This is a genomic window from Craterilacuibacter sp. RT1T (genome assembly GCF_023502145.1).
Lineage (GTDB): Bacteria > Pseudomonadota > Gammaproteobacteria > Burkholderiales > Chromobacteriaceae > Craterilacuibacter.
The window spans coordinates 1-113,138 of sequence record NZ_JAMFLI010000009.1 but is presented as its reverse complement, the minus strand read 5'-3'; the positions used below and the strand labels follow the sequence as shown (position 1 = coordinate 113,138).

105 protein-coding genes, 2 tRNA genes and 1 pseudogene (1 of these 108 running past the window's edge) are annotated in these 113,138 nt (G+C 60.5%); 61 read left to right on the top strand and 47 right to left on the bottom strand.

Annotation, left to right across the window (positions count from 1 at the left end; translation table 11 throughout):
* Positions 1-158: the 5' portion of a hypothetical protein gene (locus M3P88_RS13170; RefSeq protein ID WP_249616463.1), read on the bottom strand. It extends 100 nt beyond the left edge of the window; only the first 158 of its 258 coding nucleotides appear in the window; it begins with the start codon at positions 156-158; its stop codon lies off the left edge, out of view.
* 160 nt (positions 159-318) lie between these two features.
* Here M3P88_RS13170 and M3P88_RS13165 point away from each other — a divergent pair, with 160 nt between their 5' ends.
* The 7 genes from M3P88_RS13165 (at position 319) to M3P88_RS13135 (ending at position 6,259) form a co-directional block, all read left to right on the top strand.
* Positions 319-1,956, top strand: a complete 1,638-nt coding sequence (locus M3P88_RS13165; protein ID WP_249616462.1) for a phosphoethanolamine transferase — start codon at positions 319-321, stop codon at positions 1,954-1,956.
* 3 nt (positions 1,957-1,959) lie between these two features.
* A complete protein-coding gene (locus M3P88_RS13160) occupies positions 1,960-2,682 on the top strand; it encodes a phosphatase PAP2 family protein (RefSeq protein WP_249616461.1) in 723 nt (240 codons plus the stop codon).
* A 74-nt stretch (positions 2,683-2,756) separates the two neighbouring features.
* Positions 2,757-3,026 (top strand): PepSY domain-containing protein, encoded by a 270-nt coding sequence (locus M3P88_RS13155; protein ID WP_249616460.1) that lies wholly within the window; start codon positions 2,757-2,759, stop codon positions 3,024-3,026.
* 199 nt (positions 3,027-3,225) lie between these two features.
* A complete protein-coding gene (locus M3P88_RS13150; protein ID WP_249616459.1) occupies positions 3,226-3,774 on the top strand; it encodes a cytochrome b/b6 domain-containing protein in 549 nt (182 codons plus the stop codon).
* A 27-nt stretch (positions 3,775-3,801) separates the two neighbouring features.
* Positions 3,802-4,464 (top strand): winged helix-turn-helix domain-containing protein, encoded by a 663-nt coding sequence (locus M3P88_RS13145; RefSeq protein ID WP_249616458.1) that lies wholly within the window; start codon positions 3,802-3,804, stop codon positions 4,462-4,464.
* Complete coding sequence (locus M3P88_RS13140; protein ID WP_249616457.1) at positions 4,461-5,813, top strand: ATP-binding protein; 1,353 nt, start codon at positions 4,461-4,463, stop codon at positions 5,811-5,813. Before M3P88_RS13145 ends, M3P88_RS13140 begins: the two co-directional genes overlap by 4 nt.
* Positions 5,814-6,016: 203 nt before the next feature.
* Positions 6,017-6,259: a hypothetical protein gene (locus tag M3P88_RS13135; protein ID WP_249616456.1), complete on the top strand. Its 243-nt coding sequence runs from the start codon at positions 6,017-6,019 to the stop codon at positions 6,257-6,259.
* Between the two features lie 45 nt (positions 6,260-6,304).
* On the opposite strand, the gene M3P88_RS13130 is transcribed toward M3P88_RS13135, so the two are convergent.
* On the bottom strand, positions 6,305-8,257 hold the full coding sequence (locus M3P88_RS13130; protein WP_249616455.1) for a TonB-dependent copper receptor: 1,953 nt from the start codon (positions 8,255-8,257) through the stop codon (positions 6,305-6,307).
* Between the two features lie 207 nt (positions 8,258-8,464).
* Between M3P88_RS13130 and M3P88_RS13125 the strand changes: the two genes are divergently transcribed.
* Complete coding sequence (locus M3P88_RS13125) at positions 8,465-10,102, top strand: methyl-accepting chemotaxis protein (protein WP_249616454.1); 1,638 nt, start codon at positions 8,465-8,467, stop codon at positions 10,100-10,102.
* Here the strand turns inward: M3P88_RS13125 and M3P88_RS13120 are convergent.
* Positions 10,099-10,689, bottom strand: coding sequence for an SCO family protein (locus tag M3P88_RS13120; RefSeq protein WP_249616453.1), 591 nt, complete (start codon positions 10,687-10,689; stop codon positions 10,099-10,101). The two genes, M3P88_RS13125 and M3P88_RS13120, sit on opposite strands and share 4 nt — an antisense overlap.
* Positions 10,690-10,781: 92 nt before the next feature.
* Between M3P88_RS13120 and M3P88_RS13115 the strand changes: the two genes are divergently transcribed.
* The 5 genes from M3P88_RS13115 (at position 10,782) to M3P88_RS13095 (ending at position 18,524) form a co-directional block, all read left to right on the top strand.
* Positions 10,782-12,026, top strand: a complete 1,245-nt coding sequence (locus tag M3P88_RS13115) for an ATP-binding protein (RefSeq protein ID WP_249616452.1) — start codon at positions 10,782-10,784, stop codon at positions 12,024-12,026.
* Entirely contained in the window at positions 12,023-12,550 is a 528-nt protein-coding gene (locus tag M3P88_RS13110; protein WP_349629062.1) for a response regulator transcription factor, read from the top strand. The genes M3P88_RS13115 and M3P88_RS13110 overlap by 4 nt, the downstream gene beginning before the upstream one ends.
* A 145-nt stretch (positions 12,551-12,695) precedes the next feature.
* Positions 12,696-14,321 (top strand): 3-(methylthio)propionyl-CoA ligase, encoded by a 1,626-nt coding sequence (locus M3P88_RS13105; protein ID WP_249616451.1) that lies wholly within the window; start codon positions 12,696-12,698, stop codon positions 14,319-14,321.
* A 292-nt stretch (positions 14,322-14,613) separates the two neighbouring features.
* Entirely contained in the window at positions 14,614-16,479 is a 1,866-nt protein-coding gene (locus tag M3P88_RS13100; protein WP_249616450.1) for a methyl-accepting chemotaxis protein, read from the top strand.
* A gap of 179 nt (positions 16,480-16,658) precedes the next feature.
* Complete coding sequence (locus tag M3P88_RS13095; RefSeq protein WP_249616449.1) at positions 16,659-18,524, top strand: methyl-accepting chemotaxis protein; 1,866 nt, start codon at positions 16,659-16,661, stop codon at positions 18,522-18,524.
* A 186-nt stretch (positions 18,525-18,710) separates the two neighbouring features.
* Here M3P88_RS13095 and M3P88_RS13090 read toward each other — a convergent pair whose 3' ends face one another.
* A complete protein-coding gene (locus M3P88_RS13090; RefSeq protein ID WP_249616448.1) occupies positions 18,711-20,288 on the bottom strand; it encodes a DUF389 domain-containing protein in 1,578 nt (525 codons plus the stop codon).
* A gap of 163 nt (positions 20,289-20,451) precedes the next feature.
* On the opposite strand from M3P88_RS13090, the gene M3P88_RS13085 reads away from it, so the two are divergent.
* The gene (locus M3P88_RS13085; RefSeq protein WP_249616447.1) at positions 20,452-22,341 is read left to right on the top strand and encodes a methyl-accepting chemotaxis protein; all 1,890 of its coding nucleotides are present in this window, start codon (positions 20,452-20,454) and stop codon (positions 22,339-22,341) included.
* Positions 22,342-22,364: 23 nt separating this feature from the next.
* Here M3P88_RS13085 and M3P88_RS13080 read toward each other — a convergent pair whose 3' ends face one another.
* The 6 genes from M3P88_RS13080 to M3P88_RS13055 form a co-directional block, all read right to left on the bottom strand.
* A complete protein-coding gene (locus M3P88_RS13080; protein WP_249616446.1) occupies positions 22,365-23,762 on the bottom strand; it encodes an FAD-binding oxidoreductase in 1,398 nt (465 codons plus the stop codon).
* Positions 23,759-25,243, bottom strand: coding sequence for a sodium:solute symporter family transporter (locus M3P88_RS13075; protein WP_249616445.1), 1,485 nt, complete (start codon positions 25,241-25,243; stop codon positions 23,759-23,761). The genes M3P88_RS13080 and M3P88_RS13075 overlap by 4 nt, the downstream gene beginning before the upstream one ends.
* Entirely contained in the window at positions 25,240-25,431 is a 192-nt protein-coding gene (locus M3P88_RS13070; protein ID WP_249616444.1) for a hypothetical protein, read from the bottom strand. The genes M3P88_RS13075 and M3P88_RS13070 overlap by 4 nt, the downstream gene beginning before the upstream one ends.
* 68 nt (positions 25,432-25,499) lie before the next feature.
* Positions 25,500-27,419 (bottom strand): UvrD-helicase domain-containing protein, encoded by a 1,920-nt coding sequence (locus M3P88_RS13065; RefSeq protein ID WP_249616443.1) that lies wholly within the window; start codon positions 27,417-27,419, stop codon positions 25,500-25,502.
* On the bottom strand, positions 27,416-28,771 hold the full coding sequence (locus M3P88_RS13060; protein ID WP_249616442.1) for an aldehyde dehydrogenase family protein: 1,356 nt from the start codon (positions 28,769-28,771) through the stop codon (positions 27,416-27,418). Before M3P88_RS13060 ends, M3P88_RS13065 begins: the two co-directional genes overlap by 4 nt.
* A 94-nt stretch (positions 28,772-28,865) precedes the next feature.
* Positions 28,866-30,029 (bottom strand): NAD(P)H-dependent flavin oxidoreductase, encoded by a 1,164-nt coding sequence (locus M3P88_RS13055; protein WP_249616441.1) that lies wholly within the window; start codon positions 30,027-30,029, stop codon positions 28,866-28,868.
* Positions 30,030-30,320: 291 nt separating this feature from the next.
* On the opposite strand from M3P88_RS13055, the gene M3P88_RS13050 reads away from it, so the two are divergent.
* Positions 30,321-31,241: a LysR family transcriptional regulator gene (locus M3P88_RS13050; RefSeq protein WP_249616440.1), complete on the top strand. Its 921-nt coding sequence runs from the start codon at positions 30,321-30,323 to the stop codon at positions 31,239-31,241.
* 67 nt (positions 31,242-31,308) lie between these two features.
* Here the strand turns inward: M3P88_RS13050 and ubiT are convergent, their stop codons facing one another.
* The 3 genes from ubiT to ubiU are packed head-to-tail and all read right to left on the bottom strand — an operon-like array spanning position 31,309 to position 33,665.
* Entirely contained in the window at positions 31,309-31,743 is a 435-nt protein-coding gene (gene ubiT / locus M3P88_RS13045; protein WP_249616439.1) for a ubiquinone anaerobic biosynthesis accessory factor UbiT, read from the bottom strand.
* A complete protein-coding gene (locus M3P88_RS13040) occupies positions 31,730-32,653 on the bottom strand; it encodes a U32 family peptidase (RefSeq protein ID WP_249616438.1) in 924 nt (307 codons plus the stop codon). The genes ubiT and M3P88_RS13040 overlap by 14 nt, the downstream gene beginning before the upstream one ends.
* A gap of 4 nt (positions 32,654-32,657) precedes the next feature.
* Positions 32,658-33,665 carry a ubiquinone anaerobic biosynthesis protein UbiU gene (ubiU, locus tag M3P88_RS13035; RefSeq protein ID WP_249616437.1) on the bottom strand — a complete coding sequence of 336 codons (1,008 nt, stop codon included), beginning with the start codon at positions 33,663-33,665 and terminating at the stop codon, positions 32,658-32,660.
* Between the two features lie 289 nt (positions 33,666-33,954).
* Between ubiU and M3P88_RS13030 the strand changes: the two genes are divergently transcribed.
* From M3P88_RS13030 to M3P88_RS15965, 6 genes are read left to right on the top strand one after another with little or no spacing between them, the layout of a single operon-like run.
* On the top strand, positions 33,955-37,167 hold the full coding sequence (locus tag M3P88_RS13030; RefSeq protein ID WP_249616436.1) for a pilus assembly protein: 3,213 nt from the start codon (positions 33,955-33,957) through the stop codon (positions 37,165-37,167).
* Positions 37,167-37,697, top strand: a complete 531-nt coding sequence (locus M3P88_RS13025; RefSeq protein WP_249616435.1) for a GspH/FimT family pseudopilin — start codon at positions 37,167-37,169, stop codon at positions 37,695-37,697. The genes M3P88_RS13030 and M3P88_RS13025 overlap by 1 nt, the downstream gene beginning before the upstream one ends.
* 16 nt (positions 37,698-37,713) lie before the next feature.
* Complete coding sequence (pilV, locus tag M3P88_RS13020) at positions 37,714-38,226, top strand: type IV pilus modification protein PilV (RefSeq protein ID WP_249616434.1); 513 nt, start codon at positions 37,714-37,716, stop codon at positions 38,224-38,226.
* Positions 38,223-38,987 carry a PilW family protein gene (locus tag M3P88_RS13015; RefSeq protein WP_249616433.1) on the top strand — a complete coding sequence of 255 codons (765 nt, stop codon included), beginning with the start codon at positions 38,223-38,225 and terminating at the stop codon, positions 38,985-38,987. Before pilV (M3P88_RS13020) ends, M3P88_RS13015 begins: the two co-directional genes overlap by 4 nt.
* Positions 38,988-38,990: 3 nt before the next feature.
* The gene (locus tag M3P88_RS13010) at positions 38,991-39,476 is read left to right on the top strand and encodes a pilus assembly PilX family protein (protein ID WP_249616432.1); all 486 of its coding nucleotides are present in this window, start codon (positions 38,991-38,993) and stop codon (positions 39,474-39,476) included.
* 16 nt (positions 39,477-39,492) lie between these two features.
* Positions 39,493-39,903, top strand: a complete 411-nt coding sequence (locus M3P88_RS15965) for a type IV pilin protein (protein ID WP_283773211.1) — start codon at positions 39,493-39,495, stop codon at positions 39,901-39,903.
* Positions 39,904-39,969: 66 nt separating this feature from the next.
* Here M3P88_RS15965 and M3P88_RS12995 read toward each other — a convergent pair whose 3' ends face one another.
* The 12 genes from M3P88_RS12995 to M3P88_RS12930 all read right to left on the bottom strand — a co-directional run bounded on the left by M3P88_RS12995 (position 39,970) and on the right by M3P88_RS12930 (position 50,360).
* Complete coding sequence (locus M3P88_RS12995; protein ID WP_283773213.1) at positions 39,970-40,407, bottom strand: type IV pilin protein; 438 nt, start codon at positions 40,405-40,407, stop codon at positions 39,970-39,972.
* Positions 40,408-40,418: 11 nt separating this feature from the next.
* The gene (locus tag M3P88_RS12985) at positions 40,419-43,766 is read right to left on the bottom strand and encodes a pilus assembly protein (RefSeq protein ID WP_249616431.1); all 3,348 of its coding nucleotides are present in this window, start codon (positions 43,764-43,766) and stop codon (positions 40,419-40,421) included.
* Positions 43,760-44,278 carry a pilus assembly PilX family protein gene (locus M3P88_RS12980; RefSeq protein ID WP_249616430.1) on the bottom strand — a complete coding sequence of 173 codons (519 nt, stop codon included), beginning with the start codon at positions 44,276-44,278 and terminating at the stop codon, positions 43,760-43,762. The genes M3P88_RS12985 and M3P88_RS12980 overlap by 7 nt, the downstream gene beginning before the upstream one ends.
* Positions 44,275-45,372: a PilW family protein gene (locus M3P88_RS12975; protein WP_249616429.1), complete on the bottom strand. Its 1,098-nt coding sequence runs from the start codon at positions 45,370-45,372 to the stop codon at positions 44,275-44,277. Before M3P88_RS12975 ends, M3P88_RS12980 begins: the two co-directional genes overlap by 4 nt.
* A gap of 2 nt (positions 45,373-45,374) precedes the next feature.
* Entirely contained in the window at positions 45,375-45,812 is a 438-nt protein-coding gene (gene pilV / locus M3P88_RS12970) for a type IV pilus modification protein PilV (protein WP_249616428.1), read from the bottom strand.
* Entirely contained in the window at positions 45,799-46,359 is a 561-nt protein-coding gene (locus M3P88_RS12965) for a GspH/FimT family pseudopilin (RefSeq protein ID WP_249616427.1), read from the bottom strand. The genes pilV (M3P88_RS12970) and M3P88_RS12965 overlap by 14 nt, the downstream gene beginning before the upstream one ends.
* Before the next feature lie 372 nt (positions 46,360-46,731).
* Positions 46,732-47,358, bottom strand: a complete 627-nt coding sequence (locus tag M3P88_RS12960) for a hypothetical protein (protein ID WP_249616426.1) — start codon at positions 47,356-47,358, stop codon at positions 46,732-46,734.
* Complete coding sequence (locus M3P88_RS12955; RefSeq protein ID WP_249616425.1) at positions 47,355-48,311, bottom strand: hypothetical protein; 957 nt, start codon at positions 48,309-48,311, stop codon at positions 47,355-47,357. Before M3P88_RS12955 ends, M3P88_RS12960 begins: the two co-directional genes overlap by 4 nt.
* Complete coding sequence (locus M3P88_RS12950) at positions 48,308-48,895, bottom strand: prepilin-type N-terminal cleavage/methylation domain-containing protein (RefSeq protein WP_249616424.1); 588 nt, start codon at positions 48,893-48,895, stop codon at positions 48,308-48,310. The genes M3P88_RS12955 and M3P88_RS12950 overlap by 4 nt, the downstream gene beginning before the upstream one ends.
* Entirely contained in the window at positions 48,892-49,383 is a 492-nt protein-coding gene (locus M3P88_RS12945) for a GspH/FimT family pseudopilin (RefSeq protein ID WP_249616423.1), read from the bottom strand. The genes M3P88_RS12950 and M3P88_RS12945 overlap by 4 nt, the downstream gene beginning before the upstream one ends.
* Positions 49,383-49,805 (bottom strand): type IV pilin protein, encoded by a 423-nt coding sequence (locus M3P88_RS12940; protein WP_283773210.1) that lies wholly within the window; start codon positions 49,803-49,805, stop codon positions 49,383-49,385. Before M3P88_RS12940 ends, M3P88_RS12945 begins: the two co-directional genes overlap by 1 nt.
* 171 nt (positions 49,806-49,976) lie before the next feature.
* The gene (locus M3P88_RS12930) at positions 49,977-50,360 is read right to left on the bottom strand and encodes a SirB2 family protein (protein WP_249616422.1); all 384 of its coding nucleotides are present in this window, start codon (positions 50,358-50,360) and stop codon (positions 49,977-49,979) included.
* 66 nt (positions 50,361-50,426) lie between these two features.
* Here M3P88_RS12930 and recC point away from each other — a divergent pair, with 66 nt between their 5' ends.
* The 10 genes and pseudogenes from recC to pepT all read left to right on the top strand — a co-directional run bounded on the left by recC (position 50,427) and on the right by pepT (position 66,615).
* Entirely contained in the window at positions 50,427-53,663 is a 3,237-nt protein-coding gene (gene recC, locus M3P88_RS12925) for an exodeoxyribonuclease V subunit gamma (protein ID WP_249616421.1), read from the top strand.
* Positions 53,660-57,211, top strand: a complete 3,552-nt coding sequence (recB, locus tag M3P88_RS12920; protein ID WP_249616420.1) for an exodeoxyribonuclease V subunit beta — start codon at positions 53,660-53,662, stop codon at positions 57,209-57,211. The genes recC and recB overlap by 4 nt, the downstream gene beginning before the upstream one ends.
* A 139-nt stretch (positions 57,212-57,350) precedes the next feature.
* The gene (pap, locus tag M3P88_RS12915) at positions 57,351-58,847 is read left to right on the top strand and encodes a polyphosphate:AMP phosphotransferase (protein WP_249616419.1); all 1,497 of its coding nucleotides are present in this window, start codon (positions 57,351-57,353) and stop codon (positions 58,845-58,847) included.
* The gene (gene recD / locus M3P88_RS12910) at positions 58,828-60,552 is read left to right on the top strand and encodes an exodeoxyribonuclease V subunit alpha (RefSeq protein WP_249616418.1); all 1,725 of its coding nucleotides are present in this window, start codon (positions 58,828-58,830) and stop codon (positions 60,550-60,552) included. The genes pap and recD overlap by 20 nt, the downstream gene beginning before the upstream one ends.
* A 499-nt stretch (positions 60,553-61,051) precedes the next feature.
* Positions 61,052-61,306 (top strand): annotated as a pseudogene (locus tag M3P88_RS12905) (methyl-accepting chemotaxis protein); the annotation flags it as partial.
* A gap of 39 nt (positions 61,307-61,345) precedes the next feature.
* A complete protein-coding gene (locus tag M3P88_RS12900; protein ID WP_249616470.1) occupies positions 61,346-61,777 on the top strand; it encodes a CZB domain-containing protein in 432 nt (143 codons plus the stop codon).
* A 42-nt stretch (positions 61,778-61,819) separates the two neighbouring features.
* A complete protein-coding gene (locus tag M3P88_RS12895) occupies positions 61,820-62,710 on the top strand; it encodes an NUDIX hydrolase (protein ID WP_249616417.1) in 891 nt (296 codons plus the stop codon).
* A 43-nt stretch (positions 62,711-62,753) separates the two neighbouring features.
* The gene (locus M3P88_RS12890; protein WP_249616416.1) at positions 62,754-63,557 is read left to right on the top strand and encodes a class I SAM-dependent methyltransferase; all 804 of its coding nucleotides are present in this window, start codon (positions 62,754-62,756) and stop codon (positions 63,555-63,557) included.
* 172 nt (positions 63,558-63,729) lie between these two features.
* Complete coding sequence (locus M3P88_RS12885; RefSeq protein ID WP_249616415.1) at positions 63,730-65,316, top strand: AbgT family transporter; 1,587 nt, start codon at positions 63,730-63,732, stop codon at positions 65,314-65,316.
* A 78-nt stretch (positions 65,317-65,394) separates the two neighbouring features.
* A complete protein-coding gene (gene pepT / locus M3P88_RS12880; RefSeq protein ID WP_249616414.1) occupies positions 65,395-66,615 on the top strand; it encodes a peptidase T in 1,221 nt (406 codons plus the stop codon).
* A gap of 69 nt (positions 66,616-66,684) precedes the next feature.
* Here the strand turns inward: pepT and M3P88_RS12875 are convergent, their stop codons facing one another.
* The 5 genes from M3P88_RS12875 to M3P88_RS12855 all read right to left on the bottom strand — a co-directional run bounded on the left by M3P88_RS12875 (position 66,685) and on the right by M3P88_RS12855 (position 74,033).
* Complete coding sequence (locus M3P88_RS12875; protein ID WP_249616413.1) at positions 66,685-68,091, bottom strand: YlbE family protein; 1,407 nt, start codon at positions 68,089-68,091, stop codon at positions 66,685-66,687.
* Between the two features lie 50 nt (positions 68,092-68,141).
* Positions 68,142-69,686, bottom strand: coding sequence for an acyl-CoA synthetase FdrA (fdrA, locus tag M3P88_RS12870; RefSeq protein WP_249616412.1), 1,545 nt, complete (start codon positions 69,684-69,686; stop codon positions 68,142-68,144).
* 68 nt (positions 69,687-69,754) lie between these two features.
* Positions 69,755-71,314, bottom strand: a complete 1,560-nt coding sequence (locus tag M3P88_RS12865) for a xanthine permease (RefSeq protein ID WP_249616411.1) — start codon at positions 71,312-71,314, stop codon at positions 69,755-69,757.
* Between the two features lie 84 nt (positions 71,315-71,398).
* Entirely contained in the window at positions 71,399-72,970 is a 1,572-nt protein-coding gene (locus tag M3P88_RS12860) for a SulP family inorganic anion transporter (RefSeq protein WP_249616410.1), read from the bottom strand.
* A gap of 145 nt (positions 72,971-73,115) precedes the next feature.
* Complete coding sequence (locus tag M3P88_RS12855) at positions 73,116-74,033, bottom strand: LysR substrate-binding domain-containing protein (RefSeq protein WP_249616409.1); 918 nt, start codon at positions 74,031-74,033, stop codon at positions 73,116-73,118.
* 230 nt (positions 74,034-74,263) lie between these two features.
* Here M3P88_RS12855 and M3P88_RS12850 point away from each other — a divergent pair, with 230 nt between their 5' ends.
* The 3 genes from M3P88_RS12850 (at position 74,264) to M3P88_RS12840 (ending at position 76,090) form a co-directional block, all read left to right on the top strand.
* On the top strand, positions 74,264-74,935 hold the full coding sequence (locus tag M3P88_RS12850; protein ID WP_249616408.1) for a cysteine hydrolase family protein: 672 nt from the start codon (positions 74,264-74,266) through the stop codon (positions 74,933-74,935).
* Positions 74,936-75,026: 91 nt separating this feature from the next.
* Positions 75,027-75,779, top strand: a complete 753-nt coding sequence (locus tag M3P88_RS12845; RefSeq protein ID WP_249616407.1) for an oxamate carbamoyltransferase subunit AllH family protein — start codon at positions 75,027-75,029, stop codon at positions 75,777-75,779.
* 38 nt (positions 75,780-75,817) lie between these two features.
* Positions 75,818-76,090 carry a zinc-binding metallopeptidase family protein gene (locus M3P88_RS12840; RefSeq protein WP_249616406.1) on the top strand — a complete coding sequence of 91 codons (273 nt, stop codon included), beginning with the start codon at positions 75,818-75,820 and terminating at the stop codon, positions 76,088-76,090.
* 58 nt (positions 76,091-76,148) lie between these two features.
* Here M3P88_RS12840 and M3P88_RS12835 read toward each other — a convergent pair.
* Positions 76,149-76,225: transfer RNA gene (locus tag M3P88_RS12835), tRNA-Arg, on the bottom strand.
* A 125-nt stretch (positions 76,226-76,350) separates the two neighbouring features.
* Here M3P88_RS12835 and M3P88_RS12830 point away from each other — a divergent pair.
* Positions 76,351-77,103 carry a c-type cytochrome gene (locus M3P88_RS12830; protein WP_249616405.1) on the top strand — a complete coding sequence of 251 codons (753 nt, stop codon included), beginning with the start codon at positions 76,351-76,353 and terminating at the stop codon, positions 77,101-77,103.
* Positions 77,104-77,591: 488 nt separating this feature from the next.
* Here the strand turns inward: M3P88_RS12830 and M3P88_RS12825 are convergent, their stop codons facing one another.
* Together M3P88_RS12825 and M3P88_RS12820 are read right to left on the bottom strand one after the other, a co-directional pair.
* On the bottom strand, positions 77,592-78,398 hold the full coding sequence (locus tag M3P88_RS12825; protein WP_249616404.1) for a DUF8692 domain-containing protein: 807 nt from the start codon (positions 78,396-78,398) through the stop codon (positions 77,592-77,594).
* A 186-nt stretch (positions 78,399-78,584) separates the two neighbouring features.
* On the bottom strand, positions 78,585-80,591 hold the full coding sequence (locus tag M3P88_RS12820; RefSeq protein ID WP_249616403.1) for a UvrD-helicase domain-containing protein: 2,007 nt from the start codon (positions 80,589-80,591) through the stop codon (positions 78,585-78,587).
* A 115-nt stretch (positions 80,592-80,706) separates the two neighbouring features.
* Between M3P88_RS12820 and M3P88_RS12815 the strand changes: the two genes are divergently transcribed.
* Positions 80,707-81,525: a symmetrical bis(5'-nucleosyl)-tetraphosphatase gene (locus M3P88_RS12815; protein WP_249616402.1), complete on the top strand. Its 819-nt coding sequence runs from the start codon at positions 80,707-80,709 to the stop codon at positions 81,523-81,525.
* Here the strand turns inward: M3P88_RS12815 and M3P88_RS12810 are convergent.
* Positions 81,455-82,348 carry a lysophospholipid acyltransferase family protein gene (locus M3P88_RS12810; protein WP_249616401.1) on the bottom strand — a complete coding sequence of 298 codons (894 nt, stop codon included), beginning with the start codon at positions 82,346-82,348 and terminating at the stop codon, positions 81,455-81,457. The two genes, M3P88_RS12815 and M3P88_RS12810, sit on opposite strands and share 71 nt — an antisense overlap.
* Complete coding sequence (gene mutM, locus M3P88_RS12805; protein ID WP_249616400.1) at positions 82,324-83,142, bottom strand: bifunctional DNA-formamidopyrimidine glycosylase/DNA-(apurinic or apyrimidinic site) lyase; 819 nt, start codon at positions 83,140-83,142, stop codon at positions 82,324-82,326. Before mutM ends, M3P88_RS12810 begins: the two co-directional genes overlap by 25 nt.
* A gap of 59 nt (positions 83,143-83,201) precedes the next feature.
* Here mutM and M3P88_RS12800 point away from each other — a divergent pair, with 59 nt between their 5' ends.
* The 16 genes from M3P88_RS12800 to M3P88_RS12725 all read left to right on the top strand — a co-directional run bounded on the left by M3P88_RS12800 (position 83,202) and on the right by M3P88_RS12725 (position 95,356).
* Positions 83,202-84,932, top strand: a complete 1,731-nt coding sequence (locus M3P88_RS12800) for a tetratricopeptide repeat protein (RefSeq protein WP_249616399.1) — start codon at positions 83,202-83,204, stop codon at positions 84,930-84,932.
* Positions 84,929-85,504, top strand: a complete 576-nt coding sequence (locus tag M3P88_RS12795; protein ID WP_249616398.1) for an outer membrane lipoprotein LolB — start codon at positions 84,929-84,931, stop codon at positions 85,502-85,504. Before M3P88_RS12800 ends, M3P88_RS12795 begins: the two co-directional genes overlap by 4 nt.
* Positions 85,501-86,352 (top strand): 4-(cytidine 5'-diphospho)-2-C-methyl-D-erythritol kinase, encoded by an 852-nt coding sequence (ispE, locus tag M3P88_RS12790; RefSeq protein WP_249616397.1) that lies wholly within the window; start codon positions 85,501-85,503, stop codon positions 86,350-86,352. The genes M3P88_RS12795 and ispE overlap by 4 nt, the downstream gene beginning before the upstream one ends.
* Positions 86,353-86,364: 12 nt before the next feature.
* A tRNA-Gln gene (locus M3P88_RS12785) sits at positions 86,365-86,439 on the top strand.
* Positions 86,440-86,516: 77 nt separating this feature from the next.
* Positions 86,517-87,500, top strand: a complete 984-nt coding sequence (locus tag M3P88_RS12780) for a ribose-phosphate pyrophosphokinase (protein WP_124735426.1) — start codon at positions 86,517-86,519, stop codon at positions 87,498-87,500.
* A 59-nt stretch (positions 87,501-87,559) separates the two neighbouring features.
* Positions 87,560-88,135, top strand: coding sequence for a 50S ribosomal protein L25/general stress protein Ctc (locus tag M3P88_RS12775; protein ID WP_124735427.1), 576 nt, complete (start codon positions 87,560-87,562; stop codon positions 88,133-88,135).
* A 96-nt stretch (positions 88,136-88,231) separates the two neighbouring features.
* Positions 88,232-88,816 (top strand): aminoacyl-tRNA hydrolase, encoded by a 585-nt coding sequence (gene pth, locus M3P88_RS12770; protein ID WP_249616396.1) that lies wholly within the window; start codon positions 88,232-88,234, stop codon positions 88,814-88,816.
* Positions 88,813-89,325 carry a GNAT family N-acetyltransferase gene (locus M3P88_RS12765; protein WP_249616395.1) on the top strand — a complete coding sequence of 171 codons (513 nt, stop codon included), beginning with the start codon at positions 88,813-88,815 and terminating at the stop codon, positions 89,323-89,325. The genes pth and M3P88_RS12765 overlap by 4 nt, the downstream gene beginning before the upstream one ends.
* A 64-nt stretch (positions 89,326-89,389) precedes the next feature.
* Positions 89,390-90,481, top strand: a complete 1,092-nt coding sequence (gene ychF, locus M3P88_RS12760) for a redox-regulated ATPase YchF (RefSeq protein ID WP_249616394.1) — start codon at positions 89,390-89,392, stop codon at positions 90,479-90,481.
* Positions 90,482-90,551: 70 nt separating this feature from the next.
* The gene (locus M3P88_RS12755) at positions 90,552-90,944 is read left to right on the top strand and encodes a hypothetical protein (protein ID WP_249616393.1); all 393 of its coding nucleotides are present in this window, start codon (positions 90,552-90,554) and stop codon (positions 90,942-90,944) included.
* Between the two features lie 107 nt (positions 90,945-91,051).
* The gene (locus M3P88_RS12750; protein ID WP_249616392.1) at positions 91,052-91,831 is read left to right on the top strand and encodes a transporter substrate-binding domain-containing protein; all 780 of its coding nucleotides are present in this window, start codon (positions 91,052-91,054) and stop codon (positions 91,829-91,831) included.
* 99 nt (positions 91,832-91,930) lie between these two features.
* Positions 91,931-92,590, top strand: coding sequence for an amino acid ABC transporter permease (locus M3P88_RS12745; protein WP_249616391.1), 660 nt, complete (start codon positions 91,931-91,933; stop codon positions 92,588-92,590).
* A gap of 134 nt (positions 92,591-92,724) precedes the next feature.
* Entirely contained in the window at positions 92,725-92,991 is a 267-nt protein-coding gene (locus M3P88_RS12740) for a hypothetical protein (protein ID WP_249616390.1), read from the top strand.
* A gap of 226 nt (positions 92,992-93,217) precedes the next feature.
* Positions 93,218-93,631 (top strand): YidB family protein, encoded by a 414-nt coding sequence (locus M3P88_RS12735; protein ID WP_249616389.1) that lies wholly within the window; start codon positions 93,218-93,220, stop codon positions 93,629-93,631.
* A 13-nt stretch (positions 93,632-93,644) separates the two neighbouring features.
* Positions 93,645-94,040, top strand: a complete 396-nt coding sequence (locus M3P88_RS12730; RefSeq protein WP_249616388.1) for a YidB family protein — start codon at positions 93,645-93,647, stop codon at positions 94,038-94,040.
* 71 nt (positions 94,041-94,111) lie between these two features.
* On the top strand, positions 94,112-95,356 hold the full coding sequence (locus tag M3P88_RS12725; RefSeq protein WP_283773209.1) for a TIGR03862 family flavoprotein: 1,245 nt from the start codon (positions 94,112-94,114) through the stop codon (positions 95,354-95,356).
* Positions 95,357-95,360: 4 nt separating this feature from the next.
* Here the strand turns inward: M3P88_RS12725 and M3P88_RS12720 are convergent, their stop codons facing one another.
* The 10 genes from M3P88_RS12720 to purM all read right to left on the bottom strand — a co-directional run bounded on the left by M3P88_RS12720 (position 95,361) and on the right by purM (position 105,052).
* Positions 95,361-96,062, bottom strand: a complete 702-nt coding sequence (locus M3P88_RS12720; protein ID WP_249616386.1) for a peptidoglycan DD-metalloendopeptidase family protein — start codon at positions 96,060-96,062, stop codon at positions 95,361-95,363.
* 35 nt (positions 96,063-96,097) lie between these two features.
* The gene (locus M3P88_RS12715; protein WP_249616385.1) at positions 96,098-96,874 is read right to left on the bottom strand and encodes a ferredoxin--NADP reductase; all 777 of its coding nucleotides are present in this window, start codon (positions 96,872-96,874) and stop codon (positions 96,098-96,100) included.
* 126 nt (positions 96,875-97,000) lie between these two features.
* Entirely contained in the window at positions 97,001-98,245 is a 1,245-nt protein-coding gene (locus M3P88_RS12710; protein WP_249616384.1) for a uracil-xanthine permease family protein, read from the bottom strand.
* Between the two features lie 85 nt (positions 98,246-98,330).
* Complete coding sequence (gene upp / locus M3P88_RS12705; protein ID WP_249616383.1) at positions 98,331-98,963, bottom strand: uracil phosphoribosyltransferase; 633 nt, start codon at positions 98,961-98,963, stop codon at positions 98,331-98,333.
* A gap of 164 nt (positions 98,964-99,127) precedes the next feature.
* The gene (gene grxD, locus M3P88_RS12700) at positions 99,128-99,448 is read right to left on the bottom strand and encodes a Grx4 family monothiol glutaredoxin (RefSeq protein WP_249616382.1); all 321 of its coding nucleotides are present in this window, start codon (positions 99,446-99,448) and stop codon (positions 99,128-99,130) included.
* A gap of 82 nt (positions 99,449-99,530) precedes the next feature.
* A complete protein-coding gene (locus M3P88_RS12695) occupies positions 99,531-100,886 on the bottom strand; it encodes a chloride channel protein (RefSeq protein WP_249616381.1) in 1,356 nt (451 codons plus the stop codon).
* 20 nt (positions 100,887-100,906) lie between these two features.
* Complete coding sequence (locus M3P88_RS12690; RefSeq protein WP_249616469.1) at positions 100,907-102,172, bottom strand: RsmB/NOP family class I SAM-dependent RNA methyltransferase; 1,266 nt, start codon at positions 102,170-102,172, stop codon at positions 100,907-100,909.
* Positions 102,168-103,325 carry a DUF3108 domain-containing protein gene (locus tag M3P88_RS12685; protein WP_249616380.1) on the bottom strand — a complete coding sequence of 386 codons (1,158 nt, stop codon included), beginning with the start codon at positions 103,323-103,325 and terminating at the stop codon, positions 102,168-102,170. Before M3P88_RS12685 ends, M3P88_RS12690 begins: the two co-directional genes overlap by 5 nt.
* Positions 103,326-103,331: 6 nt before the next feature.
* Positions 103,332-103,970 carry a phosphoribosylglycinamide formyltransferase gene (gene purN / locus M3P88_RS12680; RefSeq protein ID WP_249616379.1) on the bottom strand — a complete coding sequence of 213 codons (639 nt, stop codon included), beginning with the start codon at positions 103,968-103,970 and terminating at the stop codon, positions 103,332-103,334.
* Between the two features lie 44 nt (positions 103,971-104,014).
* Complete coding sequence (gene purM, locus M3P88_RS12675) at positions 104,015-105,052, bottom strand: phosphoribosylformylglycinamidine cyclo-ligase (RefSeq protein ID WP_249616378.1); 1,038 nt, start codon at positions 105,050-105,052, stop codon at positions 104,015-104,017.
* Positions 105,053-105,136: 84 nt separating this feature from the next.
* Between purM and M3P88_RS12670 the strand changes: the two genes are divergently transcribed.
* The 6 genes from M3P88_RS12670 to M3P88_RS12645 all read left to right on the top strand — a co-directional run bounded on the left by M3P88_RS12670 (position 105,137) and on the right by M3P88_RS12645 (position 109,900).
* Positions 105,137-106,222: an AI-2E family transporter gene (locus M3P88_RS12670; RefSeq protein ID WP_249616377.1), complete on the top strand. Its 1,086-nt coding sequence runs from the start codon at positions 105,137-105,139 to the stop codon at positions 106,220-106,222.
* A 22-nt stretch (positions 106,223-106,244) separates the two neighbouring features.
* On the top strand, positions 106,245-106,919 hold the full coding sequence (gene hda / locus M3P88_RS12665) for a DnaA regulatory inactivator Hda (protein WP_124735469.1): 675 nt from the start codon (positions 106,245-106,247) through the stop codon (positions 106,917-106,919).
* Positions 106,916-107,584 (top strand): histidinol-phosphatase, encoded by a 669-nt coding sequence (locus M3P88_RS12660; protein ID WP_249616376.1) that lies wholly within the window; start codon positions 106,916-106,918, stop codon positions 107,582-107,584. Before hda ends, M3P88_RS12660 begins: the two co-directional genes overlap by 4 nt.
* 71 nt (positions 107,585-107,655) lie before the next feature.
* Positions 107,656-108,522 (top strand): ATP-binding protein, encoded by an 867-nt coding sequence (locus M3P88_RS12655; protein ID WP_249616375.1) that lies wholly within the window; start codon positions 107,656-107,658, stop codon positions 108,520-108,522.
* Between the two features lie 44 nt (positions 108,523-108,566).
* Entirely contained in the window at positions 108,567-109,481 is a 915-nt protein-coding gene (locus tag M3P88_RS12650; RefSeq protein ID WP_249616374.1) for an NUDIX domain-containing protein, read from the top strand.
* Positions 109,478-109,900: a hypothetical protein gene (locus tag M3P88_RS12645; RefSeq protein WP_249616373.1), complete on the top strand. Its 423-nt coding sequence runs from the start codon at positions 109,478-109,480 to the stop codon at positions 109,898-109,900. Before M3P88_RS12650 ends, M3P88_RS12645 begins: the two co-directional genes overlap by 4 nt.
* 47 nt (positions 109,901-109,947) lie before the next feature.
* Here the strand turns inward: M3P88_RS12645 and ubiA are convergent, their stop codons facing one another.
* A complete protein-coding gene (ubiA, locus tag M3P88_RS12640) occupies positions 109,948-110,820 on the bottom strand; it encodes a 4-hydroxybenzoate octaprenyltransferase (RefSeq protein ID WP_249616372.1) in 873 nt (290 codons plus the stop codon).
* The gene (locus tag M3P88_RS12635; protein WP_249616371.1) at positions 110,820-111,353 is read right to left on the bottom strand and encodes a chorismate--pyruvate lyase family protein; all 534 of its coding nucleotides are present in this window, start codon (positions 111,351-111,353) and stop codon (positions 110,820-110,822) included. Before M3P88_RS12635 ends, ubiA begins: the two co-directional genes overlap by 1 nt.
* Before the next feature lie 57 nt (positions 111,354-111,410).
* Between M3P88_RS12635 and M3P88_RS12630 the strand changes: the two genes are divergently transcribed.
* Genes M3P88_RS12630 through M3P88_RS12620 form a run of 3 tightly spaced genes read left to right on the top strand, consistent with a single transcriptional unit; the run spans position 111,411 to position 112,972 of the window.
* Entirely contained in the window at positions 111,411-111,761 is a 351-nt protein-coding gene (locus M3P88_RS12630) for a CidA/LrgA family protein (protein ID WP_249616370.1), read from the top strand.
* Positions 111,758-112,474: an LrgB family protein gene (locus tag M3P88_RS12625; protein ID WP_249616369.1), complete on the top strand. Its 717-nt coding sequence runs from the start codon at positions 111,758-111,760 to the stop codon at positions 112,472-112,474. The genes M3P88_RS12630 and M3P88_RS12625 overlap by 4 nt, the downstream gene beginning before the upstream one ends.
* A gap of 36 nt (positions 112,475-112,510) precedes the next feature.
* A complete protein-coding gene (locus M3P88_RS12620) occupies positions 112,511-112,972 on the top strand; it encodes a SixA phosphatase family protein (protein WP_249616368.1) in 462 nt (153 codons plus the stop codon).
* Positions 112,973-113,138 lie beyond the last annotated feature (166 nt).

Sequence of the window (113,138 nt, the reverse complement as noted above, 5' to 3'; positions counted from 1 at the left end):
ATGGCGGTGTCGAAATACTTCATATCGATATCGTACAGGGTGCGGATATCGAAGGCGGTGCCGGTTTCCAGCGCAGCAGCTAGCGCAATCAGCACCGCCACTTGTTCCGGCTCCTTAGTGTCTTCCACCAGCTTCCTGATCTGTTTGGCTGCATTCATCTCGCCTGTCTCTCCCTGATTGGCCATCCCTGCCTTGGCCATGATAGGACGCTGCCGCGCAGCGGCAAGTCTGTGCCGATGTTTATCGGCTTCTGGATGCTTAAGCTTGCGTTAATTTATTTAGGGTAAACTGCCGCAACAATATTCCTGCCTATCAAATATGCGACTGCCTGCCCTGCGTCCCCAGCGCCCAGAAATTGTGGCCTTGGTGCTATCCCTGCTGTTTGTCGTCCTGTTCAACCTGCCTTTGTGGCAGCGTGTGCTGGGCATTGTTTCGCCGCTGAGCGGCCATAGCGTGTGGATGCTGGGGTTGACCTTTGTACTGCTGGCGGCCTTCTTTAATCTGGCATTGCTGCTGCTGGCCTGGCCATGGATATTTAAGCCGGTCGTGACCGTATTGCTGTTGACCAGTGCGGCAGCGACCTATTTCATGCAGCAGTATGGCGTGCTGATCGACATGAATATGGTGCAGAACGTATTTCAGACCGATCCGGCTGAAGTGCGCGATCTGATTACCGTGCGCATGCTGGCGAGTATTGTGTTGCTGGGCGTGTTGCCGGCGCTATGGCTGTGGAAAACGCCCATCCATTACCGGCAGGCGTGGCGTGAATTCTTGGTACGCATGGTCGCCTTGTTGGTGGCTTCGATGATGCTGGCCGGTGTGGCACTGGCCGGTTATCAGGAATTCGCCTCGCTGTTCCGCAACCACCGCGATCTGCGCTATCTGCTGACGCCGAACAACTATCTCCAGGCGACCAGTTCCTATTTGCGCCAGCATACGGCGACGCCTGATGTGATCCAGCCATTTGCCACCGACGCACGCAAAATGTCGTTTGCCACCTTGCCGCACAAGAAGCGGGTGTTGGTGCTGGTGGTGGGGGAGACGGCCCGTGCCGACCGTTTCTCGCTGAATGGCTATGCGCGCAATACCAATCCCGAGCTGTCCAAGGTGCCCGGCCTGATCAACTTCAGCGATGTCAGCTCCTGCGGTACCGAAACGGCGGTGTCGCTGCCGTGCATGCTCTCCGGCATGACGCGTGCCGACTACGATGCCAAAGTCGCCAAGAAGCGGGAAAACCTGCTCGATATCGTGCAGCGCAGCGGCTATGGCGTGCTGTGGCGCAATAATAATTCCGGTTGCAAAGGCACCTGTTTGCGCATGCCGATCGAGGACATGGCCCATCTGGAAACGCCGGGGCTGTGTAATAAGGAAGAATGCGGCGACGAGATTCTGCTGCAGGGTTTGCCGGAAAAACTGGCGGCCGCCAAGGGCGATATGCTGATTGTGCTGCATCAGAAAGGTAGCCATGGCCCGGCCTATTACAAGCGCTACCCCGAAAAGTTCGAGGCGTTCAAACCGGTATGCCGTACCAGCGAATTGCAGAAGTGCTCGGCACAGGAAATAGGCAATGCGTTTGATAACACCATTCTTTATACCGACCACTTCCTCGCGCGCACCATCGCGCTTTTGCAGCAGCAAAAGGATGTAGACAGCGCCATGGTGTATCTGTCGGATCACGGCGAGTCGCTGGGCGAGAACAACCTCTATCTGCATGGCACACCCTACTTTATGGCGCCAGAGTCGCAGTACAAGGTACCGATGCTGATGTGGTTCTCCGACGGTTACCAGAAGCGTAATGCCGTGAATACCCAGTGCCTGTCCGCCAAAAAGACCCGCGCTTACAGTCATGACAACCTGTTTCATTCGGTACTGGGTTTGCTGGATATCACCACGAGCGAGTATCGCCAGCCGCTGGATGTCTTTGCCGACTGCCGCCAACCCCATCCCAAGGGCTGATCAATGCGCACCGAGATTTTGCCGCTGTCCGTGCCGCTTGCCAGCGGCGACCAGCGGGCGTTTTATCTGACGCAGGGCATGGTGCTGGCGGCTCTGGCGCTCTTGTTTTGGGTGCTGAACCGTTTTACCAGCCTGGATTTGTGGTTGGCCACGCTGGCGTATGACCCGGTCTCTGGCAGTTTTGTATTGAAAGACAGCGTGTGGCTGGACTGGGTGAGTCACCGTCTGGCCAAGTATGCGGTGATTGGCATTGCGCTGTACTGGCTGGCCCAAGGGGTACGCCAGCGCGACGCTCGCATCTTCACGACGGGCATGGCGATGGCGCTGGCCACGCTGGCCGTGTCGCTGCTTAAAGCCGCCAGCCCGCATTCCTGCCCGTGGAGCCTGACCCAGTTTGGCGGCTCGGCCGAGTTATTCACTATCTTTGGCGAAGTTTCGGCCCATCCCGGGCCGGGGCATTGTTTTCCCGGCGGGCATGCGTCCGGCGGTTTCGCTTTAATGGCCGGCTATCTTTTTTATCGCGACAGTCATCGCGCGCGCGCGTACGGCTGGCTGATGGCGGGGTTATTGGCCGGTGCCTTGATGGGGGCCGGGCAGATGGTGCGTGGCGCGCATTTTCTGAGTCACAATCTGTGGAGCGGCTGGGTGGTATGGCTGGTGTGTGTGGTGGTGTTTGCACTTTACGACGTGATGCATGTGCTGCATCAAAAAAATCATTTTGCTTAAGCTTGGGTTAAGGCTGCGGGTGTGTAATGACATCACGCCACCGGGACAGGTGGCCTCAACCCAGGATGAAGATCATGAAAAAATTGCTGCTCGTTGCCATGATGGCCGGTTTCGCTTCGACTGCCGCTTTTGCCGGTGCCAAGTGCGATGCCCATCCGAAAGACCAGTGGATCAAGGAAGCCGACTTCAAGAAAAAGCTGGAGGCCGATGGTTACACCATCAAGAAGTTCAAGGTTGATGGCAACTGCTACGAGATGTATGGCAAGACCAAGGATGGCAAGAAAGCCGAGATCTATTTCGACACCGTTTCCGGCAAGGCCGTGAAATCCGAAATCGGGAATTGAACGGTGTAAGGGCTATGACCGGAGGGCGCGATGGCGCCCTTTTTTCTTGTTTATGTGGCCATTGCAAGTTGGTGTTTATGGCGTGTGTTGCACGCTCTTTATGCGTCAGCCACCCGTCCCCCGCTGCGGATACCAAACCCAAAGCCTGTCTGCGCCAACTTGCAATGGGGCTATCCCCTTTTTTTGCAGGAGGTATGTAATGCAGGCAAACGATACGCTGGCCCGGGTACGGGTATGGGATCCGCTGGTGCGCCTGTTTCACTGGGCGCTGGTGTTGTGCATTGCTTTGAATCTGTTTGTACTGGAAGACGGTGCTGCGGGGCATCGCTGGACCGGTTATCTTGCCACCAGCCTGATTGTGCTGCGTATCGTCTGGGGCTTTGTCGGTTCGCGCCATGCCCGTTTTGCCGACTTCTGGCCGACCCGACCGCGTCTGCTAGCACACTGGCAGCGTATGAAGACGGGCGAGCCCGACCCGCATCCGGGGCATAATCCGGCAGGTGCCCTGATGATGCTGGCGCTGATGGCGCTGGTATTCGGGCTAGGCCTGAGCGGTTATATGATGGGAACCGATGCCTTCTGGGGCGAGGAGTGGCTGGAAAATACCCATGAGCTTATCGCCAATAGTCTGATGGCACTGGCCGGCGTGCATATTTTGGCGGCCTTGCTGATGAGTCATATAGAAGGGATCAATCTGCCGCGGGCGATGGTGACTGGCGTCAAGGCGTATCGGCGTAAACGGCCGTAAGCGAGGCAGGATAATCAAGGAGGCAGTATGCGGGTGTTGCTGGTAGAAGATGATGGACTGATTGGCGACGGGCTGAAAATCGGCTTGACCGCCTTGGGCTTTACTACCGACTGGTTTCGCGATGGGCGCGAAGCATTCGCGGCACTGTCGGCTGCGCCTTACGACGCCGTGGTGCTGGACTTGGGCCTGCCCGGCATGGACGGCATGGACATCCTGGCGGCGTGGCGCAAGGCCGGCCGGGCGGAACCGGTGCTGGTACTGACTGCGCGCGATGCACTGCATGACCGGGTCGGCGGTCTGGATGCCGGGGCTGATGATTATCTGGCCAAGCCGTTTGCGCTGGCCGAGGTGGCGGCGCGCTTGCGCGCGCTGATTCGTCGTCATCACGGGCAAAGCTCGCCCATCTTTACCCAGGGTGATATCACCCTGGACCCGATGGCACACAAGGTGGTGCAGGCCGGGCGCGAAATTGAACTGACGGCGCGCGAGTTCACCCTGCTGGAGTTATTGATGGCGAATAGCGGCCGTATCCTGCCCAAAGAGCGCATAGAGGAAAAATTGTACGGCTGGGATAAGGATGTCGAGAGTAATGCGCTGGAAGTGCATGTCCATCACCTGCGCAAAAAGCTGGGTAGTCAGGTGATACGCACCGTGCGCGGTGTCGGCTATACGCTGGGGAGCGAGGCGTGAGCAAGAGTTTGCGCCTGCAGGTGATGCTGACGGTTGCCGCCGCCATCTTGCTGATCTGGGGCGGCAGTTCCGCTGTGGCCTGGCTGCAGGTGCGCCATGAGATCGACGAATTATTCGATACCCAGCAAATCCAGTTTGCCCGGCAATTATTGGCGGCTGATCTGCATGACTTTGACGAGGACGGCGCGCGTCTGCCGCGCGGCAAGGCGCTTTTGCCCAAGCAATTACCGAAAGGGCAACGTGGCAATCTGGAGGATGATGCCCTGTCTTTTATCGTCTGGGATGATGAGGGGCGGGTGGTGTTTTCCGATGGCGAAGACCAGGGCTTTGCACCGCCGGACGGGCAGCATGGTTTTTATAATGTGTCGCTTGATGGCGATAACTGGCGCGTGCTCTATCTGCCCATGCCGGACGGGCACCGCATCGCGGCAGTCGGGCAGCAGCTCTCCTTTCGTAATGAGGTCGCGCGCGAAATCCTGCTGGCGCAGTTACTGCCGTGGTTGCTGGCTTTGCCCTTGTTGTTGCTGGTGTTGTGGCTGACCCTGACCCGGCGCTTGCTGCCGTTTCGCCGCGTAGCCGAGCAATTGCATAGCCGCCAGCTGGATGATGCAACACCGGTCGACGCCGATGTGCCGGCCGAGGCTGCGCCCATGCTGCTTGCGCTTAACCGCCTGATCGGACGCATGGCCGATACGCTGTCGCGTGAACGCCGCTTTACCGCCGATGCCGCTCACGAGTTGAGAACGCCGCTGGCGGCATTGAAGATTCAGGCCGAGGTCGCGCAACTGGGCTTGCCAGCGGCAGAGCAGGCGCGGGCACTCGCGCAACTGGAAGTCGGCGTCGACCGTGCCTCGCGTCTGGTCAATCAGCTATTGGCACTGACCCGGCTCGACCCGATGGCCGGGCCGCAAAATGCACAAGCAGTCAACTGGCAGCGGGTGTTGCAGCATGTGCTGGATGATGCGGCAGGCTACGCCGCCGAGCGCGGTGTCAGCCTGAGCTTGTCCGGTGATCCGGCTCACGCTTTGCCGCTGCAAGGAGATGAAACCTTGCTGACGCTGATGCTGCGCAATCTGGCCGACAATGCCATCCGTTATTCGCAAGCCGGGGGCGAGGTAGTGCTGCTGGCCGGTGCCAATGCCATTACGGTGCAGGATAGGGGGCCAGGCATTGCGCCGGAACTGATGCCGCGCATACGCGAGCGTTTTTTCCGTCCGCCGGGGCAGGAACAACTGGGCAGCGGTCTGGGGCTATCCATTGTCGAGCGTGTGGCCGAATTGCATGGCCTGCGTTTGGAACTGGAAAACCGCGCCGAAGGCGGGCTGGCAGCCTGTATCAAGCCGGCTTGAGCCTGAGCGGCTGCGACAATCCGTCGCATGGGCCGTGCCGGCAAGATGTGTCATGCTGTATGGCGATGTATCCAAAGTATTGTTGGCCTCCTGCAAGGGAGGCCTCTTTTTTTGTCTGCCAGCAATGAGGATGGCGCGGCACGAGCGGTTTTTTATGCATATGCTGATATGACTTGTGCCAATGGATGATAAAGGAGTACGCGATGCGCAGAACCTACCCATACCTTTGCGGCTTGTCCGCCGCCCTGTGGTCTATGGCTAGCCAGGCTAGCAGCGAGGCTTCCGCAGTCGTGGAGAATATCCATGCGATCGCCGGCGCCGAGGTGGGGACTTCGGCGCCGGCATTCTGGTCGCAGCCGGGGGAGAGCTGGAGCTGGTTTCTGATGCCGGCAGCCGGCATTGTTGCGTTGTGGTTTATCTGGCGCGCGTTAACGCGCAAGAAATAGGTTCGTGGCGACAGCCTGTTGGCAGGCTGCCGCCCCCTTCCGGTATCAAAGCCAGCTACCTTGCACCTTCAGCCATAAGGTACGGCCGGGTTCGTTGACTTGCAAAGTCCGTTCGTAGCCGGCGACATCATAGCCTGCCTTACTCAGGTGCTCGGCATAAGCCTTGTCGAACAGGTTATCGATGCCGGCTGACACCAGCACCGCCTTGTTCAACTTCCAGCCCGCCTTCAGGCCCACCGTCGCGAAGCCGGCGGTTTCGCCCAGATCGGTGCCGACAATATTGCCCTGGCCCGGTGCCACGCGCCCCTGGCGGGCCACACCGCGCATCTGGGCGGCCAGTGCCAGCCTGTCGTTTTCCCAGCCCAGCGTCAGCAATCCTTCCAGTGGCGGCGTTTGCGCCAGCGCCGTGCCGTCACTGCGGTTCTCGCCCCAGGCATAGGCCAGCGTTGCGCCCAAGTGCCAGTTTTGCGCGAAGCGCCAGTTGGCCTCGGCTTCGAAACCGGCGCGACGGGCATCGACGTTGCGCGCGCCGACCTTGGGGTCATCGGTCTGAATCAGGATAAAGTCGTCGATGCGCGACAGATAGCCCGAGAATGAGGCTTCCAGCGCACCGCTGTTATACAGCGTGCCGAAATCGAGCTCGGTATTGCTTTCCTTTCTCAGCGGCAGATTGCCAAGCGTGCTCTTGTTGCGCTCCCAGAAGTCCGGCGCCCGCTGGGCTTGTCCCAGACCGACAAAAGGCGTCCAGTGTCCGTAGCGGCTTTCCAGCCGGGCGAAGCCCGAGTTCAGCTGGTAGCGCTGTTCGGTATTGCGCAGCAGCAAATTGGCAAAGCCCGCGTCGTAGCGCGCATCGACGCGGTCATGACGCAGACCGGCGACGAGGCGGCTACCTGCGCCCAGCGACAGACTGCCTTCGGCGAAGAAACCGGCACTGTCAAAGCTTTGGTCGGCTGTGCGCGCTTGGGCGGTGTAATTCAGCCCCTTGCGCAAGCGATGGTCGTCCCGTTGCCAGTTTGCTCCGACGGTGAGTGGAGCAGTGCCCAGCCTGAGGTCGGCTGCAATTTGTGCGCTGTCGGTCGTGCGGTCGGGGTTGCTCAGCATCTTCATGCCCGGCTGCGGACGCAGGCTGAAGTTGTCCATCACATGGTCGACATCGCTGTGGCCGTATTCGGCGCGTAGCGCGCTGAGCCATGGTGCGATATTGCGCCGCTCGGCCTTGATGGCCCACGCGTCGCGGTCGAAGACGCTGCCGTCCATCGAGCGGTCGGCGTAGGCGGCTTCACCGCGACTGCGGTCGGCCGAGATTTCCAGCGTGCTGTCCTCGTCCGGCGTCAGGCCGGCAATCACCGTCGCACTGCGGCGTTCGAAAGCCGAGTGCACCTTGTCGCCATTGCCATCCTTGTAGTCGCCGCCATGCGCCTGGCTGCCGATGGCGCGCACATAGCCCAAGGTGCTGCCGAAGGTCGCATCCAGCCATTCATCGTTGCGGTCAAAACTGCCGCCTACGGCGGATGCGTTCAAGCGTATGCCGGCTTGGGCAAAGGGCTCGGTGCTGCGTTCGAAATTGACCGCACCGGTAATCAGCCCCATGCCGTATTTGACCGACTGCGGCCCCTTGATCACGGTCACCAGATCATAGGCAGTCGGCGCGATATAGGCGGTGGGCGGGTCCATGCGTCCGCCGCATCCGCCATAGAGAAAGCTGCCATCGGCCAGCATTGCCAAGCGTGAACCACCGAGGCCGCGCAGCAATGGGTCGGCCGAGGCGCCGCCTTTGCGGATGGCGCTCATGCCGGGGATGGTCTTGAGAAAATCGGCGGCATCGGCCGCAGCAATAGGCCGGCGCGGTGCCTGCGGGTCGGCGGTGACGGTTAATGGACTGATGCTGCGTGCGGCGGTGACGACGATCTCGTCGAGCAAGGCGGCGGCCGGGTCGGCCGCCCACACGTTAGACAGGGCGAGCGTGAATGGCAGCAGGACGAGCGGGCGGCGGGACATCGAGGCTCCGTAGGGTGATGGGATTGGCCGTCACCTTAATGCCCTTTGCATTATGCGGGAATGCGACCGAATGTCGCAGGGGCATGTCTCGTTCTGGTGCGGCAGTGCAACACTTTGGTGCGGAAAGTGTTATTCACATTATTGCTATGTCATTTGTGTGGCAAGATGGAATTAGGTGTATTGCACTAATTTCGCGAGGTGTAAGTCATGAAGAAAAGCCTTTCCATTAGCGCCCGGCTCTACGGGCAATCGCTGGCCTTGCTGGCGGCCATGCTGGTCGTCGGCGCGCTGGGCTTGCTGGCCTTGAAGGACGCCAACCAGGCGCTGGCGAGCGTGTACGAGGACAGGACCGTGCCGCTGGTGGATTTGGGCCAGGTCCGGGTCAACCTCGAGGAGATGCTGGTCAAGCCCTACATCATGCTGGACGAGTACGAGCGGGGAAATTTCGCCGCGATTGCGGGGCTTGACGCCGATATCGGCAAGCAGATCGGCGAAAACGCCGAACTGTGGAAAAAATACACGGCGACCAGCCTGACCGAAGAGGAGGCGGGGCTGGTTAAACGCTACGAGGCGCTGACGCAGGCACGTCTGCCGGTACTGGAGAAATTGCGTGCCGGCGCGCGCCAGCCGGGGATGGAGCTGGCCGCGCTCAAGACCCTGCAGGTTGACTACGACAGTAAGGCGGACGAGGCCTTGCAGGTACTTGGCGAGCTGGTGTCGCTGCAGGCACGGGTGGCCGCCGAGGCGCGCGCGGCGGCGCAGGCCGACTACCAGCGCACGTTACTGCTGCTCTCGGGTGTGTTGCTCGCGAGTGTGGTCGGCGGCCTGCTGTACACCCTCCTGAACGTGCGTTCGGTGACCGCGCCACTGGCGGCGGTCAGCCAGATGATTGAGGTGGCCAGCGTGCACGGCGACTTCCGGCAGCGGGTCAAGGTCGCGCGCAACGACGAGGTCGGCCGCATGGCGCATGCGTTTAACGGCCTGCTGGACACGCTGGCGGCGACCTTCCGCGATTTGGGCGGCGAGGTAGCCGGCTTTCGCAAGCTCGCCGCCGAGGTATCGGTGTCGGCGACGCAGGTAGCGGCCGTGTCCGAGCAGTCCAGCCAGGCATCGGTGGCGATGGCGGCGACTGTCGAGCAGATGATGGTCGCGGTGCAGCAGATTACCGACAACGCGCAGCAGGCAAACCAGCAGTCCCGGCAAGCGCGCGAGGGCGCGGATAACGGCGAGGCGGTGGTCAGGCAGACAGTCGGCCAGATCGGCGAGGTCGCCGGCAGCGTCGAGGCCGGCGCGGCCGAGGTGGGCCTGTTGAACGAGCAGGCGCAGAAGATTTCTTCGGTGGTGCAGGTGATCCGCGACATCGCCGACCAGACTAACCTGTTGGCGCTGAACGCGGCGATCGAGGCTGCGCGTGCCGGCGAGCAGGGGCGTGGCTTCGCGGTGGTGGCCGATGAGGTGAGGAAACTGGCCGAGCGCACCAGCCTGTCGACCGGCGAGATCAGCAGCTTGCTGGGCGAGGTGAGCAGCGGCACGCAGCAGGCGGTCGCGTCGATGCAGAAGACGGTCGGTCAGGTTACGCAGAGCGTCGCGTGCGCGCGCGAGGCGCAAACCGCGATCGGCGAGGTGCGCGGCAACGCCGAGCAGATTCTCGAGCAGGTCGAAGGGATTAGCCTGGCGCTGTCCGAACAAAGCGCCGCCAATCAGGCGATTGCGCAGCAGGTCGAGACGGTCGCGCAGGCGGCCGAGGAAAACAGCCAGGTCGTCCGTCAGGTGGCCGGCGCGGCAGGAGAGGTGAGCAGCGCGGCCGAGCGTATGCACACCGCCATCGCGCGTTTCAGCGTTTAAGGCTGGCGCGTTTCTGCCAGCAACAGCCTGATGTCGTGTGCCAGCGTGTCCTGTGTCGTGCCGTAAGGCGCATACACCCTGAGCTTGCCGGTTTTATCGAGCAGATAGGAGCCGGCACTATGATCGATCAGATAGCCGCCGCCTTCGGTCGGTAAGACTTGCGACACGATGCGAAAGCGCGTGGCAACGGCGGCAAGTTCCGCCGTGCTGCCGGATAGGCCGATAAAGCGCGGGTCAAAATGCGGCACATAGCCGGCGAGTACCGCCGGCGTGTCGCGTTTGCTATCCACCGACACAAACAAGACCTGTACCTGGTCGCTGTCCCGGCCCAGCGTTTTCATTGCCGCCGCGTATTCGAGCAAGGTGGTCGGGCAGATATCGGGGCAATGGGTGTAGCCGAAAAAGAGCGCGACCACTTTACCCTGGTAATCGGCCAGTGAAACGCGCTGGCCGGTGTGGGCGTTGAGCGTGAACTCGCCACCAAAGGTTTCGCCTGAAACATCGCTCCCCTTGAACGGCAAGGGCGCGGGTGTACAGGCGGACAGGCAAAGGGCAAACAGCAAGGGCAGCAAGGCGGCAGGTTTCATCGGGCTATGGTAAGCCCTGAGTACGCGTGCCGGCTTGCGGCAAATTGTCGCAGCCTTCGCGGCTCACCGGCGCTGATGGTAAAGTTGTAGCCATGTCTGTGCCTTTATCCCCCATCTTGTTTAGCAATGCCGCCCAACGCATGATCCAGTTGCGCTGGCTGATGCTGCTGGCTGCCGTCTTATTGCTGGGCCTGCTGTTCTGGCAAGGCATCGTCTTGCCGTGGGGCTTGTGCATGCAGGCGCTGGCGACACTGGCTCTGATCAATCTGGCGCTGGCACGCGGGCTGTTTGCCGCGCTGGCTCACATGCATGCGCTGGCTTTGGGCTTATTGGCCGATGTGCTGATTCTGACCGAAATTCTGGCTTTGAGCGGCGGTGCGGCCAATCCGCTGGCCTCGCTCTATCTGCCGCCCATTCTGTTTGCCGCCTTATTATTGCCCGCGCGTTTTGCCTGGGCGCTGGGTGGGCTATCTTTGCTGGCTTATGGCGGGCTTTTTTTCTGGCATCTGCCATGGCCGGTCGCCGGCGATGATGCGGCTTATGCCTTTACCCTGCACTTAGCCGGTATGTGGCTGACTTTTGCCCTGTCGGTTGTGCTGATTGTCGGCGTGGTGTCGTGCCTGTCGCGCGAGCTGGCCGGGCGCGAGGCGGCACTTGCGGCGGCGCGCGAGGCGCAATTGCGTAACGAGCAGCTGGTGGCATTGGGGGTGCAGGCGGCCAGTGCCGCACATACGCTGTCGACGCCGCTGGCGACGCTGAGTCTGCTGTCGGACGAGTTGTCGGATGCCTATGCCGATGATCCCGAACTGGCCGACGATCTGCTGCTGATGCGCCAGCAACTGGCGCAGTGCCGCGAGGGCTTGTCCCGGCTGCGGCATGATGCCGAGCCCGCCAGCGAATGCCTGCCCTTGTTCGATGCGCTGGCCTCACGCATTGCCGGCTGGCGTGCGCTGCGCCCCGATGTGGTCTTGAGCTGGCAAGGCAAGCAGTGTGGCGGGCCTTCGCTCGCGCTGGATAACGGCTTCTGGGCTGCCTTGTTTAATTTGCTGAACAATGCAGCCGATGCGGGGGGCGGCAACGTCGAGCTGGATGTGGCGTTGGCTGCGGGCAGTTTGCAACTGACCATTATTAACCGCGAAGGCTGCCTGTCCGAGGCACAACTGCAGCGAGCCGGCCTTGCCATGTTGCCTTCGGGCAAAGTGGGCGGCATGGGGATAGGCGTGCTGTTATCGCATGTGACCCTATCGCGCTTGGGCGGCAGCCTGACGCTATGTAATGACCAGGCCGGCGGTGTACGCGCCACGCTGCGCCTGCCTGTGATGGAGATGGCCGGGTGAGCGACTTTTTGCTGGTGGATGATGATGCGGCCTTTAGCCACATGCTGATGCGGGTGCTACTGCGGCGCGGCTTTAGCGTGGCCTGTGCCGCGAATGGTCACGAGGCGCTGCAGCAGGCGATGCTATTGCAGCCGGCGCGCATCGTACTGGATCTGAACCTGGGTGGCGACTCCGGCCTTAAACTCTTGCCGCCACTGCGGGACGCGGCACCCGCTGCCGCCATTGTCGTGCTGACCGGCTATGCCAGCATCGCCACCGCCGTCGAGGCGATCAAGCTGGGTGCGATACAGTATCTGGCCAAGCCAGCCGCTGTGGATGCCATTCTGGCGGCCTTCGGCCAACAGGCGGCAAACCCTGACCTTGCCCTGGCCGAGATGCCCATGTCGCTGAAACGGATCAGCTGGGAGCATTTGCAGCGTGTGCTGGCTGAGCATGAGGGCAATGTTTCTGCCACTGCCCGTTCGCTCAAGATGCATCGCCGCACCTTGCAACGCATGCTGGCCAAGCGGCCGGTTGCCGGCTGATTGCTGCAAATGCCGCACGGGCGGTATGGCTATATCAGCAAAACTTTAGCGACTGCATCAGAAAAAGTGATTGGAGTATTCATTCGGTTTCCGCCTTAATGTTGTTTGCATTGCAGCAAACAGAACTGATAGAGGGGAAAACAAGATGATGTTGCGCGGACAGATGATGGAAATGCCTTTGCTGATTTCGGACCTGCTGGTGCATGCCGAAACCTGGCATGCGGATAGCGAGATCGTATCGCGCACGGTAGAAGGCCCGATCCACCGCTATACCTACCGCGATCTGGGCAAGCGTTCGCGTCAGCTGGCCAACGCCTTGAAGTCGCTGGAAATCAAGATGGGCGACTGCGTGGGCACGCTGGCCTGGAACGGCTATCGCCACCTTGAGCTTTACTATGCGGTGTCCGGTTCCGGCGCGATCTGTCATACCGTCAACCCGCGCCTGTTCCCCGAGCAGATCAGCTACATCATTAATCATGCCGAAGATCAGGCGCTGTTTTTTGATCTGTCTTTCCTGCCTGTTGTCGAGCAGATCGCTGCCGAGCTGACTTCGGTGCGCCATTTCGTGTTGATGACCGATCGCGCCAATATGCCGAAGGACAGCTCCATTCCTAATCTGCGTTGCTATGAAGATCTGGTCAACAGCCATAGCGACCAGCTGGACTGGCCCGAATTCGACGAAAAAACCGCATCCAGCCTGTGCTACACCTCCGGCACGACCGGCCACCCCAAGGGTGTGTTGTATTCGCACCGCTCGACCGTATTGCATGCCTTCGCCAGCTCGCTGCCGGACAGTCTGGATATTTCGGCGCAAAGCGCGGTGATGCCGGTGGTACCGATGTTCCATGTCAGCGGCTGGGGTCTGCCTTACAGCTGCGTGATGAATGGCGCCAAGCTGGTGCTGCCTGGCCCCAAGATGGACGGCGTCAATCTGTACGAGCTGATCGAAGAAGAGGGCGTGACCATGGCGGCCGGCGTGCCGACCATCTGGATGATGCTGTTGCAGCATTGCCAGCGCAATCATCTGAAAATTCACAGTCTCAAGCGCGTCGTCATTGGCGGTTCGGCCGCGCCTGAATCCATGGTCGACCAGTTGGCCGAACACGGCGCCGAAGTGCGCCAGTTGTGGGGCATGACCGAGCTGTCACCATGCGGCACCACCAGTACGCCCAAGTTCAAGCACAACGGTTGTGATGTTGCGACCTTGCGCCATCTGCAGGGCAAGCAGGGACGTCCTATCTATGGCGTGAAAATCCGCATCGTGGACGATGAAAACCAGCCGCTGCCGCACGACGGCAAGGCCTTTGGCAATCTGCAGGTCAAGGGTTCGTGGGTGTTGTCGCAATACTACCGCCGTGAGCTGGACGATAACCATACGGCCGATGGCTGGTTCAATACCGGCGATGTGGTGAATATCGATACCGATGGCTATATGAAGATCACCGACCGTACCAAGGACGTGATCAAGTCCGGCGGCGAATGGATCAGCTCCATTGATCTGGAGAATATTCTGGTCGGTCATCCGGCCGTCGCCGAAGCGGCCGCCATCGGCATCATCCATCCGAAGTGGGATGAGCGCCCGCTGATGGTGGTGGTGCTGAAAGAAGGCATGAGCGCGACCCGCGACGAGCTGATCGGTTTTTATGAAGGCAAAATCGCCAAGTGGTGGACGCCGGATGATGTTGCCTTTGTCGATGAGTTGCCACATACCGCGACCGGTAAGTTACAAAAAATGAAGCTGCGCGAACAGTTCAGTTCGTATAAGTGGTAAGTGTTGTGTGTAAGTGAATATTCTTACGTAATACATTGAAGATTTAGAATAATTACGTTAGAGTAAAGCTTCACACGGAAGCCTGATGGTTTTTTTGTGGTGTTAGCCCCTCGAAGCATCCGGCCGGTTCGCCGGCAAGATGTTTCTTCCTCGTGTTGGCCCCTGCCGGTAACCCTGCAGGGGATTTTTTTTGCCTGAAGTCCTATTTTGAGTAGAATGTATCCCGATTCGTAGATATATATATGATTATCTTATAAAAAAGAAGCCGGCTATATCAACCAAAAGGCGAAAAATGCATTCACTCAAGCACAAATTGCTGGCGGTCAGCGTGCTGTTGCTGGTCACGCTGGCGGCTACCTTGTACGGGGTGTCGTACTCCCAGATGCGCGAGGCGATGGTCGCCGCGGCCGACGGGGAAATCACGTCGACGGTCGACGGCGAGGCCGAGCTGGTCGGCAACTGGCTGCAGGAGCGGCAGCGCGTGGTGGCGGCGCTGACCGGGGCCGCCGCAGCCGAGGCGCCGCTGCCCCAGTTCCAGTTGCTTGCCAAGAGCGGCGACTTCTACGTGACCTACGCCGGTTACGGCGACGGCCGCACGCTGTTTTCCGACGAGTGGGTGCCGCCGGCCGACTACCAGGCCAGTAGCCGTGACTGGTTCAAGGCCGCGCGCGCGGCCGGCAAGCCGGTCGTGACGCCGCCGTACGTCGACGGCGAAAGCAAGCGGATGATGGTGACCGTCGCGGCACCGTTGGCGGATGGCGGGGTAGTCGGCGGTGACGTATTCATCGACGCGCTGGTCAAGCAGTTGCAGGCGCGCGAGATCCGCGCCGACGGTTTCGCCTTCCTGTCCGGCAAGGACGGCACGCTGATCGCGTATCCGCAGGCGGAACTCGCCGGCAAGAAACTGGAGACCGTAGCCAGCGGCCTGAGCGCCGAGCGCCTGCAGCAGCTGGCAAGCGAACATGAGCCGGTGGTGTTCAAGTTTGGCGAGCGCAGCATGGCGGTCGGCGTGAAGGCGGTGCCGGGCAGCGACTGGCTGGTCGGCGTCGCGATGGACGAGGCCGAACTCAACGCGCCGGTCACCCGCCTGGGCTATACGCTGGCTGCGACCAGTGCCGCCATCCTTGCCGTCCTCCTGATTGTCGGCTCGCTGGTGATCGGCCGCATGCTGGGCGGGCTGCTGGTGCTGCGCGACGCGATGCGCGACATCTCGCAGGGCGATGCGGACCTCACCCGTGCGTTGCCGGTCAAGGGCCAGGACGAGATCGCCGAGACCGCCCGCGCGTTCAATACCTTTGTTGCCGGCCTGCGTTCCCTGTTCGGCAGCCTGCGCGGCGAAGCGGGGCAGGTCGCCGGCGGCGTGGCCGACTCCAGCCGCCTGGTCAGCGAAGTGGCGGCCGGTTCGCGCGGCCTGTCGGACGTTTCCAGCGCCAACGCGGCCACGCTCGAACAGATCACCGTCAGCATCGCGCAGATCGCCGACGGCGCGCAGCAGGCGGATGAGCTGGTACGCGCGACGCGCGGCGAGCTGGAAACCAGCGCGCAGGGCATCAGCCGGCTGTGCGAGAACATGGAAGGCACGGCAGGCTCGGTGCGCGCGCTGGATAACATGCTGGGCGTGCTCGGTACCCGTTCGCAGGAGATTTCCGGCATCACCGACGTGATCCGCGACATCGCCGACCAGACCAACCTGTTGGCGCTGAACGCCGCGATCGAGGCGGCGCGTGCCGGCGAGCAGGGCCGCGGCTTCGCGGTGGTCGCCGACGAGGTGAGGAAGCTTGCCGAGCGTACCGCGCAGGCGACGCAGCAGATTGCCGGCATGGTTGCGACCATCCGCGAGGAGACCGAGCAGGCGGTGGGCGACGTCAACCGCACCGTCGAGTCGGTCGAGGGTGGCGTCGCCGTGACCCGCGAGGCCGCCGACCAGATCGAGCGGATCCGCCGCGCGATGGGCGAGGTGGTCGCCAAGATGGGCGAGATCAGCCACTCGACCAGCGAGCAGCAGGTAGCGACCACCCAGATCGCGCAGAGTACCGAGCAGATCAATAGCCAGGTGCTGGAGAACGACAGCCGGCTGCAGGACGTCAGCAGCACGCTGACCACCCTCGACACCGCCGCCCGACGCATGGACGCCGAGTTCGGCCGCTTCCGTATTTAACAGTAAGCGGGGCTGTGCGTAACAGCCATTCCAAAACCGTCAGCTTCATTAAGGAAGTTGGCGGTTTTTTATGTATCTCCCGGCAGATGATTACTGCGTTATTGTATCCAATATAAATGGATGATAATGTAGTAATGGAGTGGTGTATTTAATCTAACCTGTGAATGAAAGGCGTTGCTATGCAATCGTTGAGGTATAAGCTGCTGGCAGTCAGCGCGCTGTTGCTGGTTACGCTGGCGGCAACCCTGTACGGGGTGTCGTACTCCCAGATGCGTACGGCGATGGTCGCCGCGGCCGACGGGGAAATCACTTCGATCGTCGATGGCGAGGCCGAACTGGTGGGCAACTGGCTGCAGGAGCGGCAACGCGTGATGACAGAGCTGGTCGAGGTCGCCGGGCGCGAAGAACCACTCCCCGGTTTCCAGCTACTCGCCAGAAGTGGGGATTTTGTCGCCACCTACGCCGCTTACGGTGACGGCAGTACGCTGTTTTCCGACGGGTGGGAGGCCCCTGCCGACTACCAGGCCAGTACCCGCGACTGGTTTAAGGCCGCGCGCACTGCGGGCAAGCCGGTGGTGACCGCGCCCTATGTTGATGCCGACAGCAAACGAATGATGGTGACAGTCGCCGCGCCTTTGTCCGATGGTGGAGCGGTCGCTGGGGACGTGTATATCGATGCGCTGGCTAAACAGTTGCAGGCACGCGAGATCCAGGCAAACGGTTTTGCCTTCCTGGCCGGCAGGGATGGCACGCTGATCGCGTACCCGCAGGCAGAACTCGCCGGCAAGAAGCTGGAGACCGTAGCAAGCGGCCTGAGCGCCGAGCGGCTGCAGCAGCTGGCAAGCGAGCATGAACCGGTGGTGTTCAAGTTTGGCGAGCGCAGCATGGCGGTCGGCGTGAAGGCGGTGCCCGGCAGCGACTGGCTGGTTGGCGTCGCGATGGACGAGGCCGAGCTCAACGCACCGGCTACCCGTTTGGGGTATACGCTGGCCGCGACCAGCGCTGCCATCCTCGCCGTCCTCCTGATTGTCGGATCGCTGGTGATCGGCCGCATGCTGGCAGGGCTTGGCGTACTCAAGAACGCGATGGTAGACATTTCGCAGGGTGACGCCGATCTGACACGCAGCCTGCCGGTAGCGGGGCGCGACGAGATCGCGCAGACGGCCGAGGCATTCAATGCTTTCGTGCTGCGCTTAAATGCGCTGTTTGCCGGACTGAAGCAGGACGCTTCCAGCGTAGTTGCGGGGGTGGGCGACGCCAGCCTGTTGGTGGGGCAGGTTGCCGACAGTTCGCGCAGCTTGTCCGATGTTTCCAGCTCTAATGCGGCGACGCTGGAAGAGATCACCGTCAGCGTGGCACATATCGCCGATAGCGCGCGTCAGGCTAATACGCTGGTGCGCGACACCGGCTCGGCGCTAGGCAATAGCGCCGACAATATCACCCGCTTGTCCGATGGCATGGAAGGAACGGTCAATGCCGTGCGTGCGCTGGAAGGCATGTTGAGCGGGCTGTCCAGCCGCTCGCAGGAGATTTCCGGCATCACCGATGTGATTCGCGATATCGCCGACCAGACCAATTTGCTGGCGCTGAATGCCGCGATTGAGGCCGCGCGTGCCGGCGAGCAGGGGCGAGGCTTTGCCGTGGTGGCTGATGAGGTGAGGAAGCTGGCCGAGCGCACGGCGCAGGCAACGCAGCAGATCGCCGGCATGGTGGGGGCTATCCGCAACGAAACCAGTCAGGCGGTAGGCGACGTCAACAAAACGGTTATCGCCGTTGAAGCCGGGGTGGAGGTGACGCGTGCGGCGGCCGAGCAGATCGGCCAAGTGCGTCATGCCATGGGTGAAGTGGTCGACAAGATGGGCGAGATTACCCACTCGACCACCGAGCAGCAGGAAGCGACCACCCTGATTGCGCAAAGTACCGAGCAGATCAATAGCCAGGTGGTGGAGAATGATGGCCGCTTGCAGGAAGTCAGCGCTACCTTGCGTGCGCTGGATCAGGCTGCCGGACAGATGGATGGCGAATTCGCCAAGTTCAAGCTGTAAACGTGAGGCATACCGGGCGTCAGGCTGGCGCCCGGGGTTGCACTCAGAACCTGTTCACGATCTGCTGCGCATTGGCGATACGGCGTTAAAAACAGCTTCGAAATGCTCATGTACCACCTGTACATGCCGCTTTCTCAGCCGTTTTCGCCTTGTCTCGCCCTCGCTCGCGAAATCGTGAACACGCTCTCAGGGGCCGCTGGGCCCCAGCGTCAGATATACGCTGCGCAAGGCGGCTTTGCCTTGCTCGCGTTCAATCGCCGCCTGTCCTGTCATGGGGTAGGCGGTTTGTTTTTGGCTCTGTATATCCTGCAGTTGCAAAAGGGCAGCCACGCTCTCCGCCCGCTCGCCGGCCAGCTCCGCCGTTTGTCGTCCGGCTTCGTTCAGGCTGGCATGCGCATGGAGGGTGATGCGGGTAATGCCCCAGCGTTTGAGTGCCCAGACCGAACCATAAAAGTCGCGCAGTGCACTCCCTGACAATTGGCTGCTTTCGGGGGCGAAGTCCAGTGCCGGCAAGGCCATCACGGGGGGGATGAGCTGTACTTGCCAGGTGCCAAGCTTGCTGGCCAGAATGATTTCCGCGTTTTGCAGCGCAGGCAGCGAGAGTCCTGCTGCCGGTGCGAGGTAGGCGGTAATGGCGTGCTTGTCCTCGTCGATGACAAGCTGGGCAATGCGGGCGGGAATGCCGGTGCTGACCGTCTCGCGCAGTGCCGATTGCTGGTTGCGGCTTTGGGTGAGCTTGCCCAGTTGCGCGCTGATGCGCTGATCCAGATCCTGCGCGTTGGTATTGGCGACAATCTGGTCCAGCGTCAGCTGGCTATCCTGGCCAAAGCGCTTGTCCAGCAGTGCCTCCAGTTGTTTTTGCAACTGAGGTTCGTATTGGCGGGTGAGTACGACCAGATTGACCTGCGGCCCGTTTTTTCCCGGCGGTGCCCATACCTTGAGCTGCTGGATGGTGTCGCTGGCCGGCAGTGCGCTATTGACCGTATCTTGTACCTGCTTGGATAAAATGGCCTGGCTGACCGAGCTGTTCAACGTCTTGACTAGCGGAATGGATAGCAGTGCCAAGACAAACAGGGCCACGCCGCCGCGCCAGGCCAGATCCTTGCCGCTGGGCCATTTGCCCAGCCCGTACCATAAGCTCACCCCAGTAACGGAAAAGGCGATGGCCAGCATATTGGTCAGGAACAGCAAGAAGGCGCCGGAAAAAATATCCCATGAGGCGGTAGCCCAGCCGTAGCCGCTGGTTGCCAGCGGCGGCATCAGGGCGGTAGCAATCGCCACGCCGGCAAAAGTGCCGCCTTGCTGGCGAATAATGGCAAAGCCGGCGACCATGCCGGAGAAAATGGCAACCAGAAGATCGAAGAAATTGGGGTTGGTGCGCGCCAGTATCTGCGCGGTCGGCGGGATAAAGGGCGAAAAATTGACAATGGTGTAGCTGGTCACCAGTGCTGCCACCACGCCGAAGCCCAGTGCCAGTCCCGCCTGCTTACCGTAGGCCAGATTGGTCTTGGCGATGGCGTAACCCAGCAGATTGATCGGCCCCATCAAGGGCGCGATCAGCATCGCGCCTATCACCACCGCGGCCGAGTCCAGCAATAGCCCCAGCGTGGCGATGGCGCAGGAAATAAAGACCAGAAAAATATAGGCAGGAGTCAGCAGGCCGTTTTCGACCATATTGCGATCGACCTCGGCCTGATCCACATTCTGCTGCCGCCGGTTCCACCACTCGCCGACGATGATCTCGGCCAGGCTGCGTGTTGCCATGCTCATTCCTATCTATTGGTTTCAGGTCTTCATTGTGGAGCAAGTGTGATGGCACTTCCAGCCTTGCTTATATATGTCATTTATATTGCCCATGCTGGATATCAAATACATAATCCGCTGCAAGTGTCCGACTCGAGACACCTACGACTAAAGGGGGAAATCCATGCGTTCACTCAAAGCGCGACTCATCGGCTTCAATGCCTTACTGCTGGCGGCATTTGCCATCTTGTTGTTTATTATTGTTTTTGTCCAAGTGCGATCAATGGTGTTGCAAGGTATTGCCAGCGAACAGAATACGATTGTTAAGGGACAGGCGATCTTGATTGGCAACTGGGCACAGGACAAGCAAAGTGTGGTGCAGGGGCGCTCGCAACGTTACGACAACGAAATCAATACACTCGCGCGCGATCCGCAGTGGTTCCTGACACAGGGCATGCAGGAAGGGCGCTTTATGGATCTCTACGTCGGGTTTGCTGATAACAAGGGCTATTTCGCTTCGGGCTGGACGCCGCCTGCCGAGTATGCCATCACCAGCCGTGGCTGGTATCAGCAGGCCATGGCAGCCAGTAAGCTGATTACTACCGACCCTTATATTGATGCCAATACCAAGGCCATCGTGATTACGATGGCGATACCGTTGCCAGGCAGTAAGGGTGGCGTGCTGGCTGGCGACATCTCGATGCAAGAGTTGACGCGCACGCTGGCAACTTTGCCGGTGGGTGGCAATGGCTACAGCTTGCTGGTGGATGGCAAGGGTAACCTGATTTCTGCACCGGATAAGGCTTTGGTGACCAAGCCGGTGACGGCCTTGGTGCCTGCGCTGGACAACTCGGCCATACAGGCGGCAAGCGGCAGCGGAGAGTTGCTGGAGGTGGAGGTCGGTGGCAAAACCATGCTGGCTTCGGTTGCGCGGCTGGAAGGCCTGAACTGGAGCATTGTTGTCCTGAGCGAAAAATCGCTGGTGCTGGCTCCGCTGCATACGCTGTTGTTGACGCTGGCCGGTATGGCCGTGGCGATATTTCTCTTGATGCTGCCGCTATCCAGTCTGGTGCAGGGACGGATGCTGCTGGGGCTGACCCGCTTGCGTGATGCAATGGTCGAGATGGCTGGTGGCGAGGCAGACCTGACGCGCAAACTGACGGTGGATGGTCATGACGAAATTAGCCAGACAGCACAGGCTTTTAACCGTTTTACCGAGCAGCTGGGGCAGCTGTTTGCCCAGTTGCGTAGCGAGGCCGCGGAGGTCGTTGGGGGTGTGGCGAATGCCAGTAGCCGTGTCAGTGAGGTGACGGCGGGTGCCAGCCAGATAGCCGAAGTCTCGACCGCCAACGCCGCCACGCTGGAACAGCTTGGGGTCAGTATTTCGCTGATTGCTGACGGCGCATATCAGGCCGACTCGCTGGTCAAGGCGACTGGGCAGGAGTTGGAGAGTTGTGCCGATGGGATTCACGCATTATCGGACGATATGGAAAACACGCTGGGATCGGTGCGTAGCCTGGAGATCATGCTGGCTGGGCTTGACCGCCGCTCGCAGGAGATTTCCGGTATTACCAGTGTGATTCGTGATATTGCAGATCAGACCAATCTTCTGGCGCTCAATGCGGCAATTGAAGCCGCGCGTGCCGGCGAGCAGGGGCGCGGTTTTGCCGTGGTGGCTGACGAGGTCCGTAAACTGGCTGAGCGTACTGCCAGCGCTACTCAGGAGATCAGCAGCAAGGTCGGCGCAATCCGCGACGAGGCGAAGCGTGCAGTGGATGATGTGCAAGGGACTGTCCGTGTAGTCGACCAGAGCTCAGTTCGTACCGAAGAGGCAGCGGCAAGCATCCAGAACGTGCGCGACTCCATGCGGCAGTTGCTGCAGCGCATGAGCGAGATTTCCAGCTCGACCAATGAGCAACATCATGCGTCAGGTGCCATTTCCCAGAGTACGGAGGCCATCAATAACCGCATCGTGGCTAACGAAGGCGCTTTGCAGGACGTGAATGCGACCTTATCCAGCCTCTCACGTTTGGCCGGCCAAATGGATAGCCGTTTCGGCAAGTTCAGGGTGTAGCAGTCAGGCGGGCTTTTGCCCGCCTACATTGATGGCAGGCTTAGCCATTTACCCGGGTTCATCAGCCCTTGAGGGTCTAGCGCCTGTTTCATGTTTTGCATGATTAAGAGCGCTACCGGGTCTTTGTAACGCGCGAGCCACTGCCCCTTGAGCTGGCCTACGCCGTGTTCGGCGGCAAGCGTGCCGCCATAGCGTGCCACCTGGTCGTAGACGATGGCGTTCACCGCAGCCTCGTCGTCGAACAGGGCCGCATTATCCGTGCGGGTATAGCTGACGTTGTAATGCAGATTGCCATCGCCGGCATGGCCGAACACCATAATGCGGCAGCCGGGAAAGGCCGCCTGTAGTGCGTCGCCACAGCTGGCGATAAAGGCGGCAATGGCGGAGCTGGGCACGCCGATATCGTGCTTGATGCTGGCGCCTTCCTTTTTTTGCGTCTCCGACATGTCTTCGCGCAACTGCCACAGCTTCAGGCGCTCGGCCTCGCTTTGCGCAATCACGCCGTCCACCATCTCCTGCGTGGACAGCCATGCCGTCAGGCGCTCGCCAAGTTCGGCGCTATCGCCGGCATCCGACAGTTCGATCAGCAAAGCCCATGGCGCAATAAACGGCAGCCGCCCCGCGTGGTGCTTGTCAAGCAGCCGCTGGCAGGGCTCGGACAGTAGCTCGAAACTGGTCAGGCGGTCGCCGAACGCTTGCCTGAGCGCCCCCAGCCAGCGAATGGCGGTGTCGGCGCTATCCACTCCGATCCAGGCGGTGGCGCAGGCGTCAGGCAAGGGAAAGAGTTTGAGGGTGGCGGCGGTGATAATGCCCAGCTGTCCTTCTGCACCGATAAACAGCTGCTTCACATCCAGCCCGCTGCTGTCTTTTCTGAGTCCGGACAAGGCATGCAATATCTGTCCGTCAGCCAGGACAACCTCCAGCCCCAGACACAGTTCGCGCATGGTACCGTAACGCAGCACGGCCAGACCGCCGGCATTGGTTGAGAGATTGCCGCCTATCTGGCAGCTGCCTTCACTGGCCAGCGATAGCGGAAACAGGCGGCCGGCCTCGCGCGCCACGGCCTGCACCTCGGCCAGCGTCACGCCGGCCTCGACCGTGATCGAATTATTGGCGCTGTCGATGTCGCGTATGCCATGCATGCGGGCAAGCGACAGCACCAATTGCCGGCCGGATGCATCCGGCGTCGCCGCGCCGCAAGTCGAGGTATTGCCGCCTTGTGGCACGATGGCGATAGCGTGAGCGGCGCACAGCCTGACCAGCGCGGCAACTTCGGCGGTGGAGGCCGGCGCGACCACCGCTACGCAACGGCCGTGATAACGGCCGCGCCAGTCGGTGAGATAGGGCGCGGTGTCGGAGTCTTGGGTCAGCACATGGGCCGGGCCGACGATCCTGGCCAGACTGGAAATCAAGTCGTTCATTGTGGTTTTACTTTGCGGAAAAGGGCATGGCGTTGCGAGCCCAGCAAGCCGGCGGCAAACGCCAGCGGCACGGCAAACAGCGCGGGGTTAGACCAGGGAAAGAGCGGCTCTTCAAAGCCCAGCACGGCGACCCAGACCGCCGGCCCCAGTACTATCAGCACGCTGGACGCGAGCATGCCGCAAGCGGCGCAAGCCAGCGCCCCTCGCTCGCTCAGGTCGCGCCAGTATAAAGCCAGCAGCAATACCGGGAAGTTGGCCGAGGCGGCAATGGCAAAAGCCAGCCCCATCACAAAGGCGATATTCTGCTGCTGGAACAGGGTCGAGAGCAGTAGCGCCAGCAGACCCAGCGCCAGCGCGGCATAGCGCGACACGCGCTGCTTTTCGGCTGCGCTGACTGCGCGGTGCTGCAAGCCCGCCCACAGGTCATGGCTGATCGCCGCCGCGCCGGCCAGAGTCAACCCCGACACCACGGCGAGAATGGTGGCAAAGGCCACTGCCGCGACCAGCCCGGCTAAGGGTGCTCCGCCCAGCAAGCTAGCCAGATGCAGCGCCGCCATATTGCCACCGCCCAGCAGTTTGCCGCCGGCGTCAAAAAACGCGGGGTGAGCAGGCAAGAGCGCGATGGCGCCATAACCGATCAGGATGTTGAGGCAGAAAAAGCCGCCCACCAGCAAGGTGGCGATGGCTGCCGAGCGCCGAGCGGCGCGGGCATCAGGCACGGTCAGAAAGCGCATCAGCACATGCGGCAGCCCCAGCAGGCCCAGCGTCAGTCCCAGTCCCAGCGACAGTAGCTCTACCGGGTCGGACAGGGCCGCACCCGGCAGCAGGACGGCGTCGCCGCGCAGTTGCGTCGCCGCAGCAAACAAGGCCGGGGCGCTAAAGCCGAATTGCGCGAGCACGCCCCAGGCCAGCATGGCGCCACACAGCAGCAGCAGCACCGCCTTGATCATTTGCACCCAGGTGGTGGCCAGCATGCCGCCGATGGCGACATAGCCCACCATCAACAGCGCCACCAGCGCCACGGCCGCCAGATAAGGCAGACCGAACAGCAGTTCGATCAGCTTGCCTGCGCCCACCATCTGCACAATCAGATAAAACAGCGTGACCAAGAGCGAGCTTGTGGCAGTGAGCGCGCGCAGCCTGCGGCTGGCAAAGCGTTGCGCCAGTACATCGCTGACGGTAAAGCAGCCAAGCTGGCGCAGTTTGCCGGCTAGCAGCAGCATCAGGAGCGGCCAGCCGGCCAGCGTACCCACCGCGTAAACCAGCGAGTCGTAACCGGCGGCGAAATAAAGACCGGCCGCGCCCAGAAAAGCCGCCGCCGACAGATAGTCGCCGGCCAGTGCCAAGGCGTTTTGCCATGGGCCGATGCGGTTGCCGGCGCTGAAAAAATCACCGGCAGACTGGCTGCTTCGTGCCGCCAGATGGCAGATGGCAAGGGTGAGTACGAGCAGCGGCAGGAAAAACAGCAAGGCCGTGCTCATGGCGTGTCATCCCGGCGCAGGGCGGCAAACAGGGTGATGGCAAACAGCGCGGCAAAAGCCGCCAGCGCAAACAGGATGGATAGCGGCCAGCCGGCCAAGTGTCCGGCCAGCAGGCCGGGCGCATAGGCAAGCACGCCATAGTAGAGCGCGACGATGAGCAGCGTCAGGCCGCAGAGCAGGGTTTTCATTGGATATTCTTTTTCTATTGTGTGCAAGGGTGGGGCGTCGGCGAGGCCGGCAGCGCAGATGCGCCGCTTCAGTCCTCGCCCGCCAGCAGGCGGTAGAACCGCCCCGGTTGCTGTTCGGCAGCGCAGTGCAGGGTCAGCCGGTTTTGCGCGCGGGTGGCTGCGACATAGGCGCGGCGCTTTTCCTCGGCCATGGGTGCGCCGGGAAGCGGAAACTCATGCTCGCCCATGCCGGTCAGGATGACATGCGGCCATTGCTTGCCCTTGGCGTGAAAGACCGAGCCGACGGCCAGCGCTTGCGCGGCATCCTGCTCGGCCTTCCAGTGCAGCCAGTTCAGGCGCTCGCAGCGGCTCAGCCATTGCGTCGCGCTAAAGCCCTGCTGCGCGATATGGCGGCATAGCGCCTGCCAGCCCTGTACCCGGCTATCGGCCGCCTCGCCCCATGGCGCATAGGCGCGCAGGGTAGACAAGAGGCGGGCTTCGCGGGTGAAGATGGCCAAGGCATCGGCTAGCCGGGCATTGCCATCGTGGCCAAGCAGCGAGCCTAGCGCCTGTTGCAATGCCAAGAGCTGGCTGCGCTGGGCCGGATGCGCCGGCGCTGGCAAGTCGCTCAGCCACTGCGCCAGTAGCGGCCAGTGTTCGCCCGACTCGGCCACCATGGCGCCCAGTTCGCGCTGGCGCTTATCGTTCAGGCACCAGCCGGGCAGGGTGACCAGGCGCCGGGCCAGACGTTCGCGCCGCTCGCGCTCGTAGCGCAGTTTTTTCGGGTCGTTCTGTTGTGCGCTTTGCGCGCTCCAAGTGGGCGCCATCAGCTGGGCCAGTGCCTGAATCAGCATGCCTTCGCTATTGCGCCAGCACGGCCAGCCGTCCAGGGTATAGAACGGAATGCCGGCCTCGGTCAGCGCCAGTTGTGCCGCCACGGTCTGGCCGCGGTCGCGCGCGATCAGTGCCGTCTCGCCCGCCGGATAGGGGTTGGCGGCCAGCACCTGGGCCAGATGGCCATGTGCCGTTTCGATTTCGCTTGCGCAGCCGGTGCCGGCCAAAGGCGGCAGGCGCGGGCTGCGTAGCGGCTGCACGCGTGCCGCCAGCAAGGGGCCGAAGCGGTAGGAGGCGGACAGCGGTAGTACGGTGACCTTGGGGAGCTGGCGGCGAAAGCCGGCAAATACGCTCTGGGCATCGGCGCCGCGCCATGAATACAGCACCTGATCGCGGTCGCCGACCGCTACCAGCTTGCCGACTTGTCCGCCCCAGGCCAATAGCCACGCCAGTTGCAAGGGGCTGGTGTCGTGAAACTCGTCGATAAACAGGCAGGAGGCGTGAAAGCGGCCGGGCGCGAGCAGCAGATCTTGCTCCAGCGCATCCATCAGGTCGTGGCAGGCGTCTTCGATCAGGCGAAAGCCGGTATCGCGCTCCAGACGCAGGGTGCGCCGGCGGTTTTCGTAAGCCAGATAGGCCAGCCACACTGCGTGCGGGCGCTGCAAGGTGCCGGCGATGACTTCGGCGTCTTCTTCATAGGCAAGCTGCGCCGAGAGCCGCCCTTGCTTGATGCTCTGGAAGGTGTCCAGCAAATCGGTGAGGCTGGCCGCATCCTGCGGCAGCTGCATTTCGTCACTGCCGGCGATGGCCTGATTGACCTCGGCCACCACTTGCGGCAGCACATGCTCCAACACCCAGTCTTTCTTTACCAACTGGCGCTCGTCGGCCAGCAGGCGTCCGGCTTCGCCCATGCACACTTCGTCAAAGCTCTGCACGGTGATGGCGTCGCTGCGGTTGCCATGTTCGGCCAGGCGTTGCTGCAGGCTGGCTTTGCCGCTACGGCTAAAGGTCAGGGCCAGCACCTTGCCGCCGCTATGCGCGTGCTGCAGCGCCAACAGGGCAAGCAAGGTCGTCTTGCCGCTGCCGGCGGCCGCTTCGATCAGCAGGTGACCCTCGCGGTGATCGAGTACCGCCTGCTGCTCGGCGCTGAGCGTGAGTCGGGTGTGCGCCCTCACTTTTGCCACCAGGTTTTGACATTGACGAACTCGTACAGGCCGAACTCGGACAGCTCGCGCCCGTAACCGGATGATTTCACCCCGCCAAAGGGCAGGCGCAAGTCCGAGCTGGTGTAGCGGTTGATAAACACGCTGCCGGCCTCGATGTCGGCGCCCAGCGCCCGCGCCCGCGCGCTGTCGGCCGAGAAAATGCTGGCCCCCAGGCCGTAGGGCGTGTCGTTGGCGATGCGGATGGCGTCGGCTTCGTCGCGTGCGCGGATGATGCTGGCGACCGGGCCGAAGACTTCCTCATGCCAGACCCGGCAGTGGGCGTTGACCCGATCCAGCACGGTGGCCGGATAAAAGAAGCCGGCACCGCCGGGCATTACCCCGCCGCATAGCAGTTGCGCACCGTGGGAGACGGCATCCAGCACCTGGGCATGCAAGGCTTCGCGCAGATCGGCACGCGCCAGCGGCCCCAGGGTGGTCGCTGCATCGCGCGGCTCGCCCATCACCAGTGCGCGCGCGTGGCGGCTAAAGCGTTCGGCAAAGGCATCGGCAATTTCGGGCACCACAATCATGCGCTTGGCGGCATTGCAGCTTTGGCCGGCATCGCGAAAGCGCGAGTGCGCGGCCTCGAAGGCGGCTTCATCCACATCGGCATCGGCCAGCACGATAAACGGGTTGCTGCCGCCCAGTTCCAGCACGCTTTTCTTGAGATGGCGCCCGGCGGCGCTGGCGACAAGACGGCCGGTGCCGGTCGAGCCGGTAAAGGCCACCGCGTCGGCGCCGCGAATGGCGTCTTCGACCTCGTCGTGGCCGATCCATGCCACATCGAAGACCTCAAGCCCGCTGCCGCGCACGATCTCCAGCAGCTTTTGTGTGGACAGCGGCACCGAGGGCGCCGGTTTGACCAGGCAGGCATTGCCCGACATCAGTGCCGGAATGGCGAAGCGCAGCACCTGCCACACCGGGTAATTCCACGGCATGATGGCCAGCACCAAGCCCAGTGCCTCGAAGCTGACGCCACTGGCACTGGCTTGGGTCGGGATGTTTTGCGGGGCAAGCAGGCGCGGGGCGAGTTCGGCGTAATAGCGGATCAGCTGCGCCGATTTGTCGATTTCGGCCAGGCATTCGCTGGTGCGCTTACCCACTTCCAGCGTCACCAGTGCCGCCAGCGCGGTGCGTTCATGCTCCAGTGCATCGGCCACGCACAGCAAACGCGCGGCGCGCGCTTCACATGAAAGCGCCGCCCATGCCGGGCGTGCGCGCTTAAGCGCGCTCATGCACTGATTCAGCGCTTCGCCCTGCCACGCGCCACGGGTAAAAGCCACCTCGCCGGTGGCCGGATTGCAACTGGTAAATGCGTTCATGCAGGCAGTGTAACGGAGAGCGGGGAAAGCGGGGAGTCTTGCCGTGTTGCGCTGCCGGGCGAGACGCATCCCGCCCGGCTTGCGTGCGCGGTGCTTACACGCCGACAGGCTTGCGCCCGGTCAGCAGATATTCGATGGTTTCGCGTGCGCTGCGCATCTGTTCGCCAAACGGCAACGGGTCCTTGCCGCGGAAGAACAGCCCCTTGCTCACTTCGCCGCGATAAGCGGCAGAGAGCTTAAGATCGATGCAGAACTGGCCGGCTTTGGATAAGCCATCGCGCAATCCGCAGACCGACAGGCAGTTGAGCGCCTGGGTGCAGCGTGCCGGATCGGCCTTGGCATTGGCCTGCAGTTTATCCAGCCGCTTGATATAGCTTTTCAGCCACGGCGTGAGCACGCCGCGCGCAGGCAGACCGGCGACCGACATGAACTCGACAATATCCTCGTCCTTGGCCTCGGCCAGTATGCGCTTGAAGTTGTCGTGAGCATCGCCCTCGCGGGTTACCGCAAAAGCGGTACCGATCTGAACGGCCGACGCACCCCATTCGGTCAGCGCCGTTCTGACCTTGGCAAAATGGCTCATGCCGCCGGCGACGATAAGCGGAATACGCTCGCGTTCGATTTCCAGCGTCTTGAACAACTGCTGGGTCTCTTCCAGTACCCGCTTGAAATTGAAGCGCTCATCGCCCAGATCCGCGACCTGGGCTGCGCCCAGATGGCCGCCGGCATGGTGCGGATGTTCGATTACGATGGCGTCGGGCAGACGGCCTTTTTTCATCCAGCGCTTGAGTACAATGGCGATGCCGCGCGACTCCGACAGAATGGGGATCAGCGCCACATCGGGGTGGTCGGCAGTCATATCCGGCAGATCCAGCGGCAGGCCCGCGCCCATGACCACGGCGTGCGCACCCGACTCGCAGGCCTGACGCACCAGTGCCGGATGGTCGGCCACCGCTTTCATCACATTGACGGCAATCAGGCCGCGGCCTTGCGCGCGCGCCAGTGCGCCTTTGACTTCCCTGTCCAGGGCGACCCGGTTGAGCCGGTTCAGTTCCTCGTCACCTTCCGCCTTGCTGGAGGCGGCAACAAGATCGGGATGCAGGTGGCGCAAGTCCACACTGGCGATCGTTCCAACGGCATTTTCATGTGCCACGGCACCGGCCAGGCTTTGGGCCGAGATGCCGACTCCCATGCCGCCTTGTACGACGGGCAGGAGTTCGCGCTGACGGATGGTGAGCGCAGAGAAGCTGGGATTCATGCCGTAGACCTTTAGCGATGGAGCAAAAGGTCTATTTTGTGGGGGTTTTTGCGGGTGACATTTGATCTGGATCAATGTTTTGAGTTTTGACTCTAGTGGCCGCGCAAAGATAGCCGGTGCAAGCTAGCCATGATCAGGCTTGGGCGATGCTGTGGTGGTGTGTTGTATTTATGGTTAATGACATAGGTATTGTGTTTTTTTTGGATTTTGCATTTAAGATTTTGCGGAATTGGATTATCCTTTTTAAATAATAGATTGTTAATTGCACGCATTCAGGACAGGGGTAAGAGTATGGATACGCTCAAGGCGCTAATGGTGTTCATGACGACTGCTGAAAATGGCAGTTTTTCCGACGCGGCGCGCAAGATGGGCGTTTCTCCGGCGGCGGTGAGTCAGAGTATTGCCCGCTTGGAACTGGAGCTGGAAGTACGGCTGTTTAACCGCACCACGCGCCAGCTCACCTTGACCGAGGATGGCCGGCGCTTTTACGCGCAGTGCAAGGGGCCGGTTAATAATCTGGACAATGCCATCAGCCAGCTTAAAGCCAGTCAGGACGAACCGGCCGGCCATCTGCGCGTCAGCATGCCCAACAGCTTTGGCCGCCGGCTGATCCTGCCCTTGATGGGCGAGTTCTGCCAGCTCTATCCCAAGATCCGCGTCTTTTTCGGGCTGGATGACCATTTCAGCGATCTGATTGAAGACGGCTACGATGTCGGCATCCGTCAGGGCATGATGCCGGACAGCCGCATGATGGCGCGCCATCTGGCCGATATTCCTTTGTATACCGTGGCCACACCGGCTTACTGGGACAAGCATGGCCGGCCGCAAACGCCGGAGGAACTGTCGACGCATGATTGCATCAACTTCCAGTTTCCGACTTCGGGGCGTTTGTCCAAGTGGGAGTTTGAGCGTGATGGCGAGCGCATTCCGCTGGATGTTTCCGGTACTTACACGCTGAACGAGATCGAGGCCGTCGCCGAGCTGGCACGTTTGGGGCAGGGCGTCGCCCAGTTGCCGGGCAATGAGGCGATTGATGCCATGCGCCGCGGCGAGCTGGAGCCGGTATTGCTCGACTTCCTTTCGACCGAGCGGGCCATTTACCTGTGCTTCCCGCACCGCGAACACACCGCACCGCGCACCCGCGTATTTGTCGACTTTATCGTCGAGCGTCTGGCGAGTCATCCGGACGTGTTGGCGAAGTGGCCGGCGTAAGGTAGGGGGGGGGAACCGGGAGCGGGGAACGGGGAACGTGGAGCCGAGTCCCCAGTCCCTCTCCCCGTTATACCGCCATAAACCGTGCCAGCGGCGTTTCGCTCCAGTCTACGCTATCGAGCAAATTCTTCACGATCAGCCCCAGCTCGGTGTCGCCTTCGATCACCAGCTTGCGGTTGAAAAACAGCGTGTCCGGGTCTTCTTCGCGCAGCATCATGCGTGCCAAATCCGCAAGGTTGGCGGCAAAGCGCAAGTCTGGTGCCTGCGCCGATGCGTCCACCTTAAAGCGGCTCTCGTCGGCGGCGAAGCGCAGCTTGATACCGGCGTCCAGCACATCCACTTCAAAGCGCTTGCCGGCCAGTAGTTCCATCTCGGCCGGCAGCACGCCGCGCTTGACCAGCTGGTTCAGTGCCGTGACCAGGGCCAAGGTGGGCGGGGTCGCGGGCAGTTTGCCGGCGATGCTGGCGATAATCGGTGGCAGGGTGATGTCAGGCACGCGCATGCAAGGTGTCTCCTGTATTGATAATGCCGGCGCTTCCGCACCAGTAGCCGTCTACCGCCGCCCCGGCGTGTTTGCCCTTTAAGCCGGCCATGGCGGCGTCTGCACTTTGCGTGCCGGCGATGACCGCACGGAAAGCGGCAACGACTTCTGCGGTGTGGGCCGACTGCGGGCTGACGCGTACCGCCGTCACGCCCATTGCTTCCATTTCGGCCAGATACGGCAGCAAGGCATGGCAACCATCGGACATGGTCTGGATGCCGTTAATGGTCAGAAAGCCTTGTGCTTCGCGCGTGGCCAGCGTCAAGCCATCCGGATGTTCCAGACACTTGAACTGGCAGTCATCCTTGCTCAGGTTGTAGTGGCGCGCGGTAAAGCAGCGTGCCGAGAATGCCAGCGGCAGGCGACCCCAGGCAAACACCTCGGTTTCAAGCTCGGGTCGGGTGGCCAGAATGGCGGCCAGCGTGTCGCGGTCCATCTCCACCGGCGGCAGCCAGCGCGTGGCGCCCAGCGTGCGCATCAGCGAGAGCGTGCTGCTGTTGTAGACATTCATATGGGTGCCGGCGACAAAGGGCAGACCGGCGTCGCGTGCAAGCTTGGCTGCTCCCAGATCATTGACCTCCAGCGTCACGCGGCCATTGTCCACCAGCTTGCGCAGGCGCTTGAGGTCGGACTCGCTCTCCAGCAGCGCCTGGCAGCTGAGTACCACCTGTTTGCCGGCATCAGAGAGCTGGTGCGCCAGCGTAATCCAGTCGCTGGTGCGCAGTTGCTGGCGACGCGAGCAGACGGCTTCGCCCAGATAAATCGTGTCCAGCGGCCAAGTCGCCGCCGCTTCATAAAACTTGAAGACCTCGTCGCGCGACCAGAAAAACAGGATGGGGCCGAGGGTGAGTTTGAGATTAAGTGCGCTCATCTGATTATTTCCATGGCCGGTTGTAGGCGCCCAGCGTCTGTTGCTGACCTTCGGCCAGCTTACCCAGTGCCGCTTGCCACGCGGGTTTCACTGAGAAGCGCTGCATCTCGCGCCCCGCGGTATCGATCGCTTCGCGCAGCGTCTTGGTCACCTGTGCCACATAGGCCGGGCTGCGCTGGCGGCCTTCGACCTTGATGGCCGACACGCTGATATCGATGATTTGCGGCAGCATCTCCAGCACATTCAGGCTGGTCGGCTCTTCCAGCGCGTAATAGGTATCGCCCTGCACCTCGAAGCGGCCCTTGCACAGCGTCGGGTAGCCGGCCGGCTCATTCTGGCCGTACTGGTCGATCAGGATATCGTTCAGGCGGGCGCTGGTGGTGCTGCCGTTTTGCTCCCAGCGCACAAACTTGGCCGGCGAGCACACGCCGTGGGTATTGGGCGACTCGCCGGTGGCGTAGCTGGACAGCAGACAACGCCCTTCCACCATTACGCACAGGCTGCCGAAGCCGAAGACCTCGATTTCCACATCGGTATGGCGGATTACATGGCCAACCTGATCCAGTGTCAGCACGCGCGGCAAGACCGCGCGCTGCACGCCGAACAGATCGCGGGCCAGATTGACCGCCTCGTAATTGGTGGCCGAGCTTTGCACCGACATATGCAGGCGCAGGTTCGGGTGGCGGCGGCTGGCGTAATCCATCAGGCCCAGGTCGGCCAGAATCACCGCGTCCACCCCCAGATCGGCGGCCTGATCGACGGCGCGCTGCCAGCGCAAGATATCCACCCCCTGGGCAAAGGTATTGATCGCCATCAGCACCTTGCGTCCCTTGTCGCGGGCGTAGCGGATGCCGGCGGTGGCAGATTTTTCGTCGAAATTCAGCCCGGCGAAGTTGCGGGCATTGGTTTCATTCTTGAGCCCCATATACACTGCATCGGCACCGTGGTCGATGGCGGTCTTGAGGGCGGGCAGGCTGCCGGCAGGGCAGACCAGTTCGGGTAGCTTAGGCATGCGTCACAAGCGGAATCGTAAACCCTTGGAAGGTAACAGCATGGCGCCGGCTGGAACTTGTTCTGCGTCAAGCAGGGGGGAGATGGTAGGGGAGGTGATGATGTCAGTTGCTCAAGCCAAGTGTTGTACTTTTGTTGGCGCGCCCAGAAAGCATGTTGTCAAATGGGTATCCTGCGTACAAAAGATATACACTTGCAATGAAGAGGCTCGCTCAGCGTGGTTCCGCTTGCTGGCAAAGCATCGCTAAACGGGAAAATAGGGCAGTAAAAGAATATCAAAGGGGTAAATCGTGGCTAAAGAAAACAAGTATCAGGCTTTGACGCTGGGGTCGTTTGCCCTTGCTGGTATATTGCCGGGGCTTACGATGGCTGGTCCTTACCCCGCATTGCCGCCCTCGCTTTCCACATCGGTTGCACCTAACGTAATGCTGGTGATTGATACCTCCGCCAGTATGTTGCAAGACAGTAATAATGCATGGCTGTACAACAATCTTTGCAATAATGTTAGCAGTAACTGGAATAGTTGTATTAATAACAATACCAATGGCTTTCGCACTACCAATGATTCGGAAACGCTGACCCCGAATAGTAAAATGAATATTGCCAAGCGGGTTTCGCGCAATTTGATTGATGGCAATTCCCAACTCAGATGGGGCGTTTTTTCATTTCATGATAAAACGACGACTATTGGGGGGGATGAGCGTGGGCAGGGTGGTCTGTTGCGTGCAGCTGTTCAAGATGGGTGGGTAGATAGCAACAGGGATGCATTAAAAAGCGCCATTACTGCATTAAATGGTAGAACCGCGACCCCTCTAGGGGAAACGCTGCTTGAGGTGACGCGTTACTTTCGTGGCGAAAGCTCGCTATATGACAAGCCGACCGGCAATGCTGACAAAAAGTATACTCGGCCTATTCAGTATCGCTGCCAGAAAAACTTTGCCATTGTGATCACCGATGGTGACGCCACTAATGACGATGATTTGCCTGGAAATAATGGAAAGGCTTTGATGTCTTATGTTAGTTATAAGGCGGATGGTTCTCTTCAGTCTAAAGAGTTTGGTATATGCACTGCAGCCAGTACGGATTGCCCTAATGTGCTTGAGGGAACGAGTGGGCTGACTGTTCCTGGTTTTGGAGATAAAAACAACAGGCCGCGTGCCATTCGTGATGTCGCAAAGTATGCCTTTGAAGCTGATATGGTCACGGGGGCTACTCTAGATTTGGATGGCAAGAGTTTTGATGATGCAAAATTCAAATTGCAGAATTTGTCCATATATACGGTGGGTTTTGCCACCCAAAACAATGTATTGCCCGCTGCTGCCGCGGTGGGGGGCGGCAGTTATTTTACGGCTAACAATGAAAATGAACTTGCAAATAGTCTGAAACAGACAGTCGCCCAGATTGCCTCCGCCAGTTCCAATGCAGGAGGCGTCTCTGTTGTCAATGATTCGGTTGGCGAAGGAAACCAGGTTTATCAGCCTGTATTCAATCCCGATGGCTGGTATGGCGAGTTGCGCTGTAAAGCAACGGATGCTAACGGAAAAATTATTGGTGATTGCCCTAATCCGCAAGCGATCATTCCTGTGCATAATGCACGTAAAATTTATACCAGTAATGGTAGCTCGACGGCGATAACTTTTAATAGCGCTGCAGATCTGGCTGACTGGCAAAAGAAAGCATTAGCTCCGCCGGATGGAGATGTTGCTACAGTCAATAAAGTGATCGGGTTTATTCGTGGCCGGACGGACATTACTGAATTTCGTACGCGCAACAGCCTGCTGGGCGATATTGTTGGCGGGCAGCCCACGGTCGTGGGAAAACCGTCAGGCTATACCAATGATAAAAACTACAGCCAATTCAAACAGGACAAAGCTGGACGCAAGCTGGTTTTTATCGGCGCTAACGACGGCATGATGCATGCCTTTGACGGCGATAGCATGCAGGAACTCATGGCTTATGTTCCCGCCGCGGTCTACCCCAATTTGTCTAGCCTTACCAAAAAAGATTATGGTAAATCAGCCGGCTCGCCACACAACTGGTTTGTGAATGGCAATAGCCGCCAGACTGACGTGCGTATAGGTGGAAACTGGAAAACCTTGCTGGTTTCTGGCCTTGCCCAGGGCGGGCGGGGCTACTTTGCACTGGATGCAACGGATGCAAAGGCCTTAGATACTGCGGCTACGGTCCGCTGGGAGCTTAATAGTCGAAATGAGGCCGATATGGGGCATACCTTTGGTCTGCCGCTAATTTACAACGTACGCAATGGTACGGATATCAATAATAAGGCTCAGGCTATTCCGGTTGTGATACTTGCGAATGGCTACAAAAATAGTGACAGCACCAGTAGCGATACTTCAGCCTTATATATCGTTAATGCTGACAATGGGGATGTGCTGAAAAAAATTGTAGTTCCCGGAAAAGGCGGGCTATCTGCACCTGCTGGCATTGATTACGGGCAGGATGGGGTCCTCGACTATGTGTATGCCGGTGATATGAATGGTAAGGTGTGGCGTTTCGATCTGACGAGTGCTTCTCCCTCTGGTTTTAAGGTGGAGAGCACGCCTTTGTTTGATGCCGGAAGCAGCCAACCTATCGTAATGCGCCCAGCCGTACTTGCCGTTAATAGCAAAACAGATGGTAAACCCGTCGGTAATCTGGTGCTGTTCGGCACAGGGAAACTGCAGGAAGAAACAGATCGCGGCGATATCAGCATCCAAAGATTTTATGCGGTTCTGGATAAAATGGATGCGTCGCCTGTCACTGCCAGTTTGGATTCTTTGCAGCAGCAGCGTGTCACTGCAACGGTAAGCATTCCTTCCGGGCAGACTGGAGCGGGTACCTTCCGGCAGCTATCCGACAGTACACTGGATTTGACTGATCCAGGAAATACCAAGCGTGGCTGGTATCTTGACTTGCCCGAACCATCCGAGCGTTTGATGAGCTCACCGTTATTACTCAAAGACAAACTATTGTTTGCTACCGGATCGCCGCTGGCCAGTGAAAAGTGCCTACCCGGCGGCAAGGGGTGGGTGATGGGGGTTAATCCGCTAACGGGTAGCGTGACCAAAAACCGCACGGGCAATACCGGGAAGCCCTACAGTTTTATCGACTTGGATGGTGACAAGAGGTCTAGTGCTGGCGATATGGTGAATTTTTCTACCGGCAAGAGTTACGTCAGTGGTTTTGCACTGGCTGGATTGCCGACCGAACTGACTTATGTACAAAAAGGAAGTTTCGCCTTGTCGAGTCCGGCATCTGCCGGCACTGAACTGGGAGATGCCGGCAATGCCGTCGCATTGAAAGAGGCCAATGCGATGGCTGTTTATACCGGTCATGCCAAATTGGGTACCAGTGCTGGCAATGCGATGGGGCGCCCGGTTGCTGGTGGCGATGGCCAGTTGTTTGTGCCACAGGTTGGCAATGATACGCTTGATCAGCACGGTATCAACAAGGGGAGCTTGGGTGTAAGAGTCGAAACTACGCTTTGGTGGGAAGTGCTGTGATGGCTGCCGCCAATATAGGTAGAGAGCGTGGTAAGGAGGGGGGCGTGACGCTGGTCGAACTGGTCATCGTTATGTCTTTGCTGGCGATCATGGCTGCGGTTGCCGTGCCGAACATGAACCAGTTTCTTCGCGATGCCAGGCTGTCTTCGCAAACCGACTTGCTGGCATCTTCATTGCAACTGGCGCGTACCGAGGCGATTAACCGGCGGGTCAATATTACCGTATGCCCGCTGGCCAATCCGAATGCGGATAATGCCTGCTCTGCAGATGCGGCCGACTGGGCGCGCGGTTGGGGTGTGCTGGCAGGTGCGAATATTTTACAGCGCGTGACGGCCAATCCGGCGGTAACGATAGCCCCTGATGTGATTGCAGGAGCCATGCCTGTTGTTGTGGTCTTCAACCCTACTCAGGGTAATGCCACGCAGGATGTCTCTTTGAGGTTGTGCGCGGCAGGCAGCCAACAAAGAACGGTAAGGGTGTCCTTGTCCGGGCGTATCGGTCGGCAAATCGGCCCTGCAGCTTGTCCTTAATCTACCGGATCGCCAAATGATGAATCGTAGATGGCAGTCAGGCCTCTCCATGATCGAAGTCATGGTTTCGCTTTTTATTATTGCGCTCGGTCTTTTGGGATTGGCTGCGCTGCAGTCACGCACACTGATGTACAACCAGAGCGCCTACCAGCGCACCATCGCAGCCGATTTAGCCAATGATCTGGCTGAGCGCATTCGCGCCAACCGTACGCCCATTCTGCAGGATGCCGAAGCGGCGGCAGATGCGCCTTTGCCCATGCCCCCCGATTTTTCACGCTGTACCGCTGCGACGCTGGCGCAAACGCCGCCAGTTTGCAATGTGCAGCTAGGTGGGCGTGCCACTTATCTGGTGGAGGGGGACATGATCGAGTGGTACCTTACCTTGCAAAACCAGTTGCCGGGTGCGAACTTCGTCTTGCTTGCAGCGCCGGGTGCGAGTGCGGGGTTTTTGCGCTATACCCTGACGCTTACTTGGCAGGATGACCATATGGCGGCCACAGCAAGCAACTATAGCGTGGTGATCGAATGATGGAAATCCGGCACAATCAGGGCTTCACCTTGATTGAATTTATGGTGGCGCTGACGATCTCTTTGCTGTCCTTACTGGCAGTCAGCGAGCTTTATCTCAATTCCCGTCAGAGCGCACGCCTACAGCAGATGCAGAATGTACTGACCGAAGAGGGGCGTTTTGCTATCTCTATGTTGCAGCGCACGGTAGCGCAAGCCGGATTTCGCCCGGTAACGGCGGCCATGCCCGTTTCTGCGATGACCGCCAATTCGGACCGTTCGCTCTCCGTTATGTTTACGCAGGATGGTAACCAGATGCGGGACTGTGCAGGCAATGCCGCCGTTGGTAATCAGACGCTGACCATCGCGACCGTTAATAGTGCGCTGCGTTGCACGCCAGCGGTGGGTAATGCCGTAGACTGGATTGCCGCGCCGGACGCAAGCGGCCAAGGGGTGGAGCTGGTTGATTTCAGGCTGAGTTATGGGGTGGATACAGGGCCGGCCACAGAGCCATCTTTGGGTTGTGGGGATGATTTAGGTAATGGCAATCTGCGCGGAGATTGTGTGGTCGATGTTTATCAGGTGCCTGCGGTGGGTTCGGCCTTGCAGCGCAACATCCGCTCAGTCAGGGCTTGTCTGGTGTTGCGTACCAATATGACAGACCCCTCTGTGCTTAAATCTGGGGCCGTAATTGACTGTGCTGGTGCTGCCATTGCCAATAGCCAGAATGACCGGCGCCTGTACCGGCTGCTTCGTACCACTATCCAATTAAAGAACCGCTAAATCATGATCCAGCTCCCTGCTTCATCGCGCCAGAGTGGTTATGTGTTGATCGTGACCCTGATTCTGCTGCTGGCGGTCACCATTCTCGTGCTTAACGCCAGCCGCAGCTCTACCATGGGCGAGCGCATGGCTGGCAACCAGATGGATAGAGTCCGGGCCAAGCAACTGGCCGAACTATCGGTCCGGCAGGGCCTGCAGTTCCTGCAGGCCAATAGCGAAACCTGTCTGGATGGGTGCCGTACGTTAAGTGGTCCTGGCCCTTGGGTGGGAGGGGCTTTGCCTGTTGCCGCCGACTTTATCATCGCAAACTCAGAAGCGAGTGCCGGCAGCAATAATCGTGGTCGCTATCTGGTTCGCCAATTACCTGTTGCTTTTCGCCCGGCCGACAAGGCCGCTTGCATGCCCTATAGCGTGATGGGACGTGGCGAAGGGCAGGATAGACGTACTGTGGTGTTGATTCAGGCCGTCAGTTTTGTTTGCCCCGCCTGATTTTGGAGAGTCAAGTATGAAGTCGCCCCCTTTTCGACAGTCTGATCAAGGTTTCACCTTGATTGAAGTCATGATCACTGTTGCCATCATCGGTATTCTGGCGGCTATTGCTTATCCGTCCTACACGGCCTATGTGGTGAGAAGCCAGCGGGTTGATGTGCAGCGCCAACTGATCATGCATGCCCAGGCGCTGGAGCGTTTACATAGCGTCGGTGGAAGTTATCAGAATGCGGCTGGGGATGCCTGCGGTATTAATGATCCTGATAATAACCAATATGTAATTGAAACAGAGTGCGGTGATGCTAATAGTTTCACTATCACGGCGACTCCGAATGATGGAGGAATGCAAGCTGCGGATGGTACACAAACATTGGATCAAAGCGGAGCCAGAGGGGGCAGTGTTCAAAACGGACAATGGACGAATTGACTGAGTGCTTTGTCTGTTTTACTGAGCCAGCAAAGCCATATTTCTTATGGTCGAGGCTAGCCGCACCTACCCCCAGCACCCCGCCACGCCCACACCCGAGTGGGCGTTTTCCATGGCTTTCTGGCCGTAGTGGTTGAGTGTCAGCGTGCCGCATTCATCCTGGCTCATCGCAGCATTGGGGATGGCTTTGAGCAGGTAGCCGCCATCTTTCAGCGTCAGCGAGATCCGGTAGCGTGCCTGGGCTGGCGGAACGTCGCGCGGGGATTGGGCCAGGGCGGCGGGCAGGGTGTAGTCGTCGCCGGACGGGGTTTTGGCGTAGCTATGGCTGAGTGTGCGGTTGCGTTCCAGTTGCTGGGCGTTTTGTTGCAGTACGGCGGCGGCGTCGGTACGGGCGGCGCGGGCGACGTAGCGCTGGTAGGAGGGCAGGGCGATGGCGCTGATGATGCCGATAATCGCGACGGTAATCATCAGCTCGATCAGGGTAAAGCCTGTCTGGGCAGGCATGCGTGTGGTTTTCACAGTATCTGTTTCCAGTAGATGCGTTTCAGGCGGATTTCTTCGGGCTTGGTGATGGGGACGCCGATATCGATTTGCTGGTTCTTGCCCGAGGTGCCGCTGACATAGATGGGCGACAGGCCCGGGGTGTTGGGGTTGCTGACAAAAGTCGGCGCGGTGGCAATGCCCACATCCAGCTTGATGCCGCTGACGCTCTGGCCGCCGAGCAGATCCTTGTTATCGATCACGCCGTCGCCGTTCAGGTCGACCGCCGAGCCTACGGTGCGCCCGCCACTGTCGGCGCGCAACATCATCAGCCAGCTCTCGCCACCGGGCACGCAAGGGTCGGTCGATGGAATCATGCTGGTGAAAAACACCCGGTTTTCATTCAGCAGTGCCCGTGTCACGATGCGCTCGCCTTTGCTGCCGGTGCCGGCCATACTTAGCTGCCAGCCATGGTGGAAACTCCAATCGGGCACGTGGCTGCTGCTTTTGCGCAGTACATCGCCGCCCTGGGTGATTTCGGCCTCCAGTGTCTGCACTAGCAGCTGCGCTGAAGTCAGGGTGGTGCCGCTGTCATTCTGCTTGTCCCATACTGCGTAGAAGGATTGCGGCGTCTGGTTATTGATGTCGGACGGGCCGAGGTAACGGCCGGTGCCGAAGTAGATCAGTACGCCACGGCCTTGCGGGTGCGCGCCAATGACCGCTTCGCTGGTCATGGGCTGGCCGCCGGAGCTGAACAGCGGTTTGCCCTGGTTGGCGGTCTTCCATGCGCCGGCGGTTGTCGAGGAGAGATCGAACTTCCATAGCAGGCCGCTGATATCGCTGGCATAGACGCTATCCGTGACGCCATCCTTGTTCTGGTCGTGCAAGGTCAGATGGGTCAGGCCCTGACCCTGATCCAGCACGATTTTCTGCAGCAGGCTACCATTGTCGAGCTTTACCACAAACAGCGCCTGACGCGGGGCATCGTAACCGCTGCCGAACACGGCGGCCCAGTCACCGCTGGGCAGGCGCACGATCTGCGGCTGGCCGTAGCTGTAACCCAGATCCGGGTCGGTAAACTGCCACAGCACATGCTGGGTCGCAAAGCCTGCCGGGTTGCTGACGTCCAGCGCATACACCGCCTTTCCCCCCTTGTTGAGGCCTCCCACCATCACGGTTTTCCACTGGCCGTTCAGATAGGCATCATTCAGTGTCGGGCTGCCGTCCACCGTGTACTGGTGGCTATAGGCCGGTTCGGTCAGTGCCTTGAGTTTGCCGAAGACGGCGGGGGGCAAGAAGCCGAACAGTTCCTGGCCAGTATCGGCATGAAAGCCGTGCAGCATGCCGTCGTTGGCACCGGCCAGCAGCAGCGGCGTGCGGCCGCGTTTGCTGGCGACATAGGCGGCGTAGCTGCTGCGTTCGCTGGCACCGCTGGCCTGGCTCCAGCCGAAGTCCTGTCCGCTAGCGTGGACGGGCGCCGAGTTGATGATGTCGCCCAGTACCGAAAGCGGCCGGTTGCGCAGCGTGCCGCCATTGCGTACTTCCTGGCGGTTGTCGCCACGCAGCCATTGCAGGCGCTGGTTGCAGCCGGCCAGATCCGGACCCAGCGCGCCGAGCTGTGCGTTGGAGAGCTGGCTGCAGCTGTCGAACGCGCGTGCACTGCTGCCATTCAGGGTAAACAGCTTGCGTGCAGCCGGTGTCGGGATCAGCTTGGCGGCATCCCACTTCACCGCGCCGAGACTACCGTTGCTATTGATCTGCCAGGCTTGCAGTTGGCCATGCCAGTCTTTGCTGTCGAAGCCGGCCTGATACAGCAAGCTGCCTTGCTGGATGGCGCCGGTATTGGCGACCAGCGGAGCTGCGGTCGGGCTGGCGTCGATAATGGAGGCAAAGGTCTGCTTGAAGGCATCGGCCAGGGCTTGCGGATCATCGGCGCTGAAAAACTGGCCGCGGCTATTGAGTGCGGCGTGCCATAAGTCGTAAACGTGGCCGACCGTTTCATTGCTGCCGGATGCGTTGACGGCTGGCCAGCTGGCCTTTCCCGTTGCGAGGTCTGCGTAAGACTGGCCTTGCCAGGTGCCACCAGCCCAGACCGGGTTGGGTGCCACCAGCGTTTCGCCCAGCCCCAGGCCGATGCCGAACGTCACCATGTGTTGCCAGGTGGCCGGGTTGTTTTTCGGATTCCAGTACTGCGCCGTGGCATCGCCCGAGCGGTCACTGAAGCTGGCGGGGACTTTGTTGGGCAGATCGTTGCGCAGATCTTCCGACCAGTATTTGAAGGCCGCGTCGGCCAGACTGTTGTGGTTGTTGTCGTTAAACGGTGCGCGCGGCGCGTAGTTTTTGCCATCGGGCAAGCTGCGGCTGCTGCCATCGACATTGCCGCCGGCGTTGAAACCGCTGTCCTGGTTCCATAAGCCATCGGTAAACATCACATGGAAGCTTTTACGGCAACTATAGGCTGTGCCCTGACTGCTTCCCGGCGTCGCCTGCCAGGGTTCGTCGGTTTTCAAATACTCGCCGGCGCGTTGCAGTGCGCTGCGTAGCGGGGTCCAGCCATAGACATTGAACCGCTCCAGCCAGCTATAGAGCCCTTCGCGGTGATTATCATCGAGGGTGCGGATACGGTTTTCGCGGTTTTTTTTGTCGTAGCCCTGACACCGGCCATTGAATTCTTTGCAGGCTGTCAGTGCCTGCCAGCCCAGCCGGATGCGGCCGTCGTCTACGCCTTCAATCGCTTGCATGGCACCGGAAATCATGGCTTGCGCACGGGTGCGGTAGAACGAGTACCAGTTGGCAAAGTTTTGTTTTTGTGCGGCCGAGTTGCCAGCGAAAATATCGCTAGGGCTGCCAACAGTGACTTCTACATAGCAGGCATCTGATTTTGTCGTGGTATTGCAGCTGGATGGACGATTGAGCCCTGCATCTGCATACCACAAGCTGTAGAAGGCTGGCGCCGCTTTTTTGCTGTCGGGATTGCTGCAGTCAGGGCGTGAACCGGAAAAGTTGCAGTCGCGGTAGGTGAGATAGCTGCTGGCCAGATTCACGTCGCCTTGACCTGGGTTGAAACCGTTATGTGGAGCCTTATCAAAACGGGTGGTGTAATTGCGCCCACGCACCTGCGGGATGGGGTAAACCAGTTTGGGGTTGTAGGCGATGCCGTTGTAGGTGGCAGCTTTGTAGCGCTTTTGATTCTGGGTATTGTTGCTATTGAGCGAGTCCGGCGCATAGGTACGAGTCATACTCCCCGAGTCATCCAGCGTCAGAATCACATTGGGCGCCATGTCGATGGCCAGATACAGTGGCACATCGGCCAGTTCAGTCGCGTGGCTAGCTGGCAAGAGCGCCAGCGCCAGCAGTACGGGTAAAACGGTAGGCTTTAGCATGAAACGCCCTCCACGCAAGGTTCGAACAGGGCCTGTACGATGACGTTCGCCTTGCCTTCGCCGCCGGTAGCGCTGGTGGTGATGCGGTAGCGTCCGTCGGGTTGGCCATTGCTGCCCAGCAGGCGCTCTACGCGGTAGCGTGGCTGGGCGGCGAGGTGAGGAAGCGCATCGGCCTCTGGCAGGCTCAGGCTGTTGCTGCTTTGCCAGCGTTCGCTCTTTTGCCAGTAGGCGGCATCATTGGGTGCGGTGGCGCTGGCATCGCAAAGCCCGCCGCTGCAAGGCTCGCGGCTGGCGTTAAAGGCGAGGTCTTTCCATTGCAGATAGTCACGCTCGGCGTGGCGCAGCGCAGTTTCGGCCGCTTCGAAAGCCAGGCCGCGGTTGCGGGTGTTGCCGGCCATTTTTTCTTGCATCACGCTGTCTTGCACTGCATACAGGCCGAGCATGGCCAGTAGCAGCATAAAGACCAGCACCACCAGCAGCGTCATGCCGCCTTGCGTTTTGTGTGTGCTCACAAGCGATTCCTTACTGCCATGGTGGAGGTCAGGACCTGGCGCATGCGCCGGTCGGAGGGGGTGATCTCCTTCCCATTAAACTGGTAGCGCTGCGGCTCGCTGCCGACTTCGTGCTCTGAAACCAGTAATAGCGAGGCGCGTACCGACAATACCCGGCGCCAGCGCGCCTTGGCCGTGGCTCCCGGCGCAACCGACTCAAGCTCGTCGGCCGTGACGTAGCGGTCTACGTTGTTGTCGCCATCGGTGTCGACGCCATACAGCAGCTGCAGATCGTCGGCGCCGCTGATCAGCACTTCGGCGGCCGCATCGCCGCTCTGGCGCATGAGCGCCGGCTGGCCCCCATCGTCCTTGCCGATAAAGTAGCGCAAGGTGGTGGCGGCTTGCGGTGTGATCTTGAGTAGTTTGGCGCCCGGCTCGAAGGTGTAGGCCGGTGCATTGCAGGGCGAGGTGGGCGGCGTGACCGGCCCTAGCGTATTGCTGCAGTTGCCGGGCGACGCATTGCCGGTATTGTGTACCAGTTTGAATTTGGCACCGTTGTCCTGTACCTCGCTGATCTGGAACATGGCGGCATGGCTGCAGTCGTTCTGGATGGCAACGACGATGTCGTAAATTTGCAAACCATGGCCGGGGACGTTATCCAGCTCGATAGTAGTCGAGTTCGGAATATGACTGATGATATTTAAGGGTGATGAGGCGGTGCTGTCCGCAGGGGCAATATGGGCAATTTTTAGCACGTCACCCTTGAGATAGGCTTGTGCATTGATGCCGGGTGGAGCGCTGGCCGGATCGTCGTAACCCTGTAGCGGAATGTCGTACAGTTCCCCCCCGCTTCCCCCTCCGTTGACGACATTGGTCAATGACTGGATGTCACAGCCGGCGAGGATATTGCCGCGGTCGCCGCTCTGGCGCACATCGCGCGACAGTTTTTCAAAGGCGAAGCGCGCATCTTGCTGCAGCGCCGAACTGGCCTCCTGTACACGCTGGGTCTGCTTGCTGCCCAGATAGACGTAGCCCACGCTGGCGACGATGCCCAAGCCCAGGGTGAGTGAAATCATCAGCTCGATCAGGGATAGGCCTTGTTGCGGATGACGCATGTTCAAATCCCCGTGTCGGTGCTGAATGCCGCGCGTAGCGGCACACCGTCTTCATTGGTTTTTCCTTCGTCCCAGCTGACTTCGACGGTAGCCCGCGTGCCCGTCATGCTGACCGTGCCGCTGCCATCTGGCAGGGTGCGACGGATTTGTGCTTGCCAGAGTGTCAGGTCGTTGCGGGCAACCGGGTTGCTGCAGGCCGCGGTCGCGGTGTAACAACTTGCCAGCGCCGCTTTACGGTTGGCGCGCATGCTCTCGATGATGTCGTAGGCCAAAAATGTTGCCTGGCTGCGCTGGCTGGCCGCATGGCTGGTGCTGAGTGAAGAAATAAACAGGGCCGCCAGTGACAGCATGCCCAGCGACAGCACCAGCATGGAGATCAGTACCTCGATCAGCGAAAAGCCATGCTGCTGGCTGCGGCCCATGTATTCAGCAGGGGTCATTTTCTTTTACCGTGAGCAGGGTGAGGCGGCCATTGGCCGCCAGCTTGAGGCAGCGTGCCGCGCCGGGAACCACAACCTTCAGGCTGCCGGCTTGCTTGACGCTGCCATCCGCCAGATAGCTGATGCCGGACTTGATATTGTTTGAAGCGCTCAGACTGATGCCGGTTTTGGCCGGTGCCAGTTGCTGGATGCGCTGGGTACTGTCTTCCAGAGCCAATAAGGGCAGGGTCTGGTCGTCAAAAACCCAGATACCGGCTTCATTGCTTAATGCATTGCCCCAGCCATCCGTCAGGCAGTTGCGTGCGCTATTGCCGTCTGCCAGCGGACAGATGCTGACTTCGTGGCCACGCTTGATGGCTTCCGAGCGCGCCAGATTCAGCGCACTGACCAGACTCTGGCTGGCACTTTTTGCTTTGTGGTTGGCGACCATTGGGCCGAAAGCAGGCAGTGCCATTGCCAGCATAATGGCCAGAATGGACAGGGTGAGCAGGAGCTCAATCAGGGTAAGCCCCTGTGCAGGCTGCTTGGCGAAATGGACTGTGTGCAAAAGGCTTGGCTCTGTTCTGTATATGGCTCGGACAGGCGATGGACTCGGGTGAGGCAATGCCGCCTGGCCATGGCGAGATGGTGGTTTGTGCAGTCGCAATGCAATATAAACAGCATACATTGTAAGGTTATGCTTGCTATCTGAATATGAGGTGCATCAAATAACGAGCATATTGGCTATGTGCCGGTGGGCTTGGCGGGAGGAGGGGCGGAAGCTGATTACATGTATGCGGTAGGCCGCGTTGCTTATGTGGTCCGTAGCCATGGCGGTGACTTCCTTGCCCCTATGGCGTGCGTAGTAAAGGCCTGCCTGTTGCGCCAATTTTTGCGGCAGCACCAATCAAGGGAAATAAAGACCGGCACCGACCGGTCTTTATTTTCCTTGTACGCTATTTTCCTTGCAGTTGGCCGTGAGCGTGAAGCTTTCATCATGGCCTTGTCCCATGCCATCGATCTCGATAATCAGGCGGCTGCCTTGGTCTGCCTGACTGCTGCAGCGCCATGTATGCCAAGGGTGGCCGCCCAGGTTTGTGCACCTTCCCTGATTAATGGTCACGCGGGCATTTTGATGTACATCATTGACCATGATGAGGGTGGGCGTGGCGCACTGGGCTGGAGGCGGGATTTCCTGCGCGCTACTGCAGTCGGCCTGCGGCGAGGAGACGGCCAGCTCATTGGCTTTGCCGTCGGCATCGTTCCAGCGCACGCTGACGGTCGTCATCTGGTCTTTGCTGCTGTATTTGCATAAAAACCGGTTAAGCGGAGCGGGTGCATTGGGCGAAGGTAGAGCGAATGTGTCGCTGGCACACTGCTTGGGCTCACAGCTTTTGCGTTCTTCCAGCGCGCTTTGCGCCAGGTTGGTGGCATTGGCGTAGTCGCTGCTGTGAATTTCGCTTTGCAGCAGCATGCCTTGAAAACGTATCAGCCCCAGAATGCCCAAACTCAGCACCAGCAAGCTGACCAGTACGCCCATCAGGGTAAATCCGGCTGCTCGTGTCATGGTGTCCCTGCGCTATCTATCCAGCTGCCGGGGATGGCTTTGGCGGTTTGACTGTTTGCATCCGTCTCCAGTTGATCAAAATTGAAGCCGTTGGCCGTGCCGTAGATCGTCAACGCGCTCATGGGGCGGCCGATCAGATCACCGATAATCAGCAGATTGGCCTGCATCAGCGACAGAGCTCCCCGCATGCTGACGTCGCCCACGATCACGATATCCTGCGGCTGCCCTTTTGCATTGATAGGACAGCTTCCTTCCAGCTTGACCGGGCCTGCTATCACCCAGGGTTTGTTGCCGCCGCGCGCATCGGCGATGGCTTGCTGCAGCGCCTTGCAGTCCAGTGGCTGACCGCTGCTATTAGGCACATCAACCGCTGGTGGCTTGTCTGCCAGTGCGCCGCCCCAGTCGGGCATGCTGTCGTTGGGGCGGGGGTTGGACGAGCCGGTATCCAGATCCTCGCCGACCGGAAAGCACGATGCCGGCTGTGCGCCTGCCGAGCCATGAGCCTGGTGAATCGTGCCGAAAAAGTCGAGTTTGCCGGTGATGGCCAGTACCGGATCATGCTGGGGACTACGGCTGGTTTTGCCACCGTGCTTGCCGCAAGGCAGGGTGAGCGCCGTGACCGCTTCCAGCTGGAACAACTGCTGTACATCGACGTGATAGCCATCGTAGCTGCCCCGGCTATTGACGCGGATGCGCTTGGCCGGCAGGGGGTCGAAGCGCACCTGATAGTGGCTGTTTGCCGGTGGCGGCGTTGTTTCTGCTTGTGCCAGGCGCAGGCGGGCCGCCTCCAGCCCTTGTTCGGCATAGCCCAGCGCCTGATGGTATTTATGCTGGGCCTGGGCATTGAAGTGTTCGATCAGGACGTGACGCGAGGTGTAGAGCAAGGCCAGCGAGATCAGCGCCAGCAGCGACATCACAAGCAGCAAGGTGGCTGCGCCGCGTTGCATTTTCATGGCGTCGCCTCCTGAATAATGATCGGGTGGTTGCGCGGGGTGATGGTCGCGCCTAGCGATAGGGTGGCAAGCCCGCTTTGCTGTGCGCTCAGTGCAATATGAATGCCGTCGCGCCCGCTCTGGCTAAAGCTTAGCCCGGTCACCGAGCCTGCTGCCGGCAGGGTCAGATCCTGCCAGTCGGCATCGGGCGCATCACAATGCCAATTATCCTGGTCGGTAGCCAATTGCTGGATGCGGCCCTTGCCGTCCTGCTGTTTCAGGCGCAGAGCGTAAAAATGCGGGTCCTGCGCGCTCTCGCCGGGCGGGCTGGCATGGGCAAAGCGCAGGCAATGGCCGTTTTGTCCGATAAAAATACGGGCGTAGGGCGCCGGGTCTGCCTCGCCGGCGTAGCCTGCACGGCGCAAAAACATGGCCATGCTGCTCATGGCGCTATCCATCATGGCGCGCAGCGCAGCTTGTTGGCGGTCATGGCTGGCGTTGGTGGTGAAGTTGACGAACAGGGTCGATACCGCCAGCAGCACAAGCAGGCCGATAAGCAGGGCGATCATCATTTCCGTCAGGGTAAAGCCGAGGTGTTTTTTCATGGGCAACGGGCCTGGCTGGCGTGGATAAAGCCGGTTGGCAGCAGCTTGATGATGCTGTCGCTACAGTTTGGCTGCGTCAGCATCCAGCGGGCTTCACCTAAAGCGGTGCCCGCCGCGTTTTGCGGCAGGCCCTTGAGCGGGGAGAAACGGATCTGTGCCGGCAAGCCTTGTGTTGCCAGCGATACGCCACGGTAGTCTGCCGCACGGATGCAGGCCAGTGCCTGCGCGCAGCTTTCGTTCCTGTTCTGGCTGACAATCAGCGACCAGTCGTCACCACTACGGGTTTGCAGCCAGATGGGCTGTTGCCGCGTGATGGCCTGCTTGCGTGCAAAGCGCAGCGTATCGGTGAGCGACTCGGTCGCACCGGCCAGGCGTGCGCGGGCAAACCAGGCAGACAGGCTGGGCATGGCGAGCGCCAGCAAAATGGCCAGTACCGACAGGGTGACCAGCATTTCGATCAGGGTAAAACCGCGGCGTGTGTGCATCATCAAGCCCAGCAGGCCGCCGGCGTGCGGCGGGTTTGGGTGCCGACTTGCTCCAGACGCAAGGTCTGGCAGGCACTATCGGCTTGCTGCGCCGAGCCCGCGCGAACCTTGGCTTCTACATAAAAAGCACTGCTGGCGGCCTCGCCTGCCGGAATGCCGGTGGACAGGGTGTAGTCCCCCTGTTCGCTGGTGGCGGACTGGGCGGGTGTCAGTGCACTCAGGGAGGCGGCGTAGCTGACGTCAAAACCGCGATGGCGGATTTGCGCTTGCTGAATGCGCATGATGGCGGTTTGGGCATCGGTCCGTCGCGCCTTTTGCACATAGCCTTGATAAGCGGGCAGGGCAATGGCCGCGAGAATGCCGACGATCGCCATGGTGATGAGCAGCTCGATCAGGGTAAAGCCGGGATGTTGTTTATAAACCATGGCGATATTATCCGCGCGCTGCCGCATGGCGTGAGGGTAGCTGACGCTATCGGCTTATTTCTTGTGCTTAACATCCTCTGGTTTTAGCCGCCATTTGCATGGCTTGCTGCGGGCGCTACAAAAAATACGGCCCGCCACGCAAGATGGCGTCGCGGGCCGGCGGGTCGGGGATCAGAACAGGAAGGGCGCGATCATCTTGGTTTTGGCCACAGCAAAGATATAGGCCAGCAAGGCGAAAGAAGCGAGCAGCGCCGCCTGGCGGATCTGCGGCGTGCGCCCGCGCTTAAGGGCGATGGTGCCCAGTGCGACATAGCCGAGCAGGGCGACGATCTTGGCGACAATCCACGGCGAGGACAAGGGCCAGGCGCCCAGTACCACCAGTGCCACGGCACAGGCCAGCAGCAGGGTGTCGATAATATGCGGCAGGATGCGCGCGAGCTTGCTTTGCAGGAGCGGCGAGCCGGCCAGCATCAGCCCGGCGCGGATGGCGAACGACAGCAAAGTCAGGTAGGCAAAGCCGGCATGGGCATGTTTGAGCATCAGGTACGGGTACATATCGGGTTCCTGTTAGGCCTCGGGCATAAGGTGGAGGGGGGATGTTACACTGTCGGACCGGGTCTGATGAGAGTGTTTGCCATGTTGCATCTGTATCAATCCAACCGTCTGGAAACGCTGGGTACTTTGCTGGCCACGGTGCAACAGGCTGCGCCCTTGTCCGACCCGTTTGCCGCCGAAACCGTCCTGGTGCAAAGCCGCGGCATGGGGCGCTGGATTACGCTGGATCTGGCGAAGAAAGCCGGCATCGCCGCCCATCTCGATTTTGTGCTGCCGGCGGCGTTTGCCTGGCAGCTGATGCAAAAAGTGTTGCCGGGCCTGCCCAGAAAATCGACTTTCGCCCCCGAGGTATTGAGCTGGCGGCTGATGGCCTTGTTGCCGACGCTGAGCGGCGAGCCGTATCAGGCGCTGGCGCGCTATCTGGAGGGCGGCGAGACGGCCGCGTTCGAGCTCTCCGGCAAGGTGGCCGACATTTTCGACCAGTATCTGGTGTTCCGCCCGCAGTGGATACGGGCCTGGGAGAGGGGCGAGTTGCAGGGGCTGGGCGAAGACGAGGCATGGCAGGCCGCCTTGTGGCGGGTATTGGCCGCCGAAGATGCCACGCGTCACCGGGTGCGCCTGCTGGATGATTTTTTGTCGTCGCTGACGCGCGCCCATCTGCCCGAGCGGGTGATTCTGTTCGGCATCTCCAATCTGGCGCCCATGTATCTGGCGCTGGTCAAGCGTCTCTCCGCGCTGACCGAGGTGTTCCTATTTACCCTGAACCCGTGCGAAGCCTATTGGGGAGATCTGGTGGAGGCGCGCCACCAGCGCGACCTGTTTGACACGGAAGCGGTGGCGGCGGCGCAGGGCCATCCCTTGCTGGCTTCGCTGGGCAAGCAGGGGCGCGACTTTTTCGATCTGATTGCCGGCGATGCCGAACTGGATTCGCATCCGCTATACGACGCGGGGGAGGAGGGCAGCCTGTTATCGCGCTTGCAGCGCGATATGCTGACGCTGGCCAACCCCGGGCTTGGCAGCTATGTGCCGGCGATGCAGGCGGTCGACGACCGTTCCATCGAACTGCATGCCACCCACGGCGCGATGCGCGAGCTGGAAGTGCTCAAAGACCGGTTGCTGGCGCGCTTTGCGGCCGACAGCAGCCTGACGCCGGCCGATATCGTGGTGCTCACCCCCGACATCAATGCCTACGCGCCGTTTATCGACAGCGTATTTGGCAAGCGCAGCGATGCCGGTGCCGCCAATATTCCCTATACCATCGCCGACCGTACCGTTGCGCGCGAGCAGCCCTTGCTGGCCAGCTTTGCCGCGCTGCTGGATTTGCTCGACTCGCGTTTTGCCGCCGATGATGTGCTGTCGCTGCTGGACTGCGATGCCTTGCTGGCGCGCTTCGGTCTGACGGCGACGGATGTGCCTTTTATCCACGACTGGGTACGCGCCAGCGGCATACGCTGGGGGCGCGATGCCGCGCACAAGCGGGCGCTGGGTTTGCCGGATGATGCGCACCACACCTGGCGCTGGGGGCTGGATCGCCTGCTGCTGGGCGGCATTCTGCCTGAGGCCATGGCCGGCGACACGCGCTCGCCCCTGTTTGGCGGGCTGCTGCCGGCCGGCGGCGCCGGCGGCTCGCTCAGTGAGACACTGGCGCGCTTCGCCTCCTTGATCGAGACCCTGTTTGAGCTGGCTGAGCTGTGGCAGCAGGCGGCGACGCCACAGCTGTGGGCGACACGGCTGGGTGAGGCGGCCAATGCCTTGTTCAGCGTGAATGCCGAAGAGGAAGACGCGCTGGCGGTATTGTTTGATGCCGCCGCCGAACTGGCCGAGGATGCGACACTCGCCGCCTATAGCCAGGCGGTGGGGTTGCCTGTGGTGCGCGACTATATACAGCGCCGCCTTAAGCAGGCGTCGGGCTCGGGTTTTCTGGCCGGGCGGGTGACGTTTTGCGCCATGGTGCCGATGCGCTCGATTCCGTTTCGCGTGCTGTGCCTGATCGGCATGAATGACGGTGCGTATCCGCGCGACGAGCGCCCGGTCAGCTTCGACTTGATTGCGCGCCATCCGCAAAAGGGCGACCGTTCGCGCCGTTTCGATGACCGCTATCTGTTTCTGGAAGCCATTCTATCTGCGCGCGAGGCGTTATACCTGTCCTGGGTCGGGCGTTCGGCGCGTAGCGACGAGCCCTTGCCGCCTTCGGCGCTGGTGTCCGAGCTGCTCGATTGCCTCTGCGCCATGACCGGCACCGATGCCGGCAAAAGCTTGCTGCAACAGCATAGCCTGCAGCCTTTTGCCCGCAGCAATTATGCCGCCACGGCCGAGGCCAGTTTCGAGCCGGCCTATTATGCCGCCCTGTCCGCGCCGCGCCATGCGCCCTTGCCTTTTGCCACGCCCTTGCCGCTAACGGCGCCGCGCGTGGTGGCCTTGTCGGCCTTGATCCGTTTCTGGCAAAACCCGGTGCGCAGTTATTTGGGCGACCAGCTCGGGGTCAGGCTGGCCGCGACCCTGGAGGATATGGAAACGCGCGAGCCGTTTGCGCTGGATCGCAATAGCCGCGTGGCGGTACGCACCCCCTTGGTGGCAGCGCTGTATGCGGGCAAACCGCTGGCGCCGGTCAAGGCGCGCCTGTCCGGCATGGGCCTGTTGCCGCCGGCGGCGCTGGGCCAGGCCTGGCTTGCCGACGAGCTGGGGCAAAGTGCGCGCTTTGCCGCGCGCCTGCCGGATGAATTGGCCGATGCGACCCTGCCGCCCGAGCCGCTAGGGCTGGTGATAGGCGATTTTACCCTGGCTGGCGAATTGTCCGGCCTGCGCCCGTGCGGGCTGATTACGACCACGCCCCGGCGTGCCCATGCCGGCGAGCGCATCGCCTTCTGGCTGCGTCATCTGGTGCTGTGCGTCTTGCGCCCGGCAGGCGTGATGCCGGCCTCCTTGCTGGTGGATGACGAAGATGCGCTGGCCCTGTTGCCGGTGGATGATGCCACCGCGCAGCTGGAAGCCTGGCTGTCGTTTTATGCGCTGGGGCAGCGCGCGCCGCTGGCGTTTTTCCCGCGTACCAGCCTTGCGGCCGCCAAGGTCCTGGCTGATGACGTGACGGCGCGCGATGCGGCGCTCAGCAAAGCCTACGCCGAGTGGGACCCGAGCTTTACCGGGCGCGGCAAGTTTCCGCAAAAGAGCGAGGCGGCGGTCGAGCTGGTGTTTCGCGGCAGCGATCCCTTGCAGGACGCACAATTTTTGCAACTGGCCGAGGTGTTGCTGCTGCCCATGCTGGCCGCCTTCGATGGCAAGGAAGAAACGGAGGACGCCGCATGAAGCCGCTGGATGTCGTAGATTGCCCCTTGTCGGGCGTTAATCTGATCGAGGCTTCGGCCGGTACCGGCAAGACTTGGACCATTGCCGCGCTGTTTACCCGCTTGCTGCTGGAAGACGGCGATGCGCCCGCGCCGACCATAGACCGCATTCTGGTGGTGACCTATACCAAGGCCGCCACGGCCGAGTTGCGCGAGCGCCTGCGCGCGCGTCTGGTCGAGACGCGGCTGGCGCTGGAGTCGAGCGAAGATGCCAGCGAGCCTTTTCTGGCTGCCATGTGCGCGCGTTATGCCGCACCCGAGGCGCGCAGCCGCGCCATTGCCCGCCTGTCTGCCGCCATCAGCGGCTTTGATGCGGCGGCCATCTATACCATTCACGGCTTCTGCCAGCGCGTACTGACCGATGCCGCATTTGAAAGCGCACAGACGTTCGAAGCCGAACTGGTGGTGGACGATCTGGATGCGCTGATGGAGTTGGCCGACGATTTCTGGCGCCGGCGCGTGGTCAGGGATGCCACCCTGTCGCGGGTGCTGGCCGAAAGCGGCGAGACGCCGGATGGCTGGCTGACGGCAGTGCGTCCGCATCTGTCGCGCCCCTATCTCACCGCGGTGCGCCCGCCGGCGGTGGATTTGGAGGTGGTGCTGGGGGCGCAGGATGCGGCATGGCAGGCGCTCAAGGCGGCCGCTGTCGACGAGGGGCTGGCGGTCTTTACCGGCACGCAGGGGTATAAAGCCACCAGCTACAAGCCGGCCATTGTTGCGCATATTGCCCGCCTGCTAAAACGCATGCTGGCGGCCGATAGCGCGCCGTCCCTTTTGTCCGAGGCCGATCTGAAAAACCTGCTCAAGCTGACGCCGGACAGTTTAAGCGGGGCTATGAAAAAGGGCTTTGTGCCGCCCGAGCATCCGCTGTTTGCCCTGGTGGAGGCGTGGCTTTTGTGCGCCAGCGCCTTGCGTCAGGGGGTGGAGCATGCGGTGATCCGCCTCAAGCTGGAGCTGATTGACTGGATCAATGCCGAGCACGAGCGCGTGCGCGCCAATAAGCGCAGGCGCAGCTTCGATGATTTGCTGACCGATCTGTATGGCGCACTGAACGAGAAAACCAGCGGACCTTTGCTGGCGAGCCATGTGGCGCGCAGCTTTCAGGTGGCGCTGATTGACGAGTTTCAGGACACCGACCCCATCCAGTACGATATTTTCCGCCGCTGCTTTGTCGAGGCACGGCCGCAGCCGCCGGTGTTTCTGGTGGGCGACCCCAAGCAGGCGATCTACAGCTTTCGCGGGGCCGATATTTTTGCCTATCTTGCCGCGCGCAGCGATGCCAGCCACCACTACACGCTGGACACCAACCGCCGCTCGTGCGAGGCGCTGGTCGAGGCGGTCAATACCCTGTTTGCCCGCCCCAATCCTTTTGTGCTGGAAGACATCCGCTACTACCCGGTCAATGCCGACAGCCAGCAGCGCGGGCGTCTGGAAGTGGATGACGATCAGTCACCGTTTACCGTGTTGTGGCAGGACAATGACGCGCCCAAGGCGCAAGGCAAGGAGGGCGCCGGCGAGTGGGCGGCGGCCGTCTGTGCCGACGAAATCGCCCGCTTGCTGAATCTGGCGGCAGAAGGGCGGGCGCGGATTTTCAAGGGCGACAACGGCCGCGCCCTGTCCGGTGGCGATATGGCGGTGCTGGTGGCTACCCACCGTCAGGGCGAGAGCATGCGCCAGGCGCTGCGCCTGCGCGGCATCGCCAGCGTGGCCTTGACACAGGAGAGCGTATTTTCCAGCCTGGAAGCGCGCGAGATGCTGGCGCTGTTGCGCGCCTGGGCCGAGCCTGCCAGCGAGGGACGCTTGCGCGCGGCGCTGGCGACTTCGCTGTACGGGCTGGATGCGCAGGCGCTGTTTGCCCTGGCCGAAGACGAGGAAGCGTGGGAAGCTTGCCTGCGCCTGAATCGCGAAGACTTCGAGCGCTGGCAGGAGCAGGGCTTTATGGCGGCCTGGCGCGGCTTTTTTGCCCGCAGTGCGCTGGCGCTACGGCTCTTGCCGCAAGAAGGCGGCGAGCGCCGGCTGACCAATCTTGCCCATCTGTCCGAACTGATCCAGCAGCAAAGCGAAGAAAAAAGCGCCCTGTCGCCGCTATTGGCCTGGTTTGAAGGGCGCGTCGCCCATCCGCCCGCTGGCGAAGAGGCGGTCTTGCGGCTGGAAAGCGATGCCCAGCTGGTCAAGATCGTGACCATTCATACTTCCAAAGGCCTGCAATACCCGCTGGTGTTCTGTCCCTTCTTGTGGGACGGCAAGCTGGACGCCGCCGATACCCCGTTCTGGCGTTACCACGCCTCCGGCCAGACCTTGCTGGTTCCCGATGGTCTGGCTGATGAGGCGGCGCGCGCCGCTTCGCGCCAGGAAACGCTGGGCGAAAAGCTGCGTCTGCTGTATGTCGCGCTGACCCGCGCCCAATACCGTCAGGTGATCTGTTGGCGCCATGTGTCGGGTATGGAAAGCGCGGCGCTGTCCTGGCTATTGCATGCTGCCGCTATCGATTCGCTGGCCGAGCTGTCGCGCCTCAAGCTGGACGAGATCACGCTTAAAGATGATCTGGCCGACCTGTGCCAAAGGGGGGGCGGCGCATTTTCCCTGTTGCCGGCGCCGCGCTTGCGCACCGATTGCCTGGCCCCCGCGCCCGAGGGCGAGAGGCTGTCGCTGTCGGTGCTGCCGCGTACGCTGTATACGCCGTGGCGGGTCACCAGCTTTACCGCGCTGACGGCAAAAACCCCGGCGCGTCTGGCGGAAAAACCCGACCACGATCAGGGCGCGCTGCAACTGGCGGAGGTCGACGACAGCGTGCCGTTTAACCGCTTCAGCTTCCCGCGCGGGGCCCGTCCCGGCACCTGTTTGCATGCGGTCTTCGAGTCTATCGATTTTCAGTGGGGCGAGGCGCGCATACGCGAGGTCGCCGCCCATACGCTGGCGCGTTTCGGCTTTGCCGAACACTGGCTGGACGCGGTGTGCGATATGGTGGCGCGCACGCTGGATGCACCGTTGGATGCGGGCGTGTGTCTGCGCCAGGTGCCGGCGGGGCAGCGTCTGGTCGAGCTGAATTTCACCCGGCCCTTGGCGCGGCTGTCTGTGTCGCGCCTGCGCCGCGTGCTGACCGACCCGGCCATGGGCTTGGCCGAGCCCTTGCGCGCTGCGGCATCGACGCTGGACTTTCATACGGTGGAAGGCTTTCTCACCGGTGCCATCGACCTGGCATGCGTGATAGACGGGCGCTGGTTTCTCGTCGATTACAAATCCAACCATCTGGGCGAACACGCCGCCGATTACGCGCCCGAACGCCTGGCGCACGAGATCGCGCATGCGCACTACTACCTGCAATACCTGATCTACTGCGCCGCGCTCAAGCGCTATCTGGCCAGTCGCGGCATTGCGCTGGATGGACAGTTCGGCGGCGTGCGTTACCTGTTTTTGCGCGGACTGGACGGGGCCGGTAACGGTGTCTGGCGCGATAAGCCAAGCGCGGCCCTGATCGCGGCGCTGGATGGGTGTTTTGATGGGGAGTAGGGCGTAGGGAGTAGGGAGTAGGGAGTAGGGAGTAGGGAGTAGGGAGTAGGGAGTAGGGAGTAGGGAGTAGGGAGTAGGGGGGGGGCACTCACTACTCCCCACTCCCCATTTTCCACTCCCCCAACAACAAGGAATCCATATGTTTGAATCTGCCGAAATCGGCCACCGTATCAGCAAAGCCGACTGGAACGTGCGGGTACCGGCGCTGCGCGAAGCCTTGCTGGATGCGCAGTACGAGCTGAAGCAGGCGCCCAACTTTCCGGTGCTGATCCTGATTCACGGCTTCGATGCTGCCGGGCGTGGCGAGACGCTCAATCTGGTCAATGAATGGCTGGACCCGCGCCTGATTCATACCGTTGCGTTTGATACCCCCAATGACGAGGCACGGTCGCGGCCGTGGATGTGGCGCTACTGGCGCGAGCTGCCGCCCAAGGGAAGGCTGGGGATTTTCTTTGGCTCCTACTATTCGGACACGCTGTTTGACCGCACCGAAGAGGAGATAGACAGTGCCGAGCTGGATAAGCAGATCGCCGACATCCTGCGTTTCGAGCGCATGTTGTCCAATGATGGTGCGCTGATTCTCAAGTTCTGGTTCCATCTGTCCAAGGATGCGCAAAAGTCGCGGCTGAAGGCGCTGCAAAAAGATCCCAAGACCGCATGGCGGGTGAGCGACAAGGACTGGAAGCATTACGCGCTGTACGACAAATTGCGCAAGCATGCCGCCCATATGTTGCGTCTGACCAATACTTCCTATGCGCCGTGGGTGGTGGTGGATGGCACCGATCACTACTACCGCAGCCTGGCGGTGGGCGAGGCGATTCTGGCCGCCATTCGCGCCCGTCTCGATCTGCCGCATGTGTTTTTGCCGCGCAGCGACAGCCCGCCCTTGCCGCAAGCCATAGACCACAAGTTGCTGCTGGATACGCTGCAACTGGATCGCGAACTGGAAAAAGAAGATTACAAGGATAAGCTGGACGCCTTGCAGGGGCGGCTGAACCGCCTGACGCGCGACGCGCGCTTTGCCGCCCATTCGCTGGTGCTGGTGTTTGAAGGCAATGACGCAGCCGGCAAGGGCGGCTGCATACGGCGGGTGACGCAGGCGCTGGATGCACGCCGTTACCGGGTGATGCCGGTGGCTGCACCCAGTGACGAAGAGGCGGCACAGCCCTGGTTGTGGCGCTTCTGGCGCCATGCGCCGGGCAAGGGCCATACCGCGATTTTCGACCGTTCATGGTATGGCCGGGTGCTGGTGGAAAGGGTGGAGGGTTTTTGTGCCGCGCAAGACTGGATGCGCGCTTATTACGAGATCAATGATTTCGAGCACCAGTTGGTGGCCGATGGCGCCATTGTGCTCAAGTTCTGGCTGGCGACCAGCCCCGAAGAGCAGCTCAAGCGTTTCGAGGCGCGCGAAAAAACCGGCTTCAAACGCTTCAAGATTACCGCCGAAGACTGGCGCAACCGCGAGCGCTGGGATGATTACAAGCTGGCGGTGTGCGACATGATAGACCGCACCAGCACCACCCATGTGCCGTGGACGCTGGTGGAAGCCAATAACAAACACTATGCGCGCATCAAGGTGTTGCAGACCGTATGCGATGCGCTGGAGGCCAGACTCGATGCCCAGCCTGAACCATGAAGAACGCTCTGACGACGTCTTGCCCGGCGTGTTGTCCGGCCTGATGCGCAGGCTGGATCCCGGCTTGGGCGAGGCGGCGTCCGCCGCGATTGATGCGCTGGTGCGCGCCAACCGTGCAGGCCATGTGTGCCGGCGCGTGCTCGATGGCGAGAGCCGGCGCGAACTGATGGCAAGCTCGCTTGTCGCGCGCGCCGGCGCTTATGCGCCTTTGGTGCTGGACGAGGGCGAGCGCCTCTATTTCGCCCGACACTGGTGGTTTGAAAAAGAACTGGCAGCCCGGCTCGCGGCACTGGCAGCACACAAGAGCGAAGTTGATCCTGCGCGGGTGCGCGCCTTGCTGGATGCGCTATTTGCGCCGACGGATGAAGGCGCGGCCGATCGGCAGCGCCTGGCGGCGGCACTGGCGGTGCGCCAGCATCTACTGGTGATTTCCGGCGGGCCTGGCACCGGCAAGACCACCACCGTGGTGCGCCTTTTGGCCATGCTGGCGGCCTTGTCGCCGCGCCCTCTGGTGATGGGCATGGCGGCGCCAACCGGCAAGGCCGCTGCGCGCCTGTCCGAATCGATGCGCGGCGCGCGCGCGGCACTGGATGTTGCCCCCGAGGTCAAGGTGCAGTTGCCGGACGAGGCGCAGACGCTGCACCGCCTGATCGCTCTGGTGCCGGGGCGCGATGCACCGCGTTATCACGCCGGCAATCCGTTGCCGCTGGATGTGCTGGTGATAGACGAAGCCTCGATGGTGGATCTGACCCTGATGCACGACACGGTGGCCGCTTTGCCTGGCCATGCGCGGCTGATCCTGCTGGGCGACCGTGACCAGCTGGCTTCGGTTGACCCGGGTGCGGTGCTGGGCGATGTGGCCGCGCGCGAAGCATGGTGTGCCTCGACGCTGGCCTGGCTGGCTAAGGCTGGTCTTGCCGCGCCGGGCGAGGCGGGGGAGGCGCAAAGCCTGTCGGACGCGGTAGTCTTTCTGACCCGCAGCCACCGCTTTGGCGAAAAAAGCGGCATTGGCCGTCTGGCGCGGGCGGTCAATAGCGGCAACGAAGCGGCGGTGCTGGCTTTGCTGGCCGATAGCGCCTACCCCGATATCGAGTGGCAGGCGCATATCGCGCCGGACGAAGAAGCGCATTACCGCGAGCGCGCGGCGTATTTTGCGCTGGCGCATGGCGGCGCCGCGCCGGCCGAGGTGTTTGCCGAATTCCTGCGCTTTATGTTGCTGACCGGCGAGAAGCGCGAAGTGGCGCGGCTGAATCAGGCGGTCGAGGCTTTCCTGTTGCGCGACAGCAAGCGCGAGGCCGAGTCCGAGTGGTATGTGGGGCGGGCGGTGATGGTGCGGGAAAACGATTACAGCGTGGGCCTGTTTAACGGCGATATCGGTATTGCGCTCGCGGATGGCGACAGCCTGCGCGTGTATTTTCCGCGCGCCGACGGCAGCTTTCGCGCGGTGGCGCCGGCGCGCTTGCCCGGGCACGAGACCGCTTTTGCCATGACGGTGCATAAAAGCCAGGGCTCGGAATTTGACCGGGTATGGCTGGTGTTGCCGCAGCAATCTTCCGCCCTGTTTTCGCGCGCGCTCTTATATACCGGCATCACCCGCGCCCGCCTGCAGTGCCGGCTGATCGGGCCACAGGCGGTGCTATTGGCTGCCACTAGCCGTGTGGCCGAACGCGAGTCGGGCTTGGGGGCAAGGTTATGGCGGGATTGAACCGCTTGAATATGCTATATGTTTTTTTGCTTTTACTATAGGATACCGCGCTCTATTTATTTGTTGCGAGGGCGGTATGTTTGGCTTTGTAAGCAGCAAAACACTGGTTGGTGTCCAGCAATCCTTGCAGGATACGCAACTGCAGTGTCAGGCACTACAGACACAACTGGCCGCAGCCGGACAGGATAAACAGCTTTTGCAGGATGAATGCAATGCCTTGCGTCAGCAATTGCAGCAATTACAGGCTGGCCGCACGACCTTCGGTGACTGCCAGCAAAGCCTTGGCGATGTGCAGCAATCGCTAGTGGGATTGGCCGCTGGGCTGGATAGTGACCGTATTCGCACCGGTGACTCGGTGCAGGCGCTGGAGTCCAGCTTGGCATCGGTGTTCGAGATGATAGAAAGCTTCCGTCAGCTGGTGGATAGACAGTTGGGGATTGCTGGCGATATCCGTAATCTGAACCAGCACACCAGCAAAATCGGCAGTTTTGTCGAGCTGATTCGCGATGTGGCCGACCAGACCAACTTGCTGGCGCTCAATGCCGCCATTGAAGCCGCACGCGCCGGCGAGGCGGGACGCGGTTTTGCGGTGGTGGCCGACGAGGTGAGAAAGCTGGCCGAACGTACCAGCCAGGCCACGCGCGAGATCGGCACATTGGTGACGTCGATTGAAGGCAGCACCCATTCGACCAGCGTATTGGTCGAGGCCGCTGCCCGCGATGCAGAGCAGCATCGTTATCAGGGAGAAAGCAGCGCCGAGAGCCTGCAGGAGTTGCTGACCTTATCGCGCTGCATGCGCCAGTCTATCGGGCAGGCTGCCACTGTTTCTTTTCTCGAAGTCGCACGGCTGGATCATGTGGTGTTTAAGGTGAATATCTATAACACGATACTGAGCGGCACCGGCGCCAAAGCAGTCAGTCTGGCAGACCATCATACTTGTCGTCTTGGTCAATGGTATGAACATGGGCGCGGGAAAGAGGAGTTTTCCAATTACCCTGCGTTCCGGGAACTGCTTGGACCGCATGAGCGCGTACATATGGCCGGTCGTCAGGCACTGGAAGCACTGGCGTCGCAGCAGGGCAATGAGGTGGACCGGTATCTGGTGGAGATGGAGGCCGCCAGTCGCGAGGTCCTGGCATTGCTGACCCGACTCGGACATGAGGCCGAAGTGGATGTTGTGGCAGGCCGTGTGGGCTCTGTCGCTGCAGGTAAGGCTTTGGCATAAAAATAAGCTATAATGATGCGTTTTAAATTTTTTGGACGCATCATGCCTACCGTTGCCGAGTATCTTGAGCGTATCGCCCTGCATGATCTGTCCGACTTTGTGCCGTTGTGGGTGGCGGGCGAGGTGGTGGGGGCGGTCAACCCGCTCTGGCAGACGCGGCTGCTGTCCTGCCCGTCCGGCCTGTTTGTGGCGGTCGGCGGGGGGCTGGCTTGCCGCCTGAGCGATCACAGCCATGAAAACAGCCGCCTGCTGGATGCGGCGGCACGCGTCTGGTGCGAGGCAGGCTGGCTGACCGGCTGGCGCGACGAGAAATTCGCCTGCCATCAGGCCAATGGCCGGCCTTTGTTTCAGCTTGATCGTGCCGCTTTCCGTCCCTTGGGGCTGACCAGCCACGCCGCTCACATTAACGGCCTGACCCGGTTGGCGTCGGGCGAGGTGCGCATGTGGGTTGGGCGGCGCAGCCCGGACAAATCGTTCGAACCCAATCGTATGGATAATCTGGTCGGCGGCGGCGTGGCTGCAGGCGAGACGGTGCACGATGCCTGCCTGCGCGAAGGCTGGGAAGAAGCCGGCATCAGCACCGAGCGTCTGGCGCCACTCACGGTTGCCAGCCGTATTCTGGCCGAACGTCCGGTGGCGCGCGGCTTGCACCGCGAGTGGCTGCATGCCTTCGATTTGTGGTTGCCCGAGGGGGTGAAGCCCGCCAATCAGGATGGCGAAGTGGCCGAGCACAGCCTGCTGCCCTTGGCCGAAGTCGAAGCCTTGCTGCTGCAGGAGCGTTTTATGGCCGATGCGGCGCTGGTGGCCACCGATTGTCTGCTGCGTCTGGGCTACTGGGGCGCGCAGCAAGCGGAGATTGCCGCCGTATTTGACAGCTTGCGCCAGTGGCCGGCTACGGCGACGCCGTCCTTGCCCGCCGGCATGCCGATCTGAAGTTTGCCAGCCTCGACTGGCGGCTCAATACAGGATAATCGCCATGGCAGACACGCCAATCCGCTTTGACGATGGAGCGGGCTACGAACGCTATATGGGACAGTGGAGCCAGCTGGCCGGGGAGGTTTTTCTCGACTGGCTGGCACCGCCATCCGGCTTATGCTGGCTGGACGTCGGTTGCGGTAATGGCGCTTTTACCCACATGCTGGACGAGCGTACGGCACCTGCGGCGTTACAGGGCATCGATCCATCTGCGGCGCAGCTTGCCTTTGCCGGCCTGCGCGCAAGCTTGTCCGGTGCCGGGTTTTGTCAGGGCGACGCCATGGCCTTGCCTTTTCCTGCGGCAACATTCGACGCCGCAGTCATGCCGCTGGTGATCTTTTTCCTGGCAGAGCCGGCGCGGGGCGTGGCCGAAATGGCGCGCGTGGTGTGCCCGGGCGGAATGGTCAGCGCCTATGCGTGGGATATGCCGGGCGGCGGCTTTCCCTATCACGCCTTGCAGTCCGAGATACGCGCCCTGGGGTACACATTGTCAAAACCGCCCAGCCCCGAGGCCTCGCGGATCGAGGTATTGCACGCGCTATGGACGGCGGCGGGCTTGCTGGCTGTGGAAACATGCGCGATCACCGTAGAGCGTAGTTTTGCCAGTTTTGACGACTATTGGGCCACCGTATTATTAGGGCCCAGTGTGGCACCCTTATTGTCGGCGATGGCAGCGGAGGAGAGGGCGGTGCTGCAGGCACGCATGCGCACACGCCTGCCGGCCGATGCCAGCGGCCGTATTCTGTGCAGCGCGCGGGCCCATGCGGTGAGGGGGCGGGTGCCCGCTGGCCGGGCCTTGCCATAAACCGCTGGCGTTGTCGCGCCATTTCTTCTCTTCAGCGCGCACTTTGTGGCCATCATTCGGTCACGACTTGATATGCATCAAAATTAGCAACTACACGCTTCTTTTATATTGATCCGTCCGTATCCCTTGCCATGCCGGCCTATTTGGCTGATGGCAAGGGAGCAAGCGAAGCTTGAACAATATAGAGGAAGAAATGGCTGCCATCTCCGAGAGCGCTCCGCCACACGCGCCAAGCACCGGGTTTCTCAATACCATAGAACGGGTCGGCAACAAGCTGCCCGACATCACCATGCTGTTCCTGTACGCCTTGTTTGTGTGCTGGGGACTGTCGTGGGCCTTGTCTTTTGTCAGCTTTGACTATCGCCATCCGCTGACCGGCGACGCCATTCAGGTCGTCAATATGCTGTCGCCGGAGCAGCTGACCACCTTCGTCACCGTGATGGTGAAGAACTTCATCAGCTTCCCGCCGCTGGGCATCACCATTGTCGCCACGCTGGGTATCGGCATCGCCGAGGGTAGCGGCTTTATTCAGGTGCTGTTGAAGAAGCTGCTGAATATCACGCCGCAAAAAATCCTCACCCCGGCCGTCGTATTTATCGGCGTGCTCAGCCATATGGCGTCCGATTCGGCCTATGTGGTGCTGATGCCGGTTTCCGCCATGATGTTCTACGCCTGCGGCCGCCACCCGCTAGCCGGTATTGCGGCATCGTTTGCGGGGCTCGCCGGTGGCTTTACCGCCAGCTACACCCCGTCGACGATCGACCCGATCATGCAGGGCTTTACCCAGGGTGCTGCGCGCATCATGGACCCCGCTTACGACGTCAATGTGCTGTGCAACTACTTTGTCAGCCTGGGCGGCACCTTCGGCGTGATCGCGGTGTGCTGGTTTATTACCGACCGCATTGTCGAGCCGCGCCTGAAAGCCTCGCTACCGCTGAATAAGGAGCTGGACACCGGCAAGGATCAGGATCTGCGCTATGTCTCGCCACAAGAGAGCAAGGCCTTCCGTATTGCCGGCCTGACCATGTTGGCACTGATCGGCGCGCTGGCCCTGCTGCTGTGGCCGGAGACCTCGCTGTGGCGCGCACCGGACGGCAGTCTGACCAGCCCCAAGGCGCCGGTGATGCAGGCCATCGTGCCGCTGTTGTTCCTGATGTTTGCCATTCCCGGTCTGGTATACGGCTTTGCGGTGAAGAAATTCAAAAGCTCGAAGGACGTGACCGCGGCGATGGAAAACATCACCCGCTCGCTGATCTCGTTTATGGTGTTTGCCTTCTTCTGCGCCCAGTTTCTGTACGCGTTCGCCCAGTCCAATATCGGCACGCTGATCGCCATTTCCGGTGCCGACTTCCTGAAGGGGCTGGCCATGCCGGCCGGCTTTACCGTGTTCGGCATTATCTTGCTGACCGCCTGCCTGAACCTGGTCATCACCTCGGCTTCGTCCAAGTGGGCGATTCTGGCGCCGGTGTTCGTACCGATGCTGATGGCGGTCGGCATCTCGCCCGAGCTGACGCAGGCGGCGTTCCGCATTTCGGACTCGGCCGTTAACGTGTCGACGCCGATGTTCGCCTTCTACCCGCTGATCCTGATGTACTGCCGCCAGTACTGCAAGGATGCGGGCGTCGGCACCTTGTGCTCGATGATGCTGCCTTACACCATCGGCTTGCTGGTCGTGCTGACCGGCACGCTGTATCTGTTCTGGGGGCTGGACATTCCGCTGGGCTTCAATAGCGGCTATGTCTACCCGCCGCTGCGCTAAAGCGCAGCGGGCGGTGTGTGGAGGGGAAGGGCCTGCGGCCTGACCCCTCACCCCCATTTTGTCTTGCAAGGATTCCCGATGAAACAAGCACTACGCGAGCGCTTTTTGCGCTATGTCGCCATTTCCAGCCAGAGCGATGCCACTGCCACCACCGTGCCCAGCACTCCGGGCCAACTGGAACTGGCACGCCTGCTGGCGAGCGAACTTGAGGCTTTGGGCCTTGAGGACGTTTATATCGACGCCCACGGCATTTTGAGCGCACGCAAGCCGGGCAATCAGCCCGGGGCGCCGCGCATCGGCTTTGTCGCGCATCTGGACACGGTGGATGTCGGCATCTCGCCCGATATCCATCCGCAGCTGGTGGCGTTTGACGGCAGCGATATCTGCCTGAATGCCGATAAGGATATTTGGCTGCGCGTGGCCGAACATCCTGAAATTGCCCCGTATGCCGGCGACGAGATTCTGGTCAGCGACGGCACCAGCGTGCTGGGTGCCGACGACAAGGCGGCCATTAGCGTGGTGATGACGCTGCTGGCCAATCTGCCCGAGGTTCATGGCGATATTGTGGTGGCCTTTGTGCCGGACGAGGAAATCGGTCTGAAGGGCTCCAAGCTGCTGGATCTGGCGCGTTTCCCTGTCGATTTTGCCTACACCATCGATTGCTGCGAGCAGGGCGAGGTGGTGTACGAAACCTTTAACGCCGCCTCGGTCGAGATCGGCATCCGCGGCATTACCGCGCATCCGATGTCGGCCAAGGGCGTACTGGTTAATCCGATTCGCGTGGCGCACGACCTGATCGCGCACTTCGACCGCACCGATACGCCCGAGCATACTGACGGCCGCGACGGCTATTTCTGGGTGACCGATATGCAGGCCAACCCGAATCAGGCGACGCTGAAAATGGCGATCCGCGACTTCGATCAGGCCGCGTTCGAGGCGCGCAAGCGCTATATCGGCGAAGTGGTGGCGCTGGTGCAGGCGCGTCACCCGCGCGCGCATATCGAATATCAGGTGAATGATGTGTACGCCAATATCGTCCAGTCGCTGGGCGATGACCGCCGCGCCATCGACCTGATCTTTGCCGGCATGGCCGAACTGGGCATCGCGCCCAAGGTGATCGCCATGCGTGGCGGCACCGATGGCTCGGCCTTGTCTCCGCGCGGTGTATGCACGCCCAACTACTTCACCGGCGCGCACAACTTCCACTCGATTTACGAGTTTCTGCCGATGCAGTCGTTTGAAAAATCCTATGCGCTGACGCGGCGCATTGTCGAGCTGGCGGCCAAAGTCCAGGCATAAAAAAGCCTGCCCGGAGCGGGGCAGGCAAGACAGGAAGGGCAGACCACGGCGTCTGCCCTTTTTAGCGCCTTAGTCGGCGATGGTTGCCGCCAGAGCGCGCAGCGCCTGGTGGAAACACTCGGCCGGTGCGTGGGTGATGCCGGCGCCGACCTGGCCAACCCCCGCCTCCTTGTGCGCAATACCGGTGTTGATCACCGGCATGATGCCGGTGTCGACCACCTTGCGCGCGTCGATGCCGGCGGCAGTGCCGGCGAAGTCGAGCGCGGGCAGGGTGAATGCCGGGTTCTGCCCCAGCGTGATCTCGCGCATCGCCAGCGAGTGCGCGAGCGCGTCGCTGGCTGCGCCGCCGACAAAGCGCACGATGGCGGGGCTTGCCGCCATCGCGAAGCCGCCGACGCCGGCGGTTTCGGTGATCACGCTGTCGCCCAGATCCGGCGCGGCATCGTCTGCGCTGTAGCCGGAGAAGAACAGACCGTGTACAACCGGTGCCGGTGCGGTGAACCAGGTGTCGCCGGTGCCGGAGAGGCGAATGCCGAATTCAACGCCATTGCGCCCCATGGCCGTAACCATGCTCGAGCCAGGTATGCCTTCTGCTGCGACCAGCATGGCCTTGCATGCCGCCATCGACAGGTTGAGGAAGAAATGGTCGTTGGCCGAGACGAACTCGATCGCTCGCGCCTTGAGTTCGGCGTCGATATCGAGACGCAGGATGGCCGGTACCAGCTTCTTCAGGAGCAGGCCGGTGGCGGCGGCGTTGCGGTTGTGCACCTCGTCGCCCATATGCAGCGCCTGCGCCATCAGCGGCTTCAGCTCAATGCCGCCCACGCTGGCGATGGCCAGGCCCAGTACCGGTGCCAACTCGTCGCGCATCCACGCTAGGCGCTCCAGCACATCATCCGAGTAGGCACCAAAGCGCAGCACCTTGCCCAAGCCTTCGTTCATATTGGAGAAGGTCAGGTGGCCGTGCTCGCTGTCGCACACCACGAACACAGGCATCGACGGGCTGATGATGCCGCCCATCGGACCGACGGTGTGGTGATGCTGGCAAGGCTCGAAGGCAATTTCGCCGCTCTGGGCGAGCGTGCGCGCCGCTGCCGGGCTGTCTGCCCAGCCTTCGAACAGGATGGCGCCGATGATCGCGCCCTGTACCGGGCCGCACATCTCGCCCCATGCAATTGGCGGGCCCGAGTGCAGAATCATGCGGGCGCCCATGCCGGGAATGGCAGCCAGGGCGCGATCCATGCCAACCCAGGCCGGCTGGCTGGCAAGGTAGGCTGTGTAAGCTTGCTGGTTGGCGGCTTCGACCTTGGGGTGCTGGAACAGGCTGGCCAGTGCCAGACCGGTGTCGCGTTCGCCGGCGGCTGGTGGCTGCCACTCGGGGTGAATGACGTCGGCACCTTGCGTGTGGGCAGCATCGGCGAACGAGGCCAGCCCCAGATTGACGATGGCGAGTTTGTCGCCGAAAAGTGTGCTCATGGTGAATCCTTCACGGGGCGAGGCCGTCCACAGGACGGCCTGCGGTTTTTTTACAGGTCGGCGACGATGGCGCGGGCCAGTGCGACGGCTTCGGCGTTGCTGGCGGTCAGCATCACGCCCAGCTCGGCGAAGCCTTCCCACTGGCGTGCGTAGTTTTGCGGGTCGGCATTGGTGCCGCATACGGTCGCAACCAGATGCACGGTACGTCCTGCCTCGCGCGCCATCGCGCGCACTTCGAGCAGCGTGTCGCGCATGGCCTCCAGCGGGCTTTCATGTGCACCAAAGCCCAGCACGATGTCGAACAGGATTACGGCGACGGCCGGATCGGCTGCCGCGGCAATAAAGCGTTCGTTGCGCAGGCGGTGGTCGATCATCGGGTGCGGACGGCCACGGGTAAATTCGTCGTCGCCCAGATCGATCAGGCTGTGGCCACGGACTTCCCAGACATCGTCCGGTGCCGGTACGCTGGCCGTCGGCGTGTTCGAATGCAGGCCGGGCAGCGCGCCGCCCAGCATCAGCGTGGCCTCGTAGCAGAAGGTGCCGCCCGAATACAGGCCGCGCAGCTGGCGCTGTTGCGCGCCTAGCAGGGTGCGTGCGCCGCTGGCCAGTGCCGCATCCAGGGCTGGCGCCTGGTCAGCCGGGCGCTGGCCGCGTACCAGCGCCACCGCCATCTGTGCTGCGCTTTGCAGTGTCGAGGCGTAGTGCAGTTGCGGATGCTGCGGCAGGCGTGCCGGATCGGCGCCAAGGAAGTTGACCACAACCGGCTTGCCGGTGCTGATGGCTGCGTCGAGCACGGCGCGTGCGACGTCTTCTGCCGGCGGCTTGGAGACCAGTACGATGACGCGGGTCGTTTCATCTTCTTTGAGTGCGCGGATGCCTGCGAGCATGGACAGGCCACCGATGCTGGCATGCAGGTCGTGACCTCCGGTGCCGATGGCCTGGCTGACGCCTTCGCCCAGCCGGTCGATCAGCACCGTCACTTGTTGCAAGCCGGTGCCGGAAGCGCCGACGCAACCGATGGAGCCCTGACGGCAGACGTTGGCGAAGGCCAGCGGCACGCCGTGGATGATGGCGGTGCCGCAGTCCGGCCCCATCACGATGCGGCCAAGTTCGGTTGCCAGCAGCTTGAGGCGGCGCTCGTCTGCGCCCGATACATTGTCGGAGAACAGCATCACGTTGAGGCCGGCGCGTAGCGCCTTCTCGGCCTCGGCGGTGGCGTACTGGCCGGGCACCGAGATCAGCGCCAGGTTGCTGTCTGGTTGGCGTTCCAGGGCCATGGTCAGGGAATTGGCCGGCAGCGCGGCCGGGCCGCTGCCGCCCTTGCCGCCTTTGGCATCCAGTGCCTGGCGGGCGTTGGCCAGCGCGGCTTCGAATGCGCCTTCATCTCCTTGCAAGGCGATCAATAGATCATTGGGTGCTGCATCGGGGGCGTCGGCAAGCAGACCGGCGCGGGTCAGCAGTTCCAGATTGGCTGGCGTCGCCATCACGGCCGAAGCCTGGGTAATTCCTTCCAGTTTGGCGAGGGCGGCTGACAGTTGCATCAGCGCGACCGAATCGCGGTACTGATTGCGCAAAATGGCCAGGTGCAAAGACATGTCATTTCTCCCCGGGCTGCCGTTTCCGGCAGCCCGCGTAGTGTGTTCTTAAGTAGGATGGTGCAGGATCAGGGCGCGTCGTCGGACGGGCTGGGCTGGCTGCCCTGCGTGTAGTGGAACAGCAGGCAGCCGGCGCCGATCGCGAGATAACCGATAGCCGGGCCGGTCGCCATGCCGAAGCCGAAACCGGTGGCGTGGATCACGCCGAAGAAGGACATCGCAGCGGCGATAAAGCCGAAGATCGCGGCGTGCAGGTAGTTGCGGTCGATCACGCGGGCGACGATGGCGGCCAGCATCATCGCGACCAGGATCGCGCTGGCGCCGAGCACGGCCATGCCATCGTAGAACACGCCGCTGGCGGCCAGCTTGTCGGCACCCAGTTGCGCGACCGAGGTGCCGGCGGCGTTCAGCGTGTTGTCGATGGTGACCTTCACCCAGTCGGCCAGCCACGGGATCAGCGCGATGGCCACGGCCGGCGCATGCGCCTTAGGCGTCTCGCGGAAGGCCTGCGACAGGATCAGCATGGCGATGTACATCAGGATCGGCAGGATGGCGACGATCGGGATGATGTTGAGCAGGATGTTGATCATGCCGAAGCTGCACAGCAGCAGCATGGCCACGCCGGTCGCCCACGAGTAGCCGATGCGCCCGCCGGCCTGCTTCCAGCCCGGGTGGCCGATATACACCAGCGTCGGCACGACCGAGCCGAACAGCGCGCCCACCAGCGTGCCGCCTGCTGCACCGAGGCAGATCGAGCGGGCGCTGTACTTGTCGCCGGCCACTTCTGCGCTCTCGACGTTCATCAGGGTTTCCATGAACAGGTAAACCGCCAGCGGGATCGCCGACACCACGTAGGGGCCGACATTGGCGAAGCCCAGCATCAGCACGTCCAGATGCATCAGCGGCATGTTGAAGCCGACGGTCTGGGTGGCGGCGATCAGGGGTTCGACCTTCATATAGCCGGTCACCCAGCCCAGGATGGTGCCGACAAAGATCGCCAGCAGGCCGGCCGGCAGCTTGAACGGCATCTTGATATTGGCCAGCCAGCCGAACAGCAGGATACCGAAGCAGATCAGGCCGAGCCAGGCAGCGTCGTACACGCGGAACGACGGGGTCAGCGCGATATACGACACGGCCATGCCCGCCAGCGTGCCCAGCATCGCGGCGCGCGGGGTCACGCGGCGCAGCCAGTCACCGACGAAGGCGCCGATCGCGACCACGATGCCGTGCACGAAGGTCCACGCCATCGCGATGCCCCACGCCAGTTTGGCGTCGCCGGTCTTGGCGATGATGGGCATCATGATCGCGAAGGTCACGATGAAGTAGTGCGGCACCGACAGGCCGTAAGGCAGCGCGGTCACGCTGTCGCGGCCTTCCTTCTTGCCGAGTTTCCATGCCTGCCAGGCGAGGAAGATGTTGCCGAAGGCCAACGTGACGCCGAAGCCCGGCACGATGCCCTGCCAGACGATGTCGCCCGGCAGCGCCAGTACCACCGACAGCAGGAACACTGCGGTCAGCGTGTTGGCCAGCGAGTTGCTGAACAGGCCGAAAAAGCCGTCCAGATCGCCGCGGCTCCACAGCCGCGGCCCGTTACCGGCATGGCCGGTGTTTGGGGTTGTTGTACTCATGTTCGGATTCCTGGTGTGAACTTGGGTCGAAAGATTTGCCTGTCCTTCACCGGTTCACGCCGGGCATCCATGGTTTTACAAGTTTTAGTGGCTGTGTGCCTCCCCGTTGCTCGGAACATTGGGGCAGTACTGGAATAGCCAGCACAGCAGGGCAACCAGTACATAGGCGCCAGCCATCTCGGGGGTTACCGCCCAGCCGATGGCCGGGCCGTGGATAAAACCGAAAAAGCTTAGTGCAGCGCCAGCCAGTGCATAGCCTGCCGCATGGCGGAAGCGGCGGTCGATCAGGAATACGGTGATTGCGCCGAAGATGAGGCCGCTGAGGATGGCCCCCTGTCCCAGCCGCGCCATGCCTTCATACAGAATGCCACGCTGAGCCAGTTCGTTGCCGATGCCGGTCGCGCTCAGGCCGGCTGCGTCCAGACTGCCGTCAACCAGAGTTAGCCCCCAGGCGGCGAAGTGGGGCACCATCGCGAACACGATGGCCGGCGCATAGCGGCTGGGGTTGGTCTGGAATGCCTGCGCGGCGACTAAGAGACTGATATAGAGCAGGATGGGTAGCACAGCAGGTAGCGGAATCAGCGAGAGCAGCACCGGCACCACGCCTAGCAGGCAGACGGCGAGGATCAGCAGGCCGGTCGCCAGCGAGTAGCCGATGCGCCCGCCGGCTTGCTTCCAGCCGGGGTGGCCGATATACACGGCGTTGGCGAACGGGCTGCCCAGCAAGGTGCCGATCAGGCTAGTGCAGCCCAGCGCGACCAGCACCTTGCGCAGCGGGTAGCTGTCGCCGCCCTTTTCGGCACTTTCTACATTGTTCATCGCTTCGATGAAGTCGTAGACGCCAAAGGGAATGGCTGTGACCAGAAGCGGCCATATGCTTTCCAATCCACCAAAAATGGCACTTAATTGTGGCAGCGGTAGATGGATGCCGACATGTTCAAAGGCGTTGCCGATCTGGTCGAGGGCCATCTGGCCAGTAAATGCGGCCGCCAGTATTCCGACGAGGACTGCAACGAGTGCCGCCGGCAGGCCGAAGGGGAAGCGCACGCCGGCAAACCAGCCTCCTAGGATGATGATCAGTGCCGGCAGGCCAATCCACGGATTGATGAAAATTTCCATCATCGGTTTGAGCGAGATGAAGGCGATCGAGACGCCTGCTAGTGTGCCAAGCAAGGCTGCGCTAGGGGTGAGGCGACGAATTAGCGGGGCGACAAAGGCGCCGGCGATAATGACCAGCCCTTCGAGAAAGACCCAGGCCACACCGGCATGCCACGCCTTGATCGGGTCGCCGGTCGTGATCTTTACGGGCAGCATCACGACCATGACCACAATGAACATATGCGGCACGCTGGCCCCGGAGGGTAGGGCGGTGACATCGTCGCGTCCGGTTTTCAAGGCTAGATCGCGCGCAAGCCAAGCATAGTAGCAGTTCGTTAAAAATAGCATGACCCCGACCGCGGGCAGGATGCGACCGAATACCAATTCCGCCGGTACCTCCACCACGCCCAGCAACAGGCCGGTGAGTACCAGTAGGTTGAGCAGATTATTGGTGCCCAGACCGAACAGTGCATTCAGGTCACCCGCCACCCAGTTGCGCGGGGCAAATGCGCTCGCCTGCAATGGCTGGGAGCCGCCTGCCGGAGTCTGTTGCGTCATGGTCAACCTGCCTTGCTGGAGCAATCAATGGCGCGCAGTCTAAGCTTCCCCCTCCTCCCTAAAGTTTGATTAAGATCAAGCCGTGGCTGCCGCTACAAAATATTGCGCTGTCAAACGCTTTGTAATCAAAAATTTTGCACGATACTCACAATTGATAGTTGTCTGCCAGCCAGCGCCGCAGAAAGCTTGGCTCGGCCAGCTTTTCCACAACGGCCGCCAGTACCTTGCCTTTATGGCGGCGGTGCCAGGCCGCCATAATTTGTGTGGGTGGTTTGGGAGAAGACACATTCTTGCGTAGCAGTAGACCGCGGTGGACGGCGGCTGCACACAAATGGCGCGGCATAAAACTGATGCCAGCACCGGCAACCAGCATTCTGAGTTTGCTGGCGGAGTCCGGAACGTAGATCACTCTTTGGCCTTTGATCAACCAAGTCTCTTTCTTGGATAGACTCATTGATGTATCCATGACCGAAATGGCCGGATAGGCTGCCAGTTCACGGCTGCCGAGTACGCCCTGTTCCGCTGCCAGCGGGTGTTGTGGGCTGAGTACGAAATCCCAGTGCACTTCGCCCATCGGCAGATATTTGAGGTCTGCTCCTTGTGGCAGTACATTGGGCGCCCCTAGTGCCAAATCGATGCGCTTGTCGAGCAGCGCATCCCACACGCCGTTGTACACCTCGGTCCGGTAGGACTGCTGGCAGGCTGGAAAGCGCTGTTGTAGCTCTCCGGCCATTTCGGCCAGCGGCTCGTCGTTGAGCAGGTTATTTAGGCCGATGCGCAATTGCTTTTCCACACCGCCGTGTAACTGGGTGATATCGGCTTGCAGCATTTCCAGATCGCGCAGAATGTCACGGGCGTGATCGAGAAAGTAGCGTCCTTCACTTGTCAGCTCTACTTGTTTACCTTCCCGGGTAAACAGTTGGGTGCCAATGTTTTCCTCCAGTTTGCGCACCGTATAGCTGATCGCGGAGGGAACCTTATGTAAGCGCTCGGCAGCCGCAGTGAAGCTGCGGTAACGGGCGACAGTTTCCACTACACGCAGGGCCTCGGTCTGGATAATCATGTGTGGTTCTCGACAAAAATTGAGCTTGCATCATAAGGGATTGAATGGTTTTTATGTGATGCAAAAAATTTGTCGCTGCAGTCTAGGTGTCTGCAATTTCTTTCGGTTTCGATTGCTGCGTGCGGGACTACACTCGCTGCATTGCCTGTCCTGCACCGGTTTCATTCGGCGCCCTCTCTATTTTTCCGGCCTTGACGGGCCGGACGCCAATAATCGATTGGAGAAAAAGCATGACCCTGAAAAGCATCAAGGCCGAACCGTATGAATTGGAGTTCGACCCCAGCCGTAGTGCCCTCATCATGATCGACATGCAGCGTGACTTTGTTGAGCCTGGTGGTTTCGGTGAAATGCTGGGCAACGACGTATCGCTATTGCGTTCGACCATAGAGCCATGCCGTCGCCTGCTGGCTGCAGCACGTAGTGCCGGCATGTTCGTCGTGCACACCCGCGAAGGTCATCGCCCCGATATGAGCGATTGTCCACCGGCCAAGCGTCTGCGTGGCGGCCTCGAGTGCGGCATAGGCGATAAGGGCCCGATGGGGCGCATCTTGGTTCGTGGTGAATACGGTCACGACATCATTCCTGAGCTTTATCCGATAGAAGGCGAGCCGGTGGTCGACAAGCCGGGTAAAGGTGCTTTTTTTGCAACTGACCTGGATCTGTTGCTGCGTAATCGCGAGATCCAGACGCTGATCGTGTGTGGTGTGACGGTTGAGGTCTGCGTGCATACCACCGTACGGGAAGGCAATGATCGTGGTTACGAGTGCATTGTTCCTTCTGATTGCGTGGCGAGCTATTTCCCTGAGTTCCACCGTGTCGCACTGGAAATGATCAAGGCACAGGGGGGGATTTTTGGTTGGGTCAGCGATTCGGACAGCATCATTGAAGCCATCGCAGGCTGATCAGCCTTATCTGCTAGCGGCCGGCCCTTGTGCATGGCATCGGGTTGGTTGCGGCCGTGTGCACAGTGTGTATGCACATAGCTGCAATCTCATGCTCGATGGGCATGCCCTGCTATTGCCGTTGCTGGACGTGCGCTTGCCTTTGCAGGCGCACGCTTTGGCGCTTGCTTTACCCGGAGATGCCGGTTTTCCTAGCTGGTTTGACGTAGGGGATCGGGTCGAGCGGCGCGGCGAGCTGCTGCAGATCGGCCATCTGACGCTGGCGGGCCCCGCCACTATTGCGGACCCGGCGGCGTATCGGCCGCAACGATTGATCCGATCTCCCGACAGCGTGCTGCGGTTGACGTTATTGACGGACTGTTTACAACAGTTTGCCAGGCAACGTCCTGTCAGTGAGCTTAATTGCATGCATCCTTGGGTGCGTCCGCTGCTTGATGATTGTGTGCAGGCCTTGTTTGCCTGCGAGCCCTGTCAGGCACCATGCCGCCGCATTGTGGGGCTGGGAGCAGGGCTGACCCCGGCGGGTGACGACTTCTTGTGCGGCTTGCTGGCTGTTTTGTATGCGATGCACCATCCGCTTTTTGCCGAGCTGAGCGCCGCCATTCTTCCGCTTATAGGGCAAACCACGCGCGTAAGTCAGGATTACCTGCTGCTCGCAGGTGACGGGATTTTTAGCCCTTTGACGTGTCGCCTATTGCAGGTGCTGGCAGAGGAAGATGGGCGCGCCATCGAGTGCAGTGCTACCGATTTGTTGGCACATGGTTCAAGTTCTGGAATGGATACTTTGGCAGGATGCTTGGCCGGTCTCTCGGCTTTGGGCTGGGCAAGCATAGCCGCTAAATGATAGTCCGACAGTGGCGTGTCGCGTAGCAGGTGAACGATATGTACGCCAATATCGTTCAGTCGCTGGGCGATGACCGCCGCGCCATCGACCTGATCTTTGCCGGTATGGCCGAACTGGGCATCGCGCCCAAGGTGATCGCCATGCGTGGCGGCACCGATGGCTCGGCCTTGTCGCCGCGCGGCGTATGCACGCCGAACTACTTCACCGGCGCGCACAACTTCCACTCGATCTACGAGTTTCTGCCGATGCAGTCGTTTGAAAAATCCTATGCGCTGACGCGGCGCATTGTCGAGCTGGCGGCTAAACGCTAACCCGGCGAGCGTGCAATGAAAAAAGCCTGCAAGTTTGACTTGCAGGCTTTCGGCATTCTGGTGCACCCGACAGGGATCGAACCTGTGACCTTCAGCTTCGGAAACTGACACTCTATCCAACTGAGCTACGGATGCATTAGGGCGCGATAATAGCTGATCAAAGGCCTACAGTCCAGCATGGGTTTCTTCCCATGTCGATGCACATTGCGTATAATCGCGTCCGATTGTAATTGTCATTTATCTTCATCAGGCGGGACCGTATGAGTAACGAAAACAAGATGGCTCCAGCACAGCTTATCAAAGTGCTCGTGGGCATTATCGCCTTCGTGGTGGTTGTGATCTATCTGCTGGCCAAACTGGCAACCAGTGGTTTTGACGTCAACGCCGAGGTGATGACTAAAGAGGCCGTTGCCGCTCGCCTGAAGCCGGTGGGTGAATCGGTAGCCGGTGATCCGCCAGGTTCGCGTACCGGCGAAGGTGTTTACACCGCGCTTTGCGCATCTTGCCATGCTGCAGGTCTGGCCGGTTCGCCCAAGTTTGGCGATAACGCAGCTTGGGCGCCACGTATCGGCAAGGGTGAGGCGATGCTGTTTACCCATGCGATTAGTGGCTTTAACGCCATGCCGGCGCGAGGTGGTGGTGCCGATCTGACCGACGACGAAGTCAAGCGCGCCGTGGTGTATATGGTAAATCATAGCGGCGGCAAGTTTGCCGAGCCTGCTGCCGGTGCGGATGCTTCTGCGCCAGCCGGTGCCGTGGCAGGTCTGGATCCGGCCGTTGCCGGCAAGAAGGTTTATGACGCAGTGTGTGTGGCTTGCCATGCAACAGGTGTCGCCGGTGCGCCCAAGTTCGGCGACAAGGCAGCCTGGGCACCACGCCTGAAGCCGGGCTTGGCCGAGGTTATCGCCATTTCGACCAAGGGTCTGAATGCGATGCCACCTAAAGGTGGCTTTACCGGCCCGGACGACGAATTCAAGGCCGCCGTGGAGTACATGGTCAACGCCGCCAAATAAGTTTGGCTGATATGCAAAAACGCCGCTTTTCGCGGCGTTTTTTTATTGGATATATAAAACCAGAAAACGGGATAATTCCCAGAGGGGGCGATAATCCGGATTCTATGTATCTATTAGCGGCTTACAGGCTTATTGCATCTGCCGCTTAATGGTTTGTTGCCTGTCAAACAGAGCGTACAGTGTTTTTTCGGCCTGGCCCGAGTGGTCGTGCCAGCGCGTAGCATGACCATGCAGCAGGCACGTCTCAGTCATTTTCCGGACTGTGGTCGCCGCTGATATAGGTATGGCTACCAATTTTCAGCGTGGTCATCGGCGATTCTGGTCCGCTCAATACCGGCATTTTTACCGGGGGCATCTGGGCTTTCGTGTCTTGCAGTTTTGGGGCGAGGCCTGCTGGATCATGCTCCACCTGGCTCTTCAGTTCGGCGTGGATGGCTGGTAATGCTCACCAATACCCTGGCTTCGCTCAAGTACGGGAGGTCTACCGCTTATGGCTGTCGGCCAAGGGCATCGCGCCTCTGGCAAACTCTTCTGGCCGCAAGCCCGACTACGGAGACCGGCAGGAGTCGGCATCCGGCCACCGTTTCTGCCTGTGTCAGCGGCATGCCGAAGTCAATCCGTATTATTCCCTTAGGTGCCATATATCTCAGCAGCGCCCGGATCAGCAGAACGACGCCGTACATCTCCAGTCCTTCCTCTATCGTTGCCGCGCAGATGTATGTCATATTGTGTACGCCATGTCGGGAGAAATACCAACCGCCCAGCATTTCCATGCCGGCCGCGCCGCCAATAAATACGACGCCGGCTGCTACTAGTCCAAGTGCAAGCCCGTGCGGCAGCCGTAGCAAAAACCGCAGGTAAATGAGCCCCAGTAAGGCTACCAGCGGCAGCACCACCAGCAGCCAGGCAAAATAAAAAAAACCGTCATGGATACCAAGCGTCGCACGCAGCGGCGGCCCTAGTCGCTCGTGCAGGGAGAGCACTTCGTCGAGCGACAGATAAACGAAAATCATACCTAGCCCGAGCCAGTAGGGTCTGTTTTTCGCCACAGACTCCAATCGTGCCTGCAAAAACAGCAACATTGCAGCGATCAGCATATTCAGGGCGGAGAATAGGGTCGGAATATTGTCTTCTTCGTCGACGTTGAACATATTACCGATGCCGAACACTCGCTCGGTCATCCAGTGCAGCTTTAGGCTTTCGATCAGCAGTCCGCTGCACAGCAGGATGGCCGCGATGACATAGAGCCAGCCAATGGCACGGTGTACGTTGAGGCTTACGCAGTTCCTGGACATTTCCCCTTACTCCGCTCTATGTCTGTTTCATTACACGCTAGGCAATGTCCGGCTAAATTCAAGATGGCATGTGTATGATATGGGCTTGTCAGGCATAGGTCGGTGCCAACTCCCAGGCTGGCTGATTTATAGCTTCACTATTTGGTGGCGCCGGACCGCGCAAAGCCGGCACTTTTTCCGGGGACATCAGGGTTTTTGTGTCTTGCTGTCCAGTGAGGCCATTAGCCCGGCCAGTCGCGATTTGCCTTCATTTTTGCTGACGATGGGTTCGGCCCCGGGGCGGCCGAAGTGGCGGATGTCGTCACCGCTGATTTCGTCGATAAAGCGCGATGGATCGACAAACTGCCAGTCGCCGGCGCGCTTGCGTTTGACGCAGTAGCTCAGCGTGAGGCTGCGCTGGGCGCGGGTGATGCCGACATACATCAGGCGCCGTTCTTCCTCGACCATGCCGTTATCCACCGATTCGCTATGCGGCAGGATGCCTTCCTCGCAGCCGACCAGAAACACATGCGGATACTCCAGCCCTTTGGACGCATGCAGCGTCGACATCTTGACCGCATCCACATCGCCCTCGTCGCGCCCCTCCAGCATGGTGATCAGCGCAATGGTCTGGCTTAGCTCAATCAGGTTCTTGCCGTCGGCCTCGCCCTTTTTGGCCAGCCATGCCACCAGTTCCAGTACGTTTTTCCACTTGGTTTCGGCGATGCGCGGGCTGTCTTCGCTGTCGAACAGCCACACTTCGTAGCCGATGGCACCCAGCATCTCCATCACCAGCGGGCCGGCATCTTCACGCGTGGCGCGGTATTGCAGGGTGTTGATAAAGTGGCAGAACTGTTCCAGTGGCGCCAGTTGTGCCGCCTGCACCTGCTGCTGGAAGCCGGTTTCCTGCGCCGCGGCAAACAGGCTGTTATGGCGCTGCCCGGCCCAGGCACCCAGCTTTTCCAGTGTAGCGGCGCCGACCCCGCGCTTGGGCGTGGTCAGTGCGCGGATAAAGGCCGGGTCGTCATTCGGGTTGGTGATCAGGCGCATATAGGACAGCACGTCCTTGATTTCGGGCTTGTCGAAGAAGCTTTGCCCGCCCGACATCTGGTAGGGCACTTTCTGGTTGCGCAGTGCCTGCTCGAAGATGCGTGCCTGATAGTTGCCGCGATAGAGGATGGCGTAGTCCTTGAATTCGGTGCGGTGCTCGAACTTGTGCGCCAAGAGGCGCTGCACCACGATTTCGGCCTCGCTTTCCTCATCCTTGCATTGCACCACATGGATGGGTTCGCCCAGACCCAGTTCGCTCCATAACTGTTTCTCGAACAGCTTGGGGTTGTTGGATATCACCGAGTTGGCGGCGCGCAGGATGCGCACGCTGGAGCGGTAGTTCTGCTCCAGCTTGATGATTTTGAGCTTGGGGAAGTCGGTTTGCAGCAGGCGCAGGTTTTCCATATTGGCGCCACGCCAGGCGTAGATACTCTGGTCATCGTCGCCCACGGCGGTAAACATGCCGCGCGCGCCGGTGAGCAGCTTGACCATCTGGTACTGGCAGGTATTGGTGTCCTGATATTCGTCCAGCAGCAGATAGCGCAGCTTGGCCTGCCATTTGGCCAGCACCTCAGGGTGGTGGCGGAACAGTTCGACCGGCAGGCGGATCAGGTCATCGAAATCCATCGCCTGATAGGCGGTCAGCGTGGCCTGATAGCTCAGATAAACGCGCGCGCACACCATTTCCCAATCGTTGGCAGCCTCGGTGATCATTTCGTCCGGCGTCCTGAAATCGTTTTTCCATAGCGAAATCTGGCTTTGTACCTTGCGCACCTCATCCTTGGCCGTGCTTTTGAGAATGTCGGAGATGATCTTGCCGGCATCGTACGAGTCGAGAATGGAGAACTGCGGCTTATAGCCCAGATGCGGCGCTTCCTGGCGCAGAATCTGCATCCCCAGCGAGTGGAAGGTCGATACGGTCAGGCCGCGCACTTCATCGCTTGTCATCAGCTTGCTGACCCGCTCCATCATTTCGCGCGCCGCCTTATTGGTAAAGGTGATGGCGGCGATATTGCGCGCATTCATGCCGCCGTGACGGATCAGATGGGCGATCTTGAAGGTAATCACGCGCGTCTTGCCCGAGCCGGCACCAGCCAGTACCAGCAAGGGGCCGTCAAGATAGTGGATTGCTTCGCGTTGCGGGGTGTTCAGTTGTGCGGACATGGTGGTTCGGCTATTCGGCAAGAGGGGCGGGCGGGGCGCTGTGCACGCAAGCGCTGCATTTTAGCACGATGCCTTGCGCTATCATGGCGGCGCGCAATCAACCATAAGGATGGGCATGTCTACCTACGCTATCGGCGATATCCAGGGCTGTTTCGCCCCTTTTATGCAGTTGCTGCAGCGTATCGAGTTCAATCCCGGGCGCGATACCCTGTGGCTGACCGGCGATCTGGTCAACCGCGGCCCCGATTCGCTGGCGGTCTTGCGCTGGGTATTCCAGCACCGCGACTGCGTACAGATCGTACTGGGCAACCATGACCTGCATCTGCTGGCATTGTCCGAAGGTTTCGGCAAGCCGGGGCGGGGCGATACTCTGCTCGATATTCTCAAGGCCGGCGACGGCAAGCTGTTGCTGGACTGGCTGCGTTGCCAGCCCTTGATGGTCGAGGGGCAGGGCTATGCCATGGTGCACGCCGGGCTGATGCCCGAGTGGACGGTCCCGCGGGCGCTGGGTTTGGCCGCTGAGGTGGAAGCTGCGCTCACCGGCAAGGATTTTCACGCTTTTCTGGGCAAGATGTATGGCAATAAGCCGGTGCGTTGGCGTGACGAACTCAAGGGCATGGACCGTTTGCGCATGATCGTCAATGCGATGACGCGCATGCGCTTTCTCAACCGCGATGGCGAGATCGATTTTGCCTATAAGGGCGAGCTGCCGGATGCGCCGGCCGGCTTGCAGCCTTGGTTTGCGGCCAAGGCACGGCAAAGCGCCGGTACGCCGCTGATCTTCGGCCACTGGTCGGCGCTGGGCCTGCACCTGACCGAAGATATTCTGGGGCTGGATAGCGGCTGCTTGTGGGGCGGCAGCCTTACTGCGTTACGGCTTGAGGACAGGCAAGTGTTTGCCGAGCCGTGTCCTGCGTATCGTCAGATAGATTAAGCCCGGCCAGTATTTCGCGCCGTGCGGCATTGGAAATGGCAAAGCGGCTGGCCAGTTCGCCTTCGCCGGCCTGCAGCGACTGGCCGTAATGCAGCTCGACCACCAGTTTTTTCATGGTCAGCAGGCGTTTCAGAATCAGGCCGAAGCTATGGTCGCCGACATAAGACAGGGTGTCGGTTTGCTGGCCGTGGGCGTCCAGATAGCGGATGGCCACCGGTTGCACCCGGCTCTTGGCCAGTAGCGCGGACTCGAACAAGGATGCCTTGAACGGCAGCAGGCCGAAGCCGTCGCTGGTGGTGCCTTCGGGAAACACCGACATGCAGCCGCCCTGGCTCAGTGCATCGGCCAGCTGGCCATTGATGCGGCTGGCGTCGCGCCGGTTGCTGCGGTCGATAAACAGCGTGCCGCCATTCTTGGCCATGGTGCCGACGATGGGCCAATCGCTGATTTCTTTTTTGGCCACAAAGCGCGACACCGTGCCGCTGCTGAGCGCAATAATGTCCAGCCATGAAACATGGTTGGCCACCAAAAGCGTATTGGGCGGGTAAAAACCGGGGTTGTCGCCGCTAATGCGTACTTCCACGCCGAAGATGGACAGCATCTTGCGTGCCCAGGCACGGGTAATCACCGCGCGTTCGGCGTTGGCCAGATGCGGGTAGCGTACGGCCAGAATAAAAAAGCCGCGGGCGATATGGCTGCTCATGCGCACAAGGCGTGCCAAGCGGGTCAGGATGGAGACTTTGGGGATGGTGGTGGTCAAAATACGCGGGCTTTCCGGGGTAATGACAGGCTGGCACTCTAGCACGGCTGGCAATGCGGACAAAAGAAGCTGCTGCGTTGCCCTTGGCGAATCTGTCGTATCGGGCTGCCACAGCGCAGGCAGGGCTGCTCGCTGCGGCCATAGACAAAATAGCTCTGCTGGAAGTAACCGGGCTTGCCTATGGCGTCGACAAAGTCGCGCAGGGTGCTGCCGCCTGCCGCGATGGCGCGGGTGAGTACCGTCTTGATTTCAGCGGCCAGTGTCGCGCATTCGGTCTCAGTCAGGCTGGCAGCGGGCCGGGTCGGGGCGATGCCGGCCTGAAATAGCGCCTCGTTGGCGTAGATGTTGCCCACACCGACCACGACGTGGTTGTCCATGATGACCAGCTTGATGGCGCTATTGCGCTTGCGTGTCGCCCGAAACAGCGTGGCGCCGTCAAAATCATCCGCGAGCGGCTCCGGCCCGAGTCTGGCCAGTAGCGGGTGCAGTGTGGCGAGTCCGTATTGCCACAATACCGCGCCAAAGCGGCGCGGGTCGCGGTAGCGCAAAATCTGGCCGCTATCCAGCACCAGATCGACGTGGTCGTGTTTTTCAAGTGCAGTCGCCGGCGTCACAAAGCGCAGGCTGCCCGACATGCCCAAGTGGATGATGAGCGTGCCTTGTTCGCATTCGATCAACAGATACTTGGCGCGCCGGCCAACGGCCAGAATGCGCTGGCCGCAGAGGATGGTGCCCAGGGCCGGATCGATAGGCCAGCGCAAGGATGGATTGCGCACGACAAGGGCGCGGATGCGCTCGCCTGTCAGCTGCTGCTGGATGCCGCGGCGCGTGGTTTCGACTTCTGGTAGTTCAGGCATGGTGAATATCCGGATAAGGCCATGCTATTCTACGCGCTCACCCGGGAAATTGATCGAGCATGAAACCTCATTCTGCATTGCTGCCTTTGTTTACCTTGCTGGCCCTGTCCGGCTGCGCGTCTTCGCGTCTGGCCCGCATCGAGCCTGGCCCTGCCTCGGTGGCGGTTAGCGAGAGTGCGCGCGCAGAGGCGGCCTTGCCGCATCTGCCTTTGTCGCCACAGCTTTTCTACGGCGTGATTATCAGCGAGATTGCCGCCCAGCGTGGCGGTGCCGGCGCCTCGGCCCAGACTTATCTCGAACTGGCGCGCGAGGCGCGCGACCCGCGTCTGGCACAGCGCGCAGCCGAGTTTGCCATGTTGTCCGGCCAACTGGAGACGGCTTCGCAGGCGCTGACCCTCTGGGTGGAGCTTGATCCCGCCTCAGAGAATGCGCGCGAGCAGTTGTTTATCGCCCTGCTGCGTAGCGGCAAGCTGGCGCAAAGCCGCCCGCTGATCGAAGGCCTGCTGGCCGACCGCCCCGAGCGGGCACCGGCCGTGTTTGTCCAGCTGGCCAGGCTGACGGCCCGCCAGCCGGATAAGGCCGCGGCTTATCAGCTGACCCGGGATCTGGCTGCGCGCTATCCCGACTTGCCCGAGGCGCGCTTTGCCTTGCTGGCGGTAGCTGCCGAGGCGGGTGACCAGATGGCAATGGCACAGGAAATGGATGCACTGGCGCGTCTGGCGCCGAAATGGGATCTCCCGGTCGCCTGGCAGGTTGACCGTTTGCGTCGCGACCAGCCTGAAGCTGCGCTGGCCTTGCTCAAGAGCGAGCTTGCGCGCCGGCCCGAGGCCGCGCTGGAAATCCGTCTGGCTTATCCGCGGCTCTTGGTCAGCGCCAAGCGCTTTTCCGAGGCGCGCGACAGCTTTGCCGAGTTGTTGAAACGCTATCCGGCCCAGCCCGATGTCTTGTATGCACTGGGCTTGCTGTCATTCCAGCTGCGCGAACTGGAAGCGGCCGTGCCTTATCTGGAGCAGGCGCTTAAGGTGGGCCATCCGGAGACGGATTATCTGCGCCTGACTCTGGGGCAGGTTAATCAGGAACTGGAGCGCGAGGACGAGGCTCGGCGCTGGTATGCAGCGGTCGGGCAGGGTGAACATTATTTGCCGGCCCAGGTGCGCCTGGCGGTACTGGATGCCAAGGGCGACAATGTTGCTCAGGTGTTGGCGCGCATGAACAGCATGGGCACGACCGCGCAGGAAAAAATTCAGGTGGCCTTGTTCCAGTCGCAGATTGCCCGCCAGCAGCAGCGGCTGGATCTGGCCGAGCTGAATCTGGATCGGGCACTGGCCAGCGAGCCCACAGCGCCCGAACTCTTATACGAGCGCGCGCTGGTGCTGGAAATGCAGGGCAAGTTTGCCGCTTCTGAGCGCGATCTCAAGGCCTATCTGCAAGAAAAGCCGGACGACGCGCAAGGCTTGAATGCGCTGGGCTATTTGCTGGCCAACCGCACGACGCGCTATCGCGAGGCGCTGGCGCTGATCGAGCGCGCCCACAAGGCTGACCCGGATAACGCCATGATTCTGGACAGTCTGGGCTGGGTGAATTTCAAGCTGGGTCGCTATACCGACGCCGTGCGCTATTTGCAAAAAGCCTATCTGGGCTTGCCTGACCCGGAAGTTGCCGCCCATTTAGGCGAGGCTTTATGGCAGGTCGGGCGCAAGGATGAGGCGCTTGCCATCTGGCGTAAGGCGCTGACGCCCTTCCCGCAGCACGAGGTGTTGCAGGAAACCATCAAAAGGCTGGCACCATGAGTTTGCCTCGCGCGCTCTGTCTGACGCTGGCCCTGCTGCTGGGGGGCTGTGCCAGCCGCGAATTGCCGTTTCATGCGCCGCAGGAAGCGGTGCCGGTCGATGCGCCGTTCAATCTGTCCGGTCGTTTGTCGGTCAAGGCCGCTGGCAAGGGGCAATTGGCACGCTTTGAGTGGACGCATGCGCCGGCGCGTGACGAGTTGTCGGTCAATACCCCTTTGGGTACGACGGTTGCGCGGGTGACGCGTGACGCAGAGGGGGTATTGTTGTTGGCCGACGGCAAAAGCTGGCATGCGGCCGATGTCGAGACACTGACCGAACAGGTGTTGGGCTGGCCCTTGCCGCTGGCTAACCTCGCTTGGTGGGTGCGCGGCCGTGCCGCGCCTGGCGTGCCGCATGAATTTTTGGCCGATGGTGCACTGCTGCAGCAAGGCTGGACCATACGTTTTGTTTCCGATGAACCGGGCGCGGCCTATCCGCAGCGCATCGACCTGGTGCGCGACGATATTTCGCTGCGCGTCGTTGCCAGCGAATGGCGCACGCCCTCAATCCATTTACCTGCCATTCTGCCATGAACGAGAATTACCTCGCCTTTGCCGCGCCCGCCAAACTCAACCTCTCCTTGCATATCGTGGGCAAGCGCGCCGATGGCTACCATTTGCTGGATACCGTATTCCGTTTTATCGATCTGGCCGACACGATCGAACTGGCCGTGCGCGACGATGGCGAGATCGTACTGGTCAATCCTTTGCCGGGTGTGCCGGCCGAATCCGACCTGACGGTACGCGCTGCACGCTTGCTGCAGCAGCATAGCGGCTCGACGCTGGGCGTGAATATCCGTGTCAGCAAACGCATTCCCATGGGGGGCGGCTTGGGGGGCGGCAGTTCGGATGCCGCCACGGTTTTGCTTGCATTAAACCGTTTATGGCAGACAGCGCTGACGCGCGAACAATTGATGGTGTTGGGTTTGCAGCTGGGCGCCGATGTTCCTGTTTTTATTTTTGGGCGTAATGCGCGGGCGACCGGAATAGGTGAAGAACTCAGTGAAATCAAGGCTTTGCCGGCCTGGTATGTGGTGCTTCACCCCGGAGTTAATGTGCCTACAGCTGAAGTTTTTAAAACTTTTTCACAAAAGGTGTTGACAGGGCAAGACGAGGTGGGCATAATGCGAATCCTCAAAACAACGCAGCAACAACGAAACGCGCTGCAGCAGGTTGTTTGTGAGATGTACCCGGCGGTGAGCGAGGCTGTGAGCGAGCTAAGCAAATATGGTTCACCGCTGATGACTGGGTCCGGAAGTTGTGTGTTTCTGGAGTGTCAGTCAGAGAGCCAGGCAAACAGAATTTATACGGCAGTGTCGGCTAGATTCAACGGGTTTGTGACGAGAGGTTTAGGTCAGCATCCGTTGTGCGACAAGGTCTGATATCAGTTTTACTGGGGAGTCGCCAAGTGGTAAGGCACCGGATTTTGATTCCGGCATTCGTAGGTTCGATCCCTACCTCCCCAGCCAGAAATCAAAAGCAAAAAAGCGAGTAAGTCATTCTTACTCGCTTTTTCTTTATTCAGCTCAGTGACAGGCGATTGGTGATGGCGGCTTACGATAGTTTGATGGTTTTTACCGGAACAGCAAATCCGGACCTCGCGCAAAACGTGGTTAAACACCTTGATATCTCGATGGGACGTGCCGATGTCGGCAAGTTCAGCGATGGTGAGGTAGCGGTGGAGCTACTGGAGAACGTACGCGGTCGCGACGTTTTCATTCTGCAGTCGACCTGTGCGCCGACCAACGACAATCTGATGGAAATCCTCACCATGGCCGACGCGCTCAAACGCGCTTCGGCCGGTCGTATTACGGCAGCCATCCCTTATTTCGGTTATGCCCGTCAGGATCGCCGTCCGCGTTCCGCCCGAGTGCCGATTACCGCCAAACTGGTCGCCAATATGCTGACCAGCTCCGGCATCGACCGCGTGCTGACTGTTGACCTGCACGCCGACCAGATCCAGGGCTTCTTCGATATGCCGGTGGACAATGTCTATGCGACTCCCGTGTTGCTGAAGGACATTCGTGCCCAGCGCATCGAAGACCTGATCGTCGTCAGCCCCGATGTCGGCGGCGTGGTGCGTGCGCGTGCCGTTGCCAAGGCACTGAATACCGACCTTGCCATTATCGACAAGCGTCGTCCCAAGGCTAATGTGGCCGAAGTCATGAATATCATCGGTGACGTATCGGGCCGCACCTGCCTGATCGTCGACGATATGATCGATACCGCCAACACCCTGTGCAAGGCTGCATCCGCGCTGAAAGAGCGCGGCGCCGAGCGTGTGCTGGCCTATGCGACCCATGCCATTTTCTCCGGCCAGGCCGTAGAGCGCATTACCAATTCGGACATCGACCAGGTTGTGGTGACAGACACCATCCCGTTGTCGGCTGCTGCAAGACAGAGCCCGCGCATTCGCGTGGTCTCCATCGCCGGCCTGATTGCGGAAACGCTGCGTCGCATCAACAACGAAGAGTCGGTGTCCTACCTCTTCAATGAGGATCTGGTTTCGACAGGCGCTTGCCTGCCGTAACGGCATGGCCACTGGTCGCGGTGGCCTGCTGCTTTTAACGTGAAATATAAGGAAATACCATGTCTTACGAACTGATTGCTGCTAAGCGCGAAGAGCTGGGTACGGGTGCGAGCCGCCGCCTGCGTCACGCTAGCAAACTGCCTGCGATTGTTTACGGCGACAACAAGGATGCCGTATCCATCACCATGGATCACAACCCAATGTTCTACGCGTTGAAAGAAGAAGCTTTCCACGCCAGCGTAATCGATCTGGTGATCGACGGCGCCAAAGAACAGGTTCTGCTGCGCGACTTCGTGATGCACCCGGTTAAGCCTATGGTGATGCACGCTGACTTCCAGCGCGTGAACCCGAACGAAAAAGTACACGTTAAAGTGCCTCTGCACTTCGTTGGCGCCGATGTATGCCCAGCTGTCAAGCTGCATAGCGGCCGTATCTCCCACGTGACCACCGAAGTAGACGTGCGCACCCTGCCAGCTAACCTGCCTTCGTCGATCTCGGTTGACCTGTCGGCCATGGTTGCCGGCCAGATCGTTCACCTGTCCGATCTGAAACTGCCAGAAGGCGTTGAAATTGTTGCTCTGGCACGTGGCGATAACGCTACCGTTGCTTCGGCTTCCGGTGTGATCGTCGAGTAATTCGGCGCAAAAGCATCAGGCTCGCTGTGTCCCTTACGGGTACAGCGGGCTTTTTTATTGGGCAGCGAGTTTGGCCCTGTCTGATTGGAATGTGCGATGTCCACAATTCGCCTGATTGTCGGCCTGGGCAACCCCGGGGCCGAATATGAAAAAACCCGCCATAATGCCGGCTTCTGGCTGGTGGATGAACTGGCCTACCAGCTCAAGGCACCCCAGTTGGGGCCCGAAGGCAAATTTTTTGGCGAAGCCGGCCGGGTCAAGCTGGACGGCGAAGATCTGTGGCTGCTCAAGCCGATGACCTTTATGAACCTGTCCGGCCAGTCGGTTGGCGCTTTGGCGCGCTTTTACAAGATTGCACCGGAAGAAGTGCTGGTCATCCATGACGAGCTTGATCTTGAGCCTGGCGTCGCCAAACTCAAGCAAGGCGGTGGCCATGGCGGTCATAATGGCCTGAAAGATATTATCGCCAAGCTGGGTACGCCGAATTTCTGGCGTCTGCGGCTGGGTATTGGCCATCCGGGCGATCGTGCCGAGGTGGTCAATTTCGTACTGAAAAAACCGCGTGCCGAAGAGCAGCAAGCGATAGACGACGCCATCGCGCGCGCGCTCGCCGTGCTGCCGCAAGCGATTCGCGGCGATATGCCCGGAGCGATGAAGGTTCTGCATACCATAGCCAAATGAGCGGGTTTTCCATCCGCCCTTTTGCTGTGGAGGATGCGGCAGAGCTGCGTGCGGTATTCGAGTCGTCGGTGCATGGCTTGGCCTGCCGCGATTACACGCCGGCCCAGTGCATGGCCTGGGCGCCGCCGCTGGATGCGCAGCAATACTTGCACTGGTGCGACAGCATGGCGCGCTTGTCGCCCTATGTTGTCAGGCAAGATGGGCGCGTGGCGGCCTATGCCGATTTGCAGAACGATGGCCTGATTGACCACTTTTTCGTGGCCGCATCCGCGGCAGGATGCGGCGTCGGGCGCCACTTGCTGGCCTTCTTGCTGGCAGAAGCCGGCAAGCGCGGTTTAGCGCGTGTGTACGCCGACGTCAGCCTGCGTGCCGAGGCTTTATTTGCCCATCACGGTTTTGTCGTGATCGCGCGGCGCCTGGTGCTCAAGCAGGGCGAGTCGTTTGCCAATGCCCGCATGCTGTGGCAGCCGCCCTGTGTGCGCCAAGACAAAGCACCGCGATTGCGGTGATACAATCCTAAACATTCGACGCCAGCCGGCTGGGCTGGGCGCCATCCTATACGAGGAAATCCCCATGAGTTTGCAATGCGGCATCGTCGGCCTGCCCAACGTCGGCAAGTCCACCCTGTTTAACGCCCTGACCAAGGCGGGTATCGAAGCGGCTAACTATCCGTTCTGCACCATCGAGCCTAACGTCGGTATCGTGGAAGTGCCGGACCCGCGTCTGGCTGCGCTGTCCAAAATCATCAACCCGCAAAAAATCCAGCCTGCCATTGTCGAGTTCGTCGATATCGCCGGTCTGGTGGCGGGCGCATCCAAAGGTGAAGGCCTGGGCAACCAGTTTCTGGCCAATATCCGTGAAACCGATGCCATCGTGAATGTGGTGCGCTGCTTTGACGACGACAATGTGATCCACGTCGCCGGCAAGGTCGACCCGATTGCCGATCTGGAAACCATCGGCATCGAACTGGCCCTGGCCGATATGTCTGCGGTGGAAAAAGCCATCGTGCGCGAAAGCAAGAAGGGCCGCTCCGGCGACAAAGACGCGCAAAAGCTGGTGGCGCTGCTGGAAAAACTGCTGCCGCACCTGAACGAAGGCAAGCCGGTACGCGGCTTCAAGCTGGACGACGAAGAGCGCGCCATGCTCAAGCCGCTATGCCTGCTGACCATCAAGCCGGCGATGTATGTGGCCAACGTCGCCGAAGACGGCTTCGAGAATAACCCGCATTTGGATAAGCTCAAGGCGCTGGCCGAGGCCGAAGGCGCACCGGTGGTGGCAGTATGTGCAGCCATCGAGTCTGAAATCGCCGATCTGGATGACGCGGACAAGGCCGAGTTCCTCGCCGATATGGGTCTGGAAGAGCCGGGCCTGGATCGCCTGATTCGCGGCGCTTACAAGCTCTTGGGCCTGCAGACCTATTTCACTGCCGGGGTGAAGGAAGTGCGTGCCTGGACTATCCATGTAGGCGACACTGCGCCACAGGCAGCCGGTGTGATCCATACCGATTTCGAGCGCGGCTTTATTCGTGCGCAGACCATTTCCTACGATGACTTTATCGCGTACGGCGGCGAAGCCAAGGCCAAGGAAGCGGGCAAGATGCGCGCCGAAGGCAAGGACTATGTGGTGCAGGATGGCGATGTACTGAACTTCCTGTTCAACGTCTAAGTCTTATCCGCACGATCAACAGCCCGGCAGCTTATTCTTGCCGGGCTGTTTTCATTTCAGGGAGAAGCTCGTGGCTATCAGTTGGCTGGCCGTGTTGAAAAGCGTGCCGTGGTCGGAAGTCGTCAGTAATGCGCCGGTGATTGCCGAAGGCGCGCGCAAGTTATGGAAAAAAACCCGAGCCAAGACAGCAGAGCCGGTCGAGGTTATCGTGCCGCAAAGCGATGCGGCTGCGGCCGACGACCCGCTATTGGCACGCATGGATGCGCGCATTGTGGCGCTGGAGCAGGGGCTGGCCGAGGCGCAGCAGCAGTTGCAGGCGTCAAGCGAACTGGTCAAGCAACTGGCCGAACAGAATGCGCAACTGATTACGCGCGTAAGCATTCTGCGGCGGCGGGTATTGTGGGGCGCTGCCGCAGTATTTGCCTTGCTGATCTGGCTCTTGCTGCGTAGTTTCACTGGCTAAGTGCTGTTTACTTATTTGTCGTTTGGGGCTGGAGTAAAAGAACGAGTCTTGTTATAGTCTGTAATTGAATATTGCATTCAATACATATAACTCAAGGTTATTACGATATGAAGAAAAGCCTGCCCCTTATTGCCATGCTGCTACTGGGCTCCCATGCCTTTGCTGCCGACCTGCTGGATACCGTCAAGCAGCGCGGCACGCTGATTATCGCGCTGGAAGGCACGTATCCGCCGTTCAACTTCAAGGACAAGCAGCAGCAACTGACCGGTTATGAGGTCGAGTTGGGCAATGAAATCGCCAAGCGCCTGAAGGTGAAGCCGCAGTTTGTCACCGGTGAGTGGAGCGGGCTATTGGCCGGCCTGTCTTCGGGCAAGTTCGATGTGGTGATGAACCAGGTTTCGATTACCGATGCGCGCAAGAAGGTCTTCGATTTCAGCCAGCCGTATACCGTTTCCAGCGCCCAACTGATCGTGCGCAAGAACGAAACCCGCAAGCTGGCTACGGCGGAAGATCTTAAGGGCAAGAAAATCGGCGTAGGCCAGGGCAGTAATTATGCCGATCTGGCCAAGGGTATGGCCGGGGTCGAGGTGAAGACCTACCCTGGTGCACCGGAATACCTGCAGGATCTGGCTACGGGTCGCGTCGATGCCGCGCTGAACGACAGCCTGCTGATCCCGTTTGCCATTAAGGAGTCGCGTCTGCCGGTTAAGGCTGGAGCGCCGGTTGGCGGTCTGACGCAGATGGGCATTCCGTTTGCGCGTAATAATCCGCAGTTCAAGGCCGCGCTGGACAAGACCCTGTCTGCGATGCAGGCTGACGGCACATTGCGCAAGATCTCGATCAAGTGGTTTGGTACCGACGTATCCAAAGCGCCACAAGCGCGCTGATCCGGCGCTATGATTTGATTTATTGATTGGTGTAGTGCACGCCCCGCCCGCGCGGGGCGTGCTGTTTTATGCGTGCCGCGCAATGCGGGAGGATGTGTAATGGAGTGGTTGGAACTGTTCGAGCTGGCTTTGCCGGTCATGCTCAAAGGTGTGCTGTATACGCTGATGTTTGCCTTGGTCAGCATGGTGCTGGGCTTGATTTTAGGTTTTAGCGTGGCCTTGGTGCGTGTGGCGCGCTTGCCGGTACTGAGTCAGATCGCAGCGGTGTACGTCAGTGCCATGCGCGGCACCCCTTTGCTGGTACAGATTTTTGTTATCTATTACGGCCTGCCCGGCATCGGCATCGAGTTTGATCCGGTCAGTGCCGGCATACTGGCGCTGACGCTGAACGTGTCCGCTTATCTGTCCGAGAGCATGCGCGGGGCGATGAGCGGTGTCAGCCAGGGACAGTGGCAGGCAGCGCAGTCGCTGGGCTTCACCTGGTGGCAGAGCATGCGCTACATCATCGCGCCGCAAGCCTTGCGTCTGGCGGTGCCTAGTCTGTCCAACAGCCTGATTTCGCTGATCAAGGATACCTCGCTGGTTTCAGTAATCACGGTGACCGAGCTGATGTTGGCGACCAAGGAAGTGATCGCTCAAACCTTCCAGCCCCTGCCTTTGTATCTGGCGGCGGCAGGTATTTACTGGGTGTTGAGTGCCAGTTTCGAGCGGGTGCAAAAGCGGGTGGAGGCGAGGCTGGAGGCTTCATACCGGCGCTGAGGGGGAGGGGCGTTGCGCTAGCGGGCGGCTTCTTTGCTGGAGTGTGGAAACTTTTGCTTCTTTGTGCCGTGCAGTTGCCTGCCACCGGCTATTTGTTTACCGCTATCCGGCTTTCCCCTTATCGGAGAGAAGTAATGCGTAAACTGATCCTTGCAGTAAGTTTGGCCCTGAGCGCCATGGCTGCCCAGGCCGCGACCGTTTATACCGGCGATAAAGTACAGGGTGTAGCTGTGATCTCACCCCTGGATGTGGCTGATCTGGCACCGGCCGATGGCAAGGTGCTGTCCACAGGTACCGACGCAATGCGCGAGCCGCGCGGAACGCGGGTACACCTGCTGATCCAGAACCCTGACCCTAAGAACCTGTTCACGATCTGCTGTGCATCGACGATACGGCGTTAAAAACAGCTTCGAAATGCTCATGTACCACCTGTACATTCCGCTTTCTCAGCCGTTTTCGGCTTGTCTCGCCCTTGCTTGCGAGATAGTTAGCACACTCTAAGTGCGACAAGGGCTGCTGATTTTCTGTGAGCCAGTTTGATCGCGGGCCCGCCTTTTTTGGCGGGCTTTTTGGTTTTTGGCGGGCCAAAAACTAGACTGGTAGTTCCTTCACTCGCGAAAGATCATCATGGGACTCTTGGATCAATTGACCGGCATGCTGGGTAACAGCACCGATGGTACGGAAGGGCAGGGGGGCATGCTGGGAGCCATGAACTCGCTACTGGAGCAAAACGGGGGGCTGGGTGGCTTGGTAGAGAAATTCCAGCAAGGCGGTTTGGGCGAGATTGTTTCGTCCTGGATCTCGACCGGGGACAATCAGGCGATTGCCGCGTCCCAGATCGAACAGGTGCTGGGCAATGAGCAAATCGCTGCGCTAGCCGGCAAGATGGGGCTGGATACATCGCAAGTGGCGCAATCGCTGGCGACAGCGCTGCCGCAGCTGGTCGATAAGCTGACGCCCAACGGCGAAGTGCCGGCAGGGAATACCGATTTGCTGTCCCAAGGCTCATCCTTGCTCAAGGGTTTGTTCGGGCAGTCATAGCGCGGGAGGTGGTATGAAATGCTTTGACCGTTTGGGCGAATTGATGTCGGGCGAGGGGCGGCATGATGCCGTGATGCGGGCGCTGGCCGTTCTGGTGGACGAGCATGGCGGCTTGGCTGGTCTGGGGCAGCGTTTTCGCGATATCGGCCTGGATGCCGTGTTGGCGTCGTGGCTTGGATGTGGCGAAAATATGGCGCTGACGCCGGCCGATATCTATATGGCGCTGGGCGAAAAAGCGGTCGGGCAGTTTGCCGATATGATGGAAACGACCTCGCTCAATGCAGCCAAAGTCATGGCCGAAGCCTTGCCCGAGCTGTTTGATAGGCTGACACCCAATGGCGAACTGCCCGAGCCGGAAGATGGCTTTGTCAGAATGTTTTCCGTCTTGGGGACGCTGTTTGAACGCTGAACTGGTTTAAAATCCCTGCTTTACCCTGCACGGCCTGAACTTCAGGCCGTGCTTTATTTGAAAGTCCTGCCATGCCCCGCCTAGCGTCCGATCTACGAGTTGCCATAGTTGGCGGAGGGCCGGCTGGCCTGATGGCGGCAGAGCAGATTGCCGGGGCCGGCATTGCGGTCGATGTCTACGATGCCATGCCCTCGGTCGGGCGCAAGTTTTTGCTGGCCGGCGTGGGCGGGATGAATATTACCCATGCCGAGCCGTGGCCGGACTTTGTGGCGCGTTATGGCCAACGGGCCGAGCTATTGCGCCCTTATCTGGATGCTTTCAATGCCGAAGCCTTGCGTGCCTGGGTGCACGGCCTGGGGGTCGAGACTTTTGTCGGCAGTTCGGGCAAGGTGTTTCCGCGTGAAATGAAGGCCGCGCCGCTGTTGCGCGCCTGGCTGAGCCGCTTGCGAGCCATGGGGGTGAACTTTCATCCGCGCCACCGCTGGCAAGGCTGGAGCGATGAGGGCGTTTTGCGCTTTAGCGCGATGCAAGGCGAGGTGACGGTCAGGGCTGACGCCGTAGTGCTGGCGCTAGGCGGCGGGAGCTGGCGCAAGCTGGGCTCGGATGGTGCCTGGCTGCCGCTACTGCAGGGCAAAGGCGTGGCGGTGGCCGAGCTTGAGCCTGCCAACTGCGGCTTCGAGGCGGGCTGGTCGCCATTTTTTGCCGACAAGTTTGCCGGCGAGGCGCTTAAATCCATCACGGTGACCTTAAGTGATGTAAATGGCGTCAGCGAAACCCGGCGCGGCGGTCTGGTGCTGTCGCGCTATGGTGTCGAAGGCAATCTGATCTATGCCTTGTCCGCACGCTTGCGCGAGCTGATCAAGCGCGATGGCCAAGCTACTTTTTATCTGGATCTGGCTCCGGATCGCAGTGCGGATAAGGTTCTGCAGGAAGTCGCCCATCCGCGCGGCTCGCGTTCGCTGTCCAGCCATCTGCAAAGCCGGCTGAATCTTAAGGGTGCGCGCATGGGTTTGCTGCGCGAGTGTCTGGACAAGGACAGTTTTAACGATGTGGCCAAGCTTGCTGCGGCCATCAAGGCCTTGCCGCTGACCGTCAGCGCGCCGCGCCCGCTGGACGAGGCGATCAGCAGTGCCGGTGGCGTATGTTTTGCGGGTCTGGATCGCACCCTGATGCTGCAGTGCTTGCCGGGCGTATTTTGTGCCGGCGAGATGCTGGACTGGGAAGCCCCGACCGGCGGCTATTTGCTGACGGCTTGCCTTGCGACCGGCCGTGCGGCCGGTGCCGGCGTGGTTGGCCGGCTCTTGGACAGCCAGTAGCGGCTTATTTCAGATAAGGCATGGGGTCGACCGCCTGACCGCGGTAGCGCAACTCGAAGTGCAGCTTGGTGCGGTCGGTGCCGCTGCTACCCATGCTGGCGATGGGCTGGCCACGCCTGACGGTATCGCCTTCTTTAACCTTAAGCGACTGGTTATGGGCATAGGCGCTGAGAAAGGCTTCGTTATGCTTGATGATGAGCAGCTTGCCGTAAGCGCGTATGCCTTGTCCGGCATACACCACCTTGCCGGCACCGGCGGCAAGAATGGCATCTCCGGGCTTGCCGGCAATATCGATGCCCTTGTTGCGGCTACTGTAACCCTGAATCAGCTGACCCTTGGCCGGCCAGCTAAGCGCGATGCTGCCGCTGGCGGGCGCCGGCTTAGGCTTGGCTGCCGGGCGCGCGGGCTTTGTCGCGGGTTGGCTTGGGCGTGGGCTGACGTTCGGGCGCTTGGCGGCATAGCGTGGCGGCGGGATGATGCGCAGCACCTGCCCCACATTAATGGCATTGCCGGATAAGTTGTTCCAGCTACGCAGTTCGCTGACGCTGCGCCCGCTATTGCGCGCAATGCGGTATAGCGTGTCGCCTGCCTGCACGCGATGGTGGCCGGCCGGAATGGGCGGATAAGCGGGGGTCGTGCTGCAGGCGCACAGGCTGAATGCGGTGATGCAAAATGCCAGTTTTAGCCAGGGGAATGAAAGGCGCATCAGCCGATTCTAACATTTCATGGCCTCTTTCGGCTTTACCAGCCGTTTTCCAGCACGATCTGCCCCGGGGATTTCAGGCGTGACAGGCTGTAGCCCTGCTTGACCAGGCTGGCGAAGGTGCTGGCCACCATCTGCGGGTTGCCGCACACCATAAAGCGGCTGTGTTCCGGGCTTGGTGTCAGCCCGGCTGCTGCTGCCAAGCGGCCATCCTCGATCAGGGACGGGATGCGGGCATCCAGCATGCCGGCTGGTGCATGGCGGGTGACAACCGGCAGATAGATCAGTTTATGGCCATGTTCGGCCCAGAGCGGGTGCCTGCTTAGGGCGGCAATTTCCGCCTGATAGGCCAGATCGCCGGCTTCACGCACACCATGCACCAGCACGATGTGTGCGAAGCGCTGCCACAACTCCGGCTGCTGCAAAATGGACAGATAGGGTGCAAGCCCGGTGCCGGTGGCCAGCAGCCATAACTGCTGTGCGTCAGGCAGGCGCTCGGCGGTAAAAAAGCCGTTGGCCTTGTTGTCCAAGAGCAGGGTGTCCCCTGCCTGCATCGTTTTCAGGTGCGAAGTGAACTGGCCATCCGGCACCAGAATGGAAAAAAACTCCAGATAGTCATCCCACGGTGCCGACACCATGGAGTAGGCGCGCCACAGCTTGCCCGAGCCTTGCGGCAAACCCAGCCGGGCAAACTGGCCGGGAATAAAACGGAAGCTGGCGGGGCGCGACAGGCGCAAGCTGACCAGTTTGTCGCTCCAGTGGCGGACAGCGAGCAGTGTTTCAAGCGTGAAGTTTTCGCTAGGGGCGGCGGTCATGAGTAATATCCGATTGATTTACTCGGGTATTGTCGGGGCAGGCGAGGGGGATTGCAAGGCGTGTTGCACAAGAGGCGAAGCCGGGCGTGACGCATGTGCGATGCACGCCCGGCTTGGCGCGCGTTTTTAGATGTCGCGCCCTTCTTCTATGCCTTGGTGGCTGGGGGATTGCACCGGCAGCACCAGATTGAGCAGGATGGCCAGTACCGAGCACAGGCCGACGCCAACCAGGCTGAACGAACCGATTTTCAGTTCCAGCGCGCCGATGCCGGCAGTCAGTACCACCGAGATAATCACCAGATTGCGCGGCTGCATCAGGTCAACCTTGGCTTCAATCAGGGTCTTCAGGCCCAGCGAGGCGATCGTACCGAACAGCAGTACCATAATGCCGCCCATCACCGGCATCGGGATGGATTGCAGCAGCGCGTTGAACTTGCCGAAGAAGGCCATGCAGATGGCGAAGATGGCCGCCCAGGTCATCACGCGTGGGTTGAAGTTGCGGGTGATCATCACCGCGCCGGTCACTTCTGCATAGGTGGTGACCGGTGGGCCACCGACCATGCCGGCAAAGCACACACCCAGACCATCGCCGGCCAGCGTGCGATGCAGGCCCGGCGTCTTGGTGTAGTCCTTGCCGGTCACGCCGCCAATAGCCATCACGCCACCGATATGTTCGATGGCCGGTGCAATGGCAACCGGCAGCATAAAGAGTGCCGCTGCCCAGTTCACTTCAGGTGAATGAAATTCCGGGATAGCAAACCAGGGGGCATTGGCGATCTTGTCAAAGTCGACCATGCCCATAAACGCCGCAACGATATAGCCCACGCTGACACCGGCCAGAATCGGCACCAGACGGAACATGCCGCGCGCGAAGATGGAGACGATGATGGTGGTCGTCAGCGAAATGGCCGCCAGAATCAGCGAGCTGTCATAGGGCATGATCTGTTGCCCGCCGGCACGGCCCATCGCCATATTCGAGGCTGCTCCCGCCACCGACAGACCGATGATCATGATCACCGGCCCGATGACCACCGGTGGCAGCAGGCGGTTGACCATTTCCATGCCGCGCCAGCGCACGATGGCGGCGACGATGAAGTACATAAAGCCAGCGCAGAACAGGCCGAACATGGTGGCGCCCATGCCCCAGGTCTGCATCGAGTAGATGATGGGGCCGATAAAGGCAAAGCTGGAGCCCAGAAAGATGGGCACCGAGAAACCGGTCACCACCTGGAACATCAAGGTGCCGACGCCGGCGCCGAGCAAGGCCATGGCCGGATTCAGCCCGGTCAGCAGCGGTACCAGTACCAGCGCACCGAAGGCGACAAACAGTATCTGCGCCCCCGATACCGCTTGTTTGAGATGTTGAAACATCTTGTTTTCCCCTTTTCTTGTGTGTGTGCTTTCAAAAAAACGCCGCCCGGTTCAGCGGGGCGGCGTTTAATGGATTTTTTGTCGTTTATGCGTGCTTGGTGCCGAAGATCTTGTCGCCAGCGTCACCCAGGCCCGGAATGATATAGCCGTGCTCATTCAGATGACTGTCCAGCGACGCGGAATAGATCTGTACATCGGGGTGGGCATCGTTGACGGCTTGCACGCCCTCGGGTGCGGCGACCATGACCACTGCCTTGATCTGCTTGCAGCCCTTGCGCTTGAGCAGTTCGATGGTGGCATTCATCGAGCCGCCGGTAGCCAGCATCGGGTCGATGATAATGGCGATGCGCTCGTCCAGGCTGTCGACGAATTTATCGAAGTAGGACACCGGCTCCAGCGTTTCTTCATTGCGGGCGAGGCCGACCACACTGATCTTGGCGGATGGCACCAGATCGAGCACGCCATCCAGCATGCCGATGCCGGCGCGCAGGATAGGGACGACGGTGACTTTTTTGCCCTTGATCTGTTCGATGTCTATCTTGCCGCACCAGCCATCAATCTGGACGGTTTCCAGCTCGAAGTCGCGGGTGGCTTCGTAGGCCAGCAAACGGGCCAGTTCCTGGGTCAGCTGGCGAAACTTCATGGTGCTGATGTCGCCTTCGCGCAATAGACCCAGCTTGTGCTGTACCAGCGGATGCTGGACGACGGTGATATTCATGATCGGCCCTTGAGAAAAAGCTGCCGTTCCGCTCCGCTTGGCGGACAGAAAGACAGCTTTCGATGTGCAAAACCGGCTGCACAAGGGCAGCCGGTCGAATGAAGCGATTCTAACGCAATTTATGCCGGTAAATCTACGTTTCCATGGCATGAACGGCGAGAAATTTATTCTGCAGCGACACCTTCCAGCATTTTTTGCAGCTCACCGTTTTGATACAGCTCGGTCATGATGTCGGAGCCGCCAATAAATTCGCCCTTGATGTAGAGCTGGGGAATGGTTGGCCAGCTGGAGAATTCCTTAATGCCCTGACGGATTTCCGGGTCCTGCAAGACGTCGATGGCGGCAAACTTGGTGATGCCGCAAGCCTTGATGATCTGCACGGCGCGGGCGGAGAAACCGCACTGCGGGAAGGTCGGCGAACCTTTCATGAACAGTACGACAGGATTGTGGGTAACCGTCTCGCGGATGCTGTCCTGGATCGACATGGTGTTAGTCCTTTTTATGGTGTTGTTTGCTCAATACCCGAGCGAATTGATGGGTTATTCTAATGAATCCGCGCCGCTTTGGTCAATTCCGGCTGGCGATCGGTGCCGAGCGTATTGTCTTCAGCAGCATTCTGGCCTGAGCATCATACAGCGAATGGCGGTTGATCAGCCGCGAGATGCCTGCGGCAATCAGGGCGCTGGCCATCAGCGGAATCAGCATGGTCGACGAGTCGGTCATTTCCATCACAATCACAAAGCCGGTGACCGGCGCGCGCGTCATGCCGGCAAAGTAGGCCACCATGCCCAGCAAAACCACGGCCGTTTCCGGCTGGGCCGGCATCAGTTGGGCGACATTCAGGCCGAAGCCGGCACCGACCGCCAGTGCCGGCGCAAAGATGCCGCCGGTGGCGCCAGACAGGTAGCTGAGCAACATGGTGATCAGCTTGAGGATGCCATAGCCTTCCAGCCCTTCGGTATGGCCTTCGATAATATCGCGCGCCCGGAAGTAGCCGGTGCCGAAGGTCATGCCATCGCTGGCAATACCGATGCCGGCGATGACCAGGCCACACAGAATGGCAAACAGAACCGGAGAAAAAGCCCGGGCCTTGGCGATGGAGTTGGGCAAAAAGAAGGAAATACCCAGAATCAGTTTGGCGGTGATGCCGCCTAGCAGTCCGCCCACCACGCCGGTGGCAATAATCGGAATCCAGCCGCTGAGAAAGTGCATCGAGGCCGAGGCGGTGCCGAAGTAGCTGTAATTGCCGAGAAAGGCATAGGCGGTCAGGCCGGACAGAATCACCGACAGCAAGATAGTCGAGCTGGCCTTCTGGTCGAAGGTGCGGCCCATTTCTTCGATGGCAAACACGATGCCGGCCAGCGGTGCATTAAAGGCGGCCGCCACGCTGGCGGCACTGCCCGCCAGAATCAGCCCGCGGCCGTAGCCGAAGTGACCGATGCCGGATTTGCCCAGCCGGTATTTGATGGCGGCACCGATCTGTACGATAGGGCCTTCGTAGCCGAAGGTCGCGCCCGAACCTATGCCCAGCAAGGTCAGGAAGATCTTGGATATCGCCACCTTGAGAGTCAGAAAACGCTCGCGCAGCGAACCCGCATCCGGCTCCAGTGCCGCGATGCACTGCGGAATGCCGCCACCGGCGGTACCGATCAGTACATAGCGCGACAGATAGACCGATAGTCCCAAGCCTAGCGGGGTGATCAGCAAGGCCCACCATGGCGAATTGTCGTAGATGGTGAAAAACAGTTCATGCAGCAGATGACTGCCCTGACCGAACACCACCGCCACCAAGCCGATCAGGATGGCGGACACCCACAACTCCATGCGCCTTTGCCATAGCCGTATGGTCAGGAACAAAAAACGCATGCGCCGCGACATGCGCTGGCGGCGTACGGCAAAGCTGGGTGTGGAAGAGTGTGCCATGAGAGGCCTTCGCTAAGGGTTTACTCGGCAGCAGGCGCTGCGTTGCGGGTCATGACGGCGGCGAAGAAACCGTCGGTCTGGTGAATGGCCGGATTCAGTTGCAGCACATCGCCGGTGTCCAGCGGGATCTTCATTTCGGCCAGTACGGCAGAGGCCGGGACCAGGCTGAAATCGGGGTGCGCAGCGAGGAAGGCTTGCACGATCTCCATGTTTTCCTGCGGCAGCAGGCTGCAAGTGGCATAGACCAGGCGCCCGCCTGTGGCCACCATGCGCGAGGCCGAAGCCAGGATGGAAGCCTGCTTAACGTTGAGTTCGGCCACGCTCTCCGGGCTCTGGCGGTACTTGAGGTCGGGGTTGCGGCGCAAAGTGCCCATGCCGGAGCAGGGCGCATCGACCAGTACGCGCTGCGCCTTGCCGGCCAGGCGCTTGACCCGGGTATCGTTTTCGTGGGCGATCAGGGTCGGGTGGACATTAGACAGACCGGAGCGTGCCAGACGCGGCTTGAGGTTGGACAAGCGCTTTTCCGATACATCAAAAGCATAGAGGCGGCCGCTATTGTGCATTTGTGCGCCCAGCAGCATGGTCTTGCCGCCGGCACCGGCACAGAAGTCCACCACCATTTCGCTGCGGCGGGCACCGGTAATCAGGCCCAGCAACTGGCTGCCTTCGTCCTGTACTTCGATCACGCCCTGCATAAACAGGATGTGCTTGTTGATGGCCGGCTTGCCCTTGAGGCGGATGCCCAGCGGCGAGTAGGGGGTCACGGTTGCATCGAAGCCGTCGGCGATCAGGCGCGACAGCACCTCGTCGCGGCGGCCTTTCAGGGTGTTGACGCGCAGATCCAGTGGTGCGCTTTGCATCAGGCCGCGTCCCAGCTCAAGGATGCTGTCTTCATCCTGATCGCTCATGCGGTCGATCACCCACTGCGGCAGTTCGGCGCGCTGTGCCAGACCATCTGGCATGGCGCGGCCCTTGACGTCGGCCAGCCAGATTTTTTCGTCTTCTTTCAGGCCGTCGCCGCACTCTTTCAGGTTGGTGCCCCACAACTTGGCCATGGCTGCCAGCAGCACATTGCGCGAGTTGGGCTTTTTCGGTGCACATAGCGCACGCAGGGTTTCCAGGCGGCGCAGGCAGGTAAAACAGGCTTCGGCAATGGCGTGGCGGTCGGTCGAGCCCAGTTGGCGGTGTTCGCGGAACCAGTTGGACAGAATCACGTCGGACGGGCTTTCGAAGCGCAACATCTGATCCAGCACTTTGACGATATGGTTGAACTGCAATGGGCTAATTTTCATTTTTTCTCATCTTTCTGGGCGGCAGCTTCCAGATGGCGCTGCCATCAATGTCGATTTGGTAGGCGCGCAGTTCCAGCGATTTATCGCGGTCTGCACGCAAGATACGTACCGGCAAGTTGGCAAAGTCCGGTGCCAGCCAATATTCGTTGACGTCACCGTCTTTGCTGGCGCGCACCAGGGCTACGCGCATCCTGCCTTCATCGGTATCGTAGTCGGTCTCGCCAGCCGCCTTGAGCGGGTAGCTGTAAACCTTTTTGCCGGTGGTGATCTGGGTTGGCATATCGCCCAGATCGGCCCCGTTCAGTGCCAGCTGGAAGGCGAGGCTCAAGACATCTTGGGCGCCTTTTTCCAGCTGTGTGCTCTTGGCTTCCTTATCGCCATAGTCTAGACGCTGCGCGTCGTAGTCGAAGCGGGCATGTTCGCGCAGGGTATCGTTGCGAAAAGCCTGATAGCTGTCGGGGCGCAGGCCTTTTTTATTGACCCGACCTTCCGACAGATAACGCAGTGCCGGACCAAACAGCCCCTTGATGCGCGCCTCTATCCGGTAGCTAGCACCGCTGCGTTGCCAGACAATCTGCCCGCCGCCGACCATGGCTGCACCGTAATAGGCGTGATAGTACAGGGTCGCCTGATCCGGGAAGCGCGTGATGGCGTTCTGCGGCTGCATATAGCCGGTGGGCACTTCCTGTTTTACTGCTGGCGGCGCACTGGCCTCGGGCGCGCTGGCATTCAGCTTATCCAGTTCCGCCAGCGTTTCAGCCAGACGGGGGGGTATGGTGCCTGCTTGGCTTGCCGGCTTGGCCGCTTCTTTTTGCGCACTGGGTTCATCCAGAGCCAGAGACGGCAGCGGTTGGCCAGCAGGCGCGGACGCCGCCTGCTTATTATCGGGCTTGGCGTCCGGCGTGGTGCTGTGGCTCGCCTTAGGTGCGGGCTTGCGCGGCGCGAGTGCCGCCGTTGTTTTAACTGCGCTTGCCTGCGGTGCATCGCCATCCGTGAGCTGCATTTTCTTCAGCGTCGCCGTCAGCGGGCGCAAAGCCTGCTCTTGCGGCACGGCCAAGGGCAGCTGCCAGGCTTCGTGGCCTAGCAGCAGCAAATGGACAAACAGCGACAGGGTGAGCGCTAACAGCAAAGGGCGCAAGGCGCGCATCGTGATTTAGGGCTGCGGTGAGAGCAGGCGACCCGCCTGCTGCTGCGCCGTTACCGGCCGGATTACACGTTCATCGCAGAGCGTGAATTGACCGCTGACAAAGTCGTGCACGGCAGCAGGATAGAGCTGGTGTTCAACGGCGAGCGTACGCTGTGCCAGTGTCTGTGCCGTGTCGCCGGGCAAGATGGCGACCGCACCTTGTGCCACGATGGGGCCGTGATCCAGTTCGGCGGTGACAAAGTGCACGGTGCAGCCGGCAAGCATGCAGCCGGCGTCCAGCGCGCGCTGATGGGTATTCAGGCCGGTAAAAGCCGGCAGCAGCGAAGGGTGGACATTCAGCATCCGGCCCTGGTAATGGCGGGTAAAGCCAGCGCTGAGTATGCGCATAAAGCCGGCCAGTACCACCAGATCGGGCGCGAAACTGTCGATTCTGTCGGCCAGTGCCGTATCGAAGGCTTCACGGCTGGCAAAAGCCTTGTGGTCCAGTACTGCGGTGTGGATGCCGCGTGCCGCCGCCCACGCCAGGCCCGCCGCATCGGGGCGATTGGAAATCACCGCGGCGATGCGTGCACCGGGAATGTCGGCCTCGACAATGGCCTGCATATTGGAGCCGCGGCCGGAAATCAGGATAACGATATTTTTCATGGTATGCCTGACGGGAGCAGCGTACTGCCCCCGTCGTCAAGAGCTTAGCCGACCTGGGTCTGGTGTTCGTCGCCGTTACGCGCGGCAATAGCGCCGATGCGATAGACGGTTTCGCCTTCTGCCGCGAGCAAGGCACAGGCCGCGTCCGCGTGTTCGGCTGCTACGATCACGACCATGCCGATGCCGCAGTTGAAGGTACGATACATTTCCTGCGCATCGACCTGACCTTGGTCTTGCAGCCACTGGAACAGCTTGGGCAACGCCCAGCTCTTGGCATCAATCTTGGCGACACAGTTATCCGGCAGAACACGCGGGGTGTTTTCGGTAATGCCGCCGCCGGTGATGTGTGCCATGCCCTTGACCGGCAATTCGGCCATCAACTTAAGCAGGGGCTTCACATAGATGCGGGTCGGTGCAATCACCGCTTCGCGCAGGGTTTTGCCGTGCTCGAATTCGGCATCCAGATCGGGAGCCGCGCGCTCGATGATCTTGCGAACCAGGCTGTATCCGTTGGAGTGTACGCCGTTGGAGGCCAGACCCAGCACGATATCGCCCGGCGCAATTTCGCGGCCGGTGATGACTTTGCTCTTCTCTACCACGCCGACGGCAAAGCCGGCCAGATCGTATTCGCCTACCGGATACATGCCTGGCATTTCGGCGGTTTCGCCGCCGATCAAGGCGCAACCGGCCTGTTCGCAGCCCTGGGCGATGCCTTTAATGACATCGGTCGCTTGCGCAACATCCAGTTTACCGCAGGCAAAATAGTCGAGGAAAAATAGGGGTTCGGCACCTTGCACCAGAATGTCGTTGACACTCATGGCGACTAGATCGATACCGACGGTGTCGTGGCGGTTCCAGTCGAAAGCGAGCTTGAGCTTGGTGCCGACGCCATCGGTGCCGGAAACCAGAACAGGTTCACTGAACTTTTTGGAGATTTCCACCAGTGCGCCAAAACCGCCGAGTCCACCCAATACTTCGGGGCGCATGGTGCGCTTGGCAAACGGCTTGATGTTCTCGACGAGCGCGTCGCCTGCGTCAATATCTACGCCGGCATCGCGGTAACTGAGGGACGTGGTATTCAAGATCGACTCGCTTTCTGCTAACGTGTTTGTTTTACTTCGAACTTTCGGCTGAACGAAAGCGCGGGTATTTTAACCGAATAGACGATGACGCGCTCTCATTACTCCTTCATTCCCTGGCTGGCGACACTGGCCGTGTTGCTGGCACTATCCTGGCTGGTCTCCAGCCTGTCCGGCGTACTGACGCCATTTATCGTTGCCGCCATTCTCGCCTACATCCTTGACCCCATGGTCGGCTGGCTGGCGCGGCACCGCTTTTCACGCGCGCTGGCCTCGTCTTTGGTGATGCTGGGCGGCATGCTGGTGCTGGTGACCCTATTGCTGGTGGTGGTGCCGATGCTGATCGAGCAGGGGCAGGCGTTGATGAGCCGGCTGCCGGCTTTTATCGATTTTATCCAGCATCGTTTCCTGCCATGGCTGGATGCGCGCTTTGGCATCAAGATCGTGCTGAATGCCGAGAGCTGGCGCAATACGCTGTCGACCCAGGGCGGATTTTTCCGCAAGGCACTGGAGCAGTTGCTGCCACAACTGACCCATGGCGGTGCGGTGCTGTTTAATTTTGTTTCCAATATGGTGCTGCTGCCCTTGCTGTTGTATTACTTTTTGCTCGACTGGCCGCGCATGTGCCGCTGGGTGGCAGAACTGGTGCCACGGCGCTGGGCGGCCGATGTGGCTTCGGTGGCGGGAGAGCTGGACACGGTGCTGGGCGAATTTTTGCGCGGCCAGCTGTCGGTCATGCTGATCATGGCCAGCTTTTATGGTGGCGGTTTGCTGCTGGTCGGGCTGGATTCGGGGCTGGCCATCGGCATGGTGGCCGGTTTGCTGGTGTTTATTCCTTATCTGGGCGCTTTTGTCGGGCTGTTGCTCGCCACGCTGGCAGCGCTATTGCAATACGACACCCTGAGTGGCCTGCTGATGGTGTGGGGGGTGTTTGCCGCCGGCCAGACGCTGGAGAGTTTTGTGGTCACGCCTTATCTGGTAGGGGAGCGTATCGGTCTGTCGCCTATGGCCGTGATCTTTGCCTTGATGGCTTTTGGCCAGCTGATGGGCTTTACCGGTGTGCTGTTGGCCCTGCCTTTGGCGGCGATTGTGTTGGTTTTGGGGCGAACCCTGATACGGCGCTATTTCACGACACGCTTCTATCAGCGTAAAATCCCCCGTCAACGACCTTAACGCCTTAGCCCAGATTGCAATTTTGGACCAACTCGTACTCGACCTTACGCCGACGCCCTTGCCCGGCTTTGATAATTTCCTTGCCAAGCGCAATCGCGAGATCATTTCGGCGCTGACCGATACGGCCGGTGAACGCTTTATTTACCTGTGGGGTGAGCCCGGCTGTGGCAAGACGCATCTGCTGCAAGCCTGGATCGCTCATGCCGAGCGTACCGGCCGCGCTTCCATCTATCTGGATGGCAAGGCCGAACATCTGCCCGATTTTGCCCGAGAGGCGAGCTTTATCGCCGTCGATCATGTCGACGATCTGGCGCCGGACGACCAGATCACGCTGTTTTCCATTTACAACTCCTTAAAAGAATCGGGCGAGGGGCGCTTATTGATGGCGGGGCGTTTGCCGCCCATGCGTCTGCCGGTGCGCGACGATTTGCGCACCCGTCTGGGCTGGGGGCTGGTGTTCCAGGTCAAGGCCTTGTCCGATCAGGACAAGCTTGCCGCGCTTAAACAGCATGCCGCCGAACGCCAGTTGTCCATTCCCGATGATGTGTTCCGTTATTTGCTGACCCACTGGCGCCGCGATTTGGGCAGCCTTTTGGGGGTGCTGGATACGCTGGACCGTTATTCGCTGGCGCTGCAGCGCCCGATTACCGTGCCGCTGGTGAAAACCCTGTTGCAAACTACCCGGTCAGAACCATGAACCTTGCCCTTTTCGATCTGGACAACACCCTGATTGCCGGCGACTCCGATGTCGAGTGGCCCAAATTTCTGATCAAGCGCGGCATTCTGGACGCGACGCATCATGCGCGCCATAACGACTATTTTTATGCGCAGTATCAGGCCGGTACGCTGGATATCTATGAATTCCTCGATTTCCAGCTGGAGCCCTTGAGCCGTTTTTCCCGTGCCGAACTCGATGCCTTGCACGCCGACTATATGGACGGGCATATCCTGCCGATTATTCCGCGCAAGGCGCGCGAACTGTTGGCCGCGCATCAGGCTAATGGCGATCAGATCGTGATCGTCACCGCGACCAACCGTTTTATTACCGGGCCGATTGCGCGTGAACTCGGGGTCTCGGAGCTGATTGCAGTCGAGCTGGAAGAACAGGCTGACGGCCGCTACAGCGGCAAACCGTCGGGCACGCCCAGCTTTAAAGAGGGCAAGATTACCCGCTTGAATGAATGGCTGGCGGCGCGTGGCCAGACGCTGGCAAGCTATGAACAGAGTTTTTTCTATAGCGACTCGCGCAATGATTTACCGCTATTGTCCATCGTCAGTCACCCGGTCGCTGTCGACCCCGATGATGTGCTGCGAGCGCATGCCCAGACGCATGGCTGGCCGGTGATCAGTCTGCGTTCCTGAGTTAATAGGCCGGCCCTTGCGCCGGCCTTTTTTATGAATTGAACAATAAGGTCAGCGACCAAAGGAGAAACATGGATAAGCTCAATGCCTTTCTCGAACGTGCCGAGGCTTTGCTGGCGCGGCTGGAGCCTTTGCTGCCTCCGGCATTGCCGTCACCGGACTGGACGGCCCCGGCATTTCGCTGGCGCCGTCAGGGCCTGGCCACCTGGCTGGAGCCGGTGTATACGCCGCACGGCATGCGTCTGGGCGACTTGTTGCATGTGGACACGCAAAAAGAGTCGCTGGTGCGCAATACCCGACATTTCCTCAAGGGGCGGCCGGCCAATAATGTCTTGTTAACCGGTGCGCGCGGCACCGGCAAGTCTTCCCTGGTCAAGGCCTTGCTGTCCGAGTTTGCCGACAAGGGCTTGCGCCTGATCGAGGTCGAGAAAACCCATCTGGCTGACCTGCCGCAAATTGTCGATTGTCTGGCCGGACGTCCCGAGCGCTTTATCCTGTTTTGCGATGATCTGTCGTTTGAAGAAGGCGAGGATGGCTATAAGGCTCTGAAGTCGGCGCTGGATGGCGGTATCGCGCCGCGCGCCAGCAATTTGCTGATCTATGCCACCTCCAACCGCCGCCACCTTTTGCCCGAGCGCATCAGCGAAAACCGCGATGGCCGCTCGCCCGACGGGGAGATTCATCCGGGCGAGGCGATCGAAGAGAAGGTGTCGTTGTCTGATCGTTTCGGTTTGTGGTTGTCGTTTTATCCTTTCGATCAGGAGGCCTATCTGGCCGCCGCCGCCTCATGGCTGGGCAGTTTCGGTCTGCCGTTTGACGGCCCGGCCGAGCGCGCTGCGCTGCAATGGGCACGCATGCGCGGCAGCCGTTCGGGACGCGTCGCCTGGCAATTTGCCTGCGACTGGGCCGGGCGCACGGTCAAGGAGCGCAAGCTGTAACTCTCTTGCCCGCCCTTGGGCGGGCTTTCACCCATAGAAGCCGTATGCATTCCTCCAAAAAAATCATTCCCGTTGTCGCCGGCGCGCTGATGCGCGCCGATGGCGCTTTTATGCTGGGCTCGCGCCCGGCCGGCAAACCTTATGCCGGCTACTGGGAATTTCCCGGTGGCAAGGTCGAGCCTGGCGAGAGCCTGTTCGATGCGCTGGTGCGCGAGTTTAGCGAAGAGATGGGCATTACCGTCACCCATGCCACGCCGTGGCTGACCCGGGTGCATCATTACGAACATGCTTCGGTGGAGCTGACTTTTTTCCGTATCTGGGCATGGAATGGCGAGCCGCAGTCCTGTGAAGGGCAGGCTTTCGCTTGGCAAATGCCGGGGCAAGAAACGGTCAGCCCCATGTTGCCGGCCAACGGCCCCATTCTTAAATCCCTGTCGCTGCCGGATTACTGCGTGCGCGCATGTCCTAAGCTCTCTGATGCAGCGGCGCTGCTCGGTGCCTTGCCGGGGCGGGCTTTGCTGTTGGTGGACGCGCCGGCACTTCAGCGGGACGAGTTGGCCGCCTTGCTGCAGGCGCTTGCGCCTGGCGTGCATGCCGCCGGAGGCCTGCTGCTGGCCAAGGCCGATCCGGCCTGGCTTGGCGGGCTGCCGGTCGATGGCGTGCATCTATCACAGCAAGCCCTGAGTGCATTGCGTGCTCGTCCGGATTTTCCTTGGGTTGGGGCAGAGGTGGGCTCGGCCGCCGGCCTTGCACATGCGGCAGCCTTGGCGCTGGATTATGCCTGCGTGGCACTTTGCGCTACGGATGTTGCGCTCGCCGGGCGCGAGCTGGACGATTATCTGGCCGAGTCCATTCCCTTGCCGGTGTTTGCCGATGCGGGCAGAGCCATGCCTGAGCTGGATGTGGCGCGTAGCCATGGCGCGCATGGCGTGGTGTTGACGCAAGGAGAGGCGCGATGACGGCCAAGCGTAAAAAGCTTTTACTATTGGCGCTGGCTTTGCTGGCCTTGGGGGCGATCAAGTTTGCCCTGATCCGCCATTATCTGCAGCAGGATAAGATCGTGCAGGCAGAAGCCTTGCAGTGTGATGTGCTGGCCGGTTGTGCCTTGCCGTCAGGCGGGATGGTGAAGTTCCGGCAGCCGCCCTTGGCCGGTCAGCCCTTTGTGATTGATATCAGCGGTGTGGGCAAGGCCGAACCCAAGGCCGAGTTCAGCATGGTCAGCATGGATATGGGCTTTAACCGTTACAGCTTTGTGCCTGAAGGGCAGAACTGGAGCGCCAATGTGCACTTGCCGGTGTGCGTCAGCGGCAGCAAGGACTGGCAAATGACCTTGCTGCTGGACGGGCGGCGTTACACCTTGCCGTTTGCCGTACGTTAATGCGTTTAACGCCGCCTGAAAATGGGCGGCTTTTTTTATGGGCGGCGTCAGCGCAGCAGATAGTCGGCGGCAATGCCGATGAAGATCAGCAGTCCCACGCGGTTATTGCCAAGAAAAGCCTGAAAGCAGCGCTGGCGGTCACGCTCGCGGATGGCGAAATACTGGCGGCTGACAAGAAGGGCGGCCAAGGCGACTGCGGTGAAGTAGGGCAGTCCCATGCCCTGCATGCGGCCTAGCTGCACGAGCAAGAGTATGAAGAGGGCGTGGCATAGCATCACCGCTGCGACATCATGGTGGCCAAAAGTGATGGCCGAAGTCTTGATGCCTATTTTCAGATCATCCGGCTTGTCGACGATCGCGTATTCGGTGTCGTAGGCAATGGTCCAGGCCATATTGGCGGCCAGTATCAGCCAGGCCACCGGCGGAACGCTGCCGCTTTGCGCGGCAAAAGCCATCGGAATGCCGAAAGAGAACGCTAGCCCCAGATAAGCTTGCGGCAGCGGGAAGAAACGCTTGGTAAACGGATATGTCGCGGCCAGAAACAGTGCCGGCAGGCTCATCGCCCAGGTCAGCAGATTAAGCGGCAGAATCAGTAAAAAGGCGGCGCAAGCCAGTGCGCCTGCCAGCAGCAGCGCCTCTTTCTCGCTGACCGCGCCGCGGGCAAAGGGACGGTGGCGGGTGCGTTCGACATGGGCATCGATATGGCGGTCAGCGTAATCGTTGATGACGCAGCCGGCCGAGCGCATCAGGAAGGTGCCGGCGATAAAAATCGCCACAATCATCCAGTCGGGGCGACCGTCGCCGGCTATCCACAAACCCCATAAGGTTGGCCAGAGCAAGAGCAGGGTGCCGATGGGCTTGTCGGCGCGCATCAGTTGCAGATAAACGGTGGCGCGCTCGCCCAGTCGCGTGTTGAGCATCAGGCCAGACTTTCGAGTTCGGGTAGGAAAATTTCGCTGACCAGCAAGGGCGCGTCATGCAGGGTAAACAGGCAGCGTCGTGCCGGCAGCTGCTTTGCCTGGCTATAAGCTTGTGCCAGAGCGTGCAATTCATCCGGCGGCTGCAGCATATTAAAGCGCAAGGGGCCGCGCACCAGTTGTGGCAGGCCGCCAAACAAGGTGAGCCCCAGCGAGCGGGACCCCCTGTCCAGCAGGGCAGACCATTGCGGGCAGGCGCTGCGGCATACGCTGCGCGCCATCACGACCGGTATGCCATCCAGCAGCAGCAACACATGGCGTGCATGCAGTACCGCGCGTGGGGCGATTCCCAATAGCGCCGCTTCCTGATCAAGTGCAGTATTATCCGATTGGAATAACACTTGGACATCAAAGCGCCGGCCGCTGGCGAGCAGGCGCTCGGTCAGCGAACCGGGTTCGCTCAGGCAGGTGGCGATGGCTGAAGTGGTGGCAGGCGGCTGTTCCTGCCACATAAAGTCGGTAAGCATGGTGCGCATTATGCCAAACGTGGCGTGGCCTTGTCGTGCGCCAGTACAAGCAATGGAGGAGGAAAGATGCTGGAAATGGTGTTGTGGCTGATTGGCTACCAGCTATTGGGTGAATTTATCGCATATGCCCTGGCTTTGCCGGTGCCGGGTGCCGTGATCGGCATGTTGCTGCTGTTTATCACCCTGTTGCTGCGCCGTTCGGTGCCGCGGGGCCTGCAGCAACATGTGCCGGTCTTGTTATCCAATATGTCTTTGCTGTTTATCCCGGCTGGCGTGGGCTTGCTGGCTTGGTGGCCCTTGTTGCAGGCGTCGGGCTGGCGCTTGCTGCTGGCCTTATTGCTGTCAACGCTGCTGCCTTTGCTATTGTCGGCGCTGGTGTTGAAAACACTATTGGGCAGACTGAGGGGGCACGAATGACGATGGCTGCCACGACGCTTGCCAAAATTGCGTCTTCCCCCATGGCCGGCATCTTTATCACCCTGTTAGCCTATAAGCTGGCGATCTTGCTGAACAAGCGCTGCCAGGGTCATCCTGTGGCCAATACGGTATTGGTCAGCTCGTTGATCGTGATCACCCTGTTGCTGCTGTCCGGTATCAGTTACGAGCGCTATATGGAAGGCGGGCGCTTTATACTCCTATTGTTGGGGCCGGCTACGGTCGCACTGGCGGTGCCGCTATACCATAATCTACCCAAACTTAAGCGTGCGGCCACTCCCTTGGCGATTGCCTTATGTGTAGGCGCACTAGCTGGCATTCTGAGTGCCTTGTTTCTCGGGCAGGGCTTGGGTTTGCCGCACAATGTGGTGTTGTCTTTGTTGCCGCGCTCGGTGACAACCCCGATTGCCATGGGTGTGTCCGAGGCAATCGGCGGGATACCGGCGCTCAGTGCCACCTTTGTGATCGTATCCGGAATTGTGGGCGCCGTGCTGGTCAAGCCGCTTTTTACCTGGCTGGGCTGGCGCGATGATATGGTGCTGGGTTTTGCTACCGGGCTTGCCGCACACGGCATCGGTACGGCGCGCGTGTTTCAGCTATCGGAAACGGCCGGCGCCTTTGCCGGACTGGCTATGGGCTTGAATGGCTTATTGACGGCGATACTCGTGCCGCTAGTGGTCAGTTGGCTGATGTGACGCGCTAGCTTGTAGATTTGAATAAAGGAGGAGGAGATGGATCTGGTGTTATGGCGCCATGCCGAGGCGGAGGAGGGGAGTGACGACTTGGCGCGTGTCCTGACGCGGCGTGGGCATAAGCAGGCAAGCCAGATGGCGTTTTGGTTGCGCCAGCATTTACCTAAAGATTATGTATTGCTTGCTTCCGAGGCGCGGCGCTCTCAGCAGACCGCTGCTTATCTGGGTAAGCAGTTTGAAGTCTTGCCTGCGCTGAATCCGGATGCATCATGGGATCAGGTGCTGCGCGCCGTTAAATGGCCGCAAGGTGCACGCACCGTCGTGCTGGTCGGGCATCAGCCTTATCTGGGGTGTATCGCTGCCATGCTGTTAAGCGAACAGCCGCTGTTCTGGAGCGTAAAAAAGGGCAGTATCTGGTGGCTTAGCCACAAAAAGCATGGCGAGATCGAGCAAGTGAGGCTGAAAACGATGCTGCCGGTGTCCATGCTGGATCACGGATAAAACGATCAACCCCGCTTATAACTTGGCTATTAGCGGGTGTGGTGAAAGTTCTTCTGCCTGTTTTGTTTGGTAGTTATCTTTTTGTATCAATGGCTTGTGCAGTGTTTGTGCTTTTTGACCTGCACTTTTGTGGGTTTTATTGCGGACATAGGGTTGACGTCTTCGA

What these genes read in the sequence shown, in the direction of transcription:
- M3P88_RS13165 (WP_249616462.1), top strand. Translation starts at nt 319, where the DNA reads ATGCGACTGCCTGCCCTGCGTCCCCAGCGCCCAGAAATTGTGGCCTTG.
- M3P88_RS13160 (WP_249616461.1), top strand. Translation starts at nt 1,960, where the DNA reads ATGCGCACCGAGATTTTGCCGCTGTCCGTGCCGCTTGCCAGCGGCGAC.
- M3P88_RS13155 (WP_249616460.1), top strand. Translation starts at nt 2,757, where the DNA reads ATGAAAAAATTGCTGCTCGTTGCCATGATGGCCGGTTTCGCTTCGACT.
- M3P88_RS13150 (WP_249616459.1), top strand. Translation starts at nt 3,226, where the DNA reads ATGCAGGCAAACGATACGCTGGCCCGGGTACGGGTATGGGATCCGCTG.
- M3P88_RS13145 (WP_249616458.1), top strand. Translation starts at nt 3,802, where the DNA reads ATGCGGGTGTTGCTGGTAGAAGATGATGGACTGATTGGCGACGGGCTG.
- M3P88_RS13135 (WP_249616456.1), top strand. Translation starts at nt 6,017, where the DNA reads ATGCGCAGAACCTACCCATACCTTTGCGGCTTGTCCGCCGCCCTGTGG.
- M3P88_RS13130 (WP_249616455.1), bottom strand. Translation starts at nt 8,257, where the DNA reads ATGTCCCGCCGCCCGCTCGTCCTGCTGCCATTCACGCTCGCCCTGTCT.
- M3P88_RS13125 (WP_249616454.1), top strand. Translation starts at nt 8,465, where the DNA reads ATGAAGAAAAGCCTTTCCATTAGCGCCCGGCTCTACGGGCAATCGCTG.
- M3P88_RS13120 (WP_249616453.1), bottom strand. Translation starts at nt 10,689, where the DNA reads ATGAAACCTGCCGCCTTGCTGCCCTTGCTGTTTGCCCTTTGCCTGTCC.
- M3P88_RS13115 (WP_249616452.1), top strand. Translation starts at nt 10,782, where the DNA reads ATGTCTGTGCCTTTATCCCCCATCTTGTTTAGCAATGCCGCCCAACGC.
- M3P88_RS13105 (WP_249616451.1), top strand. Translation starts at nt 12,696, where the DNA reads ATGATGTTGCGCGGACAGATGATGGAAATGCCTTTGCTGATTTCGGAC.
- M3P88_RS13100 (WP_249616450.1), top strand. Translation starts at nt 14,614, where the DNA reads ATGCATTCACTCAAGCACAAATTGCTGGCGGTCAGCGTGCTGTTGCTG.
- M3P88_RS13095 (WP_249616449.1), top strand. Translation starts at nt 16,659, where the DNA reads ATGCAATCGTTGAGGTATAAGCTGCTGGCAGTCAGCGCGCTGTTGCTG.
- M3P88_RS13090 (WP_249616448.1), bottom strand. Translation starts at nt 20,288, where the DNA reads ATGGCAACACGCAGCCTGGCCGAGATCATCGTCGGCGAGTGGTGGAAC.
- M3P88_RS13085 (WP_249616447.1), top strand. Translation starts at nt 20,452, where the DNA reads ATGCGTTCACTCAAAGCGCGACTCATCGGCTTCAATGCCTTACTGCTG.
- M3P88_RS13080 (WP_249616446.1), bottom strand. Translation starts at nt 23,762, where the DNA reads ATGAACGACTTGATTTCCAGTCTGGCCAGGATCGTCGGCCCGGCCCAT.
- M3P88_RS13075 (WP_249616445.1), bottom strand. Translation starts at nt 25,243, where the DNA reads ATGAGCACGGCCTTGCTGTTTTTCCTGCCGCTGCTCGTACTCACCCTT.
- M3P88_RS13070 (WP_249616444.1), bottom strand. Translation starts at nt 25,431, where the DNA reads ATGAAAACCCTGCTCTGCGGCCTGACGCTGCTCATCGTCGCGCTCTAC.
- M3P88_RS13060 (WP_249616442.1), bottom strand. Translation starts at nt 28,771, where the DNA reads ATGAACGCATTTACCAGTTGCAATCCGGCCACCGGCGAGGTGGCTTTT.
- M3P88_RS13055 (WP_249616441.1), bottom strand. Translation starts at nt 30,029, where the DNA reads ATGAATCCCAGCTTCTCTGCGCTCACCATCCGTCAGCGCGAACTCCTG.
- M3P88_RS13050 (WP_249616440.1), top strand. Translation starts at nt 30,321, where the DNA reads ATGGATACGCTCAAGGCGCTAATGGTGTTCATGACGACTGCTGAAAAT.
- ubiT (WP_249616439.1), bottom strand. Translation starts at nt 31,743, where the DNA reads ATGCGCGTGCCTGACATCACCCTGCCACCGATTATCGCCAGCATCGCC.
- M3P88_RS13040 (WP_249616438.1), bottom strand. Translation starts at nt 32,653, where the DNA reads ATGAGCGCACTTAATCTCAAACTCACCCTCGGCCCCATCCTGTTTTTC.
- ubiU (WP_249616437.1), bottom strand. Translation starts at nt 33,665, where the DNA reads ATGCCTAAGCTACCCGAACTGGTCTGCCCTGCCGGCAGCCTGCCCGCC.
- M3P88_RS13025 (WP_249616435.1), top strand. Translation starts at nt 37,167, where the DNA reads ATGGCTGCCGCCAATATAGGTAGAGAGCGTGGTAAGGAGGGGGGCGTG.
- pilV (WP_249616434.1), top strand. Translation starts at nt 37,714, where the DNA reads ATGATGAATCGTAGATGGCAGTCAGGCCTCTCCATGATCGAAGTCATG.
- M3P88_RS13015 (WP_249616433.1), top strand. Translation starts at nt 38,223, where the DNA reads ATGATGGAAATCCGGCACAATCAGGGCTTCACCTTGATTGAATTTATG.
- M3P88_RS13010 (WP_249616432.1), top strand. Translation starts at nt 38,991, where the DNA reads ATGATCCAGCTCCCTGCTTCATCGCGCCAGAGTGGTTATGTGTTGATC.
- M3P88_RS15965 (WP_283773211.1), top strand. Translation starts at nt 39,493, where the DNA reads ATGAAGTCGCCCCCTTTTCGACAGTCTGATCAAGGTTTCACCTTGATT.
- M3P88_RS12995 (WP_283773213.1), bottom strand. Translation starts at nt 40,407, where the DNA reads ATGCCTGCCCAGACAGGCTTTACCCTGATCGAGCTGATGATTACCGTC.
- M3P88_RS12985 (WP_249616431.1), bottom strand. Translation starts at nt 43,766, where the DNA reads ATGCTAAAGCCTACCGTTTTACCCGTACTGCTGGCGCTGGCGCTCTTG.
- M3P88_RS12975 (WP_249616429.1), bottom strand. Translation starts at nt 45,372, where the DNA reads ATGCGTCATCCGCAACAAGGCCTATCCCTGATCGAGCTGATGATTTCA.
- pilV (WP_249616428.1), bottom strand. Translation starts at nt 45,812, where the DNA reads ATGACCCCTGCTGAATACATGGGCCGCAGCCAGCAGCATGGCTTTTCG.
- M3P88_RS12960 (WP_249616426.1), bottom strand. Translation starts at nt 47,358, where the DNA reads ATGACACGAGCAGCCGGATTTACCCTGATGGGCGTACTGGTCAGCTTG.
- M3P88_RS12955 (WP_249616425.1), bottom strand. Translation starts at nt 48,311, where the DNA reads ATGAAAATGCAACGCGGCGCAGCCACCTTGCTGCTTGTGATGTCGCTG.
- M3P88_RS12950 (WP_249616424.1), bottom strand. Translation starts at nt 48,895, where the DNA reads ATGAAAAAACACCTCGGCTTTACCCTGACGGAAATGATGATCGCCCTG.
- M3P88_RS12945 (WP_249616423.1), bottom strand. Translation starts at nt 49,383, where the DNA reads ATGATGCACACACGCCGCGGTTTTACCCTGATCGAAATGCTGGTCACC.
- M3P88_RS12940 (WP_283773210.1), bottom strand. Translation starts at nt 49,805, where the DNA reads ATGGTTTATAAACAACATCCCGGCTTTACCCTGATCGAGCTGCTCATC.
- M3P88_RS12930 (WP_249616422.1), bottom strand. Translation starts at nt 50,360, where the DNA reads ATGTACCCGTACCTGATGCTCAAACATGCCCATGCCGGCTTTGCCTAC.
- recC (WP_249616421.1), top strand. Translation starts at nt 50,427, where the DNA reads ATGAGAGTGTTTGCCATGTTGCATCTGTATCAATCCAACCGTCTGGAA.
- recB (WP_249616420.1), top strand. Translation starts at nt 53,660, where the DNA reads ATGAAGCCGCTGGATGTCGTAGATTGCCCCTTGTCGGGCGTTAATCTG.
- pap (WP_249616419.1), top strand. Translation starts at nt 57,351, where the DNA reads ATGTTTGAATCTGCCGAAATCGGCCACCGTATCAGCAAAGCCGACTGG.
- recD (WP_249616418.1), top strand. Translation starts at nt 58,828, where the DNA reads ATGCCCAGCCTGAACCATGAAGAACGCTCTGACGACGTCTTGCCCGGC.
- M3P88_RS12900 (WP_249616470.1), top strand. Translation starts at nt 61,346, where the DNA reads ATGCGCCAGTCTATCGGGCAGGCTGCCACTGTTTCTTTTCTCGAAGTC.
- M3P88_RS12895 (WP_249616417.1), top strand. Translation starts at nt 61,820, where the DNA reads ATGCCTACCGTTGCCGAGTATCTTGAGCGTATCGCCCTGCATGATCTG.
- M3P88_RS12890 (WP_249616416.1), top strand. Translation starts at nt 62,754, where the DNA reads ATGGCAGACACGCCAATCCGCTTTGACGATGGAGCGGGCTACGAACGC.
- pepT (WP_249616414.1), top strand. Translation starts at nt 65,395, where the DNA reads ATGAAACAAGCACTACGCGAGCGCTTTTTGCGCTATGTCGCCATTTCC.
- M3P88_RS12875 (WP_249616413.1), bottom strand. Translation starts at nt 68,091, where the DNA reads ATGAGCACACTTTTCGGCGACAAACTCGCCATCGTCAATCTGGGGCTG.
- fdrA (WP_249616412.1), bottom strand. Translation starts at nt 69,686, where the DNA reads ATGTCTTTGCACCTGGCCATTTTGCGCAATCAGTACCGCGATTCGGTC.
- M3P88_RS12865 (WP_249616411.1), bottom strand. Translation starts at nt 71,314, where the DNA reads ATGAGTACAACAACCCCAAACACCGGCCATGCCGGTAACGGGCCGCGG.
- M3P88_RS12860 (WP_249616410.1), bottom strand. Translation starts at nt 72,970, where the DNA reads ATGACGCAACAGACTCCGGCAGGCGGCTCCCAGCCATTGCAGGCGAGC.
- M3P88_RS12855 (WP_249616409.1), bottom strand. Translation starts at nt 74,033, where the DNA reads ATGATTATCCAGACCGAGGCCCTGCGTGTAGTGGAAACTGTCGCCCGT.
- M3P88_RS12850 (WP_249616408.1), top strand. Translation starts at nt 74,264, where the DNA reads ATGACCCTGAAAAGCATCAAGGCCGAACCGTATGAATTGGAGTTCGAC.
- M3P88_RS12845 (WP_249616407.1), top strand. Translation starts at nt 75,027, where the DNA reads ATGCTCGATGGGCATGCCCTGCTATTGCCGTTGCTGGACGTGCGCTTG.
- M3P88_RS12840 (WP_249616406.1), top strand. Translation starts at nt 75,818, where the DNA reads ATGTACGCCAATATCGTTCAGTCGCTGGGCGATGACCGCCGCGCCATC.
- M3P88_RS12830 (WP_249616405.1), top strand. Translation starts at nt 76,351, where the DNA reads ATGAGTAACGAAAACAAGATGGCTCCAGCACAGCTTATCAAAGTGCTC.
- M3P88_RS12825 (WP_249616404.1), bottom strand. Translation starts at nt 78,398, where the DNA reads ATGTCCAGGAACTGCGTAAGCCTCAACGTACACCGTGCCATTGGCTGG.
- M3P88_RS12820 (WP_249616403.1), bottom strand. Translation starts at nt 80,591, where the DNA reads ATGTCCGCACAACTGAACACCCCGCAACGCGAAGCAATCCACTATCTT.
- M3P88_RS12815 (WP_249616402.1), top strand. Translation starts at nt 80,707, where the DNA reads ATGTCTACCTACGCTATCGGCGATATCCAGGGCTGTTTCGCCCCTTTT.
- mutM (WP_249616400.1), bottom strand. Translation starts at nt 83,142, where the DNA reads ATGCCTGAACTACCAGAAGTCGAAACCACGCGCCGCGGCATCCAGCAG.
- M3P88_RS12800 (WP_249616399.1), top strand. Translation starts at nt 83,202, where the DNA reads ATGAAACCTCATTCTGCATTGCTGCCTTTGTTTACCTTGCTGGCCCTG.
- M3P88_RS12795 (WP_249616398.1), top strand. Translation starts at nt 84,929, where the DNA reads ATGAGTTTGCCTCGCGCGCTCTGTCTGACGCTGGCCCTGCTGCTGGGG.
- ispE (WP_249616397.1), top strand. Translation starts at nt 85,501, where the DNA reads ATGAACGAGAATTACCTCGCCTTTGCCGCGCCCGCCAAACTCAACCTC.
- M3P88_RS12780 (WP_124735426.1), top strand. Translation starts at nt 86,517, where the DNA reads ATGGCGGCTTACGATAGTTTGATGGTTTTTACCGGAACAGCAAATCCG.
- M3P88_RS12775 (WP_124735427.1), top strand. Translation starts at nt 87,560, where the DNA reads ATGTCTTACGAACTGATTGCTGCTAAGCGCGAAGAGCTGGGTACGGGT.
- pth (WP_249616396.1), top strand. Translation starts at nt 88,232, where the DNA reads ATGTCCACAATTCGCCTGATTGTCGGCCTGGGCAACCCCGGGGCCGAA.
- M3P88_RS12765 (WP_249616395.1), top strand. Translation starts at nt 88,813, where the DNA reads ATGAGCGGGTTTTCCATCCGCCCTTTTGCTGTGGAGGATGCGGCAGAG.
- ychF (WP_249616394.1), top strand. Translation starts at nt 89,390, where the DNA reads ATGAGTTTGCAATGCGGCATCGTCGGCCTGCCCAACGTCGGCAAGTCC.
- M3P88_RS12750 (WP_249616392.1), top strand. Translation starts at nt 91,052, where the DNA reads ATGAAGAAAAGCCTGCCCCTTATTGCCATGCTGCTACTGGGCTCCCAT.
- M3P88_RS12745 (WP_249616391.1), top strand. Translation starts at nt 91,931, where the DNA reads ATGGAGTGGTTGGAACTGTTCGAGCTGGCTTTGCCGGTCATGCTCAAA.
- M3P88_RS12740 (WP_249616390.1), top strand. Translation starts at nt 92,725, where the DNA reads ATGCGTAAACTGATCCTTGCAGTAAGTTTGGCCCTGAGCGCCATGGCT.
- M3P88_RS12735 (WP_249616389.1), top strand. Translation starts at nt 93,218, where the DNA reads ATGGGACTCTTGGATCAATTGACCGGCATGCTGGGTAACAGCACCGAT.
- M3P88_RS12730 (WP_249616388.1), top strand. Translation starts at nt 93,645, where the DNA reads ATGAAATGCTTTGACCGTTTGGGCGAATTGATGTCGGGCGAGGGGCGG.
- M3P88_RS12725 (WP_283773209.1), top strand. Translation starts at nt 94,112, where the DNA reads ATGCCCCGCCTAGCGTCCGATCTACGAGTTGCCATAGTTGGCGGAGGG.
- M3P88_RS12720 (WP_249616386.1), bottom strand. Translation starts at nt 96,062, where the DNA reads ATGCGCCTTTCATTCCCCTGGCTAAAACTGGCATTTTGCATCACCGCA.
- M3P88_RS12715 (WP_249616385.1), bottom strand. Translation starts at nt 96,874, where the DNA reads ATGACCGCCGCCCCTAGCGAAAACTTCACGCTTGAAACACTGCTCGCT.
- M3P88_RS12710 (WP_249616384.1), bottom strand. Translation starts at nt 98,245, where the DNA reads ATGTTTCAACATCTCAAACAAGCGGTATCGGGGGCGCAGATACTGTTT.
- upp (WP_249616383.1), bottom strand. Translation starts at nt 98,963, where the DNA reads ATGAATATCACCGTCGTCCAGCATCCGCTGGTACAGCACAAGCTGGGT.
- grxD (WP_249616382.1), bottom strand. Translation starts at nt 99,448, where the DNA reads ATGTCGATCCAGGACAGCATCCGCGAGACGGTTACCCACAATCCTGTC.
- M3P88_RS12695 (WP_249616381.1), bottom strand. Translation starts at nt 100,886, where the DNA reads ATGGCACACTCTTCCACACCCAGCTTTGCCGTACGCCGCCAGCGCATG.
- M3P88_RS12685 (WP_249616380.1), bottom strand. Translation starts at nt 103,325, where the DNA reads ATGCGCGCCTTGCGCCCTTTGCTGTTAGCGCTCACCCTGTCGCTGTTT.
- purN (WP_249616379.1), bottom strand. Translation starts at nt 103,970, where the DNA reads ATGAAAAATATCGTTATCCTGATTTCCGGCCGCGGCTCCAATATGCAG.
- M3P88_RS12670 (WP_249616377.1), top strand. Translation starts at nt 105,137, where the DNA reads ATGACGCGCTCTCATTACTCCTTCATTCCCTGGCTGGCGACACTGGCC.
- M3P88_RS12660 (WP_249616376.1), top strand. Translation starts at nt 106,916, where the DNA reads ATGAACCTTGCCCTTTTCGATCTGGACAACACCCTGATTGCCGGCGAC.
- M3P88_RS12655 (WP_249616375.1), top strand. Translation starts at nt 107,656, where the DNA reads ATGGATAAGCTCAATGCCTTTCTCGAACGTGCCGAGGCTTTGCTGGCG.
- M3P88_RS12650 (WP_249616374.1), top strand. Translation starts at nt 108,567, where the DNA reads ATGCATTCCTCCAAAAAAATCATTCCCGTTGTCGCCGGCGCGCTGATG.
- M3P88_RS12645 (WP_249616373.1), top strand. Translation starts at nt 109,478, where the DNA reads ATGACGGCCAAGCGTAAAAAGCTTTTACTATTGGCGCTGGCTTTGCTG.
- ubiA (WP_249616372.1), bottom strand. Translation starts at nt 110,820, where the DNA reads ATGCTCAACACGCGACTGGGCGAGCGCGCCACCGTTTATCTGCAACTG.
- M3P88_RS12635 (WP_249616371.1), bottom strand. Translation starts at nt 111,353, where the DNA reads ATGCGCACCATGCTTACCGACTTTATGTGGCAGGAACAGCCGCCTGCC.
- M3P88_RS12630 (WP_249616370.1), top strand. Translation starts at nt 111,411, where the DNA reads ATGCTGGAAATGGTGTTGTGGCTGATTGGCTACCAGCTATTGGGTGAA.
- M3P88_RS12625 (WP_249616369.1), top strand. Translation starts at nt 111,758, where the DNA reads ATGACGATGGCTGCCACGACGCTTGCCAAAATTGCGTCTTCCCCCATG.
- M3P88_RS12620 (WP_249616368.1), top strand. Translation starts at nt 112,511, where the DNA reads ATGGATCTGGTGTTATGGCGCCATGCCGAGGCGGAGGAGGGGAGTGAC.